This is a genomic window from Streptomyces sp. NPDC097107, from assembly GCF_044762405.1.
Classification (GTDB): Bacteria; Actinomycetota; Actinomycetes; order Streptomycetales; family Streptomycetaceae; genus Streptomyces; species Streptomyces thinghirensis.
Genome location: NZ_JBIWEF010000005.1, coordinates 458,792 through 571,975, shown reverse-complemented (window position 1 = coordinate 571,975; position 113,184 = coordinate 458,792). Strand labels below are relative to the sequence as shown.

Annotated in this window: 103 protein-coding genes and 2 pseudogenes (2 of these 105 only partly in view); 32 read left to right on the top strand and 73 right to left on the bottom strand. The window is 72.0% G+C overall.

Annotated features, from left to right (window positions below; genetic code table 11):
- The 7 genes from ACIQ1J_RS15320 to ACIQ1J_RS15290 all read right to left on the bottom strand — a co-directional run.
- Window positions 1-1,252, bottom strand: partial view of an SNF2-related protein gene (locus ACIQ1J_RS15320; protein WP_403557173.1) — the 5' portion only. 1,778 nt of this gene lie to the left of the window's left edge; only the first 1,252 of its 3,030 coding nucleotides appear in the window; the start codon lies at window positions 1,250-1,252; its stop codon lies off the left edge, out of view.
- Between the two features lie 116 nt (window positions 1,253-1,368).
- Complete coding sequence (locus ACIQ1J_RS15315; protein WP_403557172.1) at window positions 1,369-1,950, bottom strand: sugar kinase; 582 nt, start codon at window positions 1,948-1,950, stop codon at window positions 1,369-1,371.
- Entirely contained in the window at window positions 1,947-3,095 is a 1,149-nt protein-coding gene (locus ACIQ1J_RS15310; protein ID WP_210961637.1) for an ROK family glucokinase, read from the bottom strand. Before ACIQ1J_RS15310 ends, ACIQ1J_RS15315 begins: the two co-directional genes overlap by 4 nt.
- A gap of 114 nt (window positions 3,096-3,209) precedes the next feature.
- Window positions 3,210-4,001 (bottom strand): ATP-binding cassette domain-containing protein, encoded by a 792-nt coding sequence (locus ACIQ1J_RS15305; protein ID WP_210961638.1) that lies wholly within the window; start codon window positions 3,999-4,001, stop codon window positions 3,210-3,212.
- Window positions 3,998-5,041, bottom strand: a complete 1,044-nt coding sequence (locus tag ACIQ1J_RS15300) for an ABC transporter permease (protein ID WP_403557171.1) — start codon at window positions 5,039-5,041, stop codon at window positions 3,998-4,000. Before ACIQ1J_RS15300 ends, ACIQ1J_RS15305 begins: the two co-directional genes overlap by 4 nt.
- Window positions 5,038-6,042: a sugar ABC transporter substrate-binding protein gene (locus ACIQ1J_RS15295; protein WP_403557170.1), complete on the bottom strand. Its 1,005-nt coding sequence runs from the start codon at window positions 6,040-6,042 to the stop codon at window positions 5,038-5,040. Before ACIQ1J_RS15295 ends, ACIQ1J_RS15300 begins: the two co-directional genes overlap by 4 nt.
- 221 nt (window positions 6,043-6,263) lie before the next feature.
- Window positions 6,264-7,001 carry a myo-inositol degradation transcriptional regulator gene (locus ACIQ1J_RS15290; protein WP_403557203.1) on the bottom strand — a complete coding sequence of 246 codons (738 nt, stop codon included), beginning with the start codon at window positions 6,999-7,001 and terminating at the stop codon, window positions 6,264-6,266.
- Between the two features lie 129 nt (window positions 7,002-7,130).
- Here ACIQ1J_RS15290 and ACIQ1J_RS15285 point away from each other — a divergent pair, with 129 nt between their 5' ends.
- Entirely contained in the window at window positions 7,131-8,153 is a 1,023-nt protein-coding gene (locus ACIQ1J_RS15285) for a Gfo/Idh/MocA family oxidoreductase (protein WP_403557169.1), read from the top strand.
- Window positions 8,154-8,420: 267 nt separating this feature from the next.
- On the opposite strand, the gene ACIQ1J_RS15280 is transcribed toward ACIQ1J_RS15285, so the two are convergent.
- A complete protein-coding gene (locus ACIQ1J_RS15280; protein ID WP_403557168.1) occupies window positions 8,421-9,134 on the bottom strand; it encodes a response regulator transcription factor in 714 nt (237 codons plus the stop codon).
- Window positions 9,135-9,313: 179 nt separating this feature from the next.
- Here ACIQ1J_RS15280 and ACIQ1J_RS15275 point away from each other — a divergent pair, with 179 nt between their 5' ends.
- The gene (locus ACIQ1J_RS15275; RefSeq protein WP_403557167.1) at window positions 9,314-9,514 is read left to right on the top strand and encodes a hypothetical protein; all 201 of its coding nucleotides are present in this window, start codon (window positions 9,314-9,316) and stop codon (window positions 9,512-9,514) included.
- 48 nt (window positions 9,515-9,562) lie between these two features.
- Here the strand turns inward: ACIQ1J_RS15275 and ACIQ1J_RS15270 are convergent, their stop codons facing one another.
- Both ACIQ1J_RS15270 and ACIQ1J_RS15265 read right to left on the bottom strand, forming a co-directional pair.
- Window positions 9,563-9,958, bottom strand: coding sequence for a ribonuclease domain-containing protein (locus ACIQ1J_RS15270; RefSeq protein WP_403557166.1), 396 nt, complete (start codon window positions 9,956-9,958; stop codon window positions 9,563-9,565).
- 4 nt (window positions 9,959-9,962) lie between these two features.
- Window positions 9,963-10,505, bottom strand: coding sequence for a dihydrofolate reductase family protein (locus ACIQ1J_RS15265; RefSeq protein ID WP_403557165.1), 543 nt, complete (start codon window positions 10,503-10,505; stop codon window positions 9,963-9,965).
- Window positions 10,506-10,638: 133 nt separating this feature from the next.
- Here ACIQ1J_RS15265 and ACIQ1J_RS15260 point away from each other — a divergent pair, with 133 nt between their 5' ends.
- The gene (locus ACIQ1J_RS15260) at window positions 10,639-11,409 is read left to right on the top strand and encodes an SDR family oxidoreductase (protein WP_403557164.1); all 771 of its coding nucleotides are present in this window, start codon (window positions 10,639-10,641) and stop codon (window positions 11,407-11,409) included.
- A gap of 236 nt (window positions 11,410-11,645) precedes the next feature.
- Here ACIQ1J_RS15260 and alc read toward each other — a convergent pair whose 3' ends face one another.
- Window positions 11,646-12,776 carry an allantoicase gene (gene alc / locus ACIQ1J_RS15255; RefSeq protein ID WP_403557163.1) on the bottom strand — a complete coding sequence of 377 codons (1,131 nt, stop codon included), beginning with the start codon at window positions 12,774-12,776 and terminating at the stop codon, window positions 11,646-11,648.
- 61 nt (window positions 12,777-12,837) lie between these two features.
- A complete protein-coding gene (allB, locus tag ACIQ1J_RS15250; protein ID WP_403557162.1) occupies window positions 12,838-14,175 on the bottom strand; it encodes an allantoinase AllB in 1,338 nt (445 codons plus the stop codon).
- Window positions 14,176-14,405: 230 nt separating this feature from the next.
- Between allB and allR the strand changes: the two genes are divergently transcribed.
- Window positions 14,406-15,209, top strand: a complete 804-nt coding sequence (gene allR / locus ACIQ1J_RS15245; protein ID WP_121749919.1) for an allantoin degradation transcriptional regulator AllR — start codon at window positions 14,406-14,408, stop codon at window positions 15,207-15,209.
- An 82-nt stretch (window positions 15,210-15,291) separates the two neighbouring features.
- Here the strand turns inward: allR and ACIQ1J_RS15240 are convergent, their stop codons facing one another.
- Window positions 15,292-15,606 (bottom strand): DUF5955 family protein, encoded by a 315-nt coding sequence (locus tag ACIQ1J_RS15240; RefSeq protein ID WP_210961650.1) that lies wholly within the window; start codon window positions 15,604-15,606, stop codon window positions 15,292-15,294.
- A 197-nt stretch (window positions 15,607-15,803) separates the two neighbouring features.
- Here ACIQ1J_RS15240 and ACIQ1J_RS15235 point away from each other — a divergent pair, with 197 nt between their 5' ends.
- Window positions 15,804-16,412 (top strand): NTP transferase domain-containing protein, encoded by a 609-nt coding sequence (locus ACIQ1J_RS15235; RefSeq protein ID WP_403557161.1) that lies wholly within the window; start codon window positions 15,804-15,806, stop codon window positions 16,410-16,412.
- A gap of 184 nt (window positions 16,413-16,596) precedes the next feature.
- On the top strand, window positions 16,597-18,219 hold the full coding sequence (gene aceB, locus ACIQ1J_RS15230; protein WP_403557160.1) for a malate synthase A: 1,623 nt from the start codon (window positions 16,597-16,599) through the stop codon (window positions 18,217-18,219).
- A gap of 82 nt (window positions 18,220-18,301) precedes the next feature.
- On the opposite strand, the gene ACIQ1J_RS15225 is transcribed toward aceB, so the two are convergent.
- Window positions 18,302-19,216, bottom strand: a complete 915-nt coding sequence (locus ACIQ1J_RS15225) for a HipA family kinase (protein ID WP_403557159.1) — start codon at window positions 19,214-19,216, stop codon at window positions 18,302-18,304.
- Between the two features lie 297 nt (window positions 19,217-19,513).
- Between ACIQ1J_RS15225 and ACIQ1J_RS15220 the strand changes: the two genes are divergently transcribed.
- The 3 genes from ACIQ1J_RS15220 (at window position 19,514) to ACIQ1J_RS15210 (ending at window position 20,506) form a co-directional block, all read left to right on the top strand.
- Window positions 19,514-19,804 (top strand): hypothetical protein, encoded by a 291-nt coding sequence (locus ACIQ1J_RS15220; protein WP_403557158.1) that lies wholly within the window; start codon window positions 19,514-19,516, stop codon window positions 19,802-19,804.
- Between the two features lie 17 nt (window positions 19,805-19,821).
- Entirely contained in the window at window positions 19,822-20,151 is a 330-nt protein-coding gene (locus tag ACIQ1J_RS15215; RefSeq protein ID WP_403557157.1) for a DDE-type integrase/transposase/recombinase, read from the top strand.
- A gap of 118 nt (window positions 20,152-20,269) precedes the next feature.
- Complete coding sequence (locus ACIQ1J_RS15210; RefSeq protein ID WP_403557156.1) at window positions 20,270-20,506, top strand: integrase core domain-containing protein; 237 nt, start codon at window positions 20,270-20,272, stop codon at window positions 20,504-20,506.
- A gap of 137 nt (window positions 20,507-20,643) precedes the next feature.
- On the opposite strand, the gene ACIQ1J_RS15205 is transcribed toward ACIQ1J_RS15210, so the two are convergent.
- The 13 genes and pseudogenes from ACIQ1J_RS15205 to ACIQ1J_RS15145 all read right to left on the bottom strand — a co-directional run bounded on the left by ACIQ1J_RS15205 (window position 20,644) and on the right by ACIQ1J_RS15145 (window position 38,096).
- Window positions 20,644-21,303, bottom strand: coding sequence for an IS3 family transposase (locus tag ACIQ1J_RS15205; protein WP_403557155.1), 660 nt, complete (start codon window positions 21,301-21,303; stop codon window positions 20,644-20,646).
- Between the two features lie 109 nt (window positions 21,304-21,412).
- Window positions 21,413-22,891, bottom strand: coding sequence for a GMC oxidoreductase (locus ACIQ1J_RS15200; protein ID WP_403557154.1), 1,479 nt, complete (start codon window positions 22,889-22,891; stop codon window positions 21,413-21,415).
- Between the two features lie 164 nt (window positions 22,892-23,055).
- A complete protein-coding gene (locus ACIQ1J_RS15195) occupies window positions 23,056-23,958 on the bottom strand; it encodes an alpha/beta fold hydrolase (protein WP_403557153.1) in 903 nt (300 codons plus the stop codon).
- Window positions 23,959-24,027: 69 nt separating this feature from the next.
- Window positions 24,028-24,624, bottom strand: a complete 597-nt coding sequence (locus tag ACIQ1J_RS15190) for a maleylpyruvate isomerase N-terminal domain-containing protein (RefSeq protein WP_403557152.1) — start codon at window positions 24,622-24,624, stop codon at window positions 24,028-24,030.
- 122 nt (window positions 24,625-24,746) lie between these two features.
- The gene (locus tag ACIQ1J_RS15185; RefSeq protein WP_403557151.1) at window positions 24,747-26,150 is read right to left on the bottom strand and encodes a wax ester/triacylglycerol synthase domain-containing protein; all 1,404 of its coding nucleotides are present in this window, start codon (window positions 26,148-26,150) and stop codon (window positions 24,747-24,749) included.
- A 23-nt stretch (window positions 26,151-26,173) separates the two neighbouring features.
- Window positions 26,174-27,028, bottom strand: coding sequence for an SDR family NAD(P)-dependent oxidoreductase (locus ACIQ1J_RS15180; RefSeq protein ID WP_403557202.1), 855 nt, complete (start codon window positions 27,026-27,028; stop codon window positions 26,174-26,176).
- An 89-nt stretch (window positions 27,029-27,117) separates the two neighbouring features.
- On the bottom strand, window positions 27,118-31,902 hold the full coding sequence (locus ACIQ1J_RS15175; RefSeq protein ID WP_403557150.1) for an SDR family oxidoreductase: 4,785 nt from the start codon (window positions 31,900-31,902) through the stop codon (window positions 27,118-27,120).
- Window positions 31,899-33,221, bottom strand: a complete 1,323-nt coding sequence (locus tag ACIQ1J_RS15170; RefSeq protein WP_403557149.1) for an acyltransferase domain-containing protein — start codon at window positions 33,219-33,221, stop codon at window positions 31,899-31,901. The genes ACIQ1J_RS15175 and ACIQ1J_RS15170 overlap by 4 nt, the downstream gene beginning before the upstream one ends.
- A gap of 319 nt (window positions 33,222-33,540) precedes the next feature.
- Window positions 33,541-33,912, bottom strand: coding sequence for a carboxymuconolactone decarboxylase family protein (locus ACIQ1J_RS15165; RefSeq protein ID WP_403557148.1), 372 nt, complete (start codon window positions 33,910-33,912; stop codon window positions 33,541-33,543).
- An 82-nt stretch (window positions 33,913-33,994) separates the two neighbouring features.
- Window positions 33,995-35,440 carry an acyl-CoA carboxylase subunit beta gene (locus ACIQ1J_RS15160; RefSeq protein WP_403557147.1) on the bottom strand — a complete coding sequence of 482 codons (1,446 nt, stop codon included), beginning with the start codon at window positions 35,438-35,440 and terminating at the stop codon, window positions 33,995-33,997.
- A gap of 391 nt (window positions 35,441-35,831) precedes the next feature.
- Window positions 35,832-35,963 (bottom strand): annotated as a pseudogene (locus ACIQ1J_RS15155) (IS5/IS1182 family transposase); the annotation flags it as partial.
- Complete coding sequence (locus tag ACIQ1J_RS15150; protein ID WP_403557201.1) at window positions 35,964-36,365, bottom strand: ISAs1 family transposase; 402 nt, start codon at window positions 36,363-36,365, stop codon at window positions 35,964-35,966.
- Window positions 36,366-36,557: 192 nt separating this feature from the next.
- Complete coding sequence (locus tag ACIQ1J_RS15145; protein ID WP_403557146.1) at window positions 36,558-38,096, bottom strand: IucA/IucC family protein; 1,539 nt, start codon at window positions 38,094-38,096, stop codon at window positions 36,558-36,560.
- Window positions 38,097-38,199: 103 nt separating this feature from the next.
- On the opposite strand from ACIQ1J_RS15145, the gene ACIQ1J_RS15140 reads away from it, so the two are divergent.
- The 3 genes from ACIQ1J_RS15140 to ACIQ1J_RS15130 all read left to right on the top strand — a co-directional run bounded on the left by ACIQ1J_RS15140 (window position 38,200) and on the right by ACIQ1J_RS15130 (window position 41,830).
- On the top strand, window positions 38,200-39,699 hold the full coding sequence (locus ACIQ1J_RS15140) for an IucA/IucC family protein (protein WP_403557145.1): 1,500 nt from the start codon (window positions 38,200-38,202) through the stop codon (window positions 39,697-39,699).
- A 62-nt stretch (window positions 39,700-39,761) separates the two neighbouring features.
- On the top strand, window positions 39,762-41,027 hold the full coding sequence (locus ACIQ1J_RS15135; protein WP_403557144.1) for a vWA domain-containing protein: 1,266 nt from the start codon (window positions 39,762-39,764) through the stop codon (window positions 41,025-41,027).
- Complete coding sequence (locus ACIQ1J_RS15130; protein ID WP_403557143.1) at window positions 41,027-41,830, top strand: hypothetical protein; 804 nt, start codon at window positions 41,027-41,029, stop codon at window positions 41,828-41,830. Before ACIQ1J_RS15135 ends, ACIQ1J_RS15130 begins: the two co-directional genes overlap by 1 nt.
- Before the next feature lie 311 nt (window positions 41,831-42,141).
- Here the strand turns inward: ACIQ1J_RS15130 and ACIQ1J_RS15125 are convergent, their stop codons facing one another.
- Window positions 42,142-42,783 carry a winged helix-turn-helix transcriptional regulator gene (locus ACIQ1J_RS15125; protein WP_403557142.1) on the bottom strand — a complete coding sequence of 214 codons (642 nt, stop codon included), beginning with the start codon at window positions 42,781-42,783 and terminating at the stop codon, window positions 42,142-42,144.
- An 88-nt stretch (window positions 42,784-42,871) separates the two neighbouring features.
- Between ACIQ1J_RS15125 and ACIQ1J_RS15120 the strand changes: the two genes are divergently transcribed.
- The 4 genes from ACIQ1J_RS15120 to ACIQ1J_RS15105 are packed head-to-tail and all read left to right on the top strand — an operon-like array spanning window position 42,872 to window position 45,897.
- A complete protein-coding gene (locus ACIQ1J_RS15120) occupies window positions 42,872-44,080 on the top strand; it encodes a pyridoxal phosphate-dependent aminotransferase (RefSeq protein ID WP_403557141.1) in 1,209 nt (402 codons plus the stop codon).
- A 10-nt stretch (window positions 44,081-44,090) separates the two neighbouring features.
- The gene (locus ACIQ1J_RS15115) at window positions 44,091-44,690 is read left to right on the top strand and encodes a histidine phosphatase family protein (protein ID WP_403557140.1); all 600 of its coding nucleotides are present in this window, start codon (window positions 44,091-44,093) and stop codon (window positions 44,688-44,690) included.
- Window positions 44,691-44,745: 55 nt separating this feature from the next.
- Entirely contained in the window at window positions 44,746-45,417 is a 672-nt protein-coding gene (locus ACIQ1J_RS15110; protein ID WP_403557139.1) for a hypothetical protein, read from the top strand.
- A 57-nt stretch (window positions 45,418-45,474) separates the two neighbouring features.
- Window positions 45,475-45,897, top strand: a complete 423-nt coding sequence (locus ACIQ1J_RS15105; RefSeq protein WP_403557138.1) for an acyl-CoA thioesterase — start codon at window positions 45,475-45,477, stop codon at window positions 45,895-45,897.
- Between the two features lie 234 nt (window positions 45,898-46,131).
- On the opposite strand, the gene ACIQ1J_RS15100 is transcribed toward ACIQ1J_RS15105, so the two are convergent.
- From ACIQ1J_RS15100 to ACIQ1J_RS15065, 8 genes are all read right to left on the bottom strand, one after another.
- On the bottom strand, window positions 46,132-47,517 hold the full coding sequence (locus ACIQ1J_RS15100; protein ID WP_403557137.1) for a nucleobase:cation symporter-2 family protein: 1,386 nt from the start codon (window positions 47,515-47,517) through the stop codon (window positions 46,132-46,134).
- 274 nt (window positions 47,518-47,791) lie between these two features.
- A complete protein-coding gene (locus ACIQ1J_RS15095; protein WP_403557136.1) occupies window positions 47,792-49,192 on the bottom strand; it encodes an 8-oxoguanine deaminase in 1,401 nt (466 codons plus the stop codon).
- A gap of 70 nt (window positions 49,193-49,262) precedes the next feature.
- On the bottom strand, window positions 49,263-50,675 hold the full coding sequence (locus tag ACIQ1J_RS15090) for a nucleobase:cation symporter-2 family protein (RefSeq protein WP_403557135.1): 1,413 nt from the start codon (window positions 50,673-50,675) through the stop codon (window positions 49,263-49,265).
- Between the two features lie 64 nt (window positions 50,676-50,739).
- Window positions 50,740-51,675 carry a factor-independent urate hydroxylase gene (gene pucL / locus ACIQ1J_RS15085; RefSeq protein ID WP_403557134.1) on the bottom strand — a complete coding sequence of 312 codons (936 nt, stop codon included), beginning with the start codon at window positions 51,673-51,675 and terminating at the stop codon, window positions 50,740-50,742.
- Window positions 51,676-51,682: 7 nt separating this feature from the next.
- The gene (gene uraH / locus ACIQ1J_RS15080) at window positions 51,683-52,084 is read right to left on the bottom strand and encodes a hydroxyisourate hydrolase (RefSeq protein ID WP_403557133.1); all 402 of its coding nucleotides are present in this window, start codon (window positions 52,082-52,084) and stop codon (window positions 51,683-51,685) included.
- A 2-nt stretch (window positions 52,085-52,086) separates the two neighbouring features.
- Window positions 52,087-52,596, bottom strand: a complete 510-nt coding sequence (uraD, locus tag ACIQ1J_RS15075) for a 2-oxo-4-hydroxy-4-carboxy-5-ureidoimidazoline decarboxylase (RefSeq protein ID WP_403557132.1) — start codon at window positions 52,594-52,596, stop codon at window positions 52,087-52,089.
- 167 nt (window positions 52,597-52,763) lie between these two features.
- Window positions 52,764-53,132, bottom strand: a complete 369-nt coding sequence (locus ACIQ1J_RS15070) for a helix-turn-helix domain-containing protein (protein ID WP_403557131.1) — start codon at window positions 53,130-53,132, stop codon at window positions 52,764-52,766.
- The gene (locus tag ACIQ1J_RS15065) at window positions 53,129-53,395 is read right to left on the bottom strand and encodes a hypothetical protein (RefSeq protein WP_310870379.1); all 267 of its coding nucleotides are present in this window, start codon (window positions 53,393-53,395) and stop codon (window positions 53,129-53,131) included. The genes ACIQ1J_RS15070 and ACIQ1J_RS15065 overlap by 4 nt, the downstream gene beginning before the upstream one ends.
- 138 nt (window positions 53,396-53,533) lie before the next feature.
- Between ACIQ1J_RS15065 and ACIQ1J_RS15060 the strand changes: the two genes are divergently transcribed.
- The 5 genes from ACIQ1J_RS15060 (at window position 53,534) to ACIQ1J_RS15040 (ending at window position 58,363) form a co-directional block, all read left to right on the top strand.
- Window positions 53,534-54,373 carry a TIM barrel protein gene (locus ACIQ1J_RS15060; RefSeq protein WP_403557130.1) on the top strand — a complete coding sequence of 280 codons (840 nt, stop codon included), beginning with the start codon at window positions 53,534-53,536 and terminating at the stop codon, window positions 54,371-54,373.
- A gap of 48 nt (window positions 54,374-54,421) precedes the next feature.
- A complete protein-coding gene (locus ACIQ1J_RS15055; protein WP_403557129.1) occupies window positions 54,422-55,312 on the top strand; it encodes a 2-hydroxy-3-oxopropionate reductase in 891 nt (296 codons plus the stop codon).
- A gap of 178 nt (window positions 55,313-55,490) precedes the next feature.
- Window positions 55,491-56,969 carry a catalase gene (locus tag ACIQ1J_RS15050; RefSeq protein ID WP_403557128.1) on the top strand — a complete coding sequence of 493 codons (1,479 nt, stop codon included), beginning with the start codon at window positions 55,491-55,493 and terminating at the stop codon, window positions 56,967-56,969.
- A gap of 439 nt (window positions 56,970-57,408) precedes the next feature.
- On the top strand, window positions 57,409-57,654 hold the full coding sequence (locus tag ACIQ1J_RS15045) for a hypothetical protein (protein WP_403557127.1): 246 nt from the start codon (window positions 57,409-57,411) through the stop codon (window positions 57,652-57,654).
- A 67-nt stretch (window positions 57,655-57,721) separates the two neighbouring features.
- On the top strand, window positions 57,722-58,363 hold the full coding sequence (locus ACIQ1J_RS15040) for a TIGR04222 domain-containing membrane protein (protein WP_403557126.1): 642 nt from the start codon (window positions 57,722-57,724) through the stop codon (window positions 58,361-58,363).
- A gap of 77 nt (window positions 58,364-58,440) precedes the next feature.
- Here the strand turns inward: ACIQ1J_RS15040 and gcl are convergent, their stop codons facing one another.
- On the bottom strand, window positions 58,441-60,225 hold the full coding sequence (gcl, locus tag ACIQ1J_RS15035; RefSeq protein ID WP_403557125.1) for a glyoxylate carboligase: 1,785 nt from the start codon (window positions 60,223-60,225) through the stop codon (window positions 58,441-58,443).
- Window positions 60,226-60,371: 146 nt separating this feature from the next.
- Between gcl and ACIQ1J_RS15030 the strand changes: the two are divergent.
- Window positions 60,372-61,059: pseudogene (locus tag ACIQ1J_RS15030) on the top strand (hypothetical protein).
- 18 nt (window positions 61,060-61,077) lie between these two features.
- Here ACIQ1J_RS15030 and ACIQ1J_RS15025 read toward each other — a convergent pair.
- Together ACIQ1J_RS15025 and ACIQ1J_RS15020 are read right to left on the bottom strand one after the other, a co-directional pair.
- Complete coding sequence (locus ACIQ1J_RS15025; RefSeq protein WP_403557124.1) at window positions 61,078-62,658, bottom strand: AMP-binding protein; 1,581 nt, start codon at window positions 62,656-62,658, stop codon at window positions 61,078-61,080.
- Window positions 62,655-64,328, bottom strand: coding sequence for an AMP-binding protein (locus ACIQ1J_RS15020; protein ID WP_403557123.1), 1,674 nt, complete (start codon window positions 64,326-64,328; stop codon window positions 62,655-62,657). The genes ACIQ1J_RS15025 and ACIQ1J_RS15020 overlap by 4 nt, the downstream gene beginning before the upstream one ends.
- A 310-nt stretch (window positions 64,329-64,638) precedes the next feature.
- On the opposite strand from ACIQ1J_RS15020, the gene ACIQ1J_RS15015 reads away from it, so the two are divergent.
- From ACIQ1J_RS15015 to ACIQ1J_RS14990, 6 genes are all read left to right on the top strand, one after another.
- On the top strand, window positions 64,639-65,478 hold the full coding sequence (locus ACIQ1J_RS15015; RefSeq protein ID WP_403557122.1) for a response regulator transcription factor: 840 nt from the start codon (window positions 64,639-64,641) through the stop codon (window positions 65,476-65,478).
- Window positions 65,479-65,834: 356 nt separating this feature from the next.
- On the top strand, window positions 65,835-68,666 hold the full coding sequence (locus ACIQ1J_RS15010; protein WP_403557121.1) for an AAA family ATPase: 2,832 nt from the start codon (window positions 65,835-65,837) through the stop codon (window positions 68,664-68,666).
- A gap of 293 nt (window positions 68,667-68,959) precedes the next feature.
- Window positions 68,960-69,748 (top strand): S1 family peptidase, encoded by a 789-nt coding sequence (locus tag ACIQ1J_RS15005; RefSeq protein ID WP_403557120.1) that lies wholly within the window; start codon window positions 68,960-68,962, stop codon window positions 69,746-69,748.
- A gap of 158 nt (window positions 69,749-69,906) precedes the next feature.
- Window positions 69,907-70,092: a hypothetical protein gene (locus ACIQ1J_RS15000; RefSeq protein ID WP_403557119.1), complete on the top strand. Its 186-nt coding sequence runs from the start codon at window positions 69,907-69,909 to the stop codon at window positions 70,090-70,092.
- Between the two features lie 51 nt (window positions 70,093-70,143).
- Window positions 70,144-71,067, top strand: coding sequence for a polysaccharide pyruvyl transferase family protein (locus tag ACIQ1J_RS14995; RefSeq protein WP_403557200.1), 924 nt, complete (start codon window positions 70,144-70,146; stop codon window positions 71,065-71,067).
- A gap of 57 nt (window positions 71,068-71,124) precedes the next feature.
- Window positions 71,125-71,433 (top strand): DUF3040 domain-containing protein, encoded by a 309-nt coding sequence (locus ACIQ1J_RS14990; RefSeq protein WP_403557118.1) that lies wholly within the window; start codon window positions 71,125-71,127, stop codon window positions 71,431-71,433.
- Between the two features lie 56 nt (window positions 71,434-71,489).
- Here the strand turns inward: ACIQ1J_RS14990 and ACIQ1J_RS14985 are convergent, their stop codons facing one another.
- The 12 genes from ACIQ1J_RS14985 to ACIQ1J_RS14930 form a co-directional block, all read right to left on the bottom strand.
- On the bottom strand, window positions 71,490-72,386 hold the full coding sequence (locus ACIQ1J_RS14985; protein ID WP_403557117.1) for a glycosyltransferase family 2 protein: 897 nt from the start codon (window positions 72,384-72,386) through the stop codon (window positions 71,490-71,492).
- Window positions 72,383-73,318, bottom strand: a complete 936-nt coding sequence (locus ACIQ1J_RS14980; protein WP_403557116.1) for a glycosyltransferase family 2 protein — start codon at window positions 73,316-73,318, stop codon at window positions 72,383-72,385. The genes ACIQ1J_RS14985 and ACIQ1J_RS14980 overlap by 4 nt, the downstream gene beginning before the upstream one ends.
- The gene (locus tag ACIQ1J_RS14975) at window positions 73,315-74,268 is read right to left on the bottom strand and encodes a glycosyltransferase family 9 protein (RefSeq protein WP_403557199.1); all 954 of its coding nucleotides are present in this window, start codon (window positions 74,266-74,268) and stop codon (window positions 73,315-73,317) included. Before ACIQ1J_RS14975 ends, ACIQ1J_RS14980 begins: the two co-directional genes overlap by 4 nt.
- 548 nt (window positions 74,269-74,816) lie before the next feature.
- Window positions 74,817-76,187, bottom strand: a complete 1,371-nt coding sequence (rfaE2, locus tag ACIQ1J_RS14970) for a D-glycero-beta-D-manno-heptose 1-phosphate adenylyltransferase (protein WP_403557115.1) — start codon at window positions 76,185-76,187, stop codon at window positions 74,817-74,819.
- A gap of 8 nt (window positions 76,188-76,195) precedes the next feature.
- Window positions 76,196-76,804 carry an SIS domain-containing protein gene (locus ACIQ1J_RS14965; protein ID WP_403557114.1) on the bottom strand — a complete coding sequence of 203 codons (609 nt, stop codon included), beginning with the start codon at window positions 76,802-76,804 and terminating at the stop codon, window positions 76,196-76,198.
- A complete protein-coding gene (locus ACIQ1J_RS14960) occupies window positions 76,804-78,021 on the bottom strand; it encodes a glycosyltransferase family 4 protein (RefSeq protein ID WP_403557113.1) in 1,218 nt (405 codons plus the stop codon). The genes ACIQ1J_RS14965 and ACIQ1J_RS14960 overlap by 1 nt, the downstream gene beginning before the upstream one ends.
- Entirely contained in the window at window positions 78,018-78,971 is a 954-nt protein-coding gene (locus ACIQ1J_RS14955; RefSeq protein WP_210963083.1) for a glycosyltransferase, read from the bottom strand. Before ACIQ1J_RS14955 ends, ACIQ1J_RS14960 begins: the two co-directional genes overlap by 4 nt.
- The gene (locus ACIQ1J_RS14950; RefSeq protein WP_403557112.1) at window positions 78,968-79,957 is read right to left on the bottom strand and encodes a glycosyltransferase family 9 protein; all 990 of its coding nucleotides are present in this window, start codon (window positions 79,955-79,957) and stop codon (window positions 78,968-78,970) included. Before ACIQ1J_RS14950 ends, ACIQ1J_RS14955 begins: the two co-directional genes overlap by 4 nt.
- The gene (locus ACIQ1J_RS14945) at window positions 79,954-80,601 is read right to left on the bottom strand and encodes a D-glycero-alpha-D-manno-heptose-1,7-bisphosphate 7-phosphatase (RefSeq protein WP_403557111.1); all 648 of its coding nucleotides are present in this window, start codon (window positions 80,599-80,601) and stop codon (window positions 79,954-79,956) included. Before ACIQ1J_RS14945 ends, ACIQ1J_RS14950 begins: the two co-directional genes overlap by 4 nt.
- A complete protein-coding gene (locus ACIQ1J_RS14940) occupies window positions 80,598-81,632 on the bottom strand; it encodes a glycosyltransferase (protein ID WP_403557110.1) in 1,035 nt (344 codons plus the stop codon). Before ACIQ1J_RS14940 ends, ACIQ1J_RS14945 begins: the two co-directional genes overlap by 4 nt.
- On the bottom strand, window positions 81,629-83,269 hold the full coding sequence (locus tag ACIQ1J_RS14935) for a carbamoyltransferase (RefSeq protein ID WP_403557109.1): 1,641 nt from the start codon (window positions 83,267-83,269) through the stop codon (window positions 81,629-81,631). Before ACIQ1J_RS14935 ends, ACIQ1J_RS14940 begins: the two co-directional genes overlap by 4 nt.
- A gap of 226 nt (window positions 83,270-83,495) precedes the next feature.
- Window positions 83,496-84,488 (bottom strand): UDP-glucuronic acid decarboxylase family protein, encoded by a 993-nt coding sequence (locus ACIQ1J_RS14930; protein WP_403557108.1) that lies wholly within the window; start codon window positions 84,486-84,488, stop codon window positions 83,496-83,498.
- 171 nt (window positions 84,489-84,659) lie between these two features.
- Here ACIQ1J_RS14930 and ACIQ1J_RS14925 point away from each other — a divergent pair, with 171 nt between their 5' ends.
- On the top strand, window positions 84,660-85,100 hold the full coding sequence (locus ACIQ1J_RS14925) for an SRPBCC family protein (RefSeq protein WP_403557107.1): 441 nt from the start codon (window positions 84,660-84,662) through the stop codon (window positions 85,098-85,100).
- A gap of 85 nt (window positions 85,101-85,185) precedes the next feature.
- Window positions 85,186-86,100 (top strand): endonuclease/exonuclease/phosphatase family protein, encoded by a 915-nt coding sequence (locus tag ACIQ1J_RS14920; protein ID WP_403557106.1) that lies wholly within the window; start codon window positions 85,186-85,188, stop codon window positions 86,098-86,100.
- On the opposite strand, the gene ACIQ1J_RS14915 is transcribed toward ACIQ1J_RS14920, so the two are convergent.
- The 5 genes from ACIQ1J_RS14915 to ACIQ1J_RS14895 form a co-directional block, all read right to left on the bottom strand.
- On the bottom strand, window positions 86,089-87,243 hold the full coding sequence (locus ACIQ1J_RS14915) for an XdhC family protein (RefSeq protein WP_403557105.1): 1,155 nt from the start codon (window positions 87,241-87,243) through the stop codon (window positions 86,089-86,091). The genes ACIQ1J_RS14920 and ACIQ1J_RS14915 overlap by 12 nt on opposite strands.
- A 52-nt stretch (window positions 87,244-87,295) precedes the next feature.
- A complete protein-coding gene (locus ACIQ1J_RS14910; protein ID WP_403557104.1) occupies window positions 87,296-88,753 on the bottom strand; it encodes an NCS2 family permease in 1,458 nt (485 codons plus the stop codon).
- 387 nt (window positions 88,754-89,140) lie between these two features.
- Window positions 89,141-91,525 carry a xanthine dehydrogenase family protein molybdopterin-binding subunit gene (locus tag ACIQ1J_RS14905; protein ID WP_403557103.1) on the bottom strand — a complete coding sequence of 795 codons (2,385 nt, stop codon included), beginning with the start codon at window positions 91,523-91,525 and terminating at the stop codon, window positions 89,141-89,143.
- A gap of 2 nt (window positions 91,526-91,527) precedes the next feature.
- Window positions 91,528-92,124: a (2Fe-2S)-binding protein gene (locus ACIQ1J_RS14900; protein ID WP_403557102.1), complete on the bottom strand. Its 597-nt coding sequence runs from the start codon at window positions 92,122-92,124 to the stop codon at window positions 91,528-91,530.
- Complete coding sequence (locus tag ACIQ1J_RS14895) at window positions 92,124-93,014, bottom strand: FAD binding domain-containing protein (protein WP_403557101.1); 891 nt, start codon at window positions 93,012-93,014, stop codon at window positions 92,124-92,126. Before ACIQ1J_RS14895 ends, ACIQ1J_RS14900 begins: the two co-directional genes overlap by 1 nt.
- Window positions 93,015-93,315: 301 nt before the next feature.
- Here ACIQ1J_RS14895 and ACIQ1J_RS14890 point away from each other — a divergent pair, with 301 nt between their 5' ends.
- Both ACIQ1J_RS14890 and ACIQ1J_RS14885 read left to right on the top strand, forming a co-directional pair.
- Window positions 93,316-94,998, top strand: coding sequence for a PucR family transcriptional regulator (locus ACIQ1J_RS14890; RefSeq protein ID WP_403557100.1), 1,683 nt, complete (start codon window positions 93,316-93,318; stop codon window positions 94,996-94,998).
- Window positions 94,999-95,159: 161 nt separating this feature from the next.
- A complete protein-coding gene (locus tag ACIQ1J_RS14885) occupies window positions 95,160-95,948 on the top strand; it encodes a hypothetical protein (RefSeq protein ID WP_403557099.1) in 789 nt (262 codons plus the stop codon).
- 223 nt (window positions 95,949-96,171) lie between these two features.
- On the opposite strand, the gene ACIQ1J_RS14880 is transcribed toward ACIQ1J_RS14885, so the two are convergent.
- The 17 genes from ACIQ1J_RS14880 to ACIQ1J_RS14800 all read right to left on the bottom strand — a co-directional run.
- Window positions 96,172-96,807, bottom strand: a complete 636-nt coding sequence (locus tag ACIQ1J_RS14880; protein WP_403557098.1) for a GyrI-like domain-containing protein — start codon at window positions 96,805-96,807, stop codon at window positions 96,172-96,174.
- A gap of 163 nt (window positions 96,808-96,970) precedes the next feature.
- On the bottom strand, window positions 96,971-98,758 hold the full coding sequence (locus ACIQ1J_RS14875; protein ID WP_403557097.1) for a carbamoyltransferase: 1,788 nt from the start codon (window positions 98,756-98,758) through the stop codon (window positions 96,971-96,973).
- Between the two features lie 52 nt (window positions 98,759-98,810).
- Window positions 98,811-99,203, bottom strand: a complete 393-nt coding sequence (locus ACIQ1J_RS14870) for a pentapeptide repeat-containing protein (RefSeq protein WP_403557096.1) — start codon at window positions 99,201-99,203, stop codon at window positions 98,811-98,813.
- Window positions 99,203-100,249, bottom strand: coding sequence for a DUF4872 domain-containing protein (locus ACIQ1J_RS14865; RefSeq protein WP_403557095.1), 1,047 nt, complete (start codon window positions 100,247-100,249; stop codon window positions 99,203-99,205). Before ACIQ1J_RS14865 ends, ACIQ1J_RS14870 begins: the two co-directional genes overlap by 1 nt.
- Window positions 100,246-101,001, bottom strand: a complete 756-nt coding sequence (locus tag ACIQ1J_RS14860; RefSeq protein WP_403557094.1) for a DNA alkylation repair protein — start codon at window positions 100,999-101,001, stop codon at window positions 100,246-100,248. The genes ACIQ1J_RS14865 and ACIQ1J_RS14860 overlap by 4 nt, the downstream gene beginning before the upstream one ends.
- The gene (locus tag ACIQ1J_RS14855; RefSeq protein WP_403557093.1) at window positions 100,998-102,494 is read right to left on the bottom strand and encodes a B12-binding domain-containing radical SAM protein; all 1,497 of its coding nucleotides are present in this window, start codon (window positions 102,492-102,494) and stop codon (window positions 100,998-101,000) included. The genes ACIQ1J_RS14860 and ACIQ1J_RS14855 overlap by 4 nt, the downstream gene beginning before the upstream one ends.
- Window positions 102,495-102,503: 9 nt before the next feature.
- Window positions 102,504-103,406 carry a carbon-nitrogen hydrolase family protein gene (locus tag ACIQ1J_RS14850; protein WP_403557092.1) on the bottom strand — a complete coding sequence of 301 codons (903 nt, stop codon included), beginning with the start codon at window positions 103,404-103,406 and terminating at the stop codon, window positions 102,504-102,506.
- Complete coding sequence (locus tag ACIQ1J_RS14845; RefSeq protein ID WP_403557091.1) at window positions 103,406-104,110, bottom strand: class I SAM-dependent methyltransferase; 705 nt, start codon at window positions 104,108-104,110, stop codon at window positions 103,406-103,408. The genes ACIQ1J_RS14850 and ACIQ1J_RS14845 overlap by 1 nt, the downstream gene beginning before the upstream one ends.
- Entirely contained in the window at window positions 104,100-105,479 is a 1,380-nt protein-coding gene (locus ACIQ1J_RS14840) for a coproporphyrinogen-III oxidase family protein (protein ID WP_403557090.1), read from the bottom strand. Before ACIQ1J_RS14840 ends, ACIQ1J_RS14845 begins: the two co-directional genes overlap by 11 nt.
- The gene (locus tag ACIQ1J_RS14835) at window positions 105,476-106,450 is read right to left on the bottom strand and encodes an ABC transporter ATP-binding protein (protein ID WP_403557089.1); all 975 of its coding nucleotides are present in this window, start codon (window positions 106,448-106,450) and stop codon (window positions 105,476-105,478) included. Before ACIQ1J_RS14835 ends, ACIQ1J_RS14840 begins: the two co-directional genes overlap by 4 nt.
- Complete coding sequence (locus tag ACIQ1J_RS14830) at window positions 106,443-107,273, bottom strand: ABC transporter permease (protein ID WP_403557088.1); 831 nt, start codon at window positions 107,271-107,273, stop codon at window positions 106,443-106,445. The genes ACIQ1J_RS14835 and ACIQ1J_RS14830 overlap by 8 nt, the downstream gene beginning before the upstream one ends.
- The gene (locus tag ACIQ1J_RS14825; protein ID WP_403557087.1) at window positions 107,270-108,121 is read right to left on the bottom strand and encodes a carbon-nitrogen hydrolase family protein; all 852 of its coding nucleotides are present in this window, start codon (window positions 108,119-108,121) and stop codon (window positions 107,270-107,272) included. The genes ACIQ1J_RS14830 and ACIQ1J_RS14825 overlap by 4 nt, the downstream gene beginning before the upstream one ends.
- Entirely contained in the window at window positions 108,118-109,290 is a 1,173-nt protein-coding gene (gene mfnA, locus ACIQ1J_RS14820; protein ID WP_403557086.1) for a tyrosine decarboxylase MfnA, read from the bottom strand. Before mfnA ends, ACIQ1J_RS14825 begins: the two co-directional genes overlap by 4 nt.
- A 1-nt stretch (window position 109,291) precedes the next feature.
- Window positions 109,292-110,110, bottom strand: coding sequence for a carbon-nitrogen hydrolase family protein (locus tag ACIQ1J_RS14815; protein ID WP_403557085.1), 819 nt, complete (start codon window positions 110,108-110,110; stop codon window positions 109,292-109,294).
- The gene (locus tag ACIQ1J_RS14810) at window positions 110,107-111,036 is read right to left on the bottom strand and encodes a carbon-nitrogen hydrolase family protein (protein WP_403557084.1); all 930 of its coding nucleotides are present in this window, start codon (window positions 111,034-111,036) and stop codon (window positions 110,107-110,109) included. Before ACIQ1J_RS14810 ends, ACIQ1J_RS14815 begins: the two co-directional genes overlap by 4 nt.
- Window positions 111,036-112,148, bottom strand: a complete 1,113-nt coding sequence (locus ACIQ1J_RS14805; RefSeq protein WP_403557083.1) for an AMP-binding protein — start codon at window positions 112,146-112,148, stop codon at window positions 111,036-111,038. Before ACIQ1J_RS14805 ends, ACIQ1J_RS14810 begins: the two co-directional genes overlap by 1 nt.
- Window positions 112,145-113,184, bottom strand: the 3' portion of a protein-coding gene (locus tag ACIQ1J_RS14800) for a flavin reductase (RefSeq protein ID WP_403557082.1). It continues 1,999 nt past the right edge of the window; the window shows 1,040 of its 3,039 coding nt (coding positions 2,000-3,039); the start codon falls outside the window, past its right edge; the stop codon is at window positions 112,145-112,147. The genes ACIQ1J_RS14805 and ACIQ1J_RS14800 overlap by 4 nt, the downstream gene beginning before the upstream one ends.

Below are 113,184 nucleotides of genomic sequence, written 5' to 3'. Positions count from 1 at the left end.
GGACCACCGCGGTCGCGGTGAGGTCCTGGGCGAGGTCGCGGGGCCAGTGCACGGCGACCCCGGCGGCGGAGAGCCGGCCGGCCGCCACGCCCAGCAGGTCGATGACCTCCTCCTCGGAGAGGCTGAGGACGTCGGGCACGTCCTGCTCGGTGAGCCGGTCGAGCGGCGGCCAGACCCGCGCCGCGCGCCGCACCCCGAGGGCGGCGTCCACGCGCGCGCGAGGACCGAACGCCGCGTCGGCCGCTCCCGACCACAGGTCCGCCGCGTCGGCCACGAGGGTGGGGTCGGCGAGGCTGTGCACCTGGACGACCGCCGCCCCCGCGCTGCGCGCGCCGCCGTTGCCCTCGTCGTCCCCGTCGAACAGGTCGTACGCCGACAGATCCAGGCGCAGCGAGATCCGCACGCCCGCGTCCATGCCGGCGGCGACCTCCGCGGCCCAGTCGTGGGCGTCCGGCAGGCGTTGCGCCGCGCGTGCGGCGAAGGGCCGGCCCGAGGCATGGGGCGCGGCCGGGGTGCGGGGCAGGGTGTCGGCGACCGCGTCCAGGAAGGCTCGGACGAGTGCTTCCGGCTCCGGCAGCCGGACCGGGCCGGGGCCGTCCAGCGGGACCGCGTGGCCCTCCGGGGGCAGGGCGGCGGCCACCGACCGCAGGTGCGCGATGTCGTCGGGGTCCAGCGGGCCGGCCCGCCAGGCGTCGTGTCCCGTCGCCGTCAGGCCGGGCAGGAGCCGGCCGCGCGCGGCGAGCCGCAGGGCGTGCAGGGCCGCGGCGCCCCAGCAGGCGGTCGCCGGGTGGGCGGCCGGGTCGTGCCTGGCGCGCACCAGCAGGGGCAGCGCCTCGGCGAGCGGGAGGGACATCGCGGCCGTCGTCCGGCGTCGCACCCCGGCGCCGTGCCGCCGTACGACGGTGAGGTCCATGGACCCGGCGGGCCGGGCGCCGTGCCCGGGAGGCGAGGCGGCGGACCCGCCGTCCCCGGAAGGCGGAGCGGCCGACCCGCCGCCGGGAGGCGGAGCGGCCGACCCGCCGTCCCCGGGAGGCGGAACGGCAGCCGCCCCGTACCCGGGAAGGGCGGTGGCCGCGGGGCCGTCCTCGGGGTCCCAGAAGGCGATCCGTCCGTCGCGCGGGAGAGGTGCGGGCAGGAAGACGGCCGCGAGCCGGACGGGGACGGACAAAGTGGCTGCCTCCGGCTGCGTCGCCTCGTCCCGCTCCCTCGCTCGCCCGGCGGCCATCCGGCCCACCACGGCCATGTCGCTCATACGTCCTGTCACCTCCCGCCCGTGTGCCTGATCAGATGTCTTCGACTTTACGGGCGGGGTCTGACAATCGGCCCCGGCGCCCTGCCGGGACCCGGTCGGCGACGCACGTGCGCGGTCTAGGGAACCGTGCGCGAGACGACGTACACCATCGGGTAGTCCGGGTCGTCCATGTTCACCACGACGTCCTGGGTGGGCGCCGGGTTGCGCTGCTCGTTGACGAGGCCGTACCAGGAGCCGGACCCGCCGAACTCCCAGCCGGTGACCCGCTGGGCGCGGTCGCTGATGGCGATCCTGCCGCTCTCCAGTGCGTCCCGGTCGACGCCCAGCCCCGCCAGGAAGGCGTCCAGGCCGGCGTTGGTGGTCTCGAACTGGACGTAGAGGCGACTGGTCTTCCAGTTGTTCGTCTCGTAGTGGGCGACCTCTTCGGACGGGACCGGGACGGGCACCTCGTAGACGCGGCGCTGCAGTTTGGACGGCCAGCCCTCGGTCATGCCGGTCGCCGCGTACTTCGCCTCCTTCTCCCGGCCGCTGTCGCGGCTCTGGTTGGCGGAGATCATGAGGTAGCCGGCCGGGATGCCGATGAGCAGCACGATGATGAGCAGGGTGAGCGACCGGCGGCGGATCTTGTGCCGGCGGTCTTCCACCGGACGCCGGGGCCCGTCCGGGGGCCCGGCCTGGTGGGGCAGGGACTCCGTCACAGCGACTCCCGGGGCGTGCGGCGGGCCTCCGCGTACCGCTCGTACCGCTCGTACCGCTCCACCCGGCGCCTCTTGGCGCGGCGGAATCTGCGGGCGACCAGCCGGGACAGGTCGGCGGCACCCACCATCCCGGCCTCGGGGCCGAGCTGGGCGCGGACGATGCGGGCCTCGGGGCGGTAGCCGCGTCCGGTGAGCTGGCGCTTGAAGGCGTCGCGCGCGGGGCCGATCAGCAGGTCGTCGGCGGCGCTGACCCCGCCGCCGATCACGAAACAGGACGGGTCGAGGGCCGCGGCGAGGTTCGCGATGCCGACGCCCAGCCACTGCCCGATGTCCTGGAGCAGCTCGATGCACATGGCGTCGCCGTCGCGGGCCAGCTCGGTGATCATCGGGCCGGTGATGTCGCCGATGCTGCCCTTGACGTGCTCGATGATCCCGTACGCCACCGGCGAGTCGGCGGCGGCCAGCTCGCGGGCCTCCCTGACCAGAGCGTTGCCGGAGCTGTACTGCTCCCAGCAGCCGCGGTTGCCGCACGGGCAGCGGTGGCCGCCGGGGACGACCTGCATGTGGCCGAACTCGCCGGCGACCCCGTACTTGCCGCGCTTGACCTGGCCGTCCTCCAGGATCGCGCCGCCGATCCCGGTGCCGAGCGTGATCATGACGAGGTGGTCCTCGCCGCGGCCGGCGCCGAAGCGCCACTCGGCCCAGGCGGCGGTGTTGGCGTCGTTGTCCACCAGGACGGGCACGGCGAGACGGCCGGCGATGCGGTCGCGCAGCGGTTCGTTGCGCCAGGACAGGTGGGGGGCGAACAGCACGCGGTTGCGGTCGGCGTCGACCCAGCCGGCCGCGCCGATGCCGACGGCGTGCACGTCGTGCCGGTCGGAGAGGTCCAGCACCAGTTCGACGATGGTGTCCTCGACGACCTTGGGGCTCTTGGACTTGTCCGGGGTCTCCGTGCGGAGCTTCTCCAGGATGTTGCCGTCGGCGTCGACGACGCCCGCCATGACTTTCGTACCGCCGATGTCGATGCCGACCGTCGGCACGCGGGGAGCCGTGAGGTGCGAGCGGCGTTCCCTCGTGCCCACGGTGCGCAGGACCGGGGCGCGGCGGGAGCCGATGGGGGCGGTGAAGTCGCGGTAGGTGCTCATCGGGTGCGATTGTGCCGCACGCTCACGCTGGGTGCCGAATGGACAGGGGTGGGTGGAAGGGGTTCGTTGCCGGGTGCGGGCTCGTTGTGGCTGGTCGCACCGTTCCCCGCGCCCCTAGCTGCGTTCCAGTTCGTGGCGTAGATCGTCCAGCTCCGTTCCGCCCGCCATCTGCCGCGTCAGCTCGTCCAGGGTGATGTCCTCGCGCTCGTGGTTGCCCACCATCGTGCCGCGCTTCAGCAGGACGAACCGGTCGCCCACCAGGTACGCGTGATGCGGGTTGTGGGTGATGAGGACAACACCGAGGCCCTGGTCGCGGGCCGCCGCCACGTACTTCAGGACGACGCCGGACTGCTTCACGCCCAGTGCCGCCGTCGGCTCGTCCAGTACCAGCACCTTCGCGCCGAAGTGCACCGCGCGGGCGATCGCCACGCACTGGCGCTCGCCGCCGGAGAGGGTGCCGATGGGCTGGTCGACGTCGCGGAGATCGATGCCCATGCGCAGGAGTTCGGCGCGGGTGGTGCGGCGCATGTGGTCGACGTCCATGCGCTTGAACGGGGCGACGCCCTTGCGCGGCTCCGATCCGAGGAAGAAATTGCGCCAGACCGGCATGAGGGGGACGACGGCCAGGTCCTGGTAGACGGTGGCGATGCCGCGGTCCAGTGCCTCGCGCGGGGAGGAGAGGCGGGTCTCCTCGCCGTCGAGGCTCAGGGTGCCGCCGTCGTGCTGGTGCAGACCGGCGATGATCTTGATGAGGGTCGACTTGCCGGCGCCGTTGTCGCCCAGCACGCAGGTGATCTCGCCCGCGTGGACCTTCAGGGACACGCCTTCGAGGGCGCGGACGTTGCCGTAGTTCTTGCTGACGCCGGACAGTTCGACGAGCGCCGTACGTGCTGGGGTCCCGGTCACTTGGTGGCCTCCGCGCGCTTGCGGACCCAGGCGTTGAGCAGGGTCGCGAGGAGCAGCATCGCTCCGAGGAAGAACTTGAACCAGTCGGGGTTCCACTCGGCGAAGACGATGCCCTTGCTGGTCATGCCGAAGATGAACGCGCCGACCGCCGAGCCGACCGCGCTGCCGTAGCCGCCGGTGATCAGGCAGCCGCCGATGACGGCCGCGATGATGTAGATCAGCTCGTTGCCGACGCCCTCGCCGGACTGGACGACGTCGTAGGAGAAGAGCAGGTGCTGGCCCGAGATCCAGGCGCCGAACCCCACGCCCATGTACAGGCCGATCCTGGTCTTGCTGACCGGGACGCCGACCGCGCGGGCGGCGTCCTTGTTTCCGCCGACCGCGAAGATCCAGTTGCCGGCGCGGGTGCGCAGCAGGATCCAGCTGGCGACGGCGACCAGGGCGAGCCACCACAGGATGGTGACCTTGAAGCCGACGCCGCCGATGGTGAGCGTGGAGGCGAAGACCTCACGGGCGGAGGGGAAGCCCTCCATGTCGGCGATCGTCTTGGTGGAGACGGTGCCATCGATCAGCTTGGTGAAGCCCAGGTTCAGGCCGGTCAGCATCAGGAAGGTGCCGAGCGTGATGATGAAGCTGGGCAGCTTGGTGCGGGTGAGCATGAAGCCGTTGAAGGCGCCGATCGCCAGGGTGACCAGCAGGGAGACGCCGACGCCGACCCAGACGTTGGCGGTCATCTGGTAGCTGAACATCGACGAAACCAGCGCCGACGAGGTGACCATGACGCCCGCGGACAGGTCGAACTCGCCGCCGATCATCAGCAGCGCCACCGGGACTGCCATGATGCCGATCGTGGAGGCGGCGTAGAGGACCGTGCTGAGGCTGGTGGCGCGCAGGAAGCTGTCGGCGAAGAACGCGAAGAAGACGAAGACGGCGATCGCGCCGACTACGGAGCCCAGCTCGGGGCGGCCCAGCAGTTTCCGCAGCGGCGAGGTCTGCAGAATCCTCTCGTCAGCGGTCGCCACGTCCGTGCCGGCACTCATCGAGTGCCCCGCTTCGTGTAGTCGGCCAGCTCGGCGGCGTCGTCCTTGGTGATGATCTGCGGCCCGGTGAGCACCGGGCGGCCGCCGCCGAGGACGTCGGCGTTGTACTTGTACAGCCACAGCAGGTCGACCGCCTCGTAGCCCTGGAGGTAGGGCTGCTGGTCGACGGCGAAGCCCAGGGTGCCGTCCTCCAGTCCGGCGGCCACCTTGGCGTTGAGGTCGAAGGTGTCGATCTCGGCCTTGCTGCCCGCGCCCTGCTTGGCCTTCACCGCGGTGTCGGCGTAGGGGGCGCCCAGGGTGACGACCGCGTCGACCGACTCGTCGGTCTGGAGCTTGGCCTCGATGGCGGACTGCACGTCCGGCATGCTGGTGCCGTTGACGTAGAGCCGCTGGATCTTGCCGTCGAAGCTCTTCTCGACGCCGTCGCAGCGCTGCTCGTGACCGACGTTGCCCTGCTCGTGCAGCACGCAGATCGCCTGCTCGCGGCCCCGCTCGTTCAGTTCCTCGCCGACCGCCTCGCCGGCGATCGTCTCGTCCTGTCCGATGTGCGTGAGCGCGCCGAACTCCTTGGACTCCTCGGAGCCGGAGTTCACGGTGATCACGGGGATGCCCGCCTTCTGGGCGCGGGCCAGGGCGGACTTCATGGCGGCGGGCTTGGCCAGCGTGACGATGATCCCGTCGACCTTCTTGTCGATGGCCGCGTTCACGAGCTGCGCCTGCTGCTGACCCTCGTCGTCCTGGGAGTACAGGAAGTTGATGTTGTCCTTCACCGCGGCCTGCTCGGCGCCGCTCTGGACGATGTCCCAGAACGAGTCGCCATCACCCGAGTGAGTGATCATCGCGAAGGTCCAGCGGGGCGTGTTCACCGCCGCCTTCCCCTGGGCCGACGCGGCCTTGCGGGCATCCTCGGCGCGTTTGCCGCCGGTACTGCTGCACCCGGCCAGGGACACCGACAGTGCCCCTGCCAGCGCTATGCCCACCCATGTCCGAAACCGTGCCACGAGGCCGTGCCCTTCTTGCTGTGCCGTGCTGTGCGTGCCGGGGCTCCGCGGGAACCCGGCCGGGTTCTCGAAACCCCAAACGCCCCATTGTCCGACATGGCAATCGATCACTCGGCGCCGGGGAGCAGGCGTCGGTCACATTGTCCGGACATTGGCACGAACTCGCACGGCGAGCCGCGCGGGAAACCTCACGGCGCCCCCGGGCCGCCGGTCGGCGCAGGTCAGGACCGTACGAGTAGCTGGAACTCGAAGGAGTAGCGGGACGGCCGGTAGGTGTGCGTGCCGAGCTCGACCGCGCGTCCCGTGTCGTCGAACGTCGTGCGCTCCATGGTGAGCAGGGGGGCGCCCTCGTCCTCGCCGAGCCGCTCGGCCTCGTCGGCGGTGGCGGCGCGGGCGCCGATGGACTGGCGGGCGCTGTGCAGCGTTGTCCCGGCGGCGCGCATCAGCCGGTACAGGCCGGTGGCCTCCAGTTGCGCGGTGTCCAGGTCGACGAGACCGGGCGGCAGGTGGTTGCACAGATACGCCATCGGCTCTCCGTGCGTCAGCCGCAGCCGCTCCACCCGGTGCACGTCGCTCTCCTCGGCGACGCCGAGCGCGGCGGCGACCTCGGCGGTCGCGGGAACGACGGTGTTGACCAGGACCTTCGTGGCCGGGCGCTGGCCCGCCGCCTCCAGGTCGTCGTAGAGACTGCTGAGCTCGAGCGGGCGCTTGACCTTGCTGTGCACGACCTGGGTGCCGACGCCCCGACGGCGCACCAGCAGGCCCTTGTCGACGAGCGACTGGATGGCCTGGCGGACGGTGGGCCGGGACAGGCCGAGCCGCGCGGCCAGCTCGATCTCGTTGCCCAGCAGGCTGCCGGGGGTCAGCGCGCCGTGCTCGATCGCCGCCTCCAGCTGCTGCGACAGCTGGAAGTACAGCGGCACGGGGCTGCTGCGATCCACGCTGAGGTCCAGCGACACGGTGGGGTCCACTTCTGGTTTCGGCACGGGCCGAGCGTAGCTCCGTGCGCTGTTGACGGGAAGTTGTGTAGTTCGATTGTCCGGACATACGCATTGACAGCGCACGGGCTGTGAGCCCACTTTGATTCCATGCGCATCGGGGTCATCGGAACGGGCCGCATCGGTACCGTTCACGCCAACACGCTCAGCCGTCACCGCGACGTCGGATCCCTGATCCTCACGGACGCCGACATCGCGCGTGCCCAGGACCTGGCCCACCGGCTGGGCGAGACGGCGGCACCGGGAGTGGACGAGATCTTCCAGTGGGGCGTGGACGCCGTGGTGATCACCACGGCGACGCCGGCCCACGCCGAACTGATCGGTCGGGCAGCACGCTCGGGTTTACCGGTGTTCTGCGAGAAGCCCATCGCCCTGGACCTGCCCGGCACGCTGCAGGCCATCGCCGAGGTGGAAGCCGCCGGGACGATCCTGCAGATGGGGTTCCAGCGCCGCTTCGACACCGGCTACACGGGGGCCCGTGAGGCGGTACGGTCCGGGCGGCTCGGCCGACTGCACACCGTCCGGGCGGTGACCAGCGACCAGGCGCCGCCGCCGGCCGCGTACCTGCCGCAGTCCGGCGGGCTCTACCGGGACACGCTCATCCACGACTTCGACATCCTGCGCTGGGTGACCGGCCGGGAGATCACCGACGTGTACGCCGCCGGGTCCGACGCCGGGCCGCCGATGTTCCGCGCCGCGGACGACGTGGACACGGGCGCGGCGCTCCTCACGCTGGACGACGGCACGCTGGCCACGGTGACGGCGACGCGGCTGAACGGCGCGGGGTACGACGTGCGCATGGAGCTGGCCGGGGAGCTGGACCAGATCGTCGTGGGCCTGGACGACCGTACGCCGATCGCCTCGACGGAGCCCACCGGGCCGCCGGCCGCGGACAAGCCGTGGACCGGCTTCGTGGAGCGGTTCGGTCCGGCCTACGAGGCTGAGCTGAGCACGTTCGTGGAGGTCGTGCGCGGCGAGCGGGCCAATCCGTGCGACGGGCGCGAGGCACTTCAGGCGCTGCGGATCGCCGAGGCCTGTGAGGTCTCCCGGCGCGAACGCAGGCCGGTGCGGCTGACGGAGATCCCGGGGGCCGAGGCGTCCGTGGCGGGGTGAGCCGGTTCCTGAGCGGCCTCCTGCGGAAGCCGTCGGCGGGCTCCGAGTCCCCAGGCCGATCACGCGGCGCCGCAGTCGCCCGTGCCTGCGACTAGGTCCTGTCGTCAGACTCCCGTCGTCCGCCCGGAGGGCGGGCCTCGCGGCGTCAGGTGCGTGCTCTCGGCGTGCGGGGCCCTGATCCCCGTACTGGATGTACTTGGGTCAGGGCCCCGTGCGGCGAGAGTGCGTGCATGGCGTCGCGAGGCAGACGGGAGTCTGACGACAGGGCTAGGACCGGTCCTCCCCTTCTTCGTCCAGCAGCCCCGCGTCGTAGACCAGCAGGGCCACCTGGACCCGGTTGTTGAGGTCGAGCTTGGCCAGGATGCGTGAGACGTGGGTCTTGACGGTGGCGACGCTCATGAAGAGTTCAGCCGCGATGGCGGCGTTGGCCAGGCCCCTGCCGACCGCGACGGCGACCTCGCGTTCACGGTCGTTGAGGGCGGCGACGCGCGACGCCAGGTACGGCAGGCCGGGTTCCGGACGCATCCAGTAGAACAGGGGCGTCAGGGCGAAGCTCGCGCCGCCGGTCCAGGCCACGTACCGGAAGGGCCGGTGTACGGCGAGTGTGAACAGAGAGGCGAGGACGGCACCTCCCGCGGTGGCCGAGACGAGGGAGACGGGCACCATCGCCACGGCCAGCCCGACCGGCCACCGGCGGCGGAGCCAGACGGCGGCGCAGGCCAGGGCACCGACGAGCTGGTCGGCGACCTCCATGGCCAGTGAGAGGTCCGGCTCGTCCTGGAGCGTGTCGGCGGCCAGCAGACCGATGACGACCGCGAGCAGGAAGCACGTGAAATCGACGATCCAGTCGCGCGCGGAGCGCCGGGGCCGCCCGCCGGGCCGCCGGTATTCCGGGTACAGGTCCTCGACCAGCGTCGCCGGCAGCACCCAGCGCCGCCTCCCGAACGCGGGGGGTGTCGTGACCTGCTTCTCACTGTTCACAGTCGACGAATCTACGCAGCGACGGCGGCCGTGACGGCCGGTAGGACGGGATCACCGACCGAAGTCGCAGGAACCGCCGACTTTCGGCGCACCGGGTCGCGCAGGACGGCGCCTTTCGTCGGGAAAGGCTCGCCCCGCGGCCGATGTGTGTGGGGGGACCGCGGGGCGAGAGTCGAGGCATGAACGAATTGCTGGAGTTCCTGGGCCTGATCGCCGTACTTCAAGGTGTGGTGGGCCTGGTGAACGAGTTCACCGAGTGGGATTGGGGCCTGGTGCAGCGGACCGGTCTCCTCGATGGCTACGAGGTCTACGCGAGTGTGGCGCTGCTCGCTCTCGGCGGCGCGCTGTTCGCCGCCGCCGAGAGCCGGAAGTCAGGGTGAGCCCGGGCCCCGGCCCCGGGACCTGCCCCGGGCCCGGTGGCGCCGCCCTCAGCAGCCGTGGTCGACGAGGTCGAACGAGGCGTAGTGGTCGGCCGTGTAGTAGTCCTCCTGGGAGGCGTCACCGGTGACGATCCGGCGGGCACCGCGCGTGTCGACGCCAGGGGTGATCACCGTGTACTCGTGGTAGTAGCCGGTGGACTGACTGGGCAGGAGGCCCTCCCTGTTCTGGAAGACGGTGCCGTCCTGTTCGAAGGGGTAGGGGCCGCCCTGCTCGATCAGGTCGAGCGTGTCGTGCGCCTGTGGGGGCAGGTCGCCGTAGCAGATGTCACCGACCGCCGCGGGGGCGGCGCCGGCCGTGGTCGCGGAGACGGTGCCACCCACGAGAAGGGCGGACAGGACTGCGGCTGCTGCGCCGAGCCGAGCGGCGCGTGGGGGGAATCGCATGACCTCATGATGACGCGCGTAGACAGTGGCATGTCAATGACAAGGCTGTGGAGTTTACCGGGAAGCCAGATGTGTTTTCGGCGCGTTCACAGCTCGTACGAACGGAGTCGACGAGGTCGAGCGCCAGCAGCGAACCCGCCAGCGCTCCGCTGCCGTGCACCTGGAGCTCCCCGTCGGTGCGCTCCTTCAGCGCCGTGACCTCCTTGGCCAGGTCGCCGCCGAGCACGGTCGTGCCCGCCCAGCCGGGGTCGGTGAGGGTGGTGGAGGCGACGAACTTCGGCAGACCGTTCAGCTTGGACGCGACGGGGTCGGCCGGGTCGGTCATCTTCGGCCAGTACGAGGCGAAGATGTCGTACGTGCGGCGGCCGAGGAGGAACGCGCCGACGCGGCCGAAGACCTCGTCGACGAACCGGCCGAAGTCCTCGTCGCCGTACGGAACGCTCCAGCCGCCCTGCTCGAAGCCGTCGCGGGTGTCCTCCCGGGGCCCGCCGGGGGCCTGGTGGACGCCGTCGAGTGAGATGAACGTGGTGAGTACGAGCTTGCCCATGACGGGTACCTGCTTTCGGTGCCGCGGTCTTCGCTGTCACCGGTTCGGACTCCGCCGGCGCCGGCGACTCATCGGTCAGGTCGACGTCCGTTCGCCGCCAGCGCGCTGGGGCCCGGCCCGCTGGGATGGACCCATGAACACGAACACGGAAACACCGGCTCACCCTTCGGCACCTCTGACCGGCCGGACCGCCCTGGTGACGGGCGGCAGTCGCGGTATCGGCGCGGCGACCGCGCTGCGGCTGGCGAGGGACGGCGCCGATGTGGCCCTCACCTATGTGAACGGCAAGGACGCGGCCGCGGACGTCGTCCGGGCCGTCGAGGCACTGGGGCGACGGGCGGTGGCCCTGCGGGCGGACTCCGCCGACGCCGACGAGGCCGCCGGAGTGGTGGAGCGGGCGGCACAGGCGCTCGGCGGACGCCTCGACGTGCTGGTCAACAACGTGGGCATGGGCCTGCTCGGCCCGCTGGAGGGGCTGTCGCTAGCCGACGTCGACCGGCTGCTGGCCGTGAACGTGCGCGGGGTCTTCCTGACCTCGCAGGCGGCCGCGTCCCACATGTCCGAGGGCGGCCGGATCATCACGATCGGCACGTGCATGACCCAGCGGGTGCCCGGACCGGGCGGGACGCTCTACGCGACGAGTAAGTCGGCGCTGATCGGGCTGACCAAGGCCCTGGCCAGGGAGCTGGGCCCGCGGGGGATCACGGCGAACATCGTCCACCCCGGGCCGATCGACACCGACATGAACCCGGCGGACGGTCCCTACGCCGACGGGCAGGCGGCCATGACGGCGCTGGGCCGCTTCGGCACGGCGGACGAGGTCGCGTCGACGGTGGCGTACCTGGCGGCTGCCTCGTACGTGACGGGCGCGGAGTTCTCGGTGGACGGCGGGCACGCGGCGTAAGCGGCGGATCCGCTGCGGGGACGGCACCGGCGGGGGTGGCGCGCTCGTCCGCGGACGCGCGCGGGGCGCACCGGTGCTGTCCGGCCGGTGCGCCCCGCGGGTCTCGGCGGGCCGGCCGCCCCGTTCCGGTGGGGCGGCCGCCCCGGTCGTGGGTCGGCCGCCCCGGTCGGCAGGCGGCCGGTCCGTCTACTGGCTCAGCCGCCGAGTTCCTGGTGGCGGGCGGTCCGTCTACTGGCTCAGCCGCCGAGTTCCTGGTGGCGGGCGGCCAGGTGAGTGGCGCCGTCCTCCGTCAGCGAGCCGAACAGGCGCAGGCGGGAGATGCCGCCGTCGGGGAAGATGTCCACGCGCGCGTGAGTGCCGACGGCCGCCTCGGGCAGGACGAAGCGGTGGTTGGTGTCGGGCTGCATGCGGGTGCGCGGCAGTACCTCGCGCCACTCGCCGGACTCGCCGTCCTTCACGGACACCGACGCCCAGCCGGCCGAGTTGCCCTTCAGGTACGCCGTGTCGATCTCGACCGCGCGGATCTGGGCGCGGTCCACCAGCCGGTAGCTGATCCAGTCGTTGCCCCGGTCGCGCCGGCGGCGGGTCTCCCAGCCGTCGTCCATCTTGCGGGAGCGGCCCGGCTGGATGGTGTTGGTGGCCGGCGAGTAGAAGAGGTTGGAGGCGTCCTCGACCTGGCCGCCGTTCTCCAGGGCGACCACGTCGAAGGTGCCGAGGGCGGTGAGCCACGCCGGGTCCGGGACGACCTCGCCGTACACGCGCAGGCGGGCGATGCCGCCGTCGGGGTGCTGCTTGACGCGCAGGTGCGTGAAGCGCTGCTCGGCCGAGACGGCGAAGCCGTTGGCGGCGTGGCCGCCGACCGCGGTGCGCGGGACGAGGGTCGTCCACTTCACGTCGTCCGCGAGCAGCTCCTCGGGCGACGGGGAGCCGGCGACCGAGGCGCCCTCGACGGAGACCGCCTGCGGGTAGTTGCCGCGGAAGTGGGCGGTGTCGACGACGATGCCGCGGACGACGCCGGGGGCGCCGAGGCGGATCAGCGCCCAGTCGTGGTCGTCCTCGGTCGGCCAGGGCTGCTCGGCGGAGACGCCGCGGCGGCGGCGGGTCTCCCAGCCGTCCATGACCTTGCCCTTGTGCCCGAAGTGCTCGGGGTCGAACTCGGCGGGCTCGGGCACCAGCAGGTTCTCACGCTGGGCGAAGAACTCGTCGTTGGCGGCGACGACACCCGCGCCGAGCTGCCGGTCGGCAAGGTTGGCGTACTGGGTGAAGGGGAGGTCGGCGGTGCGGTAGTCCGCGTACGGGTCGCCGCCTCCGTAGGGGTTCGCGTCTCCGGTGAAGCTGGCCAACGAGGGGTTCTGCTGGGCCGTCACGGTGATCAGGTGTTCCTTTCGGGGTCGTTCGAGGTGAGCTGGGTTCAGGGGTCCGGACGGGTCAGGTCCGGGTGAGGAGCTGTCCCTTCGGCTCGGTGAACGCGCCGTCCGCCACGACGCGCTGTCCGCGCAGCCAGGTGGACTTCACGACGCCGTACAGGGTCTTGCCCGCGTACGCGGTGACGCGGTTGCGGTGCTGGAGGGCGGCCGGGTCGACGGTGAACGCCTCGTCCGGGGCGAGGACCGCGAAGTCGGCGTCGTGGCCGGCCGCGATGGCGCCCTTGCGTCCGTCGAGTCCCACCTGGCGTGCCGTGTTCGCGGACATCCAGCGCACGATGTCCTCCAGGCCGTGGCCGCGCTCACGGGCCTTGGTCCACATGGCCGGCAGGCTGAGCTGGAGGCCGGCGATGCCGCCCCAGGCGGTGGCGAAGTCGTCGGTCTTCAGGTCGGCGGTGGACGGCGAGTGGTCGGTGACCACGCAGTCGATCGTGCCGTCCGCCAGGGCCTGCCACAGCAGGTCCTGGTTGGCGGCCTCGCGGATCGGCGGGCAGCACTTGAACTCGCTGGCGCCGTCCGGCACTTCCTCGGCGGTGAGGGTGAGGTAGTGGGGGCACGTCTCGACGGTGACCCGTACGCCGTCGGCGCGGGCCTCGGCGATCAGCGGCAGAGCGTCGCTGGAGGACAGGTGGAGCACGTGCACGCGCGCGTTGAGCCGCTTGGCCTGCGCGAGGAGCGCGGCGATCGCGGTGTCCTCGGCGTCGCGCGGGCGGCTGGCGAGGAAGTGCGAGTACTTCGGGCCGCCCTGCTGCGGGGCCGCGGCCAGGTGGTGCGGGTCCTCGGCGTGCACGATCAGCAGGCCGTCGAAGGCGGCGATCTCCGCGAGGGACCGGGCGAGCTGCTCGTGGTCGAGGTGCGGGAACTCGTCCACGCCCGACGGCGACAGGAAGGCCTTGAAGCCGAAGACCCCGGCCTCGTGCAGCGGGCGCAGGTCCTTGACGTTGTCGGGCAGGGCGCCGCCCCAGAAGCCGACGTCGATGTGGGCCTTGTCGGCGGCGACCTCGCGCTTGGTGCGCAGGTTCTCCACCGTGGTGGTCGGCGGGATGGAGTTGAGCGGCATGTCGACGAGGGTGGTGATGCCGCCGGCCGCCGCGGCGCGGGTGGCGGTCCAGAAGCCCTCCCACTCGGTGCGGCCGGGGTCGTTCACGTGCACGTGGGTGTCGACCAGGCCGGGCAGCACGACGTGGTCGCCGACGTCCTCCAGCCGGGCGTCCGCCGGGACGGGGGCGTCGTACGGCAGGACGGCCGTGATCTTCTCCCCGGTCACCGCGATCGACGCGGCGCGTATCCCCTCGGGAGTGATGACGCGCGTCGAGCGCAGCACCAGTTCAGCTTCGGACACCCGAACCTCTCTCTCACCGATTTCAACGTTCTGTTGAAGGAGTCTTCATTCCCGGTTCCGCGCCGTCAAGAGGCACCCTTTGTGCGGGCATGCCCAGCGACCCCACCCTGGACGTTTCCACAAAGCGGAATTAGAATTCCAGCAAGCAGAACGTAGCTACGTACAAGCCGGTAGTCAACCGGCCGCCGGGTACGCTTCTTTCCTCCCGCCAGCCCCGAAAGGAACGTGCCGTGCCGACGTCCAGCGCCAGCACCACCGACTCCGCCAGGTCCGCCACAGGCGGCGTCCAGTCCCTGGAGCGCGCCTTCGACCTGCTCGAACGGATGGCGGACGCGGGCGGCGAGGTCGGCCTGAGCGAGCTCTCCGCGAGCAGCGGGCTGCCGCTGCCGACCATCCACCGCCTGATGCGCACGCTCGTGGCCTGCGGATACGTACGCCAGCAGCCCAACCGCCGCTACGCGCTCGGCCCCCGCCTGATCCGGCTCGGCGAGTCCGCCGCCCGGCTGCTCGGCACCTGGGCCCGCCCGCACCTGGCCCGTCTGGTCGAGGAGACCGGCGAGACGGCGAACATGGCACTGCTCGACGGGGACGAGATCGTGTACGTCGCCCAGGTGCCGTCCAAGCACTCGATGCGCATGTTCACCGAGGTCGGCCGCCGCGTCCTGCCGCACTCCACGGGCGTCGGCAAGGCGCTGCTCGCGGACTTCCCGGCGGACGAGGTGCGGGCCCTGCTGGGCCGCACCGGCATGCCGGCCGCGACCGACAAGACGATCACCACTCCGGACGGCTTCATCGCGGCGCTGGCGGACGTGCGCCGCCAGGGGTACGCGATCGACGACAACGAGCAGGAGATCGGCGTCCGCTGCCTGGCCGTCTCCGTGCCGAACTCCCCCACCGCTGCGGCGATCTCGATCTCCGGCCCGGCCGGCCGGGTCACGGAGGCCGCGACCGACCGGATGGTGCCACTGCTCCAGCAGGTGGCGGCGGAGCTGTCGGAGGCCCTGCTCACCTCGAACGGCAACCCGGCGGCGTGACCCGCCGCCGCGTCGCGGGACCCCGCGGGGGCGGGACCCAGCGGCGCGGAACTCAGCGGCGCGGGACCCAGCAGCACGGGACTCAGCGGCGCGGGGGTTCGCCGAACAGTTCCACGGCGTGACGGACCTCCGTCAGTCCCCGGGACAGGGCGCTGACGGAGCCGATCGCGCCGGCTATCAGCAGCAGGGCGCGGCGCAGCCGCGGCACCTCGGGGACACCGTGGTTCGTCATCGCGGCAAGGTCGGCCAGTTCGTCCTCGGCGATGGCCCGGTCCGGGAAATCGGCAGGCAACAGGGCGAGCTGGCAGCGCAACCGGGACACCGCGGTCCGCAGTGCCGCCACCCTCACGTCCTCGTCACCCACGGTCACTTGCCTCTGCCCCAAGCTCCGCAACACAACCCTTCCCCTCGCACCCCGTCGTGCGCCCCTACGTGGTGATCGCGCCGAGCGCCCCTGACGCTGGTCCGGCGCCGGGGACGCGGGCCAGTAAACGCCACCCCGCACCGGACGCGCCACCGCGCGGACCGAATTTCAGTCTTCCGAAACCCAGCGCACGCCGGAGCGTTTGGCGGGCGGTCAGGTATGCAGGACGCATGACGGAGAACGAAGACCAGGTAGCGGGGCTGCTGCTCGCCGCCGGGGGCGGGCGGCGACTCGGCGGACGCCCCAAGGCACTGCTCGAACACCGTGGACAACCACTCGTCGAACACGCGATCGCCGCGTTGCGCGCGGCCGGTTGCGCCCGCGTGCACGTCGTCCTGGGGGCGCGGGCCGAGACCGTACGCGCGCGCGCGGTACTCGACGGGTGCGTCGTCGTGGAGAACCCCGACTGGGAGCAGGGCATGGGGTCGTCACTGCGCGCCGGGCTCGGCTCGCTGGCCGGGCCGGCCGGGGCGGGGCTGCGGGCCGCGCTGGTCTCACTGGTGGACCAGCCCGGCATCGGAGCGGAGGCGATGGCGCGGGTGCGCGCCGCCTGCCGGGACGAGACATCACTCGCATCGGCGGCGTACGCGGGCGAACGCGGACATCCCGTCCTCCTCGGCGCCGCCCACTGGGCGGGCGTCTCGGCGACTGCCACCGGGGACCGGGGGGCACGCGCCTATCTGAGGGAACACGAGGCGGACATCACACTGGTGGAGTGCGCGGACGTGGCGCGGCCGTACGACATCGATACCGAGGCCGACCTGCGCCACCTTGAGTAAGGAGTGTGGCACTGGGCGCCACCTTCCCTCGACTCAGAGAATCTCGACATCAACAAACCATTGAAGTTCCACAATGAGGAAACTACTATCCACTGACCAGAAGCACTCAACCGCACAGCGAGTGCGCTATGCCCCATACGTGCCCGTTGGCACCCGGTGCCACCGCTGAAGGAAGTGACAGCTCATGTCCGCACCAGCGCCGTCCACGCTGGCCATCGTCGACGCCGAGCCCCTGCCCCGGCAGGAGGAGGTCCTCACCGATGCGGCGCTCGCCTTCGTGGCCGAGCTGCACCGGCGGTTCACGCCCCGGCGTGACGAACTCCTCGCCCGCCGTGCGGAGCGCCGCGCCGAGATCGCCCGCACCTCCACCCTCGACTTCCTCCCGGAGACCGCCGCCGTCCGCGCGGACGACTCCTGGAAAGTGGCCCCCGCTCCGGCCGCGCTGCAGGACCGCCGGGTCGAGATCACCGGCCCGACCGACCGCAAGATGACCATCAACGCCCTCAACTCGGGCGCGAAGGTCTGGCTCGCGGACTTCGAGGACGCCTCCGCGCCGACCTGGGAGAACGTCGTCCTCGGTCAGCTCAACCTGGCCTCCGCCTACACGCGGAGCATCGACTTCACCGACGAGCGCACCGGCAAGTCGTACGCCCTGCGCCCGGACGAGGAACTGGCGACGGTCGTGATGCGCCCGCGCGGCTGGCACCTCGACGAGCGCCACCTCCGGGTCGACGGCCGGCCGGTCCCCGGTGCCCTGGTCGACTTCGGCCTGTACTTCTTCCACAACGCCCAGCGTCTGCTGGACCTCGGCAAGGGCCCGTACTTCTACCTCCCGAAGACGGAGTCGCACCTGGAGGCCCGCCTCTGGAACGAGGTCTTCGTCTTCGCGCAGGACTACGCCGGCATCCCGCAGGGGACCGTCCGCGCCACCGTCCTGATCGAGACGATCACGGCCGCGTACGAGATGGAGGAGATCCTCTACGAACTGCGCGACCACGCCTCCGGGCTGAACGCCGGCCGCTGGGACTACCTGTTCTCCATCGTCAAGAACTTCCGTGACGGCGGTGCCAAGTTCGTCCTCCCGGACCGCAACGCGGTGACGATGACCGCCCCGTTCATGCGCGCGTACACCGAACTCCTCGTCCGCACCTGCCACAAGCGGGGCGCGCACGCGATCGGCGGCATGGCGGCGTTCATCCCGTCCCGCCGGGACGCCGAGGTCAACAAGGTGGCCTTCGAGAAGGTCCGCGCCGACAAGGACCGCGAGGCCGGTGACGGCTTCGACGGCTCCTGGGTCGCCCACCCCGACCTGGTCCCGATCGCGATGGAGTCCTTCGACAAGGTGCTCGGCGACCGGCCCAACCAGAAGGACCGGCTGCGCGAGGACGTCGACGTCGAGGCGGCCGACCTGATCGCCGTCGACTCCCTGGACGCCAAGCCGACGTACGCGGGCCTGGTCAACGCCGTGCAGGTCGGCATCCGCTACATCGAGGCGTGGCTGCGCGGCCTCGGCGCCGTCGCCATCTTCAACCTGATGGAGGACGCGGCCACCGCCGAGATCTCCCGCTCGCAGATCTGGCAGTGGATCAACGCGGAGGTCGTCCTCGACAACGGCGAGCAGGTCACCACCGAGCTGGCCCGCAAGGTCGCCGCCGAGGAGCTGGCGAACATCCGCGCCGAGATCGGCGACGAGGCCTTCGCGGCCGGCAACTGGCAGCAGGCCCACGACCTGCTGCTGACCGTCTCCCTCGACGAGGACTACGCCGACTTCCTGACGCTGCCGGCGTACGAGCAGCTGAAGGGCTGACGCCCGGCCCCAGGAGAGCCCGTCCGCAGGAGAGCCCGTCCGCGCCCCCGGTACCGCACAGCACCGGGGGCGCGGACGCGTCTCAGCCCAGGTGCGCGGACCAGTCCTGCTCGGCGGGCGGCTTGCCGTGCAGATCGGGTACTCGCTTGAGCCAGTCGGGACGGCCCCGCCGGGTGCGCGCAGCACGGGCGGCGTTCTCGGCGGCGAGCTCCTCGCGGGTCGGGAAGTCGGTGGGCAGCCAGTCGCGGGAGGCCCGGACGCGCGCGTGCAGATAGCCGACGTAGGCACCCCGGACCTCGTCCGGCGTGTCGAAGCCGGCCTCGCAGGTCAGCCAGACCTCCGGCACCCGTGCCACCACCTCGCGCAGCAGCTCCCTGGTCACCTTCGGCGCCAGCTCGGCGTCGGCGGCGCGGACGTCCGGCGCGTAGTTGCCGAGGGCGTGGTGGCGGAAGTCGTACGCCTTGTCCGGTGCGGAGGCGTCCCAGCGGTGGTGGAAGACGAGGGCCGCCCCGTGGTCGATGAGCCACAGGCGCGGGGGCGCGGTGCCGAAGGTCGGCCAGACCATCAGGTTGGAGCTGTGCACCGTGCGGTCGACGTTCACCGTGAGGGCGTCCAGCCAGACGACGCGCCCGGCCTCCTCCGCGTCCACCGGGAACACCTCCGCGACCTCGGGCGTGAAGTCGGCGCCGCCCGACAGGTAGTCCATGCCGAGGTTGAGTCCCGCGCTGGCGTTCAGCAGGTCCCGCACCTCCTCGTGCGGTTCGTCGGCGGCGATCGACGGGTCGAAGTGGGCGAGAACCAACTCCGGCACCCGAAGCCCCAGCTCACGCGCCAGCTCGCCGACGACCACCTCGGCGACCAGCGCTTTGCGGCCCTGCGCGGAGCCGGTGAACTTCACGACGTAGGTGCCGAGGTCGTCGGCCTCGACGACTCCGGGGACGGAACCGCCGGATCGCAGGGGTTCGACGTAGCGGGTGACGGTGACCTCTCTCAGCATTTTCTCAGGCCATCCACTTCACACACCTTGCAATCCACGGTCAAAATCGATGCGCCCGGCAGCGGCCGATCCCCCATTATCAGCCCGGGAGAGAATCTGGGGAGTTCGGACCGGCATGCAAATCTCCCTGCCTCTCCAGCAGTCCGTCAATGGCCGTCCGCCCCTTGCTCCCGGCCTCCGGCATGGAGTGGGCATAGTAACCCAGGGTGATCGTCGGCGAGGAGTGCCCGAGCCACCGCCACTCAACGACCGCCCCGCAAGTGCCTGGGTTTCCGCACCCCGGCCGAGAGTGTTGCCTTGACCCGTTGGATCCAAGGCGTCCTTCTTCGCGGCCGAGCTCGACCGGCCACACACACGCTCGTAGCGTTCACCGACGAGCACCGGGACCGCTTCGGCGGGGTCGAGCCGATCTGCGAAACGCTCACCGAGCCTGACTGCAAGATCGCCCCTTCCACGTACTACGCCTGCAAGAAGCGCCTCGAAACTCCCTCGGCCCGTTCCGTGCGCGACGAGGGTCTCAAGGAGTGGATCCAGGACGTCTACACGTCCAACTACCGCGTCTACGGCGCGAGGAGGATCTGGCGCTGAACCGGCAGGGACATGCCGTGGCCCGCTGCACCGTCGAGCGCCTGATGCGCGAGCTCGGCATCCAGGGTGCGGTGCGCGGCAAGCGCGTCATCACCACGCTCCCCGGCGGACAGACCGAGCGTGCTCCCGATCCGGTCGACCGCGACTTCGTCGCCGCCGCCCCGAACCGGTGCTGGGTCGCGGACTTCACCCACGTGAAGACCTGGGCCGGTGTCGTCTACGTCGCGTTCGCCGTGGACACCTTCTCCCGCCGGATCGTCGGCTGGTCCGCCGCGACCGTGAAGGAGACGGTCCTCGTGCTGGACGCCCTGGAGACGGCGATCCGGCAACGCGACCGCGACGAATAGCCCGACCGGCCGGGTGAGTTGGTCCATCATTCCGACGCCGGGTCGCAATACACGAGTTTCCGGCTCGCCGAGCATCTGGACGCCGCCGGCATCGCCGCCTCGATCGGACCGGTCGGCGATGCCTACGACTGTCAATGCCCTGATGGAGAGCACGATCGGCCTGTTCAAGACCGAGCTGATCAAGCACCGACGGCCATGGAAGACGCTGCCCGACGTCGAGCTCGCCACCGCCGAGTGGGTCGACTGGTACAACCACCGACGACTCCACGGTGAGATAGGCCGTGTCCCACCCGTCGAATACGAAGCCAACTACTACACCGAACGCACGAAACCCCAGGTCATCACCACGATCTGAGATCTCTACCGAACCCGGGGCGGTCCAATCCGCAGCTTGTACTCCCATGTGAAGGTGCGGCGCTTCGGCCTCGGCACCGGGTCGGACCCGGCCGGTTCGGTGCTGGTCATAACGAGTGATTCTCCTGCCGTGCCCTCTCAGGCTAACCCGTCACAGCGGGACGTCTCGCCCAAGGCTGACAGACAGGGGGCCAAGCCCATCGGCGTCTCAATACCGGCTCGTAAAAGGCAAGTTGTGAGTTTGATGGACGTGTGTTGACAGCTTTGGTCGGCGTGGTGGACGAGCTTGCCGGGCTCGACCTCGCGGGAGGCGAGCGCGTACTCCAGGCTGGACCGGACCAGGTCGGCGTCCGCGCGGGCGGAGGTTTCCCAGGCCACGACCCGGCGGGAGAACGCGTCGCGGATCGCGGACAGCCACAGGGGTCCCTCGGCGGTCGGGATCATCGTCAGGTCGGTGGCCCCCAGCCGGTTCGGCCCCTGGGCGGTGAAGTCCCGGTTGACAAGGTCCGGGGCGAGTGCGGCCTTGGGATCGCGGCGCGTGAAGCCGCCGCGGCGCGGGCTGAGACCCGCCAGATCGGCCTCGCGCATCAACCGCTCGACACGCTTGCGGCCCACGTGGACACCCTCGCGTAACAGCATGGCGTGCACCCGTGGTGACCCGTAGATGCCACCGGACCCGGCATGGATCTCCTTGATCTGCTCGGTGAGCCCGTCGTCGCGGCGCCGCTGCTCGCAGGGCTCCTTCTCGGCCCGGCGCCGGCGGTAGTAGGTGGAGGAGGCGATGGAGAGCTCACGCAACTCCAGCGGGGTATTTCCTGGGGGCAGCCATGGTCGATGTTCCTCTCATGAGAACCACCCGACCCTCCGTCATCGACTTCCGCATCCCCGGGGAACCTCGGAGTCGAGCTCAGCGGCGGTCGAAGTCGGGGATGATGTGGTCGAGGCAGCGTTCGACTAACGCCGCGATGGTCAGTGCCGGGTTAACGGCAGCGGCGGAGCCCGGCAGGAGAGCGCCGTCCAGGCAGTACAGCCCCACGTATCCGTGCAGCCTTCCGTCAAGATCGGTGCTTGTGCCCAGCGCGACTCCACCCACCGGGTGCGCGACGACGGGGTGGCTCGGGCGCGGGGCCGTCACCTTGCTGCCTGGCGGGAGGTGATGTGTCACTCGGCGCACGATGTCGTTCACCGCGCGACGCGGGGTCGCGTCGTTGTCGGCGGTCCACCGCAGTTTGGTGCGGCCGTCACCGGTCACCATCCACTGTCCGAAGCGGTCGGAAATACCCATGCCGAGGCAGACCAGGAGACCTGAGCCGACAGGAAGGGGCATGGGGGCGTGCATGACGGCGGCGGTGCCCTCGGCGTTGCGCACGAGCATGGCAGCAGGTCCGCCCTGTGAAGCGCCGATCGGCAGAGATGACGTTCTGATGAGGGTCATCTGGTCTCCGTTGGACCCCCAACCGTGGCCGATGGACTCGTGCAGCCGGGACAGCGTTCCGGTTTCCCGTGCGGTCAACAGCATCCGTGGGGTGTGAGCTCCAGCCGCCAGCACCAGTTTGTCGCAGATGAAGGCCACCCTCTCCCGTACTGAACCGTGCTCGTCCAGCCTCTCGGCGAGGACGCGGTAGTTGCCTTCGGTGTCCTGGGACAGGTCGGTCACGCGGTGCAGAGGCCGTACCGAGGTCTTTTGGGTGGCTTCGGCGCGGCGCAGGTACGTGCGGTCCGCGCTCATCTTCGCACCGCTGTTGCAGCCGGTGAAGTGGTACTGGCCTTTGATAGCCGCAGGTTTGCGAGTGCGGTTGAGTTCTGCCCGGACGATGTCGAAGTCGTAGTTGCCCACAATGCTTTCGGTCGGCAGACCGGACTTCCTCGCGGCCACGTCCCAGAGGAGGTTAGACCGGTACGGGTGGCGTAGGAGCAGGTTCGAGGGGAACGGCGCCGCCACCAGTCGTTCGCGGGCGCGCGGGTAGTAGATCCGGTCAAGTTCGTCGTAGTCCAGCTCCGGAGGGAACAACTGCTGGAAGGGTTCCCGGCGTGGCTGGGCCAGCACGCCTCCGTAAACCAGGGTCCCGCCGCCGACACCCGCACCGTTGATGAGCACCACACCGTCCTGGACGTCTACCTCCAGCAGTCCAGTAGATCGGGGCAGTGCCAGCGAGAGCGCCCGTCGGAGAGCGGACAGCAGTGGGTTGCCGGTGGCAGCCGGGGAGGTGGAGTCGCGGTCCAGCCATATCAGTCGGGGGTCGGCGGAGGGAAAGCACGGGAAGGTGTCGCCGGCGGGCGTGACGGGCCAGCGCCGACCGCGCTCGAGGACGACGTTGCCAATGCCTGCCTCAGCGAACCGGAAGGCCGCGATGCTGCCCCCGACCCCCGACCCGATGATGACCACCCGGTGCCGTTCCTCCCGGTCCGCGCGCGACTGTCCCACGAGCACCGGGCCGGTGTGCGTGAGAGGGTCCGCCTGCCGGTCTCCCTCGGGCGGGCAGGCTTCCTGGGGGTCAGTAGGGCGGCCCCTCCGCCCGACTCCCTCTTTCGTCGTGTCACCGTCGCCAGTCACGCGCGTTCCTCGGTCAGCTCGCTGTCATCCGACCGCGCGTTGGTCAGGTCGTCGCGCACGAAGGGTCCAAGCGCGTCCATGAACTCCTGATGACTGTCCAGGTAGGAGAGGTGCCCGGCTCCCGTCAGCAGTACGAAACGCCCGGACGGCAGTCGGCGGGCCGCCGCCCAGCCCTGCCACGCCGGGAACAGTTGGTCGGTGCCGCCCCAGATGACCAGGGCCGGCACAGTGATCTCCCACAAGCGGTCAGTCACGATGACGCTTTCGCGTTGCCCGGTGAGACTGCCGCACTCCCGGAACACCTCCAGCGATACCCGCAACGCCGTTCTTGACTGGGCCAGTTGGTGCTGGGCCGCCCACACTGGACCAGGGATGCGCCAGGATTGCCGCAGCAGGACATTGCTGGCGAGGGCGAATACGGTCGGAACGCCGGGCAGGGAGACAGCGGCGGACAACGCGTCGGCCGCACGCGCAGGCAGCAGGGACAGTGCGATCGCAGCCGGGTGCGCCGCTCTGCCGAGGCCGCCGGCGTCGACCAGCACCAGCCGGCTGACGGCGTCCGCCCGTTGCAGAGCCAGTTCGGCCACCACGAGACCACCGTAGGAGTGGCCCAACGCGACCACGGAGTCAACGGCCAGAACGTCTAGGAAGTCAGCCACGAAGGACGCCATCATCGCGGGACGCACACTCTGTCCCGGACTGGTGCCGCCCATCCCGGGCAACGACAGGACGATGACCCGATGTGTCCGGGCGAGTTCCGTCATGACCCGGAACCAGGTTTTGGGGTCGGCGCCGGCCCCGGGCAGCACGAGGACGGGTGCGCCCTCCCCCGCTTCGTAGTACAGCGTCGACAGTCCGTTCACCTGCACACGCTGTTCGGCTGGTGAGTGGTGGCTCATGCTTGCTCCTTGTCGCGGTGTGAACGTGCGATCCGGCCGACGGAGGAACGGGGTCACTGCGAAGGCCCCTCAGCGAAAGGCGAGCTCGTCCGCCACGCAGTCACGTCCGGCGAGCCACAGCCCGAGTGCTTCCCTGGTGCCGTGGATCTCGGGGGCAGGCAGGGCGAGGGGCCGTCCGATCGAGGGATGGCCGTCGGTGGGGACCAGCCGGTACCGCAGAATCCGCAGGTTGGTGCTCATGCTCAGCATCGCCCCGTCCCAGAGGATGGCGGTCGACGCGGAAGCGGGGACGTCCCGTCGCAGTCCCAGCCCGCGCACGATGTCCTGATGGTGGATGGAGAGATCGCCAAGGGTGATCGAGGCGCCCAACCGGCTGGTCAGGGAGGGGCGGTCCGCCCAGGCGCGGCCCAGCGTCATCATGCGGCTGCGCGGCAGCCGACGCGCTCGCCGCACCTGCGCCCGGTTGGCCCTGTGCGGGAACACTCCGTAGGGGAGGTAGGAGACGACGGGATGGTCCACGGCGAGGAGGTGCGCGAGAATGTCCCGCGGGGACCATTCGCTGCACAGCGTGTGACCGGACTCGAACGCCTGGTCGGAGAGCCCGTCCAGCGTGTCCAGCAGCCGGCGTCTTTCCTCACGCAGTTGCCGCTCCAGGGGTATCCGCACTGCCTCGGCCTCCTGCCGGTCGGTAGTCAGGTCGGTGGTCGGTGGGTTTGCTTTCACAGCACGGGGCGGCCAATGTCCCCGGGTCTCGCCGCCGTCGCCGTGGACGGCCGGACGCGGGGCGGTCAGATGCCCGCCAGGTCGTTCAGGCTCTGTTCCAGGCAGTGGTGGAAGAAGTCGGTGTCAGGAACCGCAGCGGGGTCGAGGTTGGTCCCGACCGTGCAGGTGCCCTCGTGCGAGAGCAACGTCATGTTGGCCGCGGCAGCGCCGCGGGGGGCCCAGGCCACGGCGTTCACCACTCGGGCGCCCGCTGCGTACGTGTCGCGGGAGAACCCGGGAACGCTGGTCACCACGAGGTCGACGGCGCTGCGCAGCATGGGGGGGACGAGCCACTGGTGGATCGGTCCTGGCACCCACGAGCCCAGGTCGGCCAGGGTGGTGTAGACATCCCTGACCACCACGTCGCGAGCCTCGGTGATCGCGGCATGGACCCGCGCCATCCGGGCGAGCGCCGACATGTCGCCGATGGGTCCGGCTATCCGTACCGAGGCGATGATGTTCCCCGCACCGGTCTCGGACGGTTCTCGGATGTTCACCGGCACCAGCGTCGGCAGACTTCTGCGAAACACCCCGTGGTGTTCGTGATAGCGGCCGAACGCTTCCAATACCGCCGCCACGTAAGCGGACGTAACGGACACGCCGGCGGCCTTGCCTACGGCCTTCAGGTCCGCCAGCGGAACGGTCACCATGCCGATGCGACTCGCTGAACTGCGATCCCGCAGGAGCGGCGAGGAAGCGATCGGCTGGAACACCTGGGCGCCGAATCGGCCGAGAAGGCGGCTGCGCTCACCCGCCCGGCCTGGCGAGCTCAGCATGAGGCCGGCTCCCCGCACCGCCGCCCTTATGCCGTCGACGACCCCACGGGCCGCCCAGGACAGCGAAGGTTGTGGCGGGGCAACTGTTCGTCCGTCCGATGGTGGGACAGGGTCGGGAAGGCCGGCCGTGACGGAGTCGGGCAAAAGCCTGTTCATGGCCGCGACAATGGTGACCGCGTCACCGATGCTGTGGTGCCATTTGAGGATGATCGCGGCCCGGCCCCGCTCGTAGCCCTCGACCAGGGTGGCCTCCCACGGAGGGTGCAACAGGTCGAAGTCCGTGCTGTTGCGCCACTCGACCAGGTCGAGCAACTCGCGCTGCCCTGCCGGATCGGGCAGACGCATTCTGTGGACGTGCCTGGCGAGGCGGAAGTCGGGGTCCGCGATCCACGCCGGGGTCCCGGCTCGCGCGGGCGTGTCGACGACCCGATGGGTCAGGCGGGGAAGTTTTGCCAGAATCCACTTACAGCCTTCCAGGAAGGATTCCCAGTCCGGTTCCTGATCGAGGTACCAGAGCCAGGTGACGTGGGAGCGCGTCAGCGGGTTCGCATTCATCCTCCAGAAGAGGGTGTCCGTGCCGTTCATGGGGCCGGGCGAGGCCCACCCGCCGACTGGCTGGGAGCGGTTCGCAGCCTCGGGCGTGATGTCGCGCATGTGAAGCTCCTTGGTGGGGCGGGTCACGACAGGCCCACCAGTTGTTCGGACCGCTCCCAGATCGCGCGCTGGAGGCCGGGCCGGAACCGGTGCGGGGCAGGAGGCAGCAGGGCGGCTCCCAAAGTGGTGGAGTAGAAACCGCCGTTGCGACAGGCGTACCGTGCGTCGCACGCCAGCTTCAGGGCGCACTCGGCCCCTTCCTGAGAATTTCGGACGAGCGGGGTGCGCTCCACGAGGGAGAACAGGCGGGAGCCCATCGGTATGTTCTTGACGAGTCCGGTGGAGACCAGCCCTGGACAGAACGCGTTGGCCGTGATGCCGCGCCCAGTCCACCTGCGTGCGATCTCCTGGGTGACGAGTACGTTGAGCAGTTTGGAGCGGGCGTAGACGGACAGGGATCCGACCGGACCGTAGGATCCGGGGGCGGCGAACGTGTCCGGATCGATGCGCAGCACACTGCGGTGGGATTCGGAGGCCACCATCACGATCCGTGAGGGCGAACTCCGCTCCAGCAGATCCGCCAGCAGGTAAGTGAGCAGGAACGGACCCAGGTGGTTGGTGGCGATCATCCGGTCGAAGCCGTCGGCGCTGACCACCGGGTGCAGATCATGAGTACCCGCGTTGTTGACCAGGACGTCCAGGCGAGGAAGCTGCTCGTTCAGTTCTACGGCGACCCTGCGCACGTCCGCCAGTACGGAGAGGTCCGCGAGGAACATACGAACGTCCGCGCCGGGCCGCTCGGCTTCCAGTTCGGCCAGGGTCGTCTCCCCCCGCTCCCGGTCGCGGCACACGAATGCCAGGCGTGCGCCCCTTTTGACGAGTCCGCGGGCGACCTCCTTTCCGATGCCCGAGGTCGCGCCTGTGACCACGCACGTCATGTCACTCACGGTCCTTGTCCCATCGTTCACGAGACGGCGGGCATCTGCCCCGACCGCGCGTAGGCACCGCCCCTCATCCACCGGTCCACTCATGTCGTGAGGTCCACGAGATGCACGCCGGAAAGTTCCAGCAGGACTCGGCCCTCGGGTGTCACGGCTCGGTGGATGCCGCCCGCATCGACGGACACGACCAGCGTGTGCCCGTGACGGAGCAGCAGGTCATGGTCGTTCGCCCCCTGCGTATACAGGTCGACGCGCGCCACCGAGCGCGGCACGAAGATGGGTTGGTGGTGTTCCTCGGGGGGGCGCAGAGCGGACGTCCGCAGTGCGGCGCACATGAGGAGAGCCGGTGTGGTCAGAGTGCGAAGTCCGGGATGTCCCGCGATCGTCGGTGTCCAGGTGCCCTGCGCGAAACCGTCCCGCACGGAGCAGCGCGAGAGGTTTGCGAACGGGCCGCTCAAGGAGACCAGGGCCCGCGGCGCGACATAGACATCCCGCGCCGGCACGCCAAGGGGCCCGGCGGGCGGCTGCCACCGTGGGGGAGACGCGGGCGGTGTGCGTGTCACCAGCACCTCTGCCTGGAAGTGACGGAGTGTTCCCCGGCGCATGAGGCCGTCCGGGCCGACCGTATCGGAGTGGATACTCACCGCGATCGACGCCGGGACGCCGTCGCGTGCGTCGTGGCCGGGCGTCACATGCGCCTTGATCCGCAGCGGGGCTGGTATGCGGCGGCTGAACGGGCGGATGAAGGTGTCGAAGCGGGCGTCGCGGAATCCGACAGTGCATGCCCCCGGCACCAGGGCCTCCGCCGCTTGGGCGGCAAGGTCCAGGATGAACGTCGCCGGGACGGTCGCTTCGCAGCTGACCAGATGATCGTGGAGGTGTGTTTCCCCCACCGGCGTCATCGAATGGGCCCATTCCCCCTGGCCGCGCTGAGCTTTCAACCTGCCGCGCCATGACGGGCGTAGTCGGCTCCCGGGCCTGGAGGCCGACTCATCGTGGACGAGGCGGGGGAAGTGGCGCCGCAGCCGGTCGCGCTCCGCTTGCCCCAGGTAGGTGGCGCTGCCCCCGGTTCGCGGGGCGTACGCGAGCTCCTCGAGGAATTGGGCGGTACCTTCTGCGGTCGAGATGGGAGTGAACTGGCCCTGCCGCGCGACGTGTTCCTGGAAGAGCGCATCCGCGCCCATACCGGTCTGGCGCCACATGGTGAAACCGACGGTGATTTCCCTGAAACCCGTGGTGGTCTCGGCGGCGGCGTCCAGATAGGCGTTGCCCGAGGCGTAGTCCGTGTCACCGGGCGCCCCCGCTGCCCCCGAGTAGGACCCGATGTTGCACCACAGGGACAGTTGGTGTCCGCTCAGCGCGGACTTGAGGTGCAGCCGTCCGAGAACCTTGGTGTCACGCGCGGCGCGAAACCCTTCCAGGTCTTTGTTCTCCAGTGCGGTCGAGGCCACCTGCCCCGCCGCGTGGATGACGAAGTCGACCCGCCCCTCATGTCGCAGCACTTGGCCGACGGCCTCTTGGACGGCCTCCTCGTTGCGGATGTCACAGGCGATGTACCGCACGCGCTGTTCGCCGAATCGGTCCCGCAGTGCCTGCACGGCCAGGTGTACCTTGCGTTGTCTCAGTAGGGTGTCCGCTCGCGCCACCACCGCCTGCGGTGACAGGTTGGGCCGGTCCGTGCGGATGCGGCGCATCAGGTCCGCGCGCGCTTGCCGCGGCTGGCTGTCGTCGGTCCCGGCCAGTTCGGGGGGCATTGTCGCCGGCGTTCGCCCGAGGAGCCACAGGGAGGGGCGGGCGTGGTCGGCCAGGGCTTCAAGCAGGGCTTGGACGATGTCCCCCGCACCGCCTGTGATCACCCCGACGGAGTCGCTGGTCAAGGGCAATGCGGAGGGCGAAAACGGCTCGGTCAGCGGTGCCGGCCGCAGCGCCTCGACCCAGCGCCGTCCCTGCAGATGGAAGATGACCGGCGGGGGCAGGGGGCGGGCGGTGCGTTCTCGTGCAGCGCGGGCGAGCAGCCCCGGCGTGACGGGCTCGTCGCTGGTGAGGGTGAAGGCGACCGTGTCGGGGCGTTCCCAGCGCAGGCTTTTTACGAAGCCGTCGAAGAGGGTGACGACGGGGTGAACGGGAGAGTCGCCCGGTGCGTTTCCCATCAGGACGACCAGTGATCCTTCCGGCTTCCGCCGGGACATGAGGCGCTGGGTGACGAGGAAGACGACGTCATGAAGGGCGAGGGCGCGTGGCATGCCGATGGCGCTCAGGTCACCGATCACTGTCAGGTGCGGTGAGGCCGTGTCAACGGCGTCCAGCATGTTCTGCATCGACTCCGCGGACAACGGCGCGGCGCCCTCTGCGGGCAGTTCCAGAACGAGGGAGTCGCTTTCGCCGATGTCGCCGCGAACCAGGTCGCCTGCCTGTGGGGACGCCAGCAGTACCACGCCGCGGCGGAGCAGCGTCGGTGACGACCCGGTGGAGTGCTCCGCGGTGTGCGGCGCGGGCTCGGCCACCAGCTCACGCTTGTAGCGGCGCGTCAGGCGCTCGTCCGGCTGACGCTCCGGTTCTGCGGGAGCTGTCGATCGGGCGGGGGTGATGAGGAGTGCTGCGCCGTGATGGTGAGCAGCCAGCCTGACGGGCGAAGTACCGCACTCCACAGCGCGCAGGATCGCAAGGGCGTGCTCACCCGCCAGGTAACTGCGCTCGGGATGCGATGCGGGCGTCGGCTCCGAGTCGCCGATGGCCAAGGACAGCGTGGCGAGAACAGGCAGTTCGCGCTGCCGAGCCGTGGCGGTGGTGGTCACTGCGAGGAGGAAGGCGCCTTCTCCCGAGGCCATGGGCCCGAGTCCCGCCAGCACGGCGTTCTCGGGTGTCCCGTTGCCGTTGACCGCGAGGACCAGGGCCAAGTCGAGCTCACCGGTCTTGAGATACCGGTGAGCTACCCGCAGGGCCGTGAGCGTGCCGTCCCTGCCGGAGTCGACGGCCATGGTCGGACCGTGCAGGTCGTAACGGGCCGCGATGCGGGAGGCGATGACATTCGGCAGCACTCCGGCCTGGGAGTCCTCCGTCGTCGCGGGGTGACGCTGCCGGATCTTCTCCAGTTGCCGGGCGGTGTGGACGAACGCCGGGTCGCTTTCCTGCCGGTCGACGAAGTGGCCGGCGTCGTGGGCGTAGCAGCGTACGGCTGTCGCGAGCAGCCCGCTGGGCATACCGGTGTGCGCGGCGATCACCCCGGTCGTCTCGCGCGCATCCGCCCAGAGTTCACCGTGTTCGGCGGCGAAGCGGGCCGCGACCTGCAATGCCATGAGCTGGCAGGGATCGACGACCGGAATCGTACGGCTGGACATCCGTACGTCGCTGGGGGAGGGCGCGGGGTAGGGCCGGGTGAACCAGGGCGCCGGAGCGGGAGCCGCCCCCCGAAGCCAATCGCGTACCGAAGCGGTGGGCGGCTCGCCAGGCAGGTGGGCCGACCACGCGACCAGCGCCAGTTCCTCTGAGTCCGCCAGGGCAGGTGGACCGGAGCGGCGGCCCGCGATGTCGACGGGGTCGCTCACCAACAGGTGGGCGTTGGCTCCGCCGAAGCCGAAAGCGGATACCCCGACAGTTCGGGGCCCATCCTGTCGCAGCTCGAAGCGTACGGCCTTGCCCGGGACACGGATATTCGCCTCGCTGGGTCGGCTGCCGGGCTCCTCGGTGCCGAGCTGCGCCGGTATCCAGCTATTGCGCAGGGCCAAAAGAGCGTGCATGAGGGAAAGGACGCCAGCAGTCCAACCGGTGTGCCCGAACATAGGTTTGTTGCTGCTGCACAACTGGCCGGCGGCGGGCCCGAGCGCCGCGATGACCTCCGACTCCACGCCGTCCCCCGCGGGCGTGCCGGTCCCGTGGGCGACGACCCAGTCGATTTGTTCGGCCGTGACACCGTTGACCGCGCGAGCCCGCTCGATGGATCGCCGCTGGCCCCCGGAATTGGGGGCGGAGATGGACTTCCCGCGGCCGTCCGCGGCACCGCCGAATCCGAGGAGCACGCCGAGCACGGCGTCACCGTCCTGCCTCGCTCGCCGCAGGGTCTTCAGGGCCACGAGCCCAGCACCGTCGCTGAACAAGGTGCCGTCGGACACCCCGGTGAAGGCCCGGACACGTCCGCGTGGGGAGAGACCGCTGAGTTTGGCGAACATGACCGCCATCGTTGGATCGACGACGTTGACCCCGCCGCAGTAGGCGATCTCGCACTCGCCGGAGAGCAAGGACTTGCTGCCGAGATCGACGGCGTAGAGCGAGGAGGCGCAGGCCGTGTCGATCACCATGGACTCGGCCACGCGTTCGGGAAGCCCCTCGAAAGCATGGCGCACGACGGCATCGGGGGTGGCCGCCTGCTCGACGGGCAGCGCGTGCCGGTAGTGCGAAAGCAGGGCAGCCCTGACCCGCTCGCCCTGCACCTCGTCCGGCGCCGATCGCGCCAGGGTCTCCACCAGCATCGATTCGACGAGGCTCTGGCTGCCGCCCGGCCAGGCACCGACGTAGGCGCCGCACCGGTAAGCGGGATCGATTCGGACACCCGTGCGCGCCTGGAGGAGTGAGTGCCGCAACCAGCGGGCGGCCTGGTCGCGGCTCGGCCCCCCGGCCTTCTCCTCCGCGTCCCTCAGCTCGGGATGGGGTCGAAAGCCGTGCAAGTAGCCCGCCCGCCGGGCATACGTCCGGTCCGTCTCCTGGGGATCCTGTGCCCAAAAATGATCCAGCTCGAAGCGGTCGCCTGGCTCGCTGAAGACGTCACGCGATCCGTTGACCGTTCGCCACAGTTCCCCCGGGCTGCCGGCCCCGGGCACCGCGACGCCCATGCCCACGACGGCGATCAGCTGATCGGCTCCGTCCGGGGTGCTCATCGCAGCTGCTCCTCCACCAGTGCGGCGATCTTGTCCAACGTGGTCGCCCGGGCCCTGTGCTCCGGGGGCGGTTCACCGATTCCGTACTGCCGCCGCACCCGTTGGAACAGGGCGAGTTGTTTCATCGAGTCCACTCCGAGGTCGGCTTCGATGTCTATGTCCGCGGTGAGCATCTCCACGGGGAAACCGAGCTCTTCGGCGTACATCTCGGCCAGCTCCCTGACCACCTTCTCCCGGTCGGGCAGCGGCTCCTTCTCCGGCTCGGGCTGGGCCGCCTTGTCCTGGTCCGCTGGTGTCTTTGCGGCGGCGTCCGTACCGCGGTCCTCCCTCACCGGCGGAGCCCAGTCGACAAAGAATCCCGCCTCGGTGACGGAGCTCTTCACGCGAGCCATGTCGCCGCGGCTGGGAAGGAGGGGTATCGCGAGCGCGGAGGGGGGCAGCGACGACTTGACGATACCGGTCAGCGCCTGGCGGGCACCGGCCTCGACGAAGGTGGTGGTTCCCGCCCGGAACAGGGACAGCAGTCCGTCGTAGAAACGTACCGGCGCCACCATGTTCCGCTCTATCACGTCGCGGGCGTCCTGCGCGGTGCGCACATGCCGCCCCAGCACCGGGGAGAAGACCGGTGTACGGGGCTCGGTCAGTCTCACGTCGGCAGTCGAGCGGCGGAAGATGTCACCGGCGCCGTGCAGGAGGGGGTTGTGAAAGGCGTATCCGGCACGCAGCCGGGTGGCGCGTAATCCCAGACCCACCGCCAGCTCCTCCACCCTGCCCAGTGAGGGCAGCGGTCCCGAGACGACTGTCTGCCCCGGCCCGTTGTCGATCGCCAGGTGGAGGTTCGGATCGTCGAGTAGGCCCACGATATGGCGGGCACGCCACGCTGGAACGCCGAGTGCGACCAAGCCCCCGTCCCCGGGGTTCGCTCGGTGGAAGGCATCCGTGCGGCTGCACGCCATGCGGGCGACGTCGGCGACGGAGACGGCGCCGGCGGCGGAAAGCGCAGCGAACTCCCCGAAACTGTGACCGACCAGGACATCCGCTCGCAGACCTAGCCCCAGGAGGATCTCGTAGGCGGCAGCGTTGATGGCGTAGATCGCCAGATCGAGCCTATCGGCGCTCTGCTCCAGGAGATCTTCCAGCGGGGGCGCGTCCAGATCCAGGAGAAGGGGTGAAATGGGCTCGTGCCCGTGTTCGCCCGCTACCTTGTCGACAGTTTCAAGGACTTCCATGGCCCCCGGGAAATGCGACGCACGTTCGGCCAGCACCCCTGGAAGATAGGCTCCCTGGCCGGGGAAAAGCACCGCGATGCGTGAAGTCATGACAACGCCCTTTCTTGGACTGGACGGAGCATACGGTTGGTCATTTCCGACGAAGTGACGTGTTGACCGCCCGCGGAGCGGATCCACGAAGACGCGCTCGACGGCCCGAATGGTACGAAGCCCTCGCTGAGACGGAGGCATGCCGCGGAGGCGGCGCACCAGAACCACGGTGGACAACTCGGCGGCCATCCGTACCGTGAGCATCGGGCGGATCTCCTCCGCCGGCTGCCGCCGAACGCCCCCGCCACTTGTCACGAGGTCCTGCCGCTCACGGCCTCGCCCTCGCTCTTGGTCACGACCCGATGAGAGGACGTACGGCCTACCCCTCTTCGGCCGACGCCGGGCCCTGGTCTGCATAGAAGGACTTCGCGACGGCGATGGCGTTAAGGGTTCTGGGGAATCCCGCGTACGCACTGAGGTGGACGAACGCTTCGACGACCACAGCTGGGGAGATGCCCAGTCGGTGCGCGATTCCCAAGTGGAGCAGCAGTTCCTTCTCGGTGTCGCCGATGGCGGCGAGGGCCGTCAGCGTCACTAGCTCACGGTCGCGGGGACTCAGTCCGGGACGGCGGTATAACTCACCGAACACGGTCTCGATGACCAAGTGTCCGCAACCGTTACCGAACGGCTCCACTTCGTCCAGAAATCTCCGAACGGCTGCCTCGCCGGCGAGCTGGTTGGCGGTTTCCAATCCACGAATGTAATCCTCGTCACGACATCCGATCCCTGCTTTTTCCGCTTCCATCGACTGCCTCGCTTCCCGAACGATTCGATTACTGGGGCAGGTTGTCGTGGCGGAATCCCGGAGTCCGGCGCCGCATCTTACCGAGAACGGCCGCGACAACGACGCGCGTCTCCTCCGGCTGGATGATTGCGTCAACAGCGAGACTCTCCGCAGCGCGCTGCGGGTTCATCACCGTGCGCCGGTACTCATCGATCAGTTCATCATGCCTGTTCGGCTGTTCGTTCAGTTCGCGCCGGTGAATGATCGCCACGGCACCTTCTGCCCCCATCACTGCTATCTGCGCGATGGACCATGAGAATACGTGGTCGGCACCCAGCGACTTGGAATTCATGGCGATGTAGGCCCCGCCGAACGCCTTGCGCAGGATGACCGTGATGCGCGGCACGGTGGCCTCGGAGAAGGCGTACAACAGTTTCGCTCCACGGCGGATTATTCCTTCGCTCTCCTGTTCCCGTCCGGGGAGGAAGCCGGGAGTATCGACCAGAACGACCAGCGGCAGCCCGAAGGCGTCACACATTCTTATGAAGCGGCTGCCTTTGTCACCGGCCCGCGCGTCGAGCACGCCACCGAGTCGTAGCGGCTGGTTGGCCACGATGCCGACCGGTTCGCCCTCGATACGACCGAAGCCGATGACAAGATTAGGAGCAAAATGCGGTTGCAATTCCAGAAACGACTCGGCGTCGACGACCCCGTTCACCACACCCCGCACGTCGTAGACCTTGCGCTGGTCGGCCGGAACCGAGGCCATGCGCTGCGCGTCCTTCGGCGGAGCCGACGGCGGTTCATGCCAAGAGGAGTCGGGTAGGTACGACAGCACACGGCGTGCCAGACCGATCGCCCCCGCCTCGTCCTCAGCCACCAGATGCGCCAGACCCGAGTGGTAACTGTGCATCCGCGCCCCACCGATTTCCTCGGCAGACAAGTCCTCACCGGTGACCGCCCTGACCACCGCCGGGCCGGTCAGAAACATCTGCCCCCGGCCCCGCCGCATGATGATGATGTCGGTGAGAGCCGGCGAGTACACGGCACCCCCGGCACAGGGCCCAAGGATCACACTGATCTGCGGTATGCGCCCGGACGCCAGAACGTTCTGCCGGAAGATGCCGCCGTACCCGTCCAATGCGTCGACGCCCTCCTGGATCCGGGCGCCTGCAGAGTCGATGAGGCCGATCACAGGGCTGCGGCTGCGCAGGGCCTGCTGTTGGATCTGCTGAATCTTCAGCGCATGGATCTCACCCAGCGAACCACCCAGTGAAGAGCTGTCCTGGGCGAACACGAAAGCAGGCCGACCGTCCACCGAAGCCGACCCCGTGACGACTCCGTCCCCCTCCGGTCGATCGCGCAGCCCACTGAAAGGCCTGGCACGGGCAGCCCTACCGAACTCCGATAAACTACCCGGGTCGACCAGCCTGCTGAGTCGCTCGTATGGAGAATGAGCCTGGGGGCGGAAAAGTCCCGGTGAAACGCCGACCATTCGATCTCCTCACTCACACCTCTTGAACAACGATCCGTCTCCGACAAGCACAGCCTCTCGCCGGATCCTTCAACGCCGAAGAAATGGGCAGTCAACGGGAAGAGTTCCGCATGGTGCTTGTGTAATCCAGAGGAGACGCAGCCCACGTAGGGATTCATATTTCCCTAGCGGATCTTCCCACTCAGTGAATTGATCAAAACCGATCACGATTAGCAGGCTACCTCTCCACTTCTGATCTAAAAAGACACTCTAGGTAGAATGGCGGAAAACGGCACCACCCCTCGTGGCGGGTTCGTCTCACTGATCCCTGGGACATCAGCACCCCTCTGCTGTAACAGAAACAGCGAGAACTTGAGAGGACGTTCCGCTTGAAGACATGACAGTTCATGGACTATTTCAAGTTATGGGTGTTTCGCCCGGTTGCTCGTTTCGCGAGGTTGGAGATCATCGCGAGGCGGATCATGCTTTCGGAGTGGGCTGGTTTGGTCTCGTAGTCCCGGGCGAGGCGGCAATGCATCATGATTCAACCGAACCAATGGTCCTGAACGAGTTCGGCGAGTTGTGCCGGGCTGGCCTGCTCGGGCGGCAGGCTGGTGACCGCGTAGACGGTCTTCGTCTCGACCTTGCCGGTCATGCGCTGGGTGCGGCGGCGCTTGATCTCCATGGCCTGGACGGCATGCGGGAGGAGCAGGCCGCTCTGGACGGTGCAGACTTTCAGACGGCGGACCTCGCGGCGGCCGTGCCCGGCGCCGGTGGTGCGGGCTTGCAGCGGGATGTCCCGCCAGGGCAGGCGCCGCAGTTGCTTGCGCAGCTTCTCCTGGTTGCCTTTGACGACCAGGAGGTAGTGGCCGCCGGCGGTGATGACGTGCTCGGCGTGGGCGCGCTGGGTGTGCATCGCATCGGCGGTGACGACGACGCCGCGCAGAGCGACCGGTCCAGCAATAGGGCCGGCGGCGTGCCGGGCGAGTCAGGCACCCACGGTGTCGTCCAGGTAGGTGCCGAGGTCGTCGGCCTCGACGACTCCGGGGACGGAGCCGCCTGACGTCAGCGGGGTCACGTATCGAACAGCAGTCACGTCGCGCAGCACACCGGCCAGGGTAAGCCAGGCCGCTGACACTCACGCCCTGAGCAGGGGGTTGGGCAGCGGCCGGTAACGGGCGTCGGCGCCGTCCGCGCCCGTCCAGCGCAGCAGGAGGTTGGTCTTGCCGGGGAGGGTGGGCGAGGCGAGGAGGGCCGGGATCTCGGGCAGGTCGTGGTGGCCGGCCAGGGCACGGCGGGCGGCGGGCCACGGGTCGAGGCCGGGGTGGTGGCCGGCCAGGGCGGCGGCGATCTCGCAGAGGTGGTTGACGACCAGGCAGTACACCAGCCGTTCCCAGCCGGCCGCCCGGGCGGTGTCCGGCAGCAGCTTGACGCCCTCGGCGTCCCGGAACAGGGCCTGTACCGGTGTGCCGCCCGCGTCCACGGCGACCAGCGTGTTCTGCAGGTGCGCCTCCAGGACGACGCCGTCGTCGGCGAAGGCGGTGAGCACGGGTGGGACGACGGCGGCCAGGTAGGCCTCCCACCAGGCCGCCGGGTCCGCGGCGCCCGCCAGCGGGCTGCCCGGGAAGCCCTCGACGAGTGCGGCGGCGAGGAGCGGGGTCGCGCCGGGCAGGACGCGGTCCCGCAGTCCGTCGCGGACCACGACGGCCAGTTCCTCGAAGGCGAAGTCCGCGGTGCGGTAGCCGCGGTCGCCTAGCCAGGCCGCCGGGGACCCGATGGCGGCGAAGGCCTCGGTGACCGCCGTGTCGGTGCGGCGCAGCCTCATCAGGTCGTGGCGCCACAGGCGGCGGATGTCGTTGGTGATGCGCACGTCGAGGCTGAACTTCAGGAACAGGTCGCGCCCCGGCAGGTACTCGGGGGCGTACACCGTGCGGATCGCGGCCGTCGGCCAGGTGGGGAAGCCGGTCGTGCCCAGCCGGACGAGGCGGCCGTCGGCGAGGGCCGGGGCCAGGGCGGTTCCGGCCAGGTCGAGCTGCCAGGGGTGGGCCGGGAGCAGCCGGTAGCCGGCCGGGGCCTCACCCAGCGCGTCCAGGGCGGCCGTGTCGCCCTCGTCGACGACCGTGTCCTCGCGCACGCCGAGCAGCGGCAGTGTGAAACGGGCGTGCGCCTCGGGCGCGTACGGCAGCCAGCCCGCGTGCGGGCCGCCGCCGCGCGCCTTGGGGGCGGGGTGGTGGGTGTGGCCGGTGAGCAGGGACTGCTCGGAGCGGAGATACGGGTCCTCGGGCGGGGTCGCCCGCGCGCGTGCCGTCAGCAGCGCGGCCACCGCGTCCCGGCTGTCGATCATCTCGGTGGGCAGTTCGTGGTTGGGCAGACCCGTGTGCCGGCGCAGCTCCTCCGCGACGAGTTTCACCAGCTCGGTGTGGCCGACGCGGTGCCAGCCGTCCGCCGCGCGCACCTCCGGCTCCGCGGGGCGCCGGCCTCCGCGTACGCGCAGCAGTCTGCCGCCGGGCAGCCGGTACACCGGCCGGGTGCCGGGGCCCGGCAGCGGTTCGGCGACCTCGCGCAGCAGGCAGTTCAGCAGCGGCACCGCCGCATGGGCGTCGGCGCGTTCCGCGACGTCGTCCGGGGAGGCGGCGTCGGCGCCGGTGGGCGGGGGCAGGAGATCCACGCGTTCCACTCGTTCCCTACGGTCTGTCCATGGCGGAGATGGCGGGGACGATCAGTATGTCTGTCGTCGCCCCCGTGCCGTGACGTCCTACTCGTACCCGAGGAGCCCGCCCGTGCATCGTCCCCCCAGCGCAGAGGCCGAGGTCGCCGACGAGCTGGCGGCCGTCCGCCCCGGTCTGGTCGCCCGGTTCACGGCCAGGCTGCCCGGCGCCCGCGCGGCCGTGCTGTCCCGGCTGTGGCGGGCGTTCGCCCATGAGCCCCTGCCGTGGATCGCCGGCCGGGAGCCCGCCGGGGAGGGACTGGTGCTGCGCCTTCGGGACGGCCGCCGGCTGGCCGGTCCGGCCGCCGACCCCTACCGCACGGACGACTACGTCCGCGTCGTACGGCTCGACGAAGTCCCGTACGACGATCCGGCACGGCTGATGACGGACCTCGCCGTGCCGCACTCCGGGAAGCTCGCCGCCGAACTCGGGCACGGCGTCGCGTCGTTGGCGCTGTCGCGGGCGGGACGGGAGAATCACCCGGACGAGTGGCCGGACAGTGACTGGGCCTGGGAACAGCGGGTGGTCGACGGGCATCCGTACCACCCCGGCTGCCGTTCCCGACCCGGCTTCTCGGTGGCGGAGCAACTCGCGTACGCGCCCGAGCACGGGCCGGTGGTGGGGCTGGGGCTGATGCCGGTTCCGGCGGCCGAGTGCCTGATGACGGGCGAGTGGCCGTGGGAACTGCGCGACGGGGCGGATGTACTGCTGCCGGTGCATCCGTGGCAGGCCGCGCACGTGCTCAAGCGAGCGTGCGACGATCAGCTCGCCGCCCACCCGCTGATGTCCCTGCGCACGCTCGCCGTGCCCGGCGGACCGCACGTCAAGACCGCGCTGAGCACCCGGCTGACGTCCTCCGTACGGGACATCTCGATCGCCTCGATCGCCGCGTCGGCGACCCTGTCGACGTTCGGTGAGGATCTGGCGGGCCGCACGGACGGTCTGCTGCACGTGACCCGCACGCTGGGCGCGGCCACCGCCCACTCCCCCGACCTGGCCGCCGTGCTGCGCGAGTCGCCGCAGGCGTACGCGGCCCCGGGCGAGTACGTCGTACCGGTGGCCGCGCTGGCGACCACCGAGCTGCCCCGCTCCCCGGCGTGGCTGGCCTCCTTCGCACGTCTCGCGCTCACCGTCGGACTGCGCGCGCTGGAACTGGGCGTGGCCCTGGAGGCACACGGCCAGAACCTCCTCGTCGTGCTGTCCCCGGCGGGCGATCCGCTGCGCCTGGTCTACCGCGACCTGGCCGACATCCGCGTCAGCCCGGCCCGCCTCGCACGGCACGGCGTCGACGCCCCGGACCTGCCCGCCCGGATGCTCACCGACGACCCGCCGGTGCTGCGCCGCAAGCTGTTCGGCTCGTTGGTGGGAGGGGCCCTGGCGGCGACGGCGGGCTCGGGTGCGGCGCTGCGGGACGCGATGGAGGCGGCCGTGGGCGAACTGCCGCGCACGGCGGACGTCGTGCCGCTGTGCGGGGAGCCGTTGCCGGTGAAGGCACTGACACTGATGCGTACTTCGTCGGGCAGTGCGGGGGATTTGTGGGCGGAGTTGCCCAATCCACTGCACTGGAGATGAAGTCGGGGCGTCGCCGCGGTCTCGTTTTGGAACCCGGCACCACCGATCATTAAGATCCGCCGATGATCACAAGAACACGGCTGGCGGCGGGTGCCTGTGCCCTGCTCGCCGCGCTGACGGCCGGGATCGCCTTCCCGGCCGGAGCGGCCGCCGGTGAACCCACGGGCGAGGACGCGCCGAAGGTCGACCTGGTGCTCGACGTCAGCGGTTCGATGCGGACGCGGGACATCGACGGCGGTACCCGGATGGCCGCGGCGAAGCAGGCGTTCAACGAGGTGCTCGACGCGACGCCCGAGGAGGTGCGGCTCGGGATCCGGACCCTGGGCGCCGACTATCCGGGCGACGACCGCAAGACCGGCTGCGAGGACACCGCGCAGCTCTACCCGGTCGGCCCGCTGGACCGCACCGAGGCCAAGACGGCGGTGGCGACGCTTGCGCCCACCGGCTGGACGCCGATCGGCCCCGCGCTGCTCCAGGCGGCCGACGACCTCGACGGCGGCGACGGTTCCAAGCGCATCGTGCTGATCAGTGACGGCGAGGACACCTGCGCCCCGCTCGACCCGTGCGAGGTGGCCCGCGAGATCGCCGCCAAGGGCATCGGGCTGACCATCGACACGCTGGGTCTGGTCCCCAACGCCAAGATGCGGCAGCAGCTCAGCTGCATCGCCGAGGCGACCGGCGGGACGTACACCTCGGTCGAGCACACCGACGAACTCACCGACAAGGTCAACCAGTTGGTCGACCGCGCGGCCGACCCGGTGGTGACTCCGGTCGCCACCGAGGGCGCGGATTCGTGCGCGAAGGCGCCGACGCTGAAGTCGGGGTTGTACACCGACCGCGAGGAGTTCGGCCGGCAGCGCTGGTACCGGGTGGACGTGGAGCCGGGCCAGGAGCTGCGCGCCTCGGTGAGCGTGGGTGCCGACCGCACGGTGAATCCCTCCTACGGGGTGCTGCTGCGGGCGGTGACGGTGCACGGCCGGGAGATCGTGCGGGGCGAGGCGGCCGGCAACGGCCGTACCGACGTGCTCTCCACGGGGCTGCGGTATCCGAAGGCGGAGAGCGACGAGGAGGACGCCCCTGCCGAGACCGTGTGCCTCCAGGTCACCAACTCCTTCTCCGTCGCCGCCGGCGTGAAGACCACGCCCGGACTGCCGGTGGAGCTGACCGTCGACGTCGTGGACGGTCCGAGCGACGCCGGCGACGTGGCCTCCTTCGGCCTGGGGCGCGGCTGGTGGCTGCTCGGTGCGCTGATCCTGACCGGGTTCCTCGCCGGTCTGCTGTGGGGCTGGCTCTCGCGCTGGCGGTTCGCGGTCTGGAGGGCCAACTGATGCGTTTCACACGAGTGCTGGGCGCCGCGGCGCTGCTGCTCGGGCTCGCCGTGTCCCCCGCGGCGGCCGACTCCTCGCCGTCCGCGAGCCCGTCGGACGACAGTGGTGCGCCGACCGAGGCGGGCACGGCCTTCCGTACGGCGACCGAGATCGAGCAGGGGCAGCGGGCCACGGCGAACGGCTCCGCCGGTGACTACCTGTACTGGTCGTTCCCGGCCGACGCCGGGCAGCGCCCCACCGTCAAGTCCACGGTGCGGCTGCCCGAGACGCACGCCGCCGAGACCTGGCGGATCGACGTGTACGACGGTCTGCGCCGCCGCCAGGCCTGTCAGTACGGCGCGCAGTCCCGTACCGCCGCGGCGGGGACCTCGTCCGTGGAACTGGCCTGCGTGCTGCGCACGGTCCGTGCCTGGTCGGAGCCGTGGGCCGACGATCCGCTGCCGGGGACGTACTACATCCGGCTGACGGCGGTGAACCTCCCGACGCCGGACCTGGGCGTCCCGGTCTCGGCCGAGGTCCGGGTGGACTCCAAGGACATGGGCGGCGCGGCGGCGGTGGACGGTTCGCTGGCCGAGCCTCTGGTGCCGGGCGTGGCGGTGAAGTCCGGCGCGGGCGAGGACGACTCGGAACGCGGCGCCGTGCTGTCCGCGATCGAGCCCGAGGACGGCTGGTCCTCCGGATGGTGGTCCGACCGGTGGGTGTGGACCGGGATCGGCGGCGTGCTGGCCGCACTGGCGGGCATCGGCGGATACGCGCTGACCCGCGGGGCGGGACGGCCGGGGAGGGTGCCGCCGGGAGCCTGACGCTCCCCGCCAGGCCCCCAGGCCCGCCCCCGGCGGGCCTGGGCCCGGGGCCCTTGGGGTTGGGGGCCCCGGGGGCCCTTGGCCTTGAGGCCCCCGGGGGCCCTGGGCGGGCCTCGGGGGCTTGGGGCCCTGGGGCCCTGGGCGGCCTCGGAGGGCTTGGAGCCCTGGGGCATTGGGGGCTCTGGGGGCTGCTCTAGGGTGCCTGCGGGCCTTGGGGCCCTGGGCGGCCTCGGGGGGCTTGGAGCCCTGGAGCATTGGGGGCCTTGGGCCTTGGGCCTTGGGGCCTGCGGACCTTGGGGCCTTCCGCCAAATCACCCCTCGCGGAGCTCCTTGGCCGCCCTTCCGTCGCCGGTCACCGCCACGCGGCCGTTCCGCACAGCGTCCCGAAGGCCGAACTCCCCACGGCTGAGCGCGGCGCAGGTCCCGGCGTCCAGCACGAGCAGGGCGTCGGGCTCCACCGGCGCGGACCCGTCGCCGTACACGGGGTCTTCCCCGCCCCCGCCCGCATAGAGGTGGAAGTTCCCCTCCTCGAGCCGGACCTCGACCAGCCCCTCCTCCACCCCGGCCTCCCGCAGGGCCCGCCGCAGGGGGAGCGCGAACCAGTGCGCCCGCAGGGCGTCCGTCGGCCTCCGCTCCCCCAGCTCGCCGGCGCCCCACGCGCCGAGAGCCTCCAGTACCGGCAGCAACTCGCCCCCGCGTGCGGTCAGTTCGTATACGTACGCCGCTCCGGGCGGGGGCAGCCGGCGCCGGGTCGTCAGGCCGTCGCGCTCCATGTCCTTCAGCCGCGAGGCGAGTACGTCCGTGCTGACACCGGGCAGGTCGGCGTGCAGGTCGGTGTAGCGCCGCGGACCGGCCAGCAGCTCCCGGACGATCAGCAGGGTCCAGCGGTCGCCGACGGCGTCGAGCGCGCGGGCGGCGGAACAGTACTGGTCGTAGCTTCGGCGAGGTGACATGCGACGCAGTGTAGACAAGTTGTTGGACTTTCCAAGCTCCTGCTTGGTAAAACCAAGCAACACCAGATACCGGAGGGGAAGCGCCGCAATGGAGTTCCGGCAGTCGAACAAGCTCAGCGAGGTCTGTTACGAGATCCGCGGCCCGGTCATCGAGCAGGCCAACGCGCTGGAGGAGGCGGGGCACAGCGTGCTGCGCCTGAACACCGGCAACCCGGCGCTCTTCGGCTTCGAGGCGCCGGAGGAGATCCTCCAGGACATGATCCGAATGCTGCCGCGGGCGCACGGATACACCGACTCGCGCGGTGTCCTCTCCGCCCGCCGGGCCGTCGCCCAGCGCTACCAGGCCCTCGGTCTGGAGGTCGACGTGGACGACGTCTTCCTCGGCAACGGCGTCTCGGAACTGGTCTCCATGGCCGTACAGGCCCTGCTGGACGACGGCGACGAGATCCTGATCCCCGCCCCCGACTTCCCCCTCTGGACGGCGGTGACGACCCTCGCGGGCGGCAAGGCGGTCCACTACCTGTGCGACGAGCAGGCGGAGTGGTACCCGGACCTGGCCGACATGGAGTCGAAGATCACCGACCGCACCAAGGCGGTCGTCATCATCAACCCCAACAACCCCACCGGCGCCGTCTACCCGAAGGAGATCGTCGAGGGCGTCCTCGACCTCGCCCGCCGGCACGGCCTGATGGTCTTCGCCGACGAGATCTACGACCAGATCCTGTACGACGACGCCGTGCACCACTCGGCCGCCGCGCTCGCCCCCGACCTGGTGGTCCTGACCTTCTGCGGCCTGTCCAAGACCTACCGGGTGGCGGGCTTCCGCTCCGGCTGGCTGGTGGTCACGGGACCGCGGCAGCACGCGCGCGACTACCTGGAAGGCCTGACCATGCTGGCCTCCATGCGTCTGTGCGCCAACGCGCCCGCCCAGTACGCCATCCAGGCGGCGCTCGGCGGCCGCCAGTCGATCCGCGAGCTGACGGCTGTGGGCGGGCGGCTGCGCGAGCAGCGGGACGTGGCCTGGGAGAAGCTGAACGAGATCCCGGGTGTGTCGTGCGTGAAGCCGAAGGGCGCGCTGTACGCGTTCCCGCGTATCGACCCGAAGGTGCACAGGATCCACGACGACGAACGGTTCGTCCTGGACCTGCTGCTGCGGGAGAAGATCCAGGTGGTCCAGGGCACCGGCTTCAACTGGCCCTCCCCCGACCACTTCCGCATCCTGACCCTGCCCCACGCGGACGACCTGGAGGCCGCCATCGGACGGATCGGACGGTTCCTGGGCGGGTACCGGCAGTAGCCTGGGCGGCATGGGTGATCTCTTTCTGGTCCGGCACGGTGAGACCGAGTGGTCACGGTCCGGGCGGCACACCGGGCTGACGGACGTGCCGCTGACCGAGAACGGGCGGGAGCAGGCTCGGGGCCTCGTACCGCTGATCCGGTCGCATCGGATCGGGGCCGCTTTCGTCAGCCCGTTCCAGCGGGCCCGGGAGACGGCGGAGCTGATCGGGCTGCACGGGGTGCGCGTCGAACCGGATCTGCACGAGTGGGACTACGGCGGGTACGAGGGGATCACGACGGTCGAGATCCACCGGAGCCGGCCGGACTGGTTCCTGTTCACGGACGGGGTCACGGCCGGGCCGCCGGACCACCCCGGGGAGACTCCGGAGCAGGTCGGGGAGCGGGCCGACCGGGTGCTGGCCAAGGTGGAGGCCGCGTTCGCGAACACCGAGGGGTGCGTGGTGCTGGTGGCACACGGGCACTTCCTGCGGGTGCTGACCGCGCGGCACCTGGGACTTCCGGCATCGGACGGCGCCCTGTTCCAGTTGGGCACGGGGACGCTGTGCCGGCTGGGTACCGAGCACGGGCGGCCGGTGATCGCCGCGTGGAATGTCAGACCTCCGTCCTAGCCTTCTGGGGAGTCGCCGTTCTCACCGGCGGCACCGATCAGGGAGGGAGGACGCCGTGGCACTGTCGCCCACCGCCGCGCAGCGGCGTGTCATCGACGCCGCCGACCCCGCGACCGGGCGCCTGAAGGGGACGGAGGCGCAGCTCGCGGCGCTGGTGAAGCGGGGGCTCGCCTTCCGGCATCCGCGCCCGCCGCACGACCACTTCCTGACGCCGGCCGGGCATCGGATACGGGAGCCCCCCGCCGACGCCCGGACACCCACGACGACCGAGCCCGCGACGACCGAGCCCGCGGCACCGTCCGCCGCGCCGTCCGCCGGTGGGGTGTTCGCCGCGCGGGTGGGCGGGGAGGACGCCGTGCCGGGCGACGCCGTGCCGGCGCGGCTGCGTGAGGTGCGCAGCGCCTGGCAGGGGCTGCTGGAGCTGCGCCGGATGACGCGTTCCGACGGGAGCACGGACCGGCCCTGCGGGTGGGAGCGGACGCACCTCGTGCAGGCCGCCGCGCTCGCCCTGGAGGCGGCTGGACACCGTCCGGCCGGTCCGGACGGCGGTGACGGGTACCGGGTGCGCGCGACACCGCAGCCGGAGGCCGTCGCCGTGTACGGGCCCGACGGCACCGCCCTGCGGGGCTGCGGGGCGGCTCTGGAGGGCGCGGGCTGGCAGGTCGGTGAGTACACGGAGCCACGGACCAGGGTGCGTTATCTGCTGGCGTCCCCGCGCAAGGTGTGACGGACGCGGCCGTGCCAGGATCGGGCGTCAGCATGTTCACGAGGAGAGGCAGTAGCGGTGAGCGAGCCGTTTTCCGTGCCGGTGACCGTCCGCGGGTACGAGACCGACACCCAGGGCCACCTGAACCAGGCCGTGTACCTGAACTACGCGGAGCACGCCCGCTGGTCGTTGCTCCGGGCGGCCGGGATCCGGCAGGCCGACCTGGTCGCCCGCGGCGTGGGGCCCGTGGCCCTGGAGACGACCATCCGCTTCCGCCGGGAACTGCTCGCGGGCGACGAGGTCGAGGTGACCTGCGCGTTCGAGTGGGGCGAGGGCAAGACGTTCCGCATCCGGCAGGTCATCCGCAAGGCGGACGGCACGGTGGCGGCCGAGGTCGAGGGCGTCGGCGGGCTCATGGATCTCGGCGCCCGCGAACTGGTGCCCGATCCACGGCAGCGGTTCAGGGAACTGGCGGCTCAGCCCGGCCTGTTCGGTCTGTGACTCGGCGTGGCGCTCAGGCGTCCAGCAGTTCGGGGCGGTGCTCGGGGTCGTAGCGGCGACCGGTGCGAATGCTGAGCCACCGGTGCGAGTGTTCGTACTCGATCTTCGGCGGGTTCGGCGACCGTGCTGGCCGCGGCCGAGGGGTACCAGTCGGCACGGCGGGCGGGGGCGGTGACGTGTGCGGGTCGGCGCCTCTCGGCAAGGCGCCGACCCGCGGGTCTAAGGCCCCCGGGCTCACGGCGTGGCCGCGGCTCGGGACGCCCCGGTGATCTCCTCCCCCGCTTCCATGGGATGGGTCACTTCCTCCGCCTCCCGTCCCTGGCCGATGTGGTTGAAGATCAGGTTGAGCAGGACGGCGGCCACACAGCCGGTCGAGATGCCCGAGTCGAGGATGATCTTCGCGTTCTCCGGGAACGAGTGGTAGAACTCCGGCGCCGCGATCGGGATGATGCCGACGGCCAGGGACACCGCCACGATCAGGACGTTGTTGTCCTTGTCCAGGCTCGCCCGGACCAGGGTCTGGATGCCGCTGGCCGCGACGGAACCGAAGAGGACCACGCCGGCACCGCCGAGGACCGGGCGGGGCACGACGGCGATGAGCGAGGCGGCCATCGGACACAGGCCCATCAGGACCAGGAAGCCGCCGCCCGCGGCGACGACGTAACGGCTGCGGATCTTCGTCATCGCGACGAGGCCGATGTTCTGGGCGAAGGCGCTGCACATGAAGCCGTTGAACAGCGGGCTGACCGCCGAGCCGAGGGTGTCGGCGCGCAGGCCGGCCGCGATGGTCTTCTCGTCGGCCTTGCGGTCCACGATCTCGCCCAGGGCGAGCATGTCGGCGGTGGACTCGGTCATCGAGACCACCATCACCACGCACATGGAGAGGATCGCGGCGAGCTGGAACTGCGGGGCGCCGAAGTGGAACGGCGTCGGGAAGCCGACGACGCTCGCGTCCGCGACCGGCCCGAAGTCCGTGACGCCGAACGGGATGGCGATGAGCGTGCCCGCGACGAGGCCGAGCAGCACGGCGATCTGCTTGACGAACCCGCGGGTGAAGCGGCGCAGCACAAGGACGATGACCAGGGTGATGGCGGCCAGGCCCAGGTTGGTCGCGGACCCGAAGTCGTCGGCCTCCGGACTGGCGCCCTGCGCCCAGCCGAAGGCCACCGGCAGCAGGGAGATGCCTATGAGCGTGATGACCGTGCCGGTGACGACCGGTGGGAAGAAGCGGATCGCCTTGCTGAAGAAGGGGGCCGCGATGAATCCGAGGAGTCCGGCGACGATGACGGCGCCGAAGATGATCGGCAGCGCGTCGGACTTGTCCTCGGTGGAAGCGACGATCGCGGTCATGGGGGCGACACCGGCGAAGGTGACGCCGTTGACGAAGGGCAGCCGGGCACCGATCTTCCAGATGCCGAGCGTCTGGAGGAAGGTGGCGAGGCCGGCGGTGAACAGGCAGGCGCCGGTGAGGAAGGTCAGTTCGGTGGCGGTGAGGCCGATGGCCGCACCGACGATCAGGGGTGGTGCGACGACTCCGGCGTACATGGCGGCCACGTGCTGCAGGCCGGTCGTCGCCATTTTCAGTGGCGGGAGTTTCTCGTCAACAGGGTGGTCGGCCACGGCGGCGTTCCTCCGGTCGGGTACACGTCGGCTCTGACGCGGGTGTCAGGGAGGTGGTGCTGGTGGTGGTCGTGCGGGACCGTGACGGGCCGTTCGGGGAAACGGTGACCGCTCCGGGGGCGTGCGCATGGGCGCACGCCCCGGAGACGGCCGCCATGGACCCCGCTCGGGTCCACGGCTACCGGCCGGAAGCCGTCCCTCCCGGCCGGAGATCTAGTGGTGTTCAGTTGTACGAGGGTGACTCCGGCAGGCCGGCGGACCGGCTGCCCGGTCGTCAGCCCTGCGCCGCGATCCGCGCCAGGCGCCGCGCCTCGTCCCGGGTGGAGCGGGCGATGGCGTCCTCGTCGACCGTGAGCAGCCGGCCGTTCTCGACGATCTGGCGGCCGTTCACGAACGACGCCGTGACCGGGGCCGCGGCGCCGAGGACCAGGGCGGTCACCGGGTCGGCGATGGAGGAGTGGGCGAGGGTGTCCATCCTCCACAGCACCAGGTCGGCCAGCTTGCCCGGCTCCAGCGAGCCGGTCTCGGCGGCCCGGCCCAGGACCTGGGCGCCGCCGTGGGTGCCCAGCCGCAGCGCCTTGCGGGCGTTCAGCGCGGCCTCGCGATGGGCTCCGAGGCGGTTGATGAGCAGGGCGTTGCGCAGTTCGGTGTGGAGTTCGCCGGACTCGTTGGAGGCGGTGCCGTCGACGCCGAGGCCGACCGGTACGCCGGCGTCGAGCATGTCGGGGACGCGGGCGATGCCGGCTGCCAGTCGCGCGTTGGAGGACGGGCAGTGCGCGACGCCGGTCTTCGTGCGGGCGAAGGCGGCGATGTCGGAGTCGTTCATGTGGACGCAGTGCGCCATCCACACGTCCTCGCCGAGCCAGCCCGTGGACTCGAAGTAGTCGGTCGGGCCCATGCCGAACAGCTCGTGGCAGAACTTCTCCTCCTCCACGGTCTCCGAGCCGTGGGTGTGCAGCCGCACGCCGAGCCGACGGGCCAGCTCCGCGCCCTGGCGCATCAGTTCGGTGGAGACGGAGAACGGGGAGCAGGGGGCGACGGAGACCTGGGTCATCGCGTCGAAGGAGGAGTCGTGGTGCTCCTTGACGGTGGCCTCGGTGGCGGCGAGCGCGCCGTCCAGGCTCTCCACCGCGAAGTCCGGCGGCAGCCCGCCGTCGGACTCGCCGCGGTCCATGGAACCGCGGGCCAGGGTGAAGCGGACACCCATCTCACGGGCGGCGCGGATGATCGCGCCGGACAGGTCGCCGGAGCCCTGCGGGAAGACGTAGTGGTGGTCCATGGCGGTGGTGACGCCGCCGCGGGCCATCATCGCGAGGGAGCCCTGGGCCGCCGCGTACGCCATCGGCTCGTCGATGCGCGCCCAGGTCGGGTAGAGCGCGACCAGCCAGTTGAAGAGGTTGTGGTCGGTGGCCAGGCCCCGGGTGAGCCACTGGTAGAAGTGGTGATGGGTGTTGACCAGGCCGGGCGTGACCAGGTGGCCGGTCGCGTCGATCCGGCGGACCACGTTCTCGAGGCCCTGGGGTGCCTGTCCCGCGCCGACGGACTCGATCCTGTTGCCGGCGAGTACCAGGTGGCCCGAGGCGATCTCGGTGTCGCCCGCGTCCACCGTGGCGATCGCGCAGTTCTCGATGACCACGCGCTCGGCCACGCGCTCGGCTGCCGATGATGCTGCCATGCTGCTTCCTTCTCTTTCAGTGCGGCCCATGGGCGGGAGTGAGTACCCACGGGGAGGGCACGGCAGGACCCTAGGAGGATTTGAGTGCCGGAACCGTCTGGGGGCTCCGGGTGCCGAGGTGGTGGAAGAACAGGTTGAGCGAGACCGCGACGAGCGCACCGGCGCTGATGCCGGAGCCGAGGACGGTCTGGGCCCACGCCGGGAACTCGGCGTAGAAGGTCGGCGCGGCCAGCGGGATGATGCCGGCGCCGAGCGCCACGGCCACCAGGATGATGTTGGAGCTGTCGTCGAGACCGGCCTCGGACAGCGTACGGATGCCGCTGACGGCGATCGAGCCGAAGAGCACGATTCCCGCACCGCCGAGGACCGGCATCGGGACCAGGGAGACGACCGCGCCGAGGACCGGGAAGGCGCCGAGGACCAGCAGGGTGGCGCCGGCGACGGCGACGACGTAGCGGCTGCGTACCCGGGTGAGGGAGACGACGCCGACGTTCTGGGCGAAGGCGGAGGTGGGGAAGCCGCCGAAGACGGGGCCGATCATGGTGGCGAGGCCGTCGGTGCGCAGGCCGCGGGTGATGACCTCGGAGTCGGCGCGGCGGTCGCAGATCTCGCCGAGGGCGAGCATGCCGGCGCTGGACTCGGTCATCAGGACCAGCATCACGATGCACAGCGACAGGATGGCCGCGGGCTGGAACTCGGGGGCGCCGAAGGCGAAGGGCGTGGGCAGCGCGGCGACCGGGGCGGACTTCAGGGCGCTGAAGTCCGCCATGCCGGCGGGGATGGCGACCAGGGTGCCGATGAGCAGTCCGAAGAGCAGGGCGACCTGCTTGAGGAACCCCTTGCCGAAGCGCTGCATGACGAGGATGACGCCGAGGGTGAAGGCGGCGAGCGCGAGGTTGCGCATCGAGCCGAAGTCGGCGGCGGCCTTGTCGCCGCCCTGGGCCCAGCCGACCGGGACGGGCATCAGCGTGACGCCGATGAGGGTGATGACGACGCCGGTGACCAGCGGTGGGAAGAAGCGCAGCAGCCTGCCGAAGAACGGGCCGATGGCGAGGCAGAAGACACCGGCGACCATCACCGCGCCGTAGATGGCGGGGAGTTGGCGGCCGTCGCCGTTGGTCTCGGCGATGGCGAGGATCGGCGCGATGCCGGCCGAGGAGGCGGCGTTGACGAAGGGCAGGCGGTTGCCGATGAAGCCCTTGACGCCGAGGGTCTGGAGCAGGGTCGCGACGCCCGCGATGAGCAGGCTCGCGGCGATCAGCCGGGTACGGCCCTCGAGGTCGAGTCCGCAGGCCTGGCCGATGATGAGCGGAGGAGTGACAACGCCCGCGTACATGGCGGCGATGTGCTGGAGCGCGGCGGGGACGAGCCGCGAGGGGTGGAGCTTCTCGTCCACCGGGTGCACGGACGTGACGGCGTCCTCCTTGTGCACCGGCGGGGTGGAACCCGGGCCTGTGACGGGCCCTTTCGCAGGCAGTGCCATGTTGTTTCCTCCGGTGTGGCGCGCCCCCGGGTCCGGATGGACGGCCGGGGGCGCGCTGTCCGCGTCAGAGGTTGGTCATGTCGACCGGGATGAGTTGCTCGGCACCGTCCCGCAGGATGGTGGCCTCGATCAGGCCGTACGGACGGTCGGCGGCGTAGTAGACGGCGCCGTCCTTGGCCTCGTTGTCGATCCCGAAGGGCGACAGGTCCGAGCGGAAGTGGTGCTTGTTGGGCATCGAGAAGCGGATCTCGTCCACCTCGTCGCGGGAGTTCAGCACCCGCACACCCATCTCGAAGAGGGTCTGCTGGAGCGAGTACGAGTAGGTCTCGGCGAAGGCCTGGAGTGCGTGCTTGCGCACGCCGTTGTACGAGCGGTCCCAGTCCGGGGCGTGCGAGTCGGCGCCGTCCCAGTTGTGCCGCCACCAGGTGGAGACGGTGGTGGCGAGGATCCGGTCGTAGTCCTCCTTGAGGGTGGTGTACTTGTCCTTCAGGTAGCCGAAGAACTCGGAGTTGGTCGAGTTCAGGACGGTCAGGTCCTTGAAGCCGGAGAGCACCTGGATGCCGTGGCCGTCGTAGGTGATCTCCGCGACGCGGGTCTCCTGGCCCGTGCGGACGAAGGAGTGGGCGATCTCCTCCGAGCCGACGAAGCGGGCGCCGCCCTTGGAGGTCTCGATCCGCTCCCAGCCATACTCCTCGACGCGGATGCGGGCCCGGTGGATGGGCTCGTTGTTGTCCACGAAGTGGCGGGCGAGCTTGACGCCGAGGTCCTCGGCGCTCTCGATCCCGTGCTCCTTGGCGAAGGCGAACACCGTGTTCTTGGTGGTGTCGGTCGGCAGGACGTTCGCGTTGGACCCGCTGCGGTGGACCTCCTCCATGTCGCCGGAGAGGGCGACGGAGACGTTCAGGTCCTTGATGTGGTGCGTGTCGCCGTCACGCGTGATCTTGACAACGCGGTTCTCTGCCTTGCCGTACTGGTTCTGTCCCAGGACGAAACGGGTCATGTGTCGGTCAGCTCCCTCGGTAAACGGAGTAGCCGAACGGGTTGAGCAGCAGCGGAACGTGGTAGTGCTCCCCGGGCACCACCGCGAAGGTGATGGTGACCTCGGGGAAGAACACCGGCCGGCCGTTCTCGCTGTCCCGGAGCGCGGGGGCGTCCTGCTGGGCCGCGGCTTGTTTCTTGGCGAAGTACGTCTCGGTGTCGAAGTCGAGCCGTACGTGTGTGGTGCCCTCCGGCAGCGCCGGGAGGTCCTTGCACCGGCCGTCGGCGTCGGTCGCGGAGCCGCCGAGCGCCTGCCAGTCCGACTCGCTGCCCGCCCGGGCGGCGAGTCGGACGGCGACGGCTTCGGCGGGGCGGCCGACGCTGGTGTCCAGGATGTGCGTGGACACGGAGGCGGTGGTGCTGGTGCTCATGGTCAGGCGTCCTGTTCGACGAGTCGGTTCAGGCGGATGCGGTTGATCTTCCCCAGTTCGGTGCGGACGATCTCGCGCTCCTGCTCGGGCGAGTTGCCGATCCGCTCCGCAGCCGCGTCCCGCATCTGCTCGCCGGTCCGGCCGGTGGCGCAGATGAGGAAGACGTGGCCGAACTTCTCCTGGTAGGCGAGGTTGAGTTCGAGCATCTCCGCCTTGAGCTTCTCGGCGGCGCCGGCCATCCCCGCCTGCTCGCGGGACGAGGTCGGGTCGCCCGGCTTGGGGCGTCCGATCGGCGGATGCCCGGCCATCGCCTCCGCGAGGTCGTCCGCCGTCAGCTCGGCCATGGCGGCGTCACTGGCGGTGTACAGGTCCTCGGAGGTGGCGAAGGGGCGGGCGGCGAGCAGTTGCCGGGCCCACGCCGTGGAGGCACACGCCTCGTGGAGTTCCGCGAGCGCCGCGGACTCCTCGAGGGTGTTGAAACGGGCCAGGCCCGACGTGGAAGTGGACGTCACGGGAGCCTCCGTGGCCTTGTGCTGAACGGGCGTGCCGATAGCTAACGCCCTCGGAAACAAGCCGTCAACACTTTGTTGAAAATTCGGGGTAACGAAAGCCGCCGCCCGGTAACCGGGCGGCGGCTCGCCGTTCATGAGGTTGTGCCTGGTCAGGCGCGGTTCTCCGGTCAGGCACCCTTCTCGCGGTTGAGGTAGTTGTACACGGTGAACCGGCTGACACCGAGTGCGCCGGCGACGGTCTCCACGCCGTGCCGCACGGAGAAGGCGCCGCGCGCCTCCAGGGTGCGCACGACCTGCTGCTTGCTCCGCCGGTCGAGCTCGGCCAGCGGCCTGCCCTCCCGGCGCTCCATGGCGGCCAGGATGTGGTCCAGGGAGTCGGCGAGCTGCGGCAGGCGTACGGCGACGACGTCGGCGCCCTCCCAGGAGAGCACCACGTCGTCCTGGCCGGCCTCGTCCGGCGGGAGTATCTCGCCGCCGATGGCGTCGACCAGGGGTTTCACGGCCGCGATGAAGGGCTCCTCCCCCGGCCCGGTCACCGCTCGCCCTCTCCGCCCGCGCTCTCCTCGACCACGTTCACCTGGAGCGAGATCCGGGTGGCGCCCGCCTCCAGGGACCGGCGCAGCAGCGCGTCCACGGCGGTGAGTACCGCGTCGGCACCGCCCTCGGCGGTGTTGCCGAACGGGCCGACGTCGACCTCGTCCAGCTCCGCGGCCTCGACGACCTCCCGGGCCACCACCGCGTGCGCGGGCGCCTCTTCCAGGTCGAAGGGCTCGGTCGTGAACTCCACTCTCAATCGCACCCGGTCAACCTAACGCGCGGTGACCGTTTCCGCCGCCCCCTCTTGACAAGCTCCGCCGACCGACGGCAATCTTCCATTAAGCAGAAACGAACTTCCGTAATGCGGAACATGATCGAACGGAAGGGAGCGCGGCACCCGATGGGATTCGCAGATCAGCGCTTCAACGTCAACCTGTCGATCCTCTTCACGGAACTCCCGCTCCTGGAGCGTCCCGCGGCCGCCGCCGCGGCCGGCTTCACCGCGGTCGAGCTGTGGTGGCCCTGGATCGACTCGCCCACCCCCGAGCAGTCCGAGCTCGACGGCCTGAAGAGGGCCATCGAGGACGCGGGCGTCCAGCTCACCGGGCTGAACTTCTACGCCGGGAAGCTGCCGGGCCCCGACCGCGGCGCCCTGTCGGTCCCCGGCGAGGAGTCGGACCGGTTCCGCGCCAACATCGACGTGGCCGCCGACTTCGCGAAGGCGCTGGGCTGCACGGCGCTCAACGCCCTGTACGGCAACCGCGTCGAGGGCGTGGACCCGGCCGAGCAGGACAGGCTCGCGCTGGAGAACCTGGTCCTCGCCGCCCGCGCGGCCGACCGGATCGGCGCGATCCTGCTGGTCGAGGCGCTCAACAAGCCCGAGTCGCCGCTGTACCCGCTGGTCTCGGCGCCGGCCGCGATCGAGGTCGTCGACAAGGTCAACGAGGCCACCGGACTCGGCAACGCCAAGTTCCTCATGGACCTCTACCACCTGTCCATGAACGGCGAGGACCTGCCGCGGGTGATCGAGCAGTACGCCGCGAGGACCGGCCACGTGCAGATCGCCGACAACCCCGGCCGCGGCGCCCCGGGCACGGGCTCCCTTCCACTGGAGGAGCTGCTCGACCAGCTGGAGAAGGCCGGTTACGACGGCTGGGTCGGCCTTGAGTACAAGCCGGGCGACAACCCCAGCACCGAGGCCTTCTCCTGGCTGCCCGCCCAGGCCCGCGCGGCCCGCTGAGCGCCTTACCGCAGGAACTTTCCAGAGATTTTCAGAGAGGCATCCATCATGAGCACGCTTCCCAAGGTCGCCTGGATCGGTCTCGGCATCATGGGATCCCCCATGTCGGAGAACCTGATCAAGGCGGGTTACCAGGTCACCGGCTTCACGCTGGAGCAGGAGAAGCTGGACCGTCTGTCCGCCGCCGGCGGCACCGTGGCCGGCTCCATCGCCGAGGCCGTGCGCGACGCGGACGTCGTCGTCACCATGGTGCCCGCGTCGCCGCAGGTCGAGGCCATCGCCTACGGCCCCGACGGCATCCTGGAGAACGCGAAGTCCGGCGCGCTGCTGGTCGACATGTCCTCCATCACCCCGCAGACCTCGGTCGACCTGGCGAAGGCCGCGAAGGACAAGGGCATCCGCGTCCTGGACGCCCCCGTCTCCGGCGGCGAGGCCGGTGCCATCGAGGCCGTGCTGTCCATCATGGTCGGCGGTGAGCAGGCCGACTTCGACGAGGCCAGGCCGCTCCTGGAGGCGCTGGGCAAGACCATCGTGCTGTGCGGTCCGCACGGCTCGGGCCAGACCGTGAAGGCCGCCAACCAGCTGATCGTCGCCGTGAACATCCAGGCGTGCGCCGAGGCCGTGGTCTTCCTGGAGAAGTCGGGCGTGGACCTGAAGGCCGCCCTCGACGTCCTCAACGGCGGCCTGGCCGGCTCGACCGTGCTGACCCGGAAGAAGGACAACTTCCTGGGCCGCGACTTCAAGCCGGGCTTCCGCATCGACCTGCACCACAAGGACATGGGCATCGTCACCGACGCCGCCCGCAACGTCGGTGCCGCACTGCCGGTCGGCGCCACGGTCGCCCAGCTGGTCGCCTCGCTGCGCGCCCAGGGTGACGGCGGCCTGGACCACTCGGCCCTGCTGCGGGCCGTGGAGCGCCTGTCCGGCGCCCAGGTCTGACCGCGGGCACCTCATGAGACCTCCGGGTGGCGCCGTCGCTGACACCTGTCCTGTCGCGCCCGAGCGGCGGCGCCACCCGGAACCCACTTCAACAGACTGTTGACGTGCATGTCACCCGAACTTAGGCTCCACGAAGCGGAAACAGTTTTCCGCTGACCACTCGCACGGAAGGTCCCCGATGTCGCAGCGCGTGCTCACGACGCGGACTCTCACCACGGAGTCCGGCGCCCCGGTCGCAGACAACCAGAACTCCGCCTCCGCCGGCATCGGCGGCCCCCTCCTGATCCAGGACCAGCACCTCATCGAGAAGCTGGCCCGCTTCAACCGCGAGCGCATCCCGGAGCGCGTGGTGCACGCCCGCGGTTCCGGCGCCTACGGCCACTTCGAGGTGACCGACGACGTCACCGACTACACGCACGCCGACTTCCTGAACACCGTCGGCAAGCGCACCGAGGTCTTCCTGCGCTTCTCCACCGTGGCCGACTCGCTGGGCGGCGCGGACGCGGTCCGCGACCCGCGCGGCTTCGCGCTGAAGTTCTACACCGAAGAGGGCAACTACGACCTCGTCGGCAACAACACCCCGGTGTTCTTCATCAAGGACCCGATCAAGTTCCCCGACTTCATCCACTCGCAGAAGCGCGACCCGTTCTCGGGCCGTCAGGAGCCGGACAACGTCTGGGACTTCTGGGCGCACTCCCCCGAGGCCACGCACCAGGTGACCTGGCTGATGGGCGACCGCGGCATCCCGGCGTCGTACCGCCACATGGACGGCTTCGGCTCGCACACCTACCAGTGGACGAACGCCAAGGGCGAGTCCTTCTTCGTCAAGTACCACTTCAAGACCGACCAGGGCATCCGCACCCTGACCGCCGACGAGGCCGCGGAGCTGGCGGGCCAGGACCCGACCTCGCACCAGACGGACCTGGTGCAGGCGATCGAGCGGGGCGTGTACCCGTCCTGGACCCTGCACGTGCAGCTGATGCCGGTGGCCGAGGCGGCGAACTACCGCTTCAACCCGTTCGACGTGACCAAGGTGTGGCCGCACGGCGACTACCCGCTGCGCCGCGTGGGCCGGCTGGTCCTCGACCGCAACCCGGACAACGTTTTCGCCGAGGTCGAGCAGGCCGCGTTCTCCCCGAACAACTTCGTTCCGGGCATCGGCCCCTCCCCCGACAAGATGCTCCAGGGCCGACTGTTCGCCTACGCGGACGCGCACCGCTACCGCCTGGGCGTCAACCACACCCAGCTCGCGGTGAACGCGCCGAAGGCGGTGCCCGGCGGCGCGGACAACTACGGCCGCGACGGCCTGATGGCGTCCAACTCGCAGGGCCGTGACGCCAAGAACTACGAGCCGAACTCCTACGACGGCCCGGTCGAGACCGGCCGCCCGCTGGCCGCCCCGCTCGCGGTGTCCGGCCACACCGGCACCCACGAGGCGCCGCAGCACACCAAGGACGACCCCTTCTTCCAGGCCGGTGAGCTGTTCCGCCTGATGACCGGGGACGAGAAGAAGCGTCTGATCGCGAACATCGCCGGCGGCCTGTCCCAGGTCTCCCGCAATGACGTGGTCGAGAAGAACCTCGCGCACTTCCACGCCGCCGACCCGGAGTACGGCAAGCGCGTGGAGGAGGCGGTCCGCGCCCTGCGCGAGGACTGATCCACCAGCTCGCGCGCGGGACCCGGCGGGGAGGCCGGGGCCGTGCGCGCGGCCCGCGCAGGCACCGGAGCGACCCGGATGAGGGGTGGCCGCCCGGTGCCGGCGCGGGCAGGGCGAGGACCGCGGCGGCCTGCGAGCCAGTGCGGTGGTGAAGGGCCCGGAAGCTTCTCCTACGACCTGAGGGGAGAGGTGTTCCGGACCCGTCGCACCGCCGCGGTCCCAGCCACCACCCGCCCCTTCGCGAGAAGGGGCCCAGGAACTCCGTCCGGCGGCGCGAACGACCTGTCGCGCCCAGCCTCGCGCTGTCGGACGGACACCACGTGACAGCACCTGGAGAACCTTCACCGGCTGAGAGCGCCGGATGCGGACGGTCCCGCATCCGGCGCTTCTCGGCGTTCGCCGGGGTGCGCAACGGCTGCCCGCGCAGCAGCCTGAAGGCATGGCACACCCATCTGAGCGTCCGCACGTCGTGGTCCACTCCCCCGCCCTCGACGGGTCCCGCCGGGTCACCTCCGGCGAGGAGACCCTGGGGGTCGCCTCGCACGTCGACGACGTCGCCGAGCTGCTGCGGCTGGCCGACCTGTACGTGACCGACGTGGCGGAGAGTGAGCTGGTCGAGTGGCAGGGCGGCGGCCCGGACGACTGGCCGGGACTGCACGAGCACCATGAGCACCACGAGGGCTGAACGCGCGTACGCGCCCCCGGCAGCGGGCACAACCCCGGGCACACGGGGTGCTCTCGGGGGTGGTCCCATGGGCGACGACAGGGACGACGGCAGGCACGACGACGGAACGGTCCGGCTCGCACCGCACGAGGTCGCGCTGCTCCGCGGCGGCCCCCGCGCCGCCGTGACCGTCGCCGTGGTGGACCTGTATCTGCGCGGCGCCCTGGACGCCGGCCCACCCGGCACCGTAAAGGCCCTGTCGTCGTGCCCGGGGGCGGCCGCGGTGCCCCTCCCGCCCCTGTCGGAGGCGTTGTGGGGCTGCCTCCACGAGCCCCTCGCGCCAAGGAGACTGACCCGGCACCCGGACGTCCGCCTGGCGGTGGCGCTGATGCGCCTCCCCCTGTCGGAGGCCGGGCTGCTGCGCTACCCGCTGCTCGGTCCGAACCGTGCCGCCCGCCGCCGGGTGCGGGCGCTGCGGGAGGCGCACCCGCTGCCCACGAGCCGACGCGGTCTGACGGCCGACGACAGGCTGCTCGCCGTCGCCCTGCACGACGTGGCCGCCCTGCGCGTCCTGCTGCCCCGCTTCGCTCTGCGGGCCGGGCTCGGCGACCGGGTGGAAGCGACGGACAAGGGCCTGCTCGAGCACTCACCGCCCGAACGCGGAAGCGGCTTCGGAGGCGGCATGGCGTACTACTGCGGCGGCGGGGGCGGAGGTGGCGGCGGCGACTGAGCGGGAAGCGCGGCAGGGCACGCGAGAGAGCGGCCCGTCCGTCAGGAACGGGCCGCTCCAGGGGTGCTGCGCGCGGGTCAGGCCTTCAGCGTCCGGATGGCGGTCGGGGCGTGCCCCGGCTCGGTCGCCAGCTCCTCGAACTCCACGACGTTGCCGATGTCGTTGGTGCCCGACATGGAGATGTTGGTGATGCGCTCCAGGATCGCCTCGACCACGACCGGCACCCGGTGCTCGGCGGCGAGCTTCTTGGCCTGCTCCAGGGCCGCGCCCAGCTCACCCGGGTCGGTCACCCGGATCGCCTTGCAGCCGAGGCCCTCGGCGACCTTGACGTGGTCGACGCCGTAGACGCCCAGCTCGGGCGAGTTGATGTTCTCGAACTCCAGGTTGACCTGGAAGTCGATCTCGAACGCCCGCTGCGCCTGGCGGATCAGGCCCAGGTACGAGTTGTTGACCAGGACGTGGACGTACGGGATCTTGTGCTGCGCGCCGACGGCCAGTTCCTCGATCATGAACTGGAAGTCGTAGTCGCCGGAGAGCGCCACGACCTGCGCGTCCGGGTCGGCCTTGGCGACGCCGAGCGCGGCGGGGACGGTCCAGCCGAGCGGGCCGGCCTGGCCGCAGTTGATCCAGTGCCGCGGGCGGTAGACGTGCAGCATCTGGGCGCCGGCGATCTGGGAGAGGCCGATGGTGGAGACGTACCGGGTCTCCGGGCCGAAGGCCTTGTTCATCTCCTCGTAGACGCGCTGCGGCTTGATCGGGATGTCGTCGAAGTGGGTACGGCGCTGGAGGGTCGCCTTCTTCTCCTGCGCGGAGGCGGCCCACGCGGAGCGGTCGGGCAGCCCGCCGGCCGCCTTCAGCTCCTTCGCCACCTCGACGAACAGCTCCAGGGCCGCCTTCGCGTCGGAGGCGATGCCGTAGTCCGGGGCGAAGATCTTGCCGATCTGGGTCGGCTCGACGTCGACGTGGACGAACGTGCGGCCGGCGGTGTAGACGTCGAGCTTGCCGGTGTGGCGGTTGGCCCAGCGGTTGCCGATGCCGAGGACGAAGTCGGACTCCAGGAACGTCGCGTTGCCGTAGCGGTGCGAGGTCTGGAGGCCGACCATGCCGGCGTTCAGCTCGTGGTCGTCGGGCAGCAGGCCCCAGCCCATCAGGGTCGGCACGACCGGGGTGCCGGTCAGCTCGGCGAACTCCACGAGCAGGTCGGCGGCGTCGGCGTTGATGACACCGCCGCCGGCCACGATCAGCGGGCGCTCTGAGGCGTTGAGCAGGCCGATGGCCTTCTCGATCTGGGCGCGGCTCGCGGCCGGCTTGTAGACCGGGAGCGGCTCGTAGGTGTCCGGGTCGAACTCGATCTCCGTCATCTGGACGTCGATCGGCAGGTCGATCAGGACCGGGCCGGGCCGGGCGGAGCGCATCAGGTGGAACGCCTGCTGGAAGACGCCGGGGACCTGCGCGGCCTCCAGGACGGTGACGGCCATCTTGGTGACCGGCTTGGCGATGGAGGCGATGTCGACGGCCTGGAAGTCCTCCTTGTGGATCACCGCGGTCGGCGCCTGGCCGGTGATGCACAGGATCGGGATCGAGTCGCCGATCGCCGAGTAGAGGCCGGTGATCATGTCGGTGCCGGCCGGGCCGGAGGTGCCGATGCAGACACCGATGTTGCCGGGGTGGGTCCGGGTGTAACCCTCGGCCATGTGCGAGGCGCCCTCGACGTGGCGGGCGAGGGTGTGGTTCACGCCGCCGGATGCCTTGAGCGCCGCGTAGAAGGGGTTGATCGCCGCGCCCGGCACACCGAACGCGTCGGTGACGCCTTCGCGCTTGAGGATCTCAACTGCCGCTCGGGCAGCGGTCATACGAGCCATCGAGTACTCCTGCTCCGGCTTTCGGATTCGCACGCCCGTCGCGCCCCGCGGTGAGCTCTTCCGTAGCAACTTCCGTATAGCGAAATTTGTTTTCTACGATCTGGAAGTAATGTAAGTGGGCAGCGGAGGGCCGTCAAGAGAGGACGATGGGGGCCATGTCCGAGACCATCTCGGTGTGCTGCACCGCCTGTGGGCGCCAGCACCGCTACACGGCACCGTCGTATCCCTGTGCGTGCGGAACTCCCGTCGCCCCGGCGCTCGATCCGCGCGGGGTCTCCGACCGCGGTCACCCACCGGACGTGGGACGAGGAGTGGATCGGCGTGCGCTGCGCGGCCTGCGGGACCGAGAGCCGGTGGCCGCGGCCGGAGCTGGGCTGCTCGTGCGGGACGGTGCTGTGCGTGCCGGTGGACCGCGCGGCCACCGCCCGGTCCGGGCGCACCGCCGGGTCGCGGGTCCCGGCCCACCGGGCCGTCCCGGTCCGCACCGCCCGCGACGCGGTCACCGCCGCCGTCCTGTATCTGCGCGGGCTGGGCCACCGGGACGTCCGCCGCGCCGAGCAGCGGCCCGTGTCCGGCATCGGGCTGGCCGCGCCCGGCATCGTCGTCCAGGTGGATCCGACGGTGGGACCGGCCTCGGCGCGGGACGTGGAGTGCCTGTGGCTGACCGCCATGGCGGAGTCCGCGACCTGCGCCTACTTCTCCCTCGCCGGGTACGCCGAGGAGGCCCGCGCCCGCGCCGATCCGCTGGGCGTCGCGCTCTTCGTCCTCGACCCCGCCGGTGTGCCGCGCCCGGTCAACGCGCAGGCCGTGGCGCTGGACGCCACGGCCGGCTGATCCCCCACCCGGTGCGCCCTACGCGCCGTACCGCTCCCGCAGCTCGATCTTGCGCACCTTCCCGGAGACGGTCATCGGGAAGGAGTCGAGGATCCGAAGGCGGCTGGGCACCTTGTAGTGGGCCAGCCGGTCCTCGCAGTAGGCGCGCAGCTCCTCCAGGGTGAGCGGGTCCGCCGCGTCGCGCGGGATGACGCAGGCGAGGACCTCCTCGCCGTAGCGCTCGTGCGGTACGCCGACGACCTGGACGTCCGCGATCTCCGGGTGGGCGTGGAGGAACTCCTCGACCTCGCGCGGGTAGATGTTCTCGCCGCCCCGGATGATCATGTCCTTGATGCGGCCGACGATCTCCACGTAGCCGTCCTCGCGCATCACCGCGAGGTCGCCGGTGTGCATCCAGCGGCCGGCGTCGATCGCCTCGGCGGTCTTCTCGGGCTCCTCCCAGTAGCCGAGCATCACGCTGTAGCCGCGGGTGCGCAGCTCGCCGGCGTCGCCGCGCGGCACGGTCACGCCGGTGACCGGGTCGACGACCTTGACCTCGATGTGGGGCAGGACGCGGCCGACGGTGCCGGTGCGGTGTTCGAGGTCGTCGTCCATCCGGGTCTGGAGGGAGACCGGGGAGGTCTCGGTCATGCCGTAGCAGATGGAGACCTGCTCCATGTGCATCTCGGCGACGACCCGTTTCATGACCTCCACCGGGCAGGGCGAGCCGGCCATGATGCCGGTGCGCAGGGAGGTGAGGTCGTAGGAGGCGAAGTCGGGGAGGTCCAGCTCGGCGATGAACATGGTGGGGACGCCGTACAGAGAGGTGCAGCGCTCCCGCTGGACGGCCTCCAGCGTGGCCTTCGGGTCGAACGAGCGGGCCGGGATCACCATGCAGGCGCCGTGGGACGTGGCGGCGAGATTGCCCATCACCATGCCGAAGCAGTGATAGAACGGGACCGGGACGCAGATTCGGTCCTGTTCGTCGTAGGCGACCAACTCCCCGACGAAGTAACCGTTGTTGAGAATGTTGTGGTGGGAGAGCGTCGCCCCCTTCGGGAAGCCCGTCGTCCCGGAGGTGTACTGGATGTTGATGGGGTCGTCGCAGGACAGCTCCTCGAACGGCACCGGCGTCCCGCGCGCGGTCAGCGCCTCCCAGCTCGGGTCCCCGATGAACACCGTCTCCCGCAACCGCGGGCACCTGTTCCGTACTTGCCCGACCATCGCCCGGTAGTCGCTCGTCCGGTGGCTGAGGGAGGCGACCAGGAGTGAGACACCGGCCTGGTTGAGGACGTACTCGACCTCATGGGTGCGGTAGGCCGGGTTGATGTTCACCATGACCGCGCCGATACGGGCGGTCGCGTACTGGACGAGCACCCACTCGGGGCAGTTGACCGCCCAGATGCCCACCCGGTCGCCCCGGGAGATCCCGCTCGCGAGCAGCGCGTACGCCAACTCGTCGACGTCGGCGGCGAACTGGGCGTACGTCCAGCGCCGCCCGGTCTCCACGTCGACCAGCGCTTCGCGGTCCGGCCAGGCCGCGACCGCGCGGTCCAGGTTGGCGCCGATGGTGTCGTCGAGCAGCGGGGTGTCGCCGACCCCGTGGGTGTACGAGTTCACCGGAAGTCCTCCTCGCGGTACTCGGCGTCCGAACCCGCCGCCGTCGCCTCGCGCAGTTCGATGCGGCGGATCTTGCCGGAGACGGTCTTGGGCAGCTCGCCGAACTCCAGGCGGCGGACGCGCTTGTAGGGGGCGAGGGTCTCGCGGGAGTGCTCGAACAGCACCTTCGCGATGTCCGGGCCCGGCTCCCAGCCGGCCGCCAGGACGACGTACGCCTTCGGCACCGCGAGGCGCAGCTCGTCCGGCGCGGGCACGACCGCGGCCTCGGCGACCGCCGCGTGCTCCAGCAGCGCGCTCTCCAGCTCGAACGGGGAGATCTTGTAGTCGGAGGCCTTGAAGACGTCGTCGCTGCGGCCGACGTACGTCAGGTATCCGTCGGCGTCGCGGGCGCCGATGTCGCCGGTGCGGTAGTAGCCGCCGGCCATCGCCTCGGCGGTGCGGTCGGGGTCGCCGTGGTAGCCGGTCATCAGGCCGACGGGGCGGTCGGACAGGTCGAGGGCGATCTCGCCCTCGACCACGCCGGGCGCGCCGGTGACCGGGTCGAGCAGCTCGACGCGGTAGCCGGGGCTGGGGCGGCCCATGGAACCGGTCTTGAGCACCTGGCCGGGACTGTTGGAGACCTGGACGGCGGTCTCGGTCTGTCCGAAGCCGTCCCGGATGGTCCTGCCCCAGGAGCGACGGACCTGTTCGATCACCTCGGGGTTCAGCGGCTCACCGGCGGCGACGACCTCGCGCGGCGGGGAGGCGAGCTGGGTGAGGTCGGCCTGGATGAGCATGCGCCACACGGTCGGCGGCGCGCAGAAGGTGGTCACCCGGGCCCGGTCCATCTCGGCCATCAGCCGGGCCGCGTCGAACCGGGTGTAGTTGTACAGGAAGACGGTCGCCTCGGCGTTCCACGGCGCGAACAGGTTCGACCAGGCGTGCTTGGCCCAGCCGGGCGAGGAGATGTTCAGGTGCACGTCGCCGGGCTTGAGCCCGATCCAGTACATGGTCGCCAGGTGCCCGACGGGGTACGACACGTGGGTGTGCTCGACCAGCTTGGGGCGCGCGGTCGTGCCCGAGGTGAAGTACAGCATCAGCGGGGCGTCGGCGGCGGTGGGGCCGTCGGGGGTGAAGGCGTCGGAGGCCGTGTACGCGTCCTCGTAACGCCGCCAGCCGGGCTCCGTCGCTCCGCCCACCGCGACGCGCGTGTAGTCGCCGGGCACGTCGGCGAACTTGCCGGTGTCCTCGGCCCGGACGACGACATGGCCCACCCGGCCGCGGTCGACGCGGTCGCGGAGGTCGGCGGGGCCGAGCAGCGGGGTGGCCGGGATGACGACGGCGCGGAGCTTCATCGCCGCGAGCGCCGTCTCCCACAGTTCGGCCTGGTTGCCGAGCATGACGAGGACGCGGTCCTCGGGTCCGACGCCCCACTCGCGCAGCCGGTTCGCGACGCGGTCGGAGCGTGCGGACATCTCGGCGAAGGAGAGCCGGACCTCGGAACCGTCCTCCTCCACGATGTGCAGCGCCGTGCGCTCGTTGCCGTCGGCGATGACGTCGAACCAGTCCAGCGCCCAGTTGAAGTTCTCCGGGCGGGGCCAGGTGAAGCCCTCGTGGGCGGCGGTGTAGTCCTCGCGGTGTTCCAGCAGGAAGTCCCGTGCGCTGCGGAACAGCTCCGTGGCCGTCGTCATCTGTCCTCCTTCGTGCCGAACCTTGCCGGGCGGCTCTGTGCCATCGTCTAATCCGTGATGCAGGTCTCACTACCCCCGAACGGGGGTGTGCGTCCCGGGACGGGCGCGAGGGGGTGTCGTTCGCATCAGGCCGACTCCAGGCATCGGTGCCTTGCAGCCGACCCGAGCGGGGTCTGGTGCGTGCGGCCGCAAGGCGGAGGAGGGCGTCAGGGCGGAGCCCTGGCAACCGACGACGACGCCGCAGATCCGCGTGCCGGACCCCGCGAACCCGGCAAGATCCAAACGACATTCCCCAGGGAGGGCGGAACGAGTGGCGGTGGACGCGTCCGACGGGGTGGAGATCCGGAACGCGCTGGTGAGGATGCGGCGCACGACCGGGCTGCCGGTCGCCTTCGGCGGACTGGTGGAGTCCGGGCGGCGACGGGTGCGCATCAGCGAGCTGAGCGGTACCGCCACGGCCGCGCTCAGCGCCCTCGCGGTGGTCTCGGGCAACGGGCTGGGCGGCAAGGCCGTGGAGCTCACCCGGCCGTGCGCCGTGACGGACTACTCCGTCTCCCGGTACATCAGCCACGAGTACGACCTCCCGGTCGCCGCCGAGGGCCTGCGCTCGGTGCTGGCGGTGCCGGTGGTCGTACGGCGCCGGGTGCGCGGCGTGCTGTACGGCGCCCTGCGCACGGCCCAGCCGCTGGGCGAGCGCACGTTGAGCGCGGCCGTGGCGGCGGCGCGGGACGTGGAGCAGGCGCTGGTGCTGCGGGACGAGGCGGGTGAACTGCTCGCGGCGGCCCGGCCGGAGCCGGCGGGCGACCCCGCGGGCGCCGCGGCCTGGGAACAGGTGCGGGAGGCGCACGCGGCGCTGCGGGCACTGGCTCCCAGGATCGCGGACCCGTCGCTGCGGGACGAACTGCTGCGCGCGTGCGGGCTGCTCGCGGTGGGGAACGGACCCGCCGCCCAGGGGCCCCGGCCGGCTCCGCGCGAGATGGACGTGCTGGCCTGCGTGGCCGCGGGCGCGACGAACGCGGCGGCCGCGGAGCGGCTCGGCCTGCGGCCGGAAACCGTCAAGGGCTACCTGCGCTCGGCCATGCGCAAGCTCGGCGCCCGGACGCGCGGAGAGGCGGTCGTCGCGGCGCGCAGGGCGGGGTGGCTGCCGTAAGGGGTGCCGTTCGGATCCTGCCGGGGTCGCGGCGCCCGCCACACCCATCTGCGGCGTTGTCGTGGTTGCCAGGGCTCCACCCTGACGCCCTCCTCCGCCTTGCGGCCGCACGCACCGGACCCCGCTCGGGTCAGCCGCAACACGCCGTCGCCTGGAGCCGACCCGATCCGGACGACGCCCCCTGGCCCGTGCACGGAGCGGTTCCGATGTCGTGGGCGGGCAATCGCGCTGTTTTCCACGGCCTTTGTTTTCGGTGCCGCCGTTTGTTATTCGCCTCACCTGCTCGCGCCCCCGTAATTGGATGGACCGATGCCTAATATTGGCCGGGACACGACATACGGAGGGGAGCGGTCACCGTGCGACGGGACTTCGCGGAGTCTGGCGGGTGCCGTTCCGACCTGGTCATCGGGCGGGAGGAGTCGTTCGGCGCGGCGCGTGAGCAGCTCGCCCGAGGGGGGAGTGTGCTGCTGCACGGGCCCGCCGGAATTGGAAAGTCGACCGTCCTGCGGGCCCTGGCCGCGGAATATGCCCGCACCGCCCACACCGTGTTGCGCTGCTCGGCCACCGAGTCCGAATCCCATCTGCCCTTCCTGGCCCTCGCCGACCTCCTGGGGCTGGTCCTGGACGACGTGTCGGACGGGCTGCCCGCCGCCCAGCGCACCGCGTTGGAGTCGGCCCTCACCGGGCGCGGCGAGTCCACGCTCCAGCGCGACGGTCTCGCGCTGCGCCTGGCCGTGCTCTCCGCGCTGCGTGCGCTCGCCGCCGAGGGGCCCGTCCTCGTCGTCGCCGACGACCTGCAGTGGCTCGACCCGGCCAGCGCGGAACTCCTCGGCTTCGCCGCCCGCCGCCTGGGCGACACCCCGGTACGGCTGCTGTGCGCGGTGCGGACGGAGGGGCCGGAGACCGAGGGCGCGGCGTACGACCGCCATCTGCGCGCGTCCCCGCCGGACACCCGGGCGGTCCGCCTCGGCCCGCTGACCCGCGCCCAGGTGTCGACGCTGCTCGACGAACGCGGCTACGCGGGCCTGCCCCGCTCCACCGTCCGCGACATCCACCGCACCAGCGGCGGCAATCCCCTGTTCGCGCTGGAGCTGGGCCGGGCGCTGGCCGAGAGCCCCACCCCGCCGCGGCCGGGCGAGCCGCTGCCGGTGCCGACCTCGCTGCGCGCCCTGGTCCTGTCCCGGCTGGAGATGCTGTCGGCCGAGGCGCGGCGCACCCTCCTGGTCGCGAGCGCCGGCGCCCGCCCCACGCCGGCGCTGCTGCACGCGGCCGGCCGGGAGAACGCGGAGGCCGAGACCGCCCAGGCGGCGGCGCTCGGGCTGCTGGCGACCGACCCGGAGGCTCCGACCGTGCGGTTCGCACACCCGCTGATCTCGGCCGCGCTGTACGCCGAGGCACCGGCGCCGGAGCGGCGGGCGGCGCACGCCGCGCTGTCCACGGCGGCCTTTGACCCGATCGAGCGCGCCCGGCACCTGGCCCTGGCCACCACCGGCACCGACCCGGAGGTGGCGGCCCGGCTCGCGGAGGCGGCCGCGCTGTCCCGGGACCGCGGGGCGCCGTCGGTGGCCGCGTCGCTGGGGCTGCTCGCGGCCCGGCACACCCCGGCGGACGGCGCCCCCGGTCCGGACGAGCGCCGGCTGACGGCAGCCGAGGACGCGATCACCGCCGGCGAGCCGGACCTCGCCCGGGACATCGCCCGCGAGGTGCTGACCCGGACCGGCGTGCCCGGCGAGCGGGTACGCGCCTGGATGGTGGTGATCGAGGCGGCCGGGCAGGCCATCGGGGAGGTCGACGCCGTCTTCCCGCAGGCCCTGGCCGACGCGGGTGACGACCCGCGGCTGCTCGCCCTGGTCCACTACCAGCTGGCCTGGCGCTCCCTGGTGGTGCAGGGCGACTTCGCGCAGGGCCGGGAGGAGGCCGCGCACGCGGCCCGGCTGGCGGCGCGGGCCGGGGACCGGCGCACCGAAGTGCTCGCGCTCGCGTTCCAGGCCCAGGCCGAGACGCTGATGGGGCATCCGGGCGCTCCGGCGACCATCCGGCGGGCGCTGGAGGAGCCGCAGGACCCCCGGGTGGCGTGCCATCACAACGGGGCCGGTTCCTCGCGGTTCAGGTGGCTGGTGATGAGCGACCGGCTGGCCGAGGCCCGGACCACCGTCACCGCGCTGCTGCGCGAGGTGCGCCGGCGCGGCATGGCCGAGAGCGAGGTCCACTACCTGCGTTTCCTCGCCGAGACCGAACTGCACTCCGGGCACTGCGGCCGGGCCCTCGAACTGTCCCGGGAGAGCCTGACGCTGGCGCGGGACGCGGGCATCGGCGAGGGCGCGGGCGCGATGCAGGCGGCGCTCGCCGAGGCCGCCGGCGGTGACGTGGAACGCGCGCTGGCGCTGGCGCTGGAGGCGGTGCGGCGGGCCGAGGAGGACGGCGACGCCGTGTACCTGTCGCGGGCGCTGGCCGCGCTCGGGCACGCGAGCCTGGTGGCGGGCGACGCCGGGGCGGCCGTGCGGGCGCTGCGCCGGGTGCGGGAGCTGGAGGCCGGGGCGGGCATCACCGACCCGGCGCGCGGCCGGTGGCAGGGCGACCTCGCCGAGGCCCTGGTGCGCACCGGGGAGCCGGCCGAGGCGCAGGACGTCATCGAGGTCACGCGCGCGCACGCGCTCCGGCTCGGGCGGGAGAGCGTGCTCGCCGTGCTGGACCGGGCCGAGGCACAGGTACGGGCGGCGCGGGGCGAACACCGGTCCGCCGTCACCCGGTTGGCGTCGGCGCGGGAGCGGCTCGCCGGGCTGGGCTACGGCCTGGAGGAGGCGCGGGCGGCCTTCGCGCTGGCGGCGCTGCACGCCGGACGGCCGGGGCGGGCGGCCGGACCGGCGTCGTACGACGAGGCGGCCCGGCTGTTCCGGCGCTGCCGGGCGCTGCCCTGGCTGCGGCAGGTGGAGGCGGCGGTCGCGGCGCAGGCTGCGGGACCGCCCCCGGCACCGCCCGCCGTGCCGGACGCTCTGGCGGGGCTCGCCTCGATGGAGCGTCAGGTGGCCGCGCTCGTCATGGAGGGTGCGACCAACCGGGAGATCGCCGCCCGCCTGTTCGTCAGCGTCAAGACCGTCGAGGCGACCCTGACCCGGGTCTACCGCAAACTCGGGATCCGATCCCGGGTCGACATCGTCAGACTGGCGGCGGGCCGGCGCCCCGACTGAGAGGGCGGGTGCACCGACCTGAGATGGGCGGGTGCACCGACTGAGAAGAGCAGGGCTGCCCAGTCTGAGACGGGCAGGGCTCACCAGCCCGAGACGGGCAGGGTTTACCGACGGTGGACCGAGGGTTTTCCCTGCCCGACTCCCCTAGGGGCTTCCCTCATTGGGCCGTCCGTACCGCCGGTTCTAGCGTGAGCACGTGCCGCTCGCCCGGGCATACGGGGGTCTGTCCCGAGACCCCCGTGCCACCCCCCACGCCCGTGCGACCCCCCACCGGCAACGCCTTGAGGAGACTCATGTTCGGGTTCACCCGCGCCAGATCGGCCGCCGCCGCCCTGGCCACCGCCGGCGCCGCCGCCACCGCGCTGCTCGCCGCGCCCTCCGCCGTCGCCGCACCGCAGCCGATCGTCGGCGGCTCGACCACCACGACGAGCGCGTATCCGTTCGTCATGCAGGTCACGGACGCCTCGCAGGACCAGTTCTGCGGCGGCACCCTGGTCAGTCCCACCAAGGTCGTCACCGCCGCCCACTGCATGGTCGGCGAGACCACCCGCAGCGTGCGCGTGGTCGGCGGACGCACTTACCTCAACGGCAGCAACGGTACGGTCGCCCAGGTCAGCAGGATCTGGATCCACCCTGACTACACCGGCGCAACCAACGGCGACGACGTGGCCGTGCTGACCCTGTCGAGGTCGATGCCGTACACCCCGGCGAAGTACGTCTCCTCCTCCGACACCTCCGTCTACACGGCCGGCACCACCGCCCGCGTCCTCGGCTGGGGCACCACCCGGGAGAACGGCAGCTCCTCCAACCAGTTGCGGACCGCGACCGTACCGGTCGTCTCGGACACGAGCTGCCGCGGCTCCTACGGCGCCGACTTCGTCGCGAGCGACATGGTGTGCGCCGGATACACCTCCGGCGGTGTGGACACCTGCCAGGGCGACAGCGGCGGACCCCTGCTCGTCGGGGGCGTCCTGGCCGGCGTCACCTCCTGGGGCGAGGGCTGCGCCCGGGCCGGTCACCCGGGTGTCTACTCCCGGCTGACCACGTTCTCGGACCTGGTGACCGCGCAGGTCACCTCGTAGCCCCGAACCGACGGCTCTCCTGATCTCCTGAGCACCCCTCAGGTGAAAGACCGGGGGGCGTTGCGAGCCTCCACGAGCGGCCCGCAGCGCCCCCTTTCCACGTCACTCGCGGTCACTCGCGCACCGTCCCGAAGCGGACGTCGTACGCCGCCCCCCGGGTGCATCGTCGCCGGCGCCCGCTCCCCCTCGGCCGCGACCTCGTCCTTGTACGCCTCGGCGAGGCGGTCGAAGGGCTCGACGACGAGCGTCCGTCCCGACCGCGCCCTTCGCCCCCGACCGCCGGGGCCGTCACGCCCTCGGACGCGGACGTGCGCGACGCCTTCGAGTCGGTGGTCAAGCGCTGACCGGCCGCCGGCGGTGATTGCCGCGCCCCCGGCGGGGCACCCGTGCGCACTGTGCACGGACGAGACAAGACCCTGGTGACCGGCTGGTTCAGCTTTCTGCACGGGGAGGCGACCGCCGGGGACGTGCTGGCGCTGCGGCGGGTGGAGGAGGTGCTGCGGGACGCGGGGCTCGCGTACGACGTCGTATGGAGCCCCGGGTTCCGGGCGGACGGTGCGCACTTCGCGGACGTGGACCCGGCGGCGTACTCCCGGCTGGTCTTCGTGTGCGGGCCGGCGCACGGGCCGCAGGTCGAGGAGGTGCACCGGCGGTTCGCGCACTGCGTGCGGATCGCCGTCGGCGTCTCGGTCGTCGACCCCGCCTCCCCGGCCGTCACGGGCTTCCACGAGGTGCTGGCCCGGGACGCCGCCGGCGCCGTGCCGACCCTGGATCTCGCGGCCCGCGCACCCGCGTCGCCCGCCCGGCCGGTCGTCGGGGTGGTCCTCACCCACGGGCAGCACGAGTACGGGGGCCGGCGGCGGCACGATGAGGTCGCCGCGGGGCTGACGCGCTGGCTGGCCGGCAAGGACTGTGCCCGGCTGGAACTGGAGACGCGGCTCGACGCGCACGACTGGCGGCTGTGCGGCACGCCGGCCCAGCTGGAGGCCGTACTGGTCCGGCTGGACCTGGTCGTCACCGACCGGCTGCACGGGCTGGTCCTCGCGCTGCGGGCCGGGACGCCGGCGCTGGCGGTGGACCCGGTCGCGGGCGGCGCGAAGGTGACGGCGCAGGCCCGTGCCTGCGGCTGGCCGGCGCTGGTGGCCGCCGACCGGCTGGCGGAGGACGTGCTGGAGCACTGGTGGGACTGGTGTCTGACCGGCGGGCGGGTCGAGGCCCGCCGGATCGGCGCCGGGTTCCGGGCGGCGGACGCGGCCGCGGATGCCGCGGACGGTCTCGTGGCGGCACTGGAGGCGCCGGGGGTGCCAAGGGCCGGTTAGCTCTCCGACCGCACGGGCACTCGGGGGACCGTCGGTCCGCCCCCGGGAGGAGACATCGTGAGCATCGGCCGACTCCCCGAACACGAGCAGCGCGTACTCGACGAGGTCGAACGGGCGCTGCGCCGCGACCGCCGTCTGGACAGGCGCCTGCGCACGCTGCGGCTCGGCCGCCGCCCCGGCCTGGGCCGCCTGGCCGCGTACCGCCCGCGCACCCTGACCGTCCTGCTGCTGTTCGCGCTGTCGGTCACCCTCATGGTCACCGGCATCGTCACGTCCGAGCCCGGTGTGATCTGGGCCTTCGCCGCGGTGTGGCCGGTGACGCTGTTCACGGCGTTCCGGTTGCTGTGCCGGTGGACCGAGGGTTAGGAGAGGGGACGCGGGGTCGGGGAGGCGGACGGGCGCGTCGCGTCGTGCCGCGTCCGTCAGCCCGTGTAGCTGCGGGCCGTCGAGTCGCGTTGGGCGGGTTCGAGTGAGCGCAGGCGGGCCTCCACCTCCGGCGGCAGCACCCGGCGCTCGCGCAGCACCCACGGCAGGGCGGCCGTCGCCTCCGCGAAGGCGCGCAGGGACGCGGTGTCGCGCGGGACCGTGCGGGCCAGGTGGAGGGTGCGGCGCAGGGCGGGGCCGGCCGGTCGGCGCAGCCAGGTGAACCACAGGGTGTTGCGGATGCCGTGCGCCCGCCGCAGCGTCGAGTCCCGCACCTCGGAGGGACGGTGATGGATCGTCAGGTCGTCGGCGTATGTCAGCCACCAGCCGTTCGCCGCCAGGTCGGCCGCGAGCAGCTCCTCCTCGCCGCCCAGCCACAGTCTGGGGTGGAAGCCGCCCGCGGCGCGGAAGGCGTCGGTACGCAGTACGGTCGCGGCGGCCAGGAAGGACCCGAGGGCCGGCCCCGGAAGCCAGTCCGGGCGGGGCACGGGCGAGTCGCGCAGTTCCTTGACGATCGGGTCCTCGGTGCCGTCGGGTTCGACGAGGATGCGGGCGGTGACCGAGCCGACCGCCGGGTACCGGTCGAGCAGGTCGGCGGCTCCGGCCAGGGAGCCCGGCGCCCACCAGGAGTCGTCGTCGCAGAAGGCGACGTAGGGCGTGTGGACCTGGCGGACCGCCAGGTTGCGGCCGACGGCGCCGAGGTTGCGGCCGGGGCGCAGGAGCCGTACGCGCGGGTGGTGGCGGGCGACGGCGGAGGCGGTTCCGTCGGTGGAGGCGTTGTCGGTGACGATCACCGGGGGTTTCTCGGGGAGTTCGGCGAGGCGGTCCAGGGTACGCAGGAGTTCCGGGCGCCGGTTGTGGGTGATGACGACGACGGTGGTCCGGGTGTCGGTCATGACGTCCCTCCGTTCGCCGTGTCCAGGAGGCGTGCGGCGCGCTCCACGTGCGGGGGCAGGGGCCTGCGGGCACGCAGGGCGGCGGGCAGGCGGGTGAGCGTCTCGCGCAGGGCGCGCCGGGCGTGCGGGTCGCGGCGGGCGTCGGCGGCGAGGGCGCGGGTGCGGGCGAGCGCGTGCGGGAGGGGGCGGCGCAGCCAGGCGGTGAGCAGTTCGTTGCGGCGCACGACGGCCGGACGGTCGGTGCGGGGGCCGGGGCCCGGGTGGTGGTGGGCGGTCACGTCGGGGCAGTGCGTGACGCCCCAGCCGCGGGCGGCCAGGTCGTAGGCGAGGAGGGTCTCCTCGGCGCCGAAGAAGAGGAGGGGGTGGTAGCCGCCCGCGTCGAGGTAGGCCGTACGGCGGGCGACGGCGGCGCAGCCGAGGAAGCCGAGCACCTGGGTGCCGGGCAGGTCGGTGGCCCGGCCGAGGGGGGAATCGGCGAGCAGGTCGTTGAGGGGGTCGGCGGCGTCGGCGGGGCCGACGAGGGTGCGCGCGGAGAGCAGGCCGAGCCGGGGGTGCTCGTCGAAGTGCCGGGCGGCGGCGCCGAGCGCGCCGGGCGCCCACCACGAGTCGTCGTCGCTGAATGCCACGTACGGGGTGTCGAGGGCGCGGACGCCGTGGGTGCGGGCGAGGGCGCCGCGGTTGAACGGCAGGGAGACCACGCGGACCTGTGGGAAGTCGCGGGCCATCATGGCGCGGGTGTCGTCGGTGGACGCGTTGTCGACGACGAGGATCTCGGGCCGCTCGGGCAGCGCGAGCAGGTGCCGCACGGTGACGGCGAGGCTCGCGGAACGGTTGCGGGTGGCGATGACGATGCCGACGGGGGCGGGTTTCGCGGGGTCGGCGTGGTGCCGTTCGCGGGTGCTGGACGGACCGCGGTCCGTGGCGTGGTTCATGGTGCCTCTCCCAGGGCGTCCAGGGCGTCGAGTGCGCCCAGGACGTCGTCGGTGGTGATCCGCAGCAGCGCGGGGTCGGTCTCGTGGCCGTGCGGGTCGCCGTGGTCGCCGTCCGGGCCCGGGTGCCACAGGGTGTGGTGCCGGGGGTGGTCGGGCGGGCCCCAGCGGCTGGGCGGGACCGGGCCGAAGAGGGTGACGGAGGGCGTGGCGTGGGCGACGGCGAGGTGGGCGACGCCGGTGTCGCCGCTGACGACGGCGTGGGCGCCGGCCACCAGGGCGGAGAGCCGGTCGAGGAGCAGGCCGCCGCCGAACACGTCCGTGTCGGGCAGGTCGGCGAGCTTGGCCAGCCGAGCCACCAGGTCTCCCTCGTCCGCTCCCCCGGTGACGACTACCCGGTGCCCCCGTGCGCGCAGCGTCTGAGCCACGGCCGCGTACCGTTCCACGGGCCAGCAGCGGGAGGGGGCGCCGGCGCCGGGGTGCAGGACGACGGCGCCGGGGGCGGGGGACGGTACCTCCGGGCGCGGCAGCCGCAGGTCGGCAGGGTCGGCGTCGATGCCGTACGCCCGCAGCAGCCGGCACCACCGGTCGCGCTCGTGCTCCTCGGCGTACCAGGGCGGCCCGTCCACCTCCGGCGTCTGAGGGTGCGCGAACGCCAGCAGCTTCCGCGGGGCGAGGCCCATCAGCAGACGGTGGCTGGGCGGCCCGTTGCCGTGCAGGTCGACGGCGACGCCGGGGGGCGGACCGGTCCAGTCGAGGGCGCGCGGGACGGCACGGCCGGGCTCGGCGGCGGGCAGTAGCCGGTCCACGGCACCGGTCGCGTCGACCAGGGGCGCCAGCTCGGCGGGGGTGGCCAGCACCAACTCGTGCCCCGGGTACGCGCGACGCAGCGCGCGCAGCGCGGGCACCCCGGCCAGCAGGTCCCCGAGCCCGAGGGCCCGCAGAACGAGCACCCGCGGCCGCGCCCCGCCACCGGCCCCGTGCTCCTCCGGCCGGCTGTCCGGCCCGCTGTCCGGCCCGCTGTCCGGCAACGCGTCGGAGGCGGCGTACGCCGGCCCGGCGCCGGGCGGGTGCGCCGTCCCGCCGGACGGCGGATGCACGGGATCGCCCGTCACGGGCCCACCGGCGGACGCCGCAGGCGCGAGGCGGGCCGCCACGGGCCCACCGTCGGACACCGAAGGCACCGGTTCACCCGTCACGGGCCCACCGGCCGACACCACAGGCACAAAGCCCCCCGCCACAGACCCACCCACCGACACCAAAGGCACAGGACCGCCCGCCACAGACCCACCGGCCGACACCACAGGCACAAAGCCCCCCGCCACAGACCCACCCACCGACACCGCAGGCACTGGACCGCCCGTCACGGACCCACCGGTGGACGCCGAAGGCGCAAGGTCTCCCGTCGAGGCAGGGGACGTGGCGGCGTTCGTCGGCAGGTCGACGGCGGGCGGTGGGGCGGGGGCGGCTCGGCCGCGCGCCGGGGTCGGGGGGTCGTGGGTCATCGCACGCCCTCCGCGGCGCGGGCCATCAGGGCCGTCGAGGAGCGGCCGTCCAGGTAGGGCAGGAGGACCGCCTGGCCGCCCCACTCCTGGAGGAGGGCGGCCTCGGGGAGGTCCGCGCCGGCGTAGTCGCCGCCCTTGACCCAGACGTCGGGACGCAGGTCGCCGAGGAGGCGTTCGGGGGTGTCCTCGTCGAAGACGGCGACCGCGTCGACGCAGGCCAGGGCGCGCAGCACGCGGACGCGGTCGCTGAGGGGGTTGACGGGGCGGCCGTCGCCCTTGCGGCGCTGGACGGAGGCGTCGGAGTTGACGCAGACGACCAGGCAGTCGCCGAGCCGCCGGGCGGCCTGGAGGAGGCCGACGTGCCCGGCGTGCAGCAGGTCGAAGCAGCCGCCCGCGGCGACCACCGTGCCGTGCTGGGCGCGGATGCGGGCGGCCAGGGCGTGCGGGTCGTCGGTGTCGGGCGAGGAGGGTGACACGGGGCCCGTGCCGGCGGGGGGCAGGGCTCCCGCGCCGCCCGCGGCGACGAATGCCGTCGCGGCGCCCACCGCGCCCTCGACGGCCTCCCCCACCAGCGCACCGTCGGCGAGCAGCCCGGCGGCGGTGGCGGCGAACCGGTCCCCCGCGCCGCAGGAGTCGCCGTGGTGGGCGGCGGGCGCGGGGACGAGCAGGGGGTGTTCGCCGTAGGAGAGGAGGGCCCCCCGGGAGCCGAGGGTCACCGTCACCGCGGCCACCCGCCAGTCCCGTACCAGGGCGGCGGCGTTGAGCGCGGCGGCGCGCAGTCCCCCGCCCGGGTGGCCGTCGCGCGGTGCGAAGCCGTGCGCCTCCTTCTCGGCCGGTGTCACCAGCCGGGTGCCGGGGACCGGCGGGCCGCCGCGCGGGTGCGGGTCCCAGACCAGCGGCGGGCGCGCGGTTAGTACGTCCCGCAGGGCGTCCGCCGTGCCGCGGCCGTAGTCGGAGACCAGCACGGCCCGGGCGGAGTGCAGCGCGGCGCGGGCCTCGTCCGTGGCCTCGCGGGCCCGGCCGGCGCCGCGGTCGAGGCGGACGACGGGGCGGCCCTGCGCCAGGACGCGGGTCTTCTCGGGCAGCGTTCCGGTGAGGGGGAGGGCGATCAGGGTCAGCCAGGGGGCGAGGAGTTCGCGCAGGGCCAGACTGGCCGGGTCGTCTCCCGCGCCCGCGATCAGCGTGACCTCGCGGCCGTCACGGGCGGCGAGATACGCGGCGAGCGCGGCGCCGCCGGGGCGTACGCGCTCGGCGCACTCCGACACGACCGGGACCGGCGCGTCGGGCGCGAGGCGGTCGGCGGAGCCGGTCAGGTCGCGGTCCAGCAGGGCGTCGCCGACCACGACCAGGGGGGTCCTGTCAGCCATACGTACCGTCACCTCCGCGTTCCCTTGCCACCCGCACCCCGTACGCCCCGCTCCAGGGCCGCGTCGAAGGCCGCGCAGATCATGTGCACGGCGACCAGGTGGATCTCCTGGACGGTGGCCGCCGAGGGGGCTGCCACGCACAGGGACTCGTCGCTGCCCGCCATGAGCGGGTTGGGCTCGCAGCCGGTGAGTGCCCACACGTGCACGCCGGCCGCGCGGGCGGCGTCGGCCGCGGAGAGCAGGTTGGCGCTGGCGCCGCTGGTGGACAGCAGCATCAGCACGTCGCCGTCGCGGCCGTGGGCGCGGACCTGGCGGGCGAACACCTCGTCGACGCCGTAGTCGTTGGCGATGGCGGTCGTGGAGGACGTGTCGGCGTGCAGGGCGATGGCGGAGAACGGCGGGCGGTCGTCGCGGTAGCGGCCGACGAGTTCGGCGGTCAGGTGCTGCGCCTGGGCGGCGCTGCCGCCGTTGCCCGCGGCCAGCAGCCGGCCGCCGCCGGAGAGGACGGCGGCGAGCCGGGAACCCCAGCGTTCGGTGATGTGCGCGGAGGCGCGGAATGCCCCCAGCGCCTCCTGGAGTTCGTCGCAGTGCCCGACGACGGGCGGGTGCACGGTCATCACGCCACCTCCTTCGACAGCGCGTGGCCGGCGAGGGTCAGGCGGTACACCTGTTCCGCGCCGTCGGCGACGCGCGCCCAGGTGTAGTGCCGCAGGACGCGTTCGCGGCCGTTCCTGCCGTACTGGCGGCGCAGCCGTTCGTCGGCGAGGAGTTCGCGGGCGGCGTCCGCGATGGCCTCGGGGTCCTGCGGGGTGACCAGGCGGCCCGTGGTCCCGTCGGACACGGAGTCGCGGTGGCCGCCGACGTCGGTGGCGAGGACGGGCACGCCGCAGGCCATCGCCTCCAGCGGCACGATGCCGAAGGGCTCGTAGACCGGCGTGCACAGCACCAGGTCGGCGCTGCGGAGCAGGGCGGGCATGTCCTCGGGATCGACCGCGCCGAGCAGCCGGACCCGGTCGGCGGCGCCGGTGCGGCGGGCGAGCGCGGTCAGGCGCTGTGCCTCGGGGTCGGCGTCGAGGCCGCCGGCGGGCGGGCCGCCCGCGATGAGAAGTTCGGTGTCGGGGACGTGGGCCAGGGCGCGGATGGCCTGGTCGTAGCCCTTGCGGGGCACGAGCCGGCCGCAGGCGAGCAGGCGGTGCCGCTGCCGTCGGGCGGGAGTGCGGCCGGTGTCGGCGGTGGGGTGGAAGTGCTCGGCGTCGACACCGCAGGGGACGACGGACACCTGCCGGGGCGGTACGCCCATGTCGCCGAGTTCGACGACCTCGTCGGTGCAGGTGGCCAGGACCCGTTCGCAGGCCCGGCCCAGCTGTCGTTCGATGCCGATGCGCTCGTACGGGCTGGTGTCCCGCATGCCCTGGTGGCGCCGCTTGACGGTGCCGAGGGCGTGGAACGTCTGCACGAGGGGGACGCCGTGCGGCCGGGCGCCGATCTGCGAGGCCATGCCGGACATCCAGAAGTGGGCGTGCACCACGTCGGGTGTCTCCCGGGCCCAGGCGCGGGCCAGGTGGGCGCCGAAGGCGGGCATGTGCGGGAACAGTTCGTCCTTGGGCACGACCGCGGGCGGCCCGGCCGGCACGTGCTCGACGACCGCGCCGCCGGGCAGCGGCACCCGGTCGGGCGGACCGGTGGCGTCCCGGCGGGTGTAGACCGTGACGTCGTGGCCGCGCTTGGCCAACTCCTCGGTGAGGCGGGCCACGTAGACGTTCTGTCCACCGGCGTCGACGCCGCCGAGCGCGGCGAGGGGGCTCGCGTGCTCGGACACCATGGCGATCCTCATCGGGTCACCTCCTTCAGCAGCCGCTCCCAGTCGTCCAGGAAGCGGGACAGCCCGTAGCGGGACAGGGCCGCCGCACGGGCCCCGTCGCCGGCCGTCCGCGCGTGCGGCGGGTCGGCGAGGAAGTCGCGTACGGCGTCGGTCAGTACGTCGATGCGGTTGGAGACCACTCCGGCGCCGGGAGGCACGGCCTCGGTCACCTCGGTGGTGGCGAGGGCGACCACGGGCATGCCGAGGTGCATGGCCTCCAGGAGGGACAGGCCGAGGGAGGTCCAGCGGACGGGGTGGACGTAGACGCGGCGGCGGGCCAGTTCGGTGTGCAGGTCGCTCTGCGGGACGTCCTGTGTACGGCAGCGTTCGGGGTCGACGCCGATGTGCTCGGCGAGTCCCTCGGTGCGCATGCCGAAGACGTCGAGCGGGGCGGCGCGGGAGAACGCGGGGAGCAGGTCGGTTCCGGTCGTACGCCCGCGTCGGATCGGCTCGTTGACGACGACGGCGGCGCGGTCCAGCTCACCGGTCCAGCGGTGGCCGGGGTCGACGATGCCGTGCTCGACGACCGTCGTCTCCGTCGGGCCCGCGTCCCACATCAGCCGGTTGAAGTGGGTGACGTGGACGAGGGTGGTGACGTCGGGGAGGTCCGCGGCGGGGTGGCGGGTGTCGGGCACGTCCCCGCCGGGGGCGTTGTGCTCCAGGTACACCAGCGGGGGGCGGCGGCCGAGCCACGCGTCGACCAGGGCGAGTTCGTGCGGGCGCTGGATGATCACGAGGTCGATGTGCTCGTCCCGCAGCCGCTGCGGTGGCACTTCCACCACGGAGTCGGGCCAGTCCCAGGTGCGGGCGCGGCCGCGGCCGTCGGGCCCGCGGTCCGGGGTGACGGGGACGAGGTAGGTGTGCGGGCCCTGTACGAAGGCCGTGGTCCACGACCCGTGCACGTGCCAGATGAGGATCCTCATGCCTCCCCCAGGAGTTTCTCGACGGCGGCCGCCACGTCGGTGGCCGTGACGGTGTTCAGGCAGGGATGGCCGGGGACGGGGCAGTCCCGGGCCCGGCTGTCCGCGCAGGGCGCGTCCTGGTCGCCGAGCAGGACGTACGGGACGCCGTACGGCCGCCAGCGCTCCGCCGGTACGACGGGGGCGAACAGGGACACGACCGGGGTGCCGACGGCGGCGGCGAGGTGGGCGGGCGCGGTGTTGCCGGTGACGACGACGGCGGCGCCCGCGAGGACGCCGGACAGTTCCGGGGCCTCGGTGCGGCCGCCCAGGTCGGTGCCGTGTTCGCCCGCGACGTAGGCGGTGAGGTCGCGTTCGTCGGGGCCGCCGGTGACCAGCACGCGGTGCCCGGCGGCGGCGAGTTCGCGCACGGCCTCGGCGGCGCGTTCGCGGCTCCAGGCGCGGGCGGGGACGCTGGCGCCCGGGTGGAGCACGACGTAGGGGCCGGGGCCGGTCAGCGCGTCGGCGCGGGGCGGCGTGCGCACGCGCAGCCGCCCGTCGTCGGGGCGGGGGAACCCGGCCGCCTCGGCGAGGTCGAGCGCCGCTTCGGCCTCGTGGGCGTGCGGGGCGCGCCGGTGGCGCAGGTCGAGGAGGGCGCCGGGGTAGTCCACGCTGTCCGCGGCGATGTGCCGGACGCCGGCCAGGCGCAGGACCAGGGCGGTGGGCAGCGGGGACTGGTGGAAGGAGGTGAGGATCAGCGCGGTGTCGGCGTCGATCCGGTCCGCGAGCGCGTCGATGTCCGCCCGGCTCACGTCGGGCGGCTGGAACCCGCCCCACGGCGCGTCCCACACCAGCACCTCGTCCACGCCGGGCAGCAGGCGGGCGGCGGGCGCGCCGCGCGATCCGCACAACATGGTGACGTGGTCGGCCCGGGCGGCCACGGCCCGCACGGCGGGTCCGGCGAGCAGTACGTCGCCGAAACTGTCGAGCCGGGTGACGAGTGCCTTCATCGCGGCCTCCCGCGGGTTTCTGCGGCGGCACGTGACGGGGCCGCCTCGGGAGCGGGGACGGGTGCCGTCTCCGTCCGCAAGGCCGCGCCGACGGGCCGTTCGTCCGCGAGGTTCCGGCCCTCGGGCGGGCCCGCGAGTACCGCCCGTACGGCGGTCAGCAGGTCCGGCGCGACATGGGCCGCGGTGGCCGTCTCCTGCGGGCGGGTCTGCGCGTTGGGGACGAGGATGCCGTGGGCGCCCGCGCGTTCGGCGGCCTCCGTGTCGGCGCCGATGTCGCCGATGACGACGCAGTCGGCGGGGGCGGTGCAGATGCGTCCGGCCGCCCAGAGGACGAGGCCGGGCTGCGGCTTGCGGCAGCGGCAGCCGTCGTCGGGGCCGTGCGGGCAGATCGCCCAGACGTCGAAGGGGCCGACGAGGTCGTCGATCCGCCGGTTGACGTGGCGGACGTCGGCGTCGCTGATGAGGCCGCGGGCGACGCCGGACTGGTTGGTGACGACGCCGGTGCGGATGTCGTGTGCGCGCAGCAGCGCGACCGCCTCGCGGGCGCCCTCGACCGGCCGGACCCGCTCCGGGTCGCCGTTGTAGGGGACGTCGTGGACGAGGGTGCCGTCGCGGTCGAAGAGCACGGCCCTGACGGGGCTCATGCGGCCACCTCCCGCCAGGCGGGGGCGCGGCGGTGCCGCCACATTCCGCTCAGCCGGTGCCACGTCGCGGCGGGCGGGATGAGCGCGCTGGTGACCAGCATGGTCGTGACCTCGTGGCGGGTGCGCGGGCCGGGAGTGATGCGGGCCCGGGCGAACTCGGCAGTGCCCGCGGCCCACCCGAGCCCGGCGGCCGCGGCGGCGCGGGGCCGGCCGGCGGCGGCGAGGGCGAGGGCGGCCGCGCCGGCGGTGGTGATCGCCGCGTGGCGTCGGATCCGGCCCTTGGGCGCCACCGCCTTGGCCCACCAGTCGGGGCCGTGCAGCCGCCGCATCAGGGCGTCGTCGGCGTTGCCCCGCTGCTGCTTCAGGGACGCCCAGCGGGAGGCGTCGCGTACGGGGTGTCGGGTGGTGCGGCGGCCCCGCCGGATGCGCCAGCCCGCGTCGAGGACGCGCAGCGCGAGGTCGGCGTCCTCGCGGAAGGCGCGGGTGAAGCGTTCGTCGAAGCCGTCGACCTGCTTGAGCACGTCCGTGCGGTAGGCCATGTCGGCGGTGATCCACTGGGCCCGGGCGAGACCGGCGGTGCCGCGCTCCCAGTCGGTGGGGCGGCGCTCGCCGGGCAGCGGCACGGCGATCACGCCCTGCACGGCACCGGTGTCGGGGGCCGCCTCGGCGAGGTCCTGGACCAGTTGGTCGCACCAGTGCGGGCCGACCTGGACGTCGTCGTCGAGGAAGGCGGTCCAGGGCGAGGTGACCGCGCGGATGCCGGTGTTGCGGGCGGCGGCGGGGCCCCGGCCCCCGCTGCGCAGCACCACCGCGCGTTCGCGCAGGTCGCCGAGGACGGTCAGGGGGTGTTCCAGCGCGTCCGGGTCGGCGTCCGGGCCGGGCCGGTCGTCGACGAGGATGATCTCGTCGGGGCCGGGGCCGGTCGCGGCCGCCAGCGCGGCCAGGCAGTCGGCCAGCGTGTCGCGCACGAGGGTGGGGACGACCACGGCGTAGCCGGTCAGGGGGCCACCGGTCGAGGGTGCGCCGCTCATGCGAACGCCTTCCCCCGGCGCACCGCGAACGGGCCGATGGCCAGCAGGTCCACGGGGGCGGAGCCGAAGCACTCCAGCGCGTCGCGCGGGTCGTCGACCATGGGCCGCCCCGCGGTGTTGAGGCTGGTGTTGACCACGACGGGCAGCCCGGTGCGCCGTTCGAAGGCGTTCAGCATCCGCGCGACGAGCGGCTCGCGGCGCTCCTCCACGGTCTGGATGCGGGCGGTGCCGTCGACGTGCACGACGGCCGGGATGCGGTCGCGCCAGGCGGCGGCGACGTCGTGCACGAAGAGCATGTACGGGCTGGGGATCGGCCCGCTGAAGATGTCGGCGGCGCGGTCGGCCAGCACCATGGGCGCGACGGGGCGGAACTCCTCGCGGCCCTTGACCTGGTTGAGCCGCTCCAGGTTCGCCGCGCGGCCCGGGTGGGCCAGCAGGGAGCGGTGGCCGAGGGCGCGCGGCCCGAATTCGCTGCGCCCCTGGAACCAGGCGACGACGCCGTCCCGGGCCAGTTCCTCGGCGACCGTCTCGGCGATGTCGTCCGGCTCCTCGTAGGGGATCGCGGCCCTCTCCAGCCAGGCGCGGATCTCCTCGTCGCTCCAGCCGCGGCCGAGGTCGGCGCCGGGCATGGGCTCGGGAGCGGCGCCCTCCTGGGCGGCGGCGACGTGCAGGGCGCTGCCGAGGGCCGTGCCCGCGTCACCGGCGGCGGGCTGCACCCACACGTGCCGGTACGGGCCGCTGGCGGCGATCCTCGAGTTGGCGACGCAGTTGAGCGCGACGCCCCCGGCCATGGTCAGGGCCTCTCCCCCGGCCTCGCGGTGCAGCCAGTGGACGAGTTCGAGGAGCAGTTCCTCCAGTACGGCCTGGGTGCTCGCGGCGAGGTCGGCGTGGTCCTTCGTCCAGTCCTCGCCCTTGGCGCGGGCCGGGGCGAGGGCCGCCCAGTCGACGCCGTGGGCGCGGAAGCCGCCGTCGCCGGTGGCGTGGATGTGCTCGCGCAGGCGGTCGAGGTGGCGGGGGGTGCCGTAGGAGGCGAGGGCCATCACCTTGTACTCGTCGCTGCTGCGGAGGAAGCCGAGGTGCTCGGTCAGTTCCTCGTAGACCAGGCCGAGCGAGTGCGGGAGCGCCTGCGTGGCGAGGGTGTCGAGCTTGCCGTCGCGGTAGCGGCCGGCCAGGTGGGAGGCGGACTCGCCGCGTCCGTCGAGGACGAGGACGTCGTTGTCGGGGTGTGGTGAGGCCGGTCCGGCGGAGGCGGCGTGCGCCACGTGGTGCGGGACGAAGACGACCTGGTCGGGGTCGAGCCCGGGCAGCGCCTCGGCGAGGAACTCGGGGGCGCGGCGGGCGTACTCCAGCCGCAGCGGGTCCCAGGGGTCGTCCAGGCCCATGTCCCGGGCGGGCCGGGCGAGCTTGGGGTCGAAGGAGTACGCGACGGCGTCCAGTTCCCCGGGCCGCACCCCGGCGTGCTCCAGGCACCACCGCGCCGACAGTTCCGGCACCTCCCACGCGGAGAAGGGCACGGGACGCTTGCCGTGCTTGCGGCGGCTGAAGCGCTCTTCCTCGGCGGCCGCAACGGTCCGGCCGTCGACGACGAGTGCGGCGGCCGGGTCGTGGAACAGGGCGTTGATACCAAGGATGCGCATGGGGGGTGCTCCGTCCCGGGCGGCTCGTGGGTGTTGCTGGGACTCTCTGGTCGCGCTGGGTCTCTCTGGTCGCGCTGGGTCTCTCTGGTCGCGCTGGGTATCTCTGGTTGTTCCTGGTCTCTCTCGGCTCGCGGGTGCCGCGGCGTAGTCACCTCAAACACTTGAAGACAACTCACTTCCGGACATGAACCGCTATGTCGCATTAAGTGGCCGCGTGCGTTACGGATCAAGCGGCGACCGAGTGCGCGAACCAGCCGATGGTCCGCTCCAGCCCCTCGCTCCACCCGACCCGCGGCTGCCAGCCGAGCCGTTCCCGGGCCAGGGTGGTGTCGGGCTTGCGCCGGCCGGGGTCGTCGACGGGGCGCTCGACGAAGCGGATGCGGGAACCGGAGCCGGTGAGCTCGACGACGCGGCGGGCCAGTTCCAGCATGGTGATCTCGTCCGCGCCGCCGATGTTCATCGGCCCGCTCTCGCCGGACCCGGCGAGTGCCAGGACGCCGTCGACGGTGTCGTCGACGTAGCACAGGGAGCGGGTCTGGCCGCCGTCGCCGGCGACGGTGAGCGGCATTCCGTCCAGGGCCTGCGCGATGAAGGTGGGTACGGCGCGGCCGTCGCCGGTACGCATACGGGGGCCGTAGGTGTTGAAGATGCGGACGATGGCGGCGTCGGTGCCGTGCACCTGGCGGTGGGCGGTGACCAGCGCCTCGGCGAAGCGCTTGGACTCGTCGTAGACGCTGCGCGGGCCGGTCGGGTTGACGTTGCCCCAGTAGGTCTCGCGCTGCGGGTGTTCCAGCGGGTCGCCGTAGACCTCGGAGGTGGAGGCGAGCAGGAAGCGGGCGCCGTCGGCACGGGCCCGCTCCAGGGCGTTGCGGGTGCCGGTGCTGCCGACGTCGAGGGTCTCCAGGGGCAGCCGGAGGTAGTCGGCGGGCGAGGCCGGGCAGGCGAAGTGCAGGACCAGGTCGAACCGGCCGGGCAGGCGGCGCACGGCGGCCGGGTCGGTGGCGTCGGCGTGGACGAACCGGAAGCCGCGGTGGCGTTCCAGGTCGGCCACGTTGCCCCGGGAGCCGGTGGCCAGGTTGTCGAGGCACACCACGTCGGTGCCGGCTTCGAGCAGGCGGCCGCACAGGTGGGATCCCACGAATCCGGCGCCGCCGGTCACCAGGGCCCGGCGCCAGACGCGTCCACTCACGGGGCTGTCGCCCAGGGGGCTCTCGCTCACGGGGTCCTCCTCTCTTTCACCGTCACTTGCGTGTCGGCTGAGTAACCCGGTGAACACCCCACTACCTCGAACTTATATTCGATATACATGAACCGGCTGTCGGCCCTCGGCAAGGCCGAGCCGGGCAGGTCCCTCGCTGGTCACCCACGGCTGGTTGCCTACGATCGCCCCGTGGTCACCTTCTCGCTCGAACGCACCGCCCCGCTTCCGCTGGACGAGGCCTGGCGCCGGCTCACCGAATGGCAGCGGCACGGCGACGCCGTGCCGCTGACCCGGGTCGCCGTCAGCACGCCCGGCCCCACCCGCCGCGGCACGGTGATCGTGGCCCGCACCGGCGCCGGCCCGCTCGCCTTCGACGACAGGATGGAGGTGACCGTCTGGGAGCCGCCGCGGGACGACGCCCCCGGCCGGTGCCGGCTGGAGAAACGCGGCCGGCTGGTGAGGGGCTGGGCGGAGATCGAGGTCCACCCGGGCCCCGGCGGCCGGACCCGCGTCCTGTGGCGCGAGGATCTGCGCGTCCGCCCGCTGCCGTCCCTCTTCGACGGCGCCCTGGGCCGCGCGGGGCGGTACGTCTTCGGCCGCGCGGTCAACCGGCTGCTGCGGCATCCGTGAACCGCGGGGCGCGTACGAGGTACGGGTCGCCGACGGGATCGCGTCGTACGCCACGCCCGGGGCGTTTCCCGCGTACCGTGCCGGCATGTCTGCCAGAGCGCGCACTCTCGTCCAACTGTCCGCAGCCGGTGCCTTGTTGAGCCTGGCGGTGGCGGCCCCGGCCGCCTCCGCCGACCGGGGCACCTCCGTCCCGCTGCGCGTCGCCACGTACAACGTCCATGCCGGAACGGGGTCGGACGGCGTCTTCGACCTCGACCGGCAGGCCGCCGCGCTGCGCGCCCTCGACGCCGATGTGATCGGCCTCCAGGAGGTCGACGTGCACTGGGGGTCGCGCAGTCAGGGGCTCGACGTCGCCGGGGAGTTGGCGCGGCGGCTCGGCATGCGGGTGTCGTTCGCGCCGATCTACAGCCTCGACCCCGTGGAGGCCGGGGGCCCGCGGCGCGAGTACGGCGTGGCGGTGCTGTCCCGCTTCCCGATCCGCTCCGCGGCGAACCACGAGATCACGCGGCTGTCCACCCAGGACGAGAACCCGGTGCCGGCGCCCGCGCCCGGGTTCGGCGAGGTGACGCTGAAGGTGCGCGGGGTGCCGGTCCAGGTGTTCGTCACCCACCTCGACTACCGCTCCGACCCGGCGGTCAGGGAGGCGCAGGTCGCCGACACCCGGCGGATCATGGCGCGGGAGCGGGCGACCCTGCCGGGGGCACGACAGGTGCTGCTCGGCGACTTCAACGCCGAGCCCTCGGCTCCCGAACTGCGACCGCTGTGGGCGGACCTGCGCGACGCCGGGACGGGCACCGGCGGCACATATCCGGCCGCGGCGCCCGTGAAGCGGATCGACTACGTGGCCGTGGGCAAGGGCGTGCGGGTGCACGGCGCCTCGGTGCCGGACGAGCCTGTGGCCTCGGACCACCGGCCGGTGGTCGCGGACGTCTCTCTGTCACGGAAGCCGGGGAAGGGGCCGGGCGGGGCCTGGGACGGCTCCCGTGTCTCAGGCCACTGAGCCGATCCGGCCGGCCGGTGCCGTCGGGCCGTCGTGGTGGATGGGGGTGTGGGCGCCGGTCAGCGAGGCGCCCGTGCCACCGCGGCGGGCCGCGACTATCTCGGCGGCGATGGAGAGGGCCGTCTCCTCGGGGGTGCGGGCGCCGAGGTCGAGGCCGATGGGGGACCTGAGACGGGCCAGCTCCAGGTCGGTCACGCCGACCTCGCGCAGGCGGGTGTTGCGGTCGAGGTGGGTGCGGCGGGAGCCCATCGCACCGACGTAGGCCACCGGAAGGCGCAGCGCCAGCTTGAGCAGTGGTACGTCGAACTTGGCGTCGTGGGTCAGGACGCACAGCACCGTGCGTGCGTCGACCTCGGTGCGCCCCAGGTACTCGTGGGGCCACTCGACGACGATCTCGTCCGCGTCCGGGAAGCGGACCTTCGTCGCGAAGACGGGGCGCGCGTCGCACACCGTCACGTGGTAGCCGAGGAACTTGCCGACGCGGACCAGCGCCGAGGCGAAGTCGATCGCACCGAAGACGATCATGCGGGGTGCCGGGACCGAGGACTCGACCAGAAGTGTGAGCGGTGCTCCGCAACGCGAGCCCTGCTCTCCGATCTCCAGCGTGCCGGTGCGGCCGGCGTCCAGGAAGGCGCCCGCCTCGGCGGCCACCGTGCGGTCCAGTTCGGGGTGGGCGCCGAAACCGCCGGCGGCGCGGGAGCCGTCCGGGCGGACGACGAGCGCGCGGCCCGTCAGTTCCGCCGGTCCGCTCACGATTCGGGCCACCGCCGCCGCCTCTCCTCGCGCGGCGACGGTGAGCGCGGTGGCGAGGACCGGACGGGCGGGGTCGTCCGCCCGTACCGGAGTGACGAGGATGTCGATGACACCGCCGCAGGTCAGACCCACGGCGAAGGCGTCCTCGTCGCTGTAGCCGAAGCGCTCCAGGACGGTTTCGCCGTCGTCCAGCGCCTGCCGGCACAGCTCGTACACGGCCCCCTCCACACAGCCGCCGGAGACCGAGCCGATCGCCGTGCCGTCGGCGTCCACCGCGAGGGCGGCGCCGGGCTGGCGGGGGGCGCTGCCACCGACGGCCACCACGGTGGCCACGGCGAAGTCGCGTCCCTGCTCGACCCACCGGTTCAGCTCTTCGGCGATGTCCAGCATCTGTCGGTCTCCTCACAGAGCGGTGATATGGAAGGGGTTCCCGTGGCAGCGGCTAGTGCACGCCCAGCCAGCCCTCGATCGGGTTGAGGGCGAAGTAGACGATGAAGATGAGCGTCAGCGCCCACATGAACGCGCCGATCTCCCGGGCCTTGCCCTGGGCGACCTTGATGGCGACGTAGGAGATGACGCCGGCGGCGACACCCGCCGTGATGGAGTACGTGAACGGCATCAGGACGACGGTCAGGAAGACCGGGACCGCGGTGGCCCGGTCGGCCCAGTCCACGTGCCGGGCGTTCATCATCATCATCGCGCCGATGACGACCAGCGCGGCGGAGGCGACCTCCTGCGGCACGATCGCGGTGATCGGCGTGAAGAAGAGGCAGGCCGCGAAGAACAGGCCGGTGACCATGGAGGCGAGCCCGGTGCGGGCACCCTCGCCGACGCCGGTCGCGGACTCGACGAACACGGTCTGGCCGGAGCCGCCCGCCACACCGCCGATCGCGCCACCGGCGCCGTCGACGAAGAGCGCCTTCGACAGGCCCGGCATCCGGCCCTTGTCGTCGGCGAGCCTGGCCTCGGTGCCGACGCCGATGATCGTGGCCATCGCGTCGAAGAAACCGGCCAGCACCAGCGTGAAGACGATCATGCCGACCGTCATCGCGCCGACCTCGCCCCAGCCGCCGAACTCCAGCTCGCCGAAGAGCGAGAAGTCGGGCATGGAGACGGCGCTGCCGTGCAGTTCCGGAGCGCCGTTGGCCCACTGCTTGGGGTCGATGACCCCGAAGGCGTTCAGCAGCAGCGCGACGATCGTGCCGCTGACGATGCCGATCAGTATCGCGCCGGGAGTGTTGCGCGCCTGGAGCATGAAGATCAGCAGCAGGGTGCCCGCGAAGAGCAGTACGGGCCAGCCGGCGAGTTCACCGGCGGGGCCGAGCGTGAGCGGGGTCGCCTCGCCCGGGTGGACGAAGCCGCCCTTGACCAGGCCGATGATGGCGATGAACAGGCCGATGCCCATGGTGATGCCGTGCTTGAGGGCGAGCGGGATGGCGTTCATGATCATCTCGCGCAGCCCGGTGACCACGAGCAGCATGATCACCACGCCGTACATCACACACATGCCCATGGCCTGCGGCCAGGTCATCTGGGGAACGACCTGGCCGGCGATCACGCCGGACACCGAGAGTCCGGCGGCCAGGGCGAGCGGCACCTTGCCGACGAATCCCATCAGGAGCGTGGTGACCGCCGCGGCGAGCGCCGTCGCGGTGATCAGGGCCTTCTGGCCCAGGGTGTCCCCCGCGGAGTCCTTGCCGGACAGGATCACGGGGTTGAGCAGGACGATGTAGGCCATCGCCATGAAGGTGGTGGTGCCGCCGCGCACCTCACGCGCGATCGTCGACCCTCTGTGGGTTATGTGAAAGTACCGGTCGAGCCAAGACCGTCCGGCGGGGACGCGGGAACCCGCGCCCGCGTCATCGGCGGTGGTCTCGGGCTCCACTGACTGCTGGGTCATGGGGCCGTCTCCCAAGGTTCATAGGTGCACCCGGTCGGCCGCTGGGGCGGTCGCGGGATTTGGGATATGCACGACCCGGGGGACGGCCCGAGACGAACGCATGTGTGGTGGTGCTGCAAGCACCGCGAGCGGAGCGGGACTTGGGCTGTGCTCCGGACGGCGCGGAGTGTGTGACGTTCCGTACGCCACCCGGAGGTCAGGGGGTGTCCTTCGGATCCTGCCGGGGTCGCGGGGTCTGGCACGCACATCTGCGGCGTTGTCGTCGGTTGCCAGGGTTCGGCCCTGGCGCCCTCCTCCAGCTTGCAGCCGCACGCACCAGACCCCGCTCGGCTCGGTTGCGAGGCACCGTTGCCCGGAGCCGGCCTGATCCGAACGACACCCCCCTGTTCACGCCGTACCGGTCAGATGCTCCGGTCGTACCGGCGTGCGGTCGAGCTCCAGCCCGGTCGCGTTCCGGACGGCCGCGAGGACCGCCGGAGTCGACGACAGGGTGGGTGCCTCGCCGATGCCGCGCAGCCCGTACGGGGCGTGGTCGTCGGCGAGTTCGAGCACGTCGACCGGGATGGTCGGCGTGTCGAGGATCGTGGGGAGCAGGTAGTCCGTGAAGGAAGGGTTCCTGACCTTCGCGGTCCTGGGATCGACGACGATCTCCTCCATCACCGCGATGCCCATGCCCTGGATGGTGCCGCCCTGGATCTGGCCGATGACGGAGAGCGGGTTGAGCGCCTTGCCGACGTCCTGGGCGCAGGCCAGTTCGATGACCTTGACCAGGCCGAGTTCGGTGTCGACCTCGACGACGGCGCGGTGCGCGGCGAAGGAGTACTGGACGTGGCCGTTGCCCTGGCCGGTGCGCAGGTCGAAGGCCTCGGTCGGCCGGTGCCGCCACTCCTCCTCGACCTCGACGGCCTCGCCCTCCAGCACGTCGGCCAGGTCGCCCAGGACCTCGCCGCCGTCGGTGACGACCTTGCCGCCCTCCAGGAGGAGTTCGGCGGTCGCCCAGGCCGGGTGGTAGGAGCCGAACTTGCGGCGGCCGATCTCCAGGACCTTCTCGCGCACCAGCTCGCAGGCGTTCTTCACGGCACCGCCGGTGACGTACGTCTGCCGGGAGGCCGACGTGGAGCCGGCCGAGCCCACCCGGGTGTCCGCCGGGTGGATGGTCACCTGGGTGACGCCCAGCTCGGTGCGGGCGATCTGCGCGTGCACGGTGACGCCGCCCTGGCCGACCTCCGCCATGGCCGTGTGCACGGTGGCCACCGGCTCGCCGCCGACGACCTCCATGCGGACCTTGGCGGTGGAGTAGTCGTCGAAGCCCTCCGAGAAGCCGACGTTCTTGATGCCGACCGCGTAGCCGACGCCGCGGACGACGCCCTCACCGTGCGTGGTGTTGGACAGGCCGCCGGGCAGCTGCCGTACGTCGGCGCCCTCGCTGGACTCCCACTGGCGCTCCGGCGGCAGCGGCATCGCCTTGACGCGGCGCAGGAGCTCGGCGACCGGGGCCGGGGAGTCGACCGGCTGTCCGGTCGGCATGATCGTGCCCTGTTCCATGGCGTTGATCCGGCGGAACTCCACCGGGTCCATGCCGAGTTCCTTGGCCACCTTGTCCATCTGCGCCTCGTAGGCGAAGCACGCCTGGACCGCGCCGAAGCCGCGCATCGCGCCGCAGGGCGGGTTGTTGGAGTAGAGGGCGATGGCCTCGATGTCCACGTCGTCGATCACATACGGTCCGACCGACAGCGAGGAGGCGTTGCCGACGACCGCCGGAGAGGCGGAGGCGTAGGCGCCGCCGTCCAGGACGATCCGGCACTTCATGTGCGTGAGCTTGCCGTCCTTGGTGGCGCCGTGCTCGTAGTACAGCCGCGCCGGGTGGCGGTGCACGTGGCCGAAGAAGGACTCGAAGCGGTTGTAGACGATCTTGACGGGCTTGCCGGTGCGCATCGCCAGCAGGCAGGCGTGGATCTGCATCGACAGGTCCTCGCGGCCGCCGAACGCGCCGCCGACGCCGGAGAGCGTCATCCGCACCTTGTCCTCGGGCAGGCCGAGGACCGGGGCGATCTGCTTCAGGTCGGAGTGCAGCCACTGGGTGGCGACGTACAGCTCGACGCCGCCGTCCTCGGACGGCACCGCGAGTCCGGACTCGGGGCCGAGGAAGGCCTGGTCCTGCATGCCGAAGTAGTACTCGCCCTTGACGATCACGTCGGCCCGCTCGGCGGCCTCGTCGGCGTCGCCGCGGACGATCGGCTGGCGGTGCACGATGTTGGGGTGCGGGACGTGGCCGATGTGGTGGTCGTCGCGGTCCTCGTGGACCAGGATCGCGTCGGGGGCGGTCGCGGAGGCCTCGTCGGTGATGACGGGCAGCTCCCGGTACTCCACCTTGATCTTGGCGGCGGCGCGGCGCGCGGTCTCCGGGTGGTCGGCGGCGACGAGCGCGACCGGCTCGCCGTGGTGGCGTACCTTGCCGTGCGCGAGGACCGGGGTGTCCTGGATCTCCAGGCCGTAGTTGCGCACCTCGGTGGGCAGGTCGTCGTACGTCATGACGGCGTAGACGCCCGCCATGGCGAGGGCCTCGCCGGTGTCGATGGAGACGATCTCCGCGTGCGCGACCGGGGAGCGCAGGAGCTGGCCCCAGAGCATGTCCTCGTGCCACATGTCGGACGAGTAGGCGAACTCGCCGGTGACCTTGAGGGTGCCGTCCGGGCGGAGCGTGGACTCGCCGATGCCGCCCTTGGTCTGGGACCCCTGGGTGATTTTGGTGGGTGCGCCGTTGGCAGCCATGTTCAGACCCCCTCGGACTGACGGGCCGCGGCCAGGCGGACCGCGTCCATGATCTTCTCGTAGCCCGTGCAGCGGCACAGGTTGCCCGACAGTGCCTCGCGGATGTCCGCGTCGGTCGGGTTCGGGTTGCGCTCCAGCATCTCGTCGGCGGCGACCAGCAGGCCGGGCGTGCAGAAGCCGCACTGGACGGCGCCGGCGTCGATGAACGCCTGCTGGATCGGGGCCAGTTCGGTCCCCTCACCGGTCTGCGAGTCGGTGCCCCGGGCCTGCCACCGCTTGGCCTCGTCGAGCGTGGTGCCCTTGGCGGCGCCGCTGCCGCAGGCGCCGGTGGCGCAGCTTTCGGCGCGCTCCTTGGCGAAGTCGGCCAGGCCCTCGACGGTGACGATCTCGCGGCCCTGCGCCTGGCCGGCCGCGACCAGGCAGGAGCACACCGGAACGCCGTCCAGACGGACCGTGCAGGAGCCGCACTCGCCCTGTTCGCAGGCGTTCTTGGAGCCGGGCAGGCCCATCCGCTCGCGCAGCACGTACAGCAGGGACTCGCCCTCCCACACGTCGTCGGCTTCCTGCGGACGTCCGTTGACAGTGAAGTTGACACGCATTACGCGGCTCCCTCCTCGGTGCGGCGGGCGCCGCGGTACGACTCCCAGGTCCAGGTGAGCGTCCGGCGGGCCATCACGCCGACCGCGTGGCGGCGGTAGCTCGCGGTGCCCCGGACGTCGTCGATCGGGTTGCAGGCGGCGGAGCACAGGTCCGCGAACTGCTTGGCCACCGACGGCGTGATGATCTTTCCGTTGTCCCAGAAGCCGCCCTCCGCGAGCGCCGCGTTCAGGAACTCCTCGGCGGCCTTGGCCCGGACGGGCGTGGGCGCGGCCGAGCCGATGCCGGTGCGGACGGTACGGGTCTCGGGGTGCAGGGCGAGACCGAAGGCGCACACGGCGATGACCATGGCGTTGCGGGTGCCGACCTTGGAGAACTGCTGCGGCCCGTCGGCCTTCCTGACGTGCACGGCGCGGATCAGCTCGTCGGGCTCCATCGCGTTGCGCTTCACGCCCGTGTAGAACTCGTCGATCGGGATCAGTCGCTTGCCGCGTACCGACTCGACCTCGACCTGCGCGCCGGCGGCGAGCAGCGCCGGGTGGGCGTCGCCCGCCGGGGAGGCGGTGCCGAGGTTCCCGCCCACGCCGCCGCGGTTGCGGATCTGCGGGGAGGCGACCGTGTGCGAGGCGAGGGCGAGACCCGGCAGCTCGGTGCTCAGGTTCTCCATGATCCCGGTGTAGGGCACGGAGGCACCGAGCCGTACGGAGTCCTCGCCGACCTCCCATTCGGAGAGGTCGCCGACGCGGTTCAGGTCCATGAGGTACTCGGGCCGGCGGTGGTCGAAGTTGATCTCGACCATCACATCGGTGCCACCCGCAATCGGCACAGCGGTGGGGTGCTCGGCCTTCGCGGCGAGCGCCTCCTCCCAGCTGGCGGGGCGAAGGAAGTCCATGACCGGCTCTCTTCTTCGTCTTCGTCTGGTGAGTCGTACAGATTGAGCCAATCCGTGTGCGGCGGGCCCGGCTCGTTCATGTGCTGTTCACGTGGAGTGACATCAGTACACCGCCCGGTGCTCCACCAGGGTCAGTCGCAGAAACCATGAAGGAGTTCGCTGGCCAGGGCGGGCATCTTGTAGATTCGTATGAAAGGAAGCCCTCAATAGCCTCCTTGCTTTCCTCTGGTCCCTCCGGAAAGCGGGTGGCACGCCCCCGGTGACCTGGAACACTTCGAGACAAAGAACGGCGGCGACGAGAATGCGGCTGCGCGCACTGCTGGACACCGACGCGCTGGGCCTCAAGCTGCTCGGCGGCGAGGACGAGCTGGACCGCTCCGTCCGGGGCGTGATGACCACCGACCTGCGGGACCCCAGCCGCTACCTCTCGGGCGGCGAACTGGTCCTCACCGGCCTGGCCTGGCGCCGGGACGCCGACGACTCCGAGCCGTTCGTCCGCCTCCTGGTGCAGGCCGGGGTGGCCGCGCTGGCCGCCGGTGAGGCGGAGCTGGGGAGCGTGCCGGAGGACCTGGCGGCGGCGTGCGTGCGGCACCACCTGCCGCTGTTCGCGGTGAACGAGTCGGTCGCCTTCGCGACCATCACCGAGCACGTCGTCCGTCAGGTCTCCGGCGAGCGTGCCGGGGACCTCGCGGCCGTGGTGGACCGGCACCGCCGGATGATGACCTCCGGCCCGGCGGGCGGCGGCCCCGACGTGGTGCTGGACCTGCTCGGCTCCGACCTGGACCTGCGGGCCTGGGTGCTCTCCCCGACGGGGCGGCCGGTCGCCGGCCCGAAGGACGCGGCTCCCGCGCTCTCCGCCGAGCTGTGCGCGAAGCTGGCGGCGGATCACCTCGCTGCCACCCGCACGGGCCGGCGCGCGCCGCACCGGGTGCCGCTGGGCGGCACGACGTACAGCCTCTTCCCGGTGCGCGGCGGCGCGCGTGCGGCGCAGGCCGCGGGCGCCGCCCGGGACGCGCGCGAGACGGTGCTGTCCGACTGGCTGCTGGTCGTGGAGGCGGACGCCGGGGACTGGGCCGAGGAGCGGCTCGACCTGCTCTACGGTGTCACGCAGCTGATCGCGGTCGAGCGGGACCGGCGGGACGCGGCGCGCACGGTGCGGCGGCGGCTCGCGCAGGAGGTCCTGGAACTGGTGCAGACGGGCGCCGCGCCCGCCGAGATCGCGGCCCGCCTGCGGGTGGCGGCGCCGGTGCTGCTGCCGGGCCTCGGCGCGGCCCCGCACTGGCAGGTCGTCGTGGCCCGCGTCGAGTGGGAGGACGACTCGGCGGAGACCGGCCCGGTCGCCCAGACCCTGCTGGAGGAGATCCTCGTCGACCCGCTCGCCACGGGCCCCGAGCAGTCCGACCGCATCGCCGTGGCGCACACCGGCGACGAGGCCGTCGCCCTCGTACCGCTGCCGGCGGTCTCCAGCGAGCACGACGGCTCCGAGACCGGCATCCTCGCGGACGCGCTGCTGGAGTCCGTACGGCTGCCGCTGTCCGCGGGGCTGGACGGCGACGGGCGGGTCACGCTCGGCGTCAGCGCGGCCGTGCACTCGGCCGAGGGGCTGCGCGGCGCGCTGGAGGAGGCCCGGCACGCGCGGCGCGTGGCCGCGGCGCGCCCCGGACGGGTCTGCGCGGCCGGCCACCAGGAACTGGCCTCGCACGTCCTCCTCCTCCCCTTCGTCCCCGACGACGTCCGCCGGGCCTTCACCGCCCGGCTGCTGGACCCGCTGCGGGACTACGACCGCCGCCACCGCGCCGAGCTGATCCCGACGCTGGAGGCGTTCCTCGACAGCGACGGCTCCTGGACGCGCTGCGCGGGCCGCCTCCACCTGCACGTCAACACGCTGCGCTACCGCGTCGGGCGGATCGAGCAGTTGACGGGGCGTGACCTGTCGCGCCTGGAGGACAAGCTGGATTTCTTCCTGGCACTGCGGATGAGCTGAGCCGCGGGGCGCGGGAGGGCCCGGTCGCTCCCAAACCTCCGGACCGGGAAGTCCCCCCACTTTGTGAAAAATTTCACCCATCCCCTTGGCCGGGCCGCCGGATCCGTGCTGAGATGCGGCCACCACTCGAGAGCTCGATGGCGTGCTAAGGGGAGGGCAACGTGGCGCATTCCGCCATGGCTGGTTCTGGTTGGGGAACGACCGAAGGTGACGATCCGCTCCAGACCGCCGTGTGGCGGTTGCGCTCGCGCGCCTGCTGGGCCGACGCGGCGGCCCTGCTGGAGCCGGTCACCGCGGCCACCGCCTTGCAGCGGACCGCGCTGCTGGTGGAGCGGTGTCTGTACACCGAGCAGGGCTGGGCGGAGGCCGAGGACGCGCTGCGCACCGCCGAGGCGCTCGCCCACAGCGACGACGAGCGCGGGGCCGCGGCCTGTGAACGCGGGCAACTCGCGTACGCCGCCACGGTGCACGGGGTGCGCGACCGGTCCGACGAGGCGCGGGCCGCGCTGGGCCGGGCGGCGGCGCTGATCGCGCCGGGGGCGGAGGGGCGGGCGCTGCTGGACTTCCGGCGCGGGCTGCTCGCGGAGAACCTCACCCGCTCACCGCAGGCGGCCCGAGCGGCGTACCGGCGCGCCCACGCCGGCGCCACCGCGCACGCCGACCCGCTGCTCCAGTCCTCCACCTGGCGACATCTGGCCGGACTCGCCCTGCGGGAAGGCGAGTTGGCCGAGGCCCGGCATGGCTTCTCCGAGTCGTTGCGCATCCGCGAGGAACTGGGCTACCTCGTCGGTACGGCCCCCGCGCTGGCCTCGCTCGCGGACGCGGAGTCGGAGCCGGAGGCGTCGCGGCTGCGGGCGGAGGCGCGGCGGCTGTTCCGGCTGCTGGGCGGTGTGCCGACGTGGCTGGCGCGGCAGCTGGCCCCGCCGGCCGCGGACGCGGCGACAGCGTGACGTCGGTTCAGGGTGCGGCTCTCACCAGCGGGGCAGCGGAACTGCCTCCGAGCTGCCAGCGATGCATGGAGGGGATGGCGCGTGGCGGTTCGGCAGAACTTCTCAAGTACCCGCGCAAGCGACTGCACGTCGGTGAGCGCGCCCCCCGGCGGAGGGCGAGGACGTCGGACGGCCCGGGCAGCCAGGCGAGCAGGGTACCTGATGGCGGAGCCCACCCGCGCGCTCAGGAACCCGTCGGGGTGACCGGTTGGCGCAGGACGGTGCGGAGGCGGGCGGGGGCGGTGCGGCGGGCGTCGGAGAGGTAGATCTCGTGGTGCAGGCCCCGGGGCTTCAGATTGTGGGCGGGCATGTACTCGTCGTGCATGCGAGCGATGGTGGGGCCCTCCTCGTCGTACGGGCCGAGGTGGAGGACCTGCACGCAGGGGCCCTCGTGGAAGGGCCCGAACCGGACCCGGTCCGCCGCGGCGGGGTCCTTGCGAGCGACGGCCCGCTCAAGGCCCGTTCGGAACAACTCCTCGGTGATCCAGTCCGGTTGGACGATCATCAGCCGCCACTTCCACGCGTCCTCGTCGCGGGACGCGGTGAACGCGGCGAGGTCGTCGGACCACCACAGCCCCTCCAGCGGGCCGACGGTGTGCTTGCGCCCCACCTCCTCACCCGCCACGGCCCGTACGGCGTACGCCGTGACGTACAGCGCCTCGACGACATCCTTGTACAGCTGCGACCGGTTCGGACTCCCTTCGCCCTCCGCCATGAGGAAGCCCATCTCGGGCACGTCCACGCGCTCTATGGCGCGTTTCGCGCCATAGAGGTGCCGCAGGTCCTTCTTGACGTCGTAGTTCGGCGGTGCGCTCGGCATGAGGCGGTCTTCCTGGAGGCGATGGAGGCCCGGTCAGGATGACACGCCGCCCTCCCGGGCGGCGGCTCCGCGGGCGGGACCCGCCCGAAGGAGGCCCGCCCGAACTCCCGCCCGGATCACCGCCGGACGCCCCCGAAGACTCTTGCGGACGCCCCGCACCCGCTCAGGACCCCGCCGACCTGCGGACGAGGAAGGCCCCGAGGACCAGGTGGTCCATCTCGGTGCCCAGGAAGCAGGCCAGCGCGTCGACCGGCGAGCAGACGATCGGCTCCCCGGCCACGTTGAAGGAGGTGTTGATCAGGCACGGCACCCCCGTCAGCTCGTGGAAGCGGCGCAGGAGGGCCGCCAGCGGCGGGTTGCCCTCGTCGGTGACGGTCTGGATCCGCGCCGTCGCGTCGACGTGGCACGCGCCCTGGACGATCTCCTGGTACGCGGGGCGCACCGGGAAGACGAACGTCATGTACGGCGAGGCGGTCTTCCGACCGGTCTCGAACACCTCGGGGGCCAGCTCCTCGAGGACGACCGGTGCGAAGGGCCGGAACGGCTCGCGCTGCTTGATCCGCTCGTTGATCAGGTCCTTCATCCCGGGGAAGCGGGGGTTGGCGAGGATGCTGCGGTTGCCGAGGGCCCGCGGGCCGTACTCCATCCGCCCCTGGAACCAGCCCACGACGCTCTCGCCCTCCAGGAGCGCGGCGGTCTCCTCGGGCACGCGGTCCGGCGCGACCTCGCGCCACTCGACCTGCCGGGAGAACTTGTCGAGGGCGGCAAGGATGTCGTCGCGGTCGAACTCCGGCCCCAGGTACGGCGACGTGCCGGCCCGGAGGTCCTCGCCGGCCTCACGGGCGGCGTGCAGGGCCGCGCCGAGCGCGACGCCGACGTCGGAGGCGCCGAAGCTGACGTCCATGTCGGTGAAGCGGGAGCCCTCCAGGAGCTTGGTGTTGTTGACGCAGTTCAGGGCGAGCCCGCCCTCGAAGACCAGCCGGGACTGCTCGGTGCGGCCCTCCAGGACGCCGAGCTGGGCGGCCGTCAGGACCTCCACCATCTGCTGGGCGGCGCCGGCGACCCGGACCCGGAAGCCGAAGTCCTCGCGCCGGTCGGGGGCGCCGTCGAAGAGGCGGTCGAACAGGGCGTAGTAGGCCGGCACCGCGCTCGCCGGGTACGGGATCCGGTAGGTGCCGTCGGGGAGCCGGGTGACCACGTGGTCGAGCAGCGGATTGGACTGCGGCGGCGGCGCGTAGCCGGCCAGGGCCATCACCTTGTACTCGTCGTTGTTCGGCGTGAACCCCAGGTAGCGGGTGACGACGGAGAACAGCATGCCCAGCGAGTGGCGGGAGTCGATGGACAGGTCGTCGAAGATCCGCGGCTCGCCGTCCCGTATCTCCCCGGCGATCGCCGACAGCCACTCGGCGCGGCCGTCGCTGACGAGGAAGGCGGCGTCGCGCCCGCCGGCCAGATGGTGGCCGGTCATCAGGTGGGCGAGGTGGTGCGGCACCTGGACCAGGCGGTTCGGTTCGAGGCGGTGGCCGGTGTGCTCGAGGAAGTCGGCGAGGATCGCGTCCCGGCTGAACAGGGCGTCGTGGGTCTCGGCGAGGCGGGCCAGCCCGGCGAACTTGTCCGACGGGCTCAGGGCGTCGTCGCTGGTGATCTCGCCGATCATCCGGTCCATGACCTCGTCGGAGAAGTGCCAGGAGAACGCGACCAGGTCGACGTCATCGAGCGTGATCCCGCCGGACGCCAGGACCCAGCCGATCGCGTTCGAGGGGAACTTCGACGTCTTCTTCTCCCGGTTGAGCCGCTCCTCCTCCACCGCGGCCACCAGGGTGCCGTCGACGATCAGGGCGGCGGCCGAGTCGTGGCCGAACAGCAGGTGGCGGTCGGTGCCGGTGGCCCGGTAGAGCCGCGCGAAGAGCTCCGCGGCCTTGCCGAATCCGTTGTAGCCCAGGATGATCATGGACACTCCTTGCCTGTGTACGGGCCGGTGGGGAGCGGGACGGGCCGGGTGGTCAGTCCGGCCAGACGGTGAGGACGTCGGAGATCACCTGTGACCGGGTGAAGGACGGGTCCAGGCAGGCCCCGGTGAGGTCGGCCCCGCTCAGGTCCGCGCCCTCGAGCACCGCGCCGACCAGCCGCGCGTTCGCCAGGTCCGCCTGGATCAGGTACGCCTCGCTCAGGTCGGCGCCGTCCAGGTCGGCCCCGCGCAGGTCCGCGGACATCAGGTACGCGCCCGCGAGCACCGCGCCCCGCAGGTCCGCGCGCGCGAGGTCCGCGTGCGCCAGGTCCGCGCCCGGCAGCTCCGCCGTGCGGAGGTCGGCGCGGACCCCCTCGGCCCTCCGGCGCCGTGCGTGAGCGTTCCACTCCGCGGGCCCCCGCCGCAGCACCGCCTCGTCACCGTCCATCAGCTCCTCCCCTGCACTGCCGCCAGCCCCGCCAGGGCCCGCTTCTCCAGCTCCATGGCCGCGCGCACCGCGTCGACGACCCAGTCGACGAGCCCGCCGAGCTCGGCGTCGTCGGCCGCGGCACTCCGCGCGAGGAGCGCCTTGCCCAGGCCGGTCCAGTGCTCCGCGCTCTGCTCGAAGAGGTCGGCCGCCTCGGCGTAGTGCGGGTTGCCGCAGGCCTCGGACACGGTGGTGAGGAAGCGCGCGATCATCGGGCGGAACATCCCGCCACCGGTGCCGAACGACTCGATCTGCCTGCCAAGGTGCAGGAGTTGGCGGGCGAGCGCGCTCGCGGTGATGACGTTGCCCTGGAGGTCGACGTCCTCCACCTCGCCGCGTTTGGTGGCCGGCCAGGACGGTGCGGTCGTCGTCAGGACCTTCATCGCGGGGATGCCGAGGCTCCGGCTGCCGGGCCTGAGGACCTCCCGGCTCAGGGTGCGCACCGCGACCGGTGCGACCAGTTCGAGCCGCGGCGAGCTGCGCGGCGAACTGAAGGTGTAGGTGCGCCAGTTGGGGTTCAGGGGCGGTGAGTTGCGGCTGGAGCGGGCCCGGTCGAGGTCATCGGCCCGGACCAGGACGGTGGTGTCGCGGGCCGGGTCGGAGACCTCGAACTCGCCCCGTCCGGTGGCCCGGACGACGTTGACGAAGTACCCGCCGAAGGAGGCCCGGCCCTCCAGGCCCCAGTAGGGCAGGAGCCCGATGTCGACGCGGGTGGTCGCGGCCGGCACGGTGTCCAGGATCGCGGCGAGGCCGGAGGCGGACCGCGGGGTGTGCGCGTGGACCGCGACCCCGAGCAGCCGGGCCGCCCGCAGCGGCATGACCACCTGCTTCCCGACCACGATGTCGGGGGTGCTGCCCCGGGTAGGGAAGTAGGAGAAGCCGAAGCCGCCGTCCAGGCCGAAGACGACGTGCTCGTCGATGTCGTGCCCGAGCGCGGCCAGGACGTTGCACTGGCACGCGCTCTCGCTGTGGATGCCGGGCCGGTGGACGTAACCCCCGCCGCTCATGCGCGTCCCCCTCTGCCGAGTGCCATCAGGGCGCGCCGGTCCGCCGCGTCCAATCCCCCAAGCGCGTACCGGAACGTGTCCCGCCGCATCTGCGGGCGCCGCTTTGTCAGGTACTCCCGGACAGCCTCGGGGTGCTCCCGCGCGGTGACCTTGAGCAGCCAGCCGACGCCCTTCTGGACGTACACGTCCTCGTCCGCGAGCAGCGCCGAGCAGTTGCCAAGGGCGTGGTCGAGCGGCAGTTCGTACACCTCCTTGCCCACCTGGCGGCGGACGAACTTGACCACCGCCACGTTCGCCGCCCGCCGCGCCCACGGACCGCCGTCGAGCCACTCGCGGGTCCGAGGGATGTCGTCGAGATGGCCGAGGAAGTACGGGTAGAGCAGCTTGAGGCACAGGTCGTCGCACTGCGCCCAGTTCGACACGTGCCGGTCGAGCCAGGCGCGGGCCCGGTCGAGGAGCTCCCCGCCGAGCCGCCGTTTCGCGATCCGGTGCAGCAGGGCGAACCCGCAGAGCGTCTCCTCGTGGTGCTTCGCCTGGGCGACGAGGACGTCGGCGACGGCGAGCAGGTCGGCCGGCGAGAGCTCCGGGCGCTCGGCCGTCCAGCGGCGGGCGAGCGAGGCGACCTCCCCGTTGCCCACCCCGAGCGCCGGGACGGGGCAGGGGAAGTAGCGCTGCGTCGCCTCGGCGAACGCCGGGTCCGCCCGCCCGGCCAGCAGCTCCCGCAGCTGTGCGGCCGCGGCCTCGTGGTTCATGCGGGCGCCCCCAGGGTCAGCGCCACCGGCTTGGACTTCGGCCGGGCGGGGCTCAGCCGGGGCTTGTCGGTCATCACGTACGTGTACTCCCGCTGCATCTCGGCGACGGTCTCGGCGGAGTACCGGGCCCGGCCCGGCAGGTTCTGGCCCTTCAGGCCCCACCACAGGTACCAGTTGCGGTGGCCGAGGTAGGAGTTGCGGACGTAGTCGAGGGTCTCCTCGTCGCGCAGGATGTCCGGTTCGACGTAGTAGGCGGGGACGAAGGTGCCCTGGCCCTCCGTCATGATTCCGGCCTTCACCGCCTGTTTGAGCAGCTTGGTGCCGCTGAGGATGCGGATGCCGAGGTTGGCGTAGATCTGGGCGGGGTTGAGGTACCGCTCGGTGAACGCGATGGACTCGCGCAGCGCCGCGGGGGTCTCGCCGGGGCCGCCCAGGAACACGCAGTGGGTGTGCTCGATGCTGCTCGTGGTGAGCATCTGGTCGACCTCGACGACCCGGGCGAGGTCGAAGCCCTTCATCAGGTCGGCGAGCGCCTCGTCGGTGAAGGCGTCGGTGCCGAGGTCGACCCGGATGCAGCCGGCCGCGGCGAGCAGCTCCACGAACTCCGGGGTGACCGCGTTGGGCGTCAGCTGGCAGTACCAGGGGACGTCGAGCTTGGCCCGGACCATCTCCTCGCACACGGAGGCCGCGTAGTCGAGCGGGAAGTTGAACGTGGCGTCGACTATCTCGAACTCCTTGACCTCCGGGTTCTCGAACATCGCCCGCTTGATCTCGTCGACGACCGCCACCGGGTCCTTGAAGCGGTTCCCCTTGCCCTCGGTCTTGCGGATGATGCAGTACGAGCAGTAGAGCTTGCAGCCCCGCTTGGTCTGCAGGGTCTCGATGGCGGGCTGGGTGTCGCGGGTGAGGTCCGAGGCGGCGGACACGCCCTCCTCGAAGTACCGGGGGTCGTACAGCGAGCGGTCGGGCTCCAGCGCCCCGAGGTCGAAGCCGGTGTTGGGCGGGTTGTGGACGAAGTCCCCCTCGTCGTCGACGTAGCAGAGGCCGGAGATGGCGTCGCGGGACCCGCCGGACTCCAGGTACTGCAGCAGCTGCGCCATGCCGACCTCACCCTCGCCGGCGATGCCGTAGTCGGGCTGGGCGTACTCGAAGAACGCCAGCGGTTCCACGGAGAACCCCGAGCCGCCGAGGACGACGGTGGCGCTGGTGTACTTGCGGACGCACCGCACGATCTTCTCGGTCATCGGGCCGAAGAAGATCGGGTCGACGAAGGTCAGGTTGTCGAGGTTGCGGACGGCGATGCCCACCACGTCGTAGCGGGTGGAGGTGAGTTTCTCGCGGACGGCCTTGAGTTCGCGTGACTCCCACAGCAGGTCCAGGACGTCGACCTCGTGGCCGGCCCTCCGGACGGCGGCACCCACGTACGCCATGCCGATCGGCAGGGCGGGCCGGGGGACCCGGATCTTGTTCGTGGAGATCAGCAGGACGCGCATCGGGTGCTCCTACGTCTGGCTGGACGCCGTGGCTGGTCCAGGTGCGGTGGGGTTGGCGGCGTCGGGATCGAGCTGCCAGTACGTGTCGGGCCTGAGGTCGTTGCGGAGGGTGGCCTTCTCCCGGTAGCGGCGCATCCGCTCCAGGTCGACCTCGACGGTCCCCACGCCCTCGCCGGGGCCGAGGACGAGCATCCGCTCGTCGCCGTCCTCGAAGTCGAAGCGCTCCGACTCCAGGAAGAGCGGGTCGGCGAGGATCTGGCTGCGGCCCATGTAGCCGAAGCCGGCGTAGAGGTTGTTGCCGATGCCGGAGGCGAAGGCGAGCACGAACTCCCCGTCGACGGCCCGGACCGGCAGCCGCATGTCGACGACGTAGGTGAACATGTCCGGTACCAGTGCGGAGCAGACGACGAGGTCCACCCCGCGCCGCAGGTACTCGTGGGACACCTCGGGGAAGTTCACGTCGTAGCCCTGCATCAGGGCGATCCGGCCGATGTCGAGGTCGAAGACCGGGTAGGCGCTGCCGCCGGCCAGGTAGCGGCTCTCCAGTTCGTGGCGGTGGACGCGGCGGTAGGTGCCACGCAGCTCGCCGGTGCGGTCGACGAGCACCGAGGTGCTGAAGTACGCGGTGGCGCCGTCCAGGGTGCCGCGCTCCAGGAGCCCGGCGACGAGGTGGACGCCGAGCTCGGCGGCGAGGGCGCAGAGCTGGTCGGTGGCGTCGCCGGGGATGGCGACGGCGACGTCGGCGACCTCCAGGATGTTGCCGGAGGTGAGGAACGCCTCCGGCAAGCACACCAGGTCCGAGCCCTCGGCCGCGGCCTGCCGCACCAGGCGTTCGGCGCGCCGCAGGTTGGCCGGCTCGCGGCCGAGCTTGGACTCCATCTGGACGACGGCGATCGTGGTGGGCCGGCCCATCACATGCTCACCTGGGTGACGGGCCGGTTGGAGATGACGAGCCCCAGGTCCTCCTCGACGACATGCCAGTCGTCGAGCCCGGCCTCGTGCACCAGTTCGCGGGCCTGGTCCGGGGAGTAGGCGGCCTTGAGCGAGCGCATGAACTGTTCGCCGCCCTCCTTGACGAACTGGAGGATGAACGTGATGTGCCCCTCCTCGGCCAGCCGGTTGACGTCCTCGATGAGGATCGTGCCGTCCGGCTTGCAGATCCGGGCGGCCTCCCGGAGCGTCTCCACCGGCCGCCGCCAGCGGTGCAGCGAGGAGAAGGAGTAGACGATGTCGGCGGAATCGTCGGGGAACGGCAGCCGGCTCAGCTTGGCCTGCTCGAACTCGACGTCGCCGGCCATGTTCGCCCAGACGCCGAGCGTCAGGTTGTCCTCGGCGACGTCGACGAGGTTCGCGAACTCCTCGACGCCGGAGACGGCGACATCGGGCAGCCGGCCCGAGACGTGCAGGGAGAGCAGGCCGGTGTTGAACCCGAGGTCGACGAAGTCGGTCATCCCCTCGCGGTAAGCGGCCAGGATTCGCTCGGTGGGCCGCTTGTACGCCATCAGCGCGGAGCGGCGCATGCCGAGGTCGTAGGCGCGGACGGCCTCGATGTCGCCGTGCGGGCGGTCCAGCGGGACCCGTACGGAGAGGTCGAGCAGCGGTGCCTCAGTGGTCATGGCAGCCTCCCTGGCCCTGCTCTCCGCCGCCCACGACCTCGAGCGGCAGCGCGCGCTGCGGTGAGATGAATCCGGTGATGTCGGCCCCCAGGTGCTGCGGGTAGCGGCGGAACTCCGGCGAGTAGAACGTCTTGGAGATGTTGTCCAGGTAGTACCAGCCCTTGGGTCCGGTCACCTCGATGCCGTGCTCGTTGACGGTGACGAGCTCCTTCTCCACGAGCCCGGCGATCTCGTCGGCGAACATCTCCGTGAAGTCCACGCCGTGCAGCCGCCTGAAGCGCTCCCGGTCGAGCCGGCCGGCCTTGATGCCGAGCACCATCGACCGGCGGATCGCCTCGTCCTTGGGGATGTGCCGGCCCATCGAGATGGGCAGCCTCCCCTCGCGGACGGTCGCGACGTACTTGCCCAGGTCGGGCTCGTTGAAGTACCAGTGGTCGCGCAGGTGGCCGGTGGCGGTGGGGCCGAGCGGGATGATGGGGACGTCGTCGCTCCAGGACGTCTCGCCGTACTTCGGCTGGAAGCCGGGCTTGGCGAAGCAGTCCCCGTAGTAGCCGAGGAAGCCGTTCTGCGTGAGCTTCTCCGCGGCGAAGAAGAACATCTCGTCGACCAGCTCGCGGCCCGGGACCGGCGGCAGCTTTCGCCGCTTGGTGGAGACCTGCGCGAACTCCATGTACGTGTAGAACGACACGCAGGTCACGCCGAGTTCGATGGCCGTCTCCAGGCTGTGCTCCCAGCCGTCCATCGTCTGGCCGTTGATGCCGTGCATGAGGTCGATGTTGATGTTCTCGAAGCCGGCCTTCTGCAGCAGCCGGATGCTGTTCTTCAGCATCTCGGGGTCGCTGGGCCGGCCGATGTTCCTCAGCTCCTCCTCGACGAAGGTCTGCACCCCGAGGCTGATCCGGCGGACCCCGCGGTCCAGGAGCACCTTCGCCTTGCGCTCGGTGATGTCGATCGGCGTGGTCTCGATGGAGAAGTCCGCGTCGGGCGCGAAGTCCAGGCTGTCGTGCAGGTGCCCGAGCAGGTCGTCGAGCTGCTGCGCGGTCAGCGAGGTGGGCGTGCCGCCGCCGATGTACCCGAGGGTGATCACGTGGTCCTGGACGTACGGCCGGGAGGCGTAGTTGGTGATCTCCGCCTTGAGCGCGTCGAGGTAGGCCAGCGTCAGGTCGCGCTCGGTCTGGAACTTGATGTAGGGGCAGCTGAAGCAGAGCCGGTTGCAGAACGGGATGTGCATGTACACCCCCATCTGCTTGCGGGTGAACACCTCGTCCTCGGTGACCGCGACGTGCTTGGTGGGGTACTGCCGGACCCACTCGTTGTCCCGCTCGGGGTATTCCTTCCAGAACGGCATGCTGGTCGTGGTGATGCTCATGGGCTGGTCTCCGATCCGGTGTGTCGGGAGAGGGTGCGGACGACGTCCGCGAGGGTCGCCTGGTGGTAGGAGGCGGCGCGCAGGGCGATGCCGGCGGCGTGCGCGAGGCCGACGAGCTCGCCCAGCGCCCGGGGGTGCTCGCCGGCCGTCAGCTCGACGTCCGCGCCGGCCGGGGTGGGGCTGACGGCCCGGACGCCGGTGTGGCGGTCGGGCAGGGCGGCGGCCCACTCCTGGAGGGGCCCGGGCTGGTCGTCGGGATGGGTCTCGAGGACGAGCCGGGGATTCCCGGCCGTGCGAGCGATGTCGGCGAGGGTGGTCGCCGCGGTCCGCCGCCCGGCGTGCAGGACGACGACGGAGTCGGCGAGCGCGTCGAGTTCGTGCCGGTGGTGGCTGGCGAAGAGCACCCCGACGCCGTCCTTCTTCAGGTCGGCCAACAGCCGCAGCAGGGCCTGCTGGGCGCCGGGGTCGAGGCCCGCGGTGGGCTCGTCGAGGATCAGCAGGTCGGGGCGGTGCGCGACCGCGGTGATCAGGTGCAGCTTGCGCTGGCTACCGCCGGACAGGGTACGGACGTCGTGCCCCGCGTACTCCTCCAGCTCGGCCAAGGCCAGGAGTTCGGGCAGCCTGCCGGGGGCGGCCCGGCGCAGGCGCAGCTGGTAGCGGACGTACTCCTCGACCGTCACACCGTCGGGGAGCTCCTTCGCCTGCTGGACGTAGCCGATGTGGTGGCTGACCCGGCCCCAGCGGCGGGCGTCGGTGCCGCACACGGTCACCGTCCCGGCGCGGGGCTTGAGCAGGCCCGCGACGAGCCGGATGACGGTCGTCTTCCCGGCGCCGTTCGAGCCGATCACCGCGACGCCCTCGCCTGCCGCGACCTCGAAGGAGATGTCCCGCAGGGCGAACTCGGGGCTGACGCGGTAGTCCAGGCCGGTGACCTGAAGGACGGCGGGCGCGCGCCCGCTCGGCTCAGCCACGGCCGATCCTCCGCCGGAACGCGTACGCCGCCACGGCGACGGCCGCCACCGCGTACCCGGCGGCGAGCGCGACGGCCTCGCCGGAGGCGGCCGGGCCCTGCCCGGTCGCGGCCCGGAACAGCTCCACGTTCACCGAGAGCGGCAGCCGCTCCATGACGTCGCCGACCCAGCCCAGGTTGCCCAGCGGGAAGAAGACGCCGGCGAAGTACATCAGCGGGATGACGATGATGTTGACCACCGCGGGGAACGAGATCTCCGTCGAGAAGGTGGCCACCAAGACCCCGAGCCCGGCGAACGCCAGGCAGCCGGTGACGAAGGCCAGGGCCGCGAGCGGCACCGACTTCACGGCGGCGTCGAACACGGCGATGCCGAGCACGAGGACCGCCGCGAACTGCAGCAGGCACTTGAAGAGCACACCGGCGAACCGGGCCACCAGGAAGCCGGAGTAGGAGAGCGGCGAGAGGATCAGGTCCTCGATGGTGCGCCGGTTGCGGTCCACGATGATCGTGTAGCCGACGGTGTAGGTGCAGCTGAACATGACGCCCGCGGCGAGGATGCCGGGGAACACGAAGTCGAAGAAGGTGGCCGCGCCCGGGGCGGGGCTCGCCATCTCGTCCGTGGCCGCGCCGAACGCGAGCACCATCGACACCGAAGTCAGGAAGGTCGAGACGGAGTACAGCTTGTTGTCGAAGAACTGCCGCAGGTCGAGCGCGACCAGGCGGAGCACATCGGCCACCCACTCCGCGAACCGGAACCGGCGTCCGCCGGGCGAGGGCGGGGCGGACGCCGGCGAGCCGTCGCGCCGGTAGGCCGGGGCGGTCATCGGCCCTCCCACACGTAGGAGGTGCGCCAGGTCGCGGCGGCGTCCGCGCGGAACGGCAGCCCGTCGCTGGTCTTGCGGCGCCGGCGGGGGTGGATCGTGGCGAGCGCGACGCCCTCCCGGGTCCGGGCGGGGATCTCCGCGAGCACGTCGGCGTCGTCCTCCGCGCCGCCCGGGACGAGGCCGTCGACGATGCAGCTGCGGCCGAGGTACGCCATGCCGACGAACCGGTTCTCGCCGGAGCCGCTGGCGAGCACCAGGGCGGTCTGGTTGTCGGCGGCGCGGGCCCGCGCCAGGGTCCGGACGTGGTGGGAGAACTCGGTGAACAGGTTCGCCACGCACACGACGACGTCGGTCTCCTGAGCCAGGAACCGCCGGCTCGCCTCGGGGAAGCGCAGGTCGTAGCTGACCTGGAGGCCGATCCGGCCGAGCGGGGTGTCGACGGCGTCCAGTGGTTCGCCGGGCGCCAGGTAGTCCCGCTCCCCCTCCCACAGCGCGGCCCGCCGGTAGAGGCCGAGGACGTCGCCGCCCGGGCCGACGAGCACGGCGGCGTCGAAGAGGTCCCGGCCCTCGGCGAGCAGCACCCCGGCCGCGATGTGCATCCCGTGGTTCCGCGCCCGGTCGGCGAGGAACTCCACGATGGGTCCGTCGAGGGGGGTGGCGTCCTTGCGGATCGACGGGAAGTTCAGCCCGGTGGCGAACGTCGCCGGCAGGCAGGCGAGATCGGCCCCCCGGTCGGCCGCCTCGGCGAGCAGCTCCGCCGCCCGGGCCTGGTTCTCCTCGCGCCGGCCGGCGTCGGTCCGCAGCTGGAGCGCGGCCAGGGTAAGGCCTTGTCCACGGAACAGGCTCACCGTGCGGCCACCTCCGCCCGGACGTCGTGGTCGGCGGCGACCAGGGCCGGCAGGAAGGCGTCGATCACGTCCCGGGTGACGTGCCGGGTGACGACGACCCGGACGGCGTCGTCGAACCGGGTCGAGGTCGACACGATCCAGTCCCTGGTCCCGAGGAGCCGCGACACCTCGGCGGCGTTCGGCACTCGGGCGACCACGATGTTCAGCTCGGGCTGGACGATCAGCCCGTACCCGGCCGCGGCGAGCCGGTCGACGAGGTAGCGGGTGTTCTCGTAGTTCGCCCGGGTGATCTCGACGAACCCCTCCCGGCCGAGGTGTCGCAGTACGGCGTAGGTGGCCGCGGCGGCGCTGCCCGGGCGGGTACCGAGGAAGGTGGTGTGGGCGGGGGTGCCGTGGAAGAAGGAGTCGGCCTGGTGGACCTCCTCGTCGCGGAAGAGGACCGCCCCCGCGGGCACGGTGGCGAGCCCGTACTTGTGCGGGTCGATCGTGACCGAGCGGACGCCGTCCACGCCCAGGTCGAACCGCGGCAGCGGCAGGCCGATGTCGCGGGCGAAGGGGATGACGAACCCGCCGGTCGCCGCGTCGACGTGCAGCCACACGCCGTGCGGTTCCACGACGGCGGCGATCTCGTCGACCTTGTCGACGACGCCGAGTTCGCTGCTCCCGGCGGTGGCGACGACCGCGATCGTGTCCGCGGTCAGCGCCTTCTCCACCGACACGGGCGCGAGTCGCAGGCCGTCGTCGACGGGGACCCGGACGGGGGTGATGCCCAGCGCCGCGAAGATCTTGTCGAAGGAGAAGTGCACGGTGCTGCCCACGACGACCTCGGGGTGCTCGGTCAGCCGGCCGGCGGTCGCGGCGTCCCGGCGGGCGGCGAGCACGGCGAGCAGGTTGGCCTCGGTGCCGCCGGAGACGAGGCTGCCGGCGCCCTGCGGGCGGCCGAGCAGGCCGAGCAGCAGCGCCACCGCGGCGCGCTCGATCCGCTTGGTGCCGCGGAAGATCCGCACGTCGCCGAGGTTGGTGTGCGCGGCGGCGTGGGCGGCCTCGACGGCGACCGGGTGCGGGGCGGTGCAGATGGAGTTGAGCACCCGGGGCCAGGGCACGTCCTCGGCGAGGGCCGCGGCGATCTCGTCGCGCACCGCGGCGGCGGGGAGCCCGGTGGGGCGCATCTCAGCCCCCCGTCCCGTCGGCGGACACCGCGGCCGGGCCGCCGGTGAGGCTCGCGTACAGCTCGGGGCGCCGGGCCCACAGGCCGAACCAGAGGGTCTCCTGGAAGCGCAGGTCCGGCTTGCGCAGGTGCCGGATGTGGTCCGGGTCCCAGGCGGCGCTGACGACGGCCTCCCGGGTGCCGGCCCAGGCGAGGAAGCCGTCGGGCACGGCGATGCCCGAGCCGCCCGCCGAGGGGGCGCCGAGTCCGGCGGCCAGGGCGACGCCCACGGTGTCGAGGGTGGCGACGCCCCAGACGGCGGCGTGCTGGCTGTCGGTGGTGCCGCCGCTGGTCGAGGAGGCCACGAGCAGCAACTCGGCGCCGGCCAGGCACTGGATGCGGGGCGGCTCGACCAGCCAGAAGTCGGGTCCGAGCAGCACCCCGACCCGCCCGTGCTCGGTGTCCACGACGGGGAAGTCGTCGCCGGTGGCCGTGCGGCCCCGCGCGTCCAACGCCCGCCGGACGGTGAGCCGGATCCCGCCCTCGGGGTCGAGCAGGTACGCGACCTGCTCGACGCCGGAGCCGTCGGGGTTCTCCTCCGCCCAGGAGCCGGTGAGGACGTGGGCGTCGTTGCGGCGGGCGATCCGGGCCAGGTACGTCAGCGCCTCCTCCCGCAGCGCGGTGGGCAGCGGGCCCGCGTCCGGCAGGGCGAGGGTGTTCTCGGGGAGCACCAGGAAGTCGGCCCGCGGGGTGACGCCGGCGTCGAGGAGCGCGGTCAGCGCGTCCAGGGTGGCGCGGGCGTCGGCGCGGTGGCGGTACTGGGCGACGAAGACCTGGCTCATGCGCGCGCCTCCTGCGGGTTCGTCGTGGGCGCGGCCGTCCCGCCACCGGACTCGGCCAGGCTGGTGCGCAGCTCCGCCGCGAGGTCCCGGCTCATGCCGACGTACGGGCCGAGCAGCGGGGTGTAGGCCTCCGGGCGGCGCAGCGACCGCCAGTGCCCGCCGTCGCCGTGCGGCTCGGGCGGTTCGAGGGCTGCGTGCAGGATCTGCGGCCGCGCGCTGCCGGCCTGGGCCGTCACCCCCTCGGGGGTCACCACGAGACTGGTGCCGGCGAAGTGGATCTGCACCACCCGGTCGCCGCGCATGCCCTCGACGAGCCCGACGGAGCTGGCGTACACGACGTTGACGTGGTTGAGGTACGCCGTCGTGCGCAGCGCGTTGACCATCAGCGCCTGGTTCTGGCGCAGGGTGCCGCCCGGGACGAAGACGGTGTGCACCCCGGCGAGCGCCATGACGCGGATTGACTCCGGCACCCAGAAGTCGGAGCAGACGGCGAGGCCGATCCGCCCGAAGTCGGTCTCGACGACGCCGAGCGCGTCGGCGGGGCGGCAGACGACCATCTCGTTGCCGAAGACGTGGGCCTTGGCGGCCCGGCCGGTGATCGAGCCGTTCCGGTCCAGGAACAGCGAGGTGTTGCTGTACTTGCCGTCGTCGAGCTCCTCGACGACCGAGCCGAGCACGATGTTGGTGCGGGTGCTCTGGGCCAGCTTCTGGAAGGTCTCCACGACCGGCCCGGGGATCCGGGTGTCGGTGCGGCCCTTCAGGTGCTGCTGGCCCGGCATGTACCAGGGCGGGCCGAGGAAGAACTCGGGGAAGCAGATGACGTCGGGGTCACCGCTCCCGGTGGCCTCCTCGACGGCGAGCTGGGCGTTCCTCAGCCCGTCGGCCGGGTCGTCGGCCCAGCGCGTCTGCACGACCGCTACCTTCATCAGCTGCTCCTCGTACGGGTGTCGCCTTCGGCCGGATCCCGCTCGGGTCCGGTGGTGCGCTCGGGTGCGTGGGCGGGCGGCCGGAGTTCGACCGCCGGGCCGAACCGCTCGCCGACCAGCCGCCGGAGGGCCCCCAGGTGCCGTTCGCCCCGCGCGCCCAGGTCGCACGCGACCAGCAGCCGTCCGTCCTCGGCCCGGGCGGTGACGCGCCCGCGGGGGTGGGGGGACGTGAACAGGAGTTCCTCGACGTCCACCTGGGTGACGGGTCCCGCCGCGGAGAGGACGGTGTCGGCGACCCGGCCCAGCGGGACGGCGAGCGGCCGGGTGGAGCCGCAGGCACAGGGGGCGGCGGGCAGTTCGACCAGTTCCCCGGTCGTCTCCTCCGGCGCGAACCCGCCGGGCCGCAGCGGCTCCAGGACGAGCTCGCCACGGGTGCCGCCGGCGCCGAGCCGGCCCGGCGCCGGATCGCGCAGCCGCGCCCGGAACCGGTCGGCGGCCAGGTGGAGGCCGCCGTGGCGGCAGGGCGCGGCCGCGGCGGGCCGGGAGGGCGTGCCGAAGAGGCCGGTCGCCGTGGCACCCCAGGCGGCGGCGATCCGGCGCAGCCGCTCGGGGGCGGCCGGCCGGGTCGCGACCAGGGTGGTGACGCTCGACACGGCGGGGCGGCGGCCCGCCGCCTCGTCGAGCGCGGCGAGTTCGGCGGCCAGCTGCGGCGGGCCCACCAGGACCGTCACCCGGTACCGGTGGACCAGGTCGAGCAGCCGCGGCACCGGGCAGATCGTGTTGCTGGTCCCGACGCTGACGATCGCGGCGCCGAGCAGTTCCACGGCCCGCTCAACGGCCGCGCCCGCCAGGGACAGCTCGTAGGGGGCGGCGACGACCACCACGTCGTCGGGGGTGACGACGTCGGCGAGCGCCGCGGCGGTGTCGATCTGGTGCTCCGTCCACTCCAGGCGCGGGGCGCGGACCGGGTAGGTGGTCCCGTCGGGGCCCTCCCACTCGGCGTAGCGCACCGGCGCGGCGGACCCGGGGCCGGCACCGGGGGGCGAGCCGTTCTGCAGGACGCGCAGCCATTGGTCGAAGTAGGCCTCGAAACGGTCGGTGGCGGAGGTCATGCGCCCGCCCCCGTCCCGGCCTGCGCCCAGCCGTAGTCGCCGGATCCGCCCAGGCCGTCGCGGAGCAGCGGCCTGCGGTCGGGGTCGGTCTCGGTGTGCAGCACCTCGCCGAGGACGAGCAGGTGGTCGTTCATCCGGTAGCTCGCCGCCGTCCGGCACTCGACGAACCCGAAGGCGCCCTCGATGCGGGGGCAGCCCTCGGCGGTGGCCGCCCAGGCCACGTCGTCGAAGCGGAGGTCGGGCCGGGTGCGGGCGAAGACCCGGGCGAGATCGGCCTGTTCGTCGCTGAGGATGTTGACGAGGAAGTGCGCGCGGGGGGCGATCCCTGTCCAGCTGGAGCTGGTCGCCTTCACCAGGAACGCGACGAGACCCGGGTCCTGGGAGACGGCGGTGAGCGAGGCGACGGTCAGGCCGCGCGGCACCGCCGGTCCCTCGGCGGTGTCCCCCGCGCAGCCGGTCACGACGGCGACCGAGTGCGGCAGCACGTCCGTCGCCGGGAGGGCCGCGTCCGCCCCTGCCGCGGGGGCGGCCCGGCGCGGGCCCGCGCCGGGGGCGGCGTCCCGGACGGTGGCCGCGGTGGGACCGGCCAGGGTCCGCCGCAGGTAGCGGGCGGTCGTCGACGCCTCGCAGTCGAGCAGGTCCTGCGGGGTCCCGCAGTGCACGACCTCACCGCCGGCCCGCCCGGCCCCGGGGCCGACGTCGACGACCCAGTCGGCGACGGCCACGACGCGCAGGTTGTGCTCGATGGCGACGACGGTGTTGCCGGAGGAGACGAGCCGGTCGAAGAGGGCGAGCAGGTGTCGGGTGTCGGCCGGGTGCAGCCCCCGGGTCGGCTCGTCGAAGACGAACAGGGTGCCGCCGCGCCGCGACTTGTTCAGCTCGCCGGCGAGGTTGAGGCGCTGGGCCTCGCCGCCGGACAGGGTGGTGGTGGAGGAGCCGAGCGGCAGGTAGCCGAGGCCGAACTCGTCGAGGACCCGGAGCGCCTTGACCACCTTGGTGTAGCCGAGCCGCGCGAACCACGGCAGGGCGTCCTCGA

Coding starts and splice junctions, on each gene's coding strand:
- ACIQ1J_RS15310 (WP_210961637.1), bottom strand. CDS start 3,095: ATGAGCACCTACCGCGACTTCACCGCCCCCATCGGCTCCCGCCGCGCC.
- ACIQ1J_RS15300 (WP_403557171.1), bottom strand. CDS start 5,041: ATGAGTGCCGGCACGGACGTGGCGACCGCTGACGAGAGGATTCTGCAG.
- ACIQ1J_RS15285 (WP_403557169.1), top strand. CDS start 7,131: ATGCGCATCGGGGTCATCGGAACGGGCCGCATCGGTACCGTTCACGCC.
- ACIQ1J_RS15275 (WP_403557167.1), top strand. CDS start 9,314: ATGAACGAATTGCTGGAGTTCCTGGGCCTGATCGCCGTACTTCAAGGT.
- ACIQ1J_RS15270 (WP_403557166.1), bottom strand. CDS start 9,958: ATGCGATTCCCCCCACGCGCCGCTCGGCTCGGCGCAGCAGCCGCAGTC.
- ACIQ1J_RS15265 (WP_403557165.1), bottom strand. CDS start 10,505: ATGGGCAAGCTCGTACTCACCACGTTCATCTCACTCGACGGCGTCCAC.
- ACIQ1J_RS15260 (WP_403557164.1), top strand. CDS start 10,639: ATGAACACGAACACGGAAACACCGGCTCACCCTTCGGCACCTCTGACC.
- ACIQ1J_RS15235 (WP_403557161.1), top strand. CDS start 15,804: ATGACGGAGAACGAAGACCAGGTAGCGGGGCTGCTGCTCGCCGCCGGG.
- aceB (WP_403557160.1), top strand. CDS start 16,597: ATGTCCGCACCAGCGCCGTCCACGCTGGCCATCGTCGACGCCGAGCCC.
- ACIQ1J_RS15225 (WP_403557159.1), bottom strand. CDS start 19,216: ATGCTGAGAGAGGTCACCGTCACCCGCTACGTCGAACCCCTGCGATCC.
- ACIQ1J_RS15210 (WP_403557156.1), top strand. CDS start 20,270: ATGCCTACGACTGTCAATGCCCTGATGGAGAGCACGATCGGCCTGTTC.
- ACIQ1J_RS15195 (WP_403557153.1), bottom strand. CDS start 23,958: ATGAGCCACCACTCACCAGCCGAACAGCGTGTGCAGGTGAACGGACTG.
- ACIQ1J_RS15185 (WP_403557151.1), bottom strand. CDS start 26,150: ATGCGCGACATCACGCCCGAGGCTGCGAACCGCTCCCAGCCAGTCGGC.
- ACIQ1J_RS15180 (WP_403557202.1), bottom strand. CDS start 27,028: ATGACGTGCGTGGTCACAGGCGCGACCTCGGGCATCGGAAAGGAGGTC.
- ACIQ1J_RS15175 (WP_403557150.1), bottom strand. CDS start 31,902: ATGAGCACCCCGGACGGAGCCGATCAGCTGATCGCCGTCGTGGGCATG.
- ACIQ1J_RS15170 (WP_403557149.1), bottom strand. CDS start 33,221: ATGACTTCACGCATCGCGGTGCTTTTCCCCGGCCAGGGAGCCTATCTT.
- ACIQ1J_RS15160 (WP_403557147.1), bottom strand. CDS start 35,440: ATGGTCGGCGTTTCACCGGGACTTTTCCGCCCCCAGGCTCATTCTCCA.
- ACIQ1J_RS15135 (WP_403557144.1), top strand. CDS start 39,762: ATGATCACAAGAACACGGCTGGCGGCGGGTGCCTGTGCCCTGCTCGCC.
- ACIQ1J_RS15130 (WP_403557143.1), top strand. CDS start 41,027: ATGCGTTTCACACGAGTGCTGGGCGCCGCGGCGCTGCTGCTCGGGCTC.
- ACIQ1J_RS15125 (WP_403557142.1), bottom strand. CDS start 42,783: ATGTCACCTCGCCGAAGCTACGACCAGTACTGTTCCGCCGCCCGCGCG.
- ACIQ1J_RS15120 (WP_403557141.1), top strand. CDS start 42,872: ATGGAGTTCCGGCAGTCGAACAAGCTCAGCGAGGTCTGTTACGAGATC.
- ACIQ1J_RS15115 (WP_403557140.1), top strand. CDS start 44,091: ATGGGTGATCTCTTTCTGGTCCGGCACGGTGAGACCGAGTGGTCACGG.
- ACIQ1J_RS15095 (WP_403557136.1), bottom strand. CDS start 49,192: ATGGCAGCATCATCGGCAGCCGAGCGCGTGGCCGAGCGCGTGGTCATC.
- ACIQ1J_RS15090 (WP_403557135.1), bottom strand. CDS start 50,675: ATGGCACTGCCTGCGAAAGGGCCCGTCACAGGCCCGGGTTCCACCCCG.
- pucL (WP_403557134.1), bottom strand. CDS start 51,675: ATGACCCGTTTCGTCCTGGGACAGAACCAGTACGGCAAGGCAGAGAAC.
- uraH (WP_403557133.1), bottom strand. CDS start 52,084: ATGAGCACCAGCACCACCGCCTCCGTGTCCACGCACATCCTGGACACC.
- ACIQ1J_RS15060 (WP_403557130.1), top strand. CDS start 53,534: ATGGGATTCGCAGATCAGCGCTTCAACGTCAACCTGTCGATCCTCTTC.
- ACIQ1J_RS15055 (WP_403557129.1), top strand. CDS start 54,422: ATGAGCACGCTTCCCAAGGTCGCCTGGATCGGTCTCGGCATCATGGGA.
- ACIQ1J_RS15050 (WP_403557128.1), top strand. CDS start 55,491: ATGTCGCAGCGCGTGCTCACGACGCGGACTCTCACCACGGAGTCCGGC.
- ACIQ1J_RS15045 (WP_403557127.1), top strand. CDS start 57,409: ATGGCACACCCATCTGAGCGTCCGCACGTCGTGGTCCACTCCCCCGCC.
- ACIQ1J_RS15040 (WP_403557126.1), top strand. CDS start 57,722: ATGGGCGACGACAGGGACGACGGCAGGCACGACGACGGAACGGTCCGG.
- gcl (WP_403557125.1), bottom strand. CDS start 60,225: ATGGCTCGTATGACCGCTGCCCGAGCGGCAGTTGAGATCCTCAAGCGC.
- ACIQ1J_RS15020 (WP_403557123.1), bottom strand. CDS start 64,328: ATGACGACGGCCACGGAGCTGTTCCGCAGCGCACGGGACTTCCTGCTG.
- ACIQ1J_RS15005 (WP_403557120.1), top strand. CDS start 68,960: ATGTTCGGGTTCACCCGCGCCAGATCGGCCGCCGCCGCCCTGGCCACC.
- ACIQ1J_RS14985 (WP_403557117.1), bottom strand. CDS start 72,386: ATGACCGACACCCGGACCACCGTCGTCGTCATCACCCACAACCGGCGC.
- ACIQ1J_RS14980 (WP_403557116.1), bottom strand. CDS start 73,318: ATGAACCACGCCACGGACCGCGGTCCGTCCAGCACCCGCGAACGGCAC.
- rfaE2 (WP_403557115.1), bottom strand. CDS start 76,187: ATGGCTGACAGGACCCCCCTGGTCGTGGTCGGCGACGCCCTGCTGGAC.
- ACIQ1J_RS14965 (WP_403557114.1), bottom strand. CDS start 76,804: ATGACCGTGCACCCGCCCGTCGTCGGGCACTGCGACGAACTCCAGGAG.
- ACIQ1J_RS14960 (WP_403557113.1), bottom strand. CDS start 78,021: ATGAGGATCGCCATGGTGTCCGAGCACGCGAGCCCCCTCGCCGCGCTC.
- ACIQ1J_RS14955 (WP_210963083.1), bottom strand. CDS start 78,971: ATGAGGATCCTCATCTGGCACGTGCACGGGTCGTGGACCACGGCCTTC.
- ACIQ1J_RS14950 (WP_403557112.1), bottom strand. CDS start 79,957: ATGAAGGCACTCGTCACCCGGCTCGACAGTTTCGGCGACGTACTGCTC.
- ACIQ1J_RS14945 (WP_403557111.1), bottom strand. CDS start 80,601: ATGAGCCCCGTCAGGGCCGTGCTCTTCGACCGCGACGGCACCCTCGTC.
- ACIQ1J_RS14940 (WP_403557110.1), bottom strand. CDS start 81,632: ATGAGCGGCGCACCCTCGACCGGTGGCCCCCTGACCGGCTACGCCGTG.
- ACIQ1J_RS14935 (WP_403557109.1), bottom strand. CDS start 83,269: ATGCGCATCCTTGGTATCAACGCCCTGTTCCACGACCCGGCCGCCGCA.
- ACIQ1J_RS14920 (WP_403557106.1), top strand. CDS start 85,186: ATGTCTGCCAGAGCGCGCACTCTCGTCCAACTGTCCGCAGCCGGTGCC.
- ACIQ1J_RS14915 (WP_403557105.1), bottom strand. CDS start 87,243: ATGCTGGACATCGCCGAAGAGCTGAACCGGTGGGTCGAGCAGGGACGC.
- ACIQ1J_RS14910 (WP_403557104.1), bottom strand. CDS start 88,753: ATGACCCAGCAGTCAGTGGAGCCCGAGACCACCGCCGATGACGCGGGC.
- ACIQ1J_RS14905 (WP_403557103.1), bottom strand. CDS start 91,525: ATGGCTGCCAACGGCGCACCCACCAAAATCACCCAGGGGTCCCAGACC.
- ACIQ1J_RS14900 (WP_403557102.1), bottom strand. CDS start 92,124: ATGCGTGTCAACTTCACTGTCAACGGACGTCCGCAGGAAGCCGACGAC.
- ACIQ1J_RS14895 (WP_403557101.1), bottom strand. CDS start 93,014: ATGGACTTCCTTCGCCCCGCCAGCTGGGAGGAGGCGCTCGCCGCGAAG.
- ACIQ1J_RS14890 (WP_403557100.1), top strand. CDS start 93,316: ATGCGGCTGCGCGCACTGCTGGACACCGACGCGCTGGGCCTCAAGCTG.
- ACIQ1J_RS14880 (WP_403557098.1), bottom strand. CDS start 96,807: ATGCCGAGCGCACCGCCGAACTACGACGTCAAGAAGGACCTGCGGCAC.
- ACIQ1J_RS14875 (WP_403557097.1), bottom strand. CDS start 98,758: ATGATCATCCTGGGCTACAACGGATTCGGCAAGGCCGCGGAGCTCTTC.
- ACIQ1J_RS14870 (WP_403557096.1), bottom strand. CDS start 99,203: ATGGACGGTGACGAGGCGGTGCTGCGGCGGGGGCCCGCGGAGTGGAAC.
- ACIQ1J_RS14865 (WP_403557095.1), bottom strand. CDS start 100,249: ATGAGCGGCGGGGGTTACGTCCACCGGCCCGGCATCCACAGCGAGAGC.
- ACIQ1J_RS14860 (WP_403557094.1), bottom strand. CDS start 101,001: ATGAACCACGAGGCCGCGGCCGCACAGCTGCGGGAGCTGCTGGCCGGG.
- ACIQ1J_RS14855 (WP_403557093.1), bottom strand. CDS start 102,494: ATGCGCGTCCTGCTGATCTCCACGAACAAGATCCGGGTCCCCCGGCCC.
- ACIQ1J_RS14850 (WP_403557092.1), bottom strand. CDS start 103,406: ATGGGCCGGCCCACCACGATCGCCGTCGTCCAGATGGAGTCCAAGCTC.
- ACIQ1J_RS14845 (WP_403557091.1), bottom strand. CDS start 104,110: ATGACCACTGAGGCACCGCTGCTCGACCTCTCCGTACGGGTCCCGCTG.
- ACIQ1J_RS14840 (WP_403557090.1), bottom strand. CDS start 105,479: ATGAGCATCACCACGACCAGCATGCCGTTCTGGAAGGAATACCCCGAG.
- ACIQ1J_RS14830 (WP_403557088.1), bottom strand. CDS start 107,273: ATGACCGCCCCGGCCTACCGGCGCGACGGCTCGCCGGCGTCCGCCCCG.
- mfnA (WP_403557086.1), bottom strand. CDS start 109,290: ATGCGCCCCACCGGGCTCCCCGCCGCCGCGGTGCGCGACGAGATCGCC.
- ACIQ1J_RS14815 (WP_403557085.1), bottom strand. CDS start 110,110: ATGAGCCAGGTCTTCGTCGCCCAGTACCGCCACCGCGCCGACGCCCGC.
- ACIQ1J_RS14810 (WP_403557084.1), bottom strand. CDS start 111,036: ATGAAGGTAGCGGTCGTGCAGACGCGCTGGGCCGACGACCCGGCCGAC.
- ACIQ1J_RS14805 (WP_403557083.1), bottom strand. CDS start 112,148: ATGACCTCCGCCACCGACCGTTTCGAGGCCTACTTCGACCAATGGCTG.